This is a genomic window from Variovorax sp. V35 (assembly GCF_041154465.1).
GTDB lineage: Bacteria > Pseudomonadota > Gammaproteobacteria > Burkholderiales > Burkholderiaceae_C > Variovorax > Variovorax boronicumulans.
Genome location: NZ_AP028666.1, coordinates 1879059 through 1992739 on the forward strand (window position 1 = coordinate 1879059; position 113681 = coordinate 1992739).

The window sequence follows — 113681 nt, forward strand, 5'->3', positions numbered from 1 at the left end:
AGCCCAAGGGCAACAACGTGTGGGCCGAGACGCAGGCCTCGGGCAACGCGCTCACCGGCACGCCGGGCGAAGGCACCAAGGCCGGCTCGCTGGCCTCGGGCGCGCTGGAGTCGTCCAACGTCGACCTGACCTCCGAGCTGGTGAACCTCATCGTCGCGCAGCGCAACTACCAGGCCAACGCGCAGACCGTGAAGACGCAGGACCAGGTCATGCAGACGCTCATGAACATCCGCTGACCGGGAGCACTTCGTGGATCGAATGCTGTATGTCGCCATGAGCGGCGCCAAGCAGGCCATGGAGCAGCAGGCCGTGGTCGCCAACAACATGGCGAACGTCTCGACGCCGGGTTTCCGCGCGCAGATCGCGACCTTCCGCGCCGTGCCTGTGGTCGGCGAAGAAGCGCCCACGCGCGCCTTCGTGGCCGCCACCACGCCCGGCGCCGACTTCACGCACGGCCCGCTCACGCAGACCGGCCGCGCGCTCGACGTGGCCGTGGGCGGCCAGGGCTGGCTGGTGGTGCAGGCGGCCGACGGCAGCGAGGCCTACACGCGCGTCGGCAACCTGCAGATCGGCGCCGACGGCCAGCTCACGACGATGGGCGGGCGCCCCGTGGTGGGCGACAACGGCGCACTCACTGTGCCGCCGGGTTCGGCCGTGAGCATTGCGTCGAACGGCCTCGTGGGTTCGCGCGACGCGGCCTCGACCACGCTCACCGGCATCGCCGAAGTGGGCCGGCTCAAGCTCGTCAATCCGCCGACGAGCGACCTCGTGCGCGGCGACGACGGCCTGTTCCGCATGCGCGCCGACCTGCCGCCGGCCGAGGCCGACGAGGCCGTCACGCTCATCTCCGGCGCCATCGAGGGCAGCAACGTGCAGCCGGTCGATGCCATGGTGGCCATGATCGCCAACGCCCGCAGCTTCGAGATGCAGATGAAGTCGCTGCAGACCGCCGACATCAACGCGCAGACCGCCAACAAGCTGCTGGCCTACGGCTGACCCTCTTCCAGGAACTCCTTTCAATGATCCGCTCCCTCTACATCGCCAAGACCGGCCTGGACGCGCAGCAGACGCAGCTCGACGTGGTCTCCAACAACCTGGCCAACGTCGGCACCACCGGCTTCAAGCGCAGCCGCGCCGTGTTCGAAGACCTGGTCTACCAGAACCTGCGCCAGGTCGGCGGCCAGAGCTCCGACCAGACGCGCCTGCCTTCGGGCCTGCAGGTCGGCACCGGCGTGCACGTGGTGGCCACCGAGCGCATCCACTCGCAGGGCAACCTCACCAAGACCGACAAGCCGACCGACGTGGCCATCAGCGGCAGCGGCTTCTTCCAGGTGCTGATGCCCGACGGCACCACCTCGTACACGCGCGACGGTTCGTTCCAGACCGACCGCGACGGCCAGCTGGTCACGGCCAGCGGCTTCCCGGTGCAGCCGGCCATCACCATCCCGGCCAACGCCACCAGCATCACCGTGGGCCGCGACGGCATCGTGTCGGTGGTGCAGGCGGGCGGTACCAACACCGTGCAGGTCGGCCAGCTGCAGCTTGCGACCTTCGTCAACCCGACGGGCCTGCAGAGCAAGGGCGAGAACCTGTATGCCGAGACCGACGCCTCGGGCGCGCCCAACCAGGTGAACCCCGGCGTGGACGGCGCGGGCACGCTGAGCCAGGGCTATGTGGAGGCCTCCAACGTCAACGTGGTGGAGGAGCTGGTCAACATGATCGCCACCCAGCGCTCGTACGAGATCAACAGCAAGGCGGTCCAGACTTCGGACCAGATGCTGCAGCGCCTGGCCCAGTTGTGATGCAGGCGGGGGTGCGTCTTCTTCGCCGGGCGGCGGCGCTGCTGCTCGCCACCGCGCTGGCCGCCGGCTGCGCGCAGGTGCCGCGCGAGCCGCTGGTGCACCAGCCGATGACGGCGCGCGCCGACCAGTACGCGGCGGTGCAGGCGCGCCGCGCGCCGGGCGCGATCTTCCAGGACGGCCCGGGCGCCAACGCGCTGTTCGAAGACCGCCGCCCGCGCAACGTCGGCGACATCCTCACCATCCTCATCAGCGAGAAGGTCAACGCGACCAAGAACTCGGGCGCCAATGCCAGCCGCACGGGCAACACGACCAGCGTGTTCGCGGCCATTCCCAAGCTCATCGGCGGCCTGCTCGACGGGCAGGACACCAAGCTGTCGGGCACCAACACGCTCAACGCCAAGGGCGGCGCCAACGCCAACAACACCTTCAACGGCGTGATCACCGTCACCGTGACCGACGTCATGGCCAACGGCAACCTGCTGGTGAGCGGCGAGAAGCAGATGGGCATCAACCAGGGCACCGAGTACATCCGCTTCTCGGGCGTGGTGAACCCGCGCACCGTGTCGGGCAACAACACCGTGCCCTCGACGCTGGTGGCCGATGCGCGCATCGAGTACTCGGCCAAGGGCTACATCGACGAGGCCCAGCACATGGGCTGGATGCAGCGCATCTTTCTCAACGTGATGCCGTTCTGATGACACACCTCCAGGCCTCACCCTCTTCGAATCGCTGGCGCATCGCGGCGCTGTGCGCGCTCCTGTTCATCGCGCCCGCGCATGCGGAACGGCTCAAGGAACTCGCCAGCATCCAGGGCGTGCGCGACAACCCGCTCATCGGCTATGGCCTCATGGTCGGCCTGGACGGCACGGGCGACCAGACGATGCAGACGCCGTTCACCACGCAGAGCCTGAACAACATGCTGCAGCAGCTGGGCATCACGATCCCGCAGGGCGTGAACATGCAGCTGAAGAACGTGGCGGCCGTGATGGTGACGGCCACGCTGCCATCGTTCGCGCGGCCGGGCCAGAACATCGACGTCACCGTGTCGTCGATGGGCAATGCCAAGAGCCTGCGCGGCGGCACGCTGCTGATGACGCCGCTCAAGGGCGTGGACGGCGCGACCTATGCCGTGGCGCAGGGCAACATGGTGGTGGGCGGCGCGGGGGCGTCGGCCAACGGCAGCAAGGTGCAGGTCAACCAGCTGAGCTCGGGGCGCATTCCCGCCGGCGCGCTGGTGGAGCGCACGGTCGAGGCGCCGGTGGGCGCGGAAGGCTCTTTCACCATTGAGCTGAACCGCTCCGACTTCGGCACCGCACAGCGCGCCACGGACGCCATCAACCGCCAGTTCGGCGCCGGCACCGCCGAGGCCATGGACGCGCGCGTGATCCGCGTGCAGGCGCCCGAGCCGCAGCGGCGCGTGGGCTTTCTCGCGCAGCTGCAGGAGCTCGAGGTCACGCCCACGCAGGCGGGCGCGCGTGTGGTGGTGAATGCGCGCACGGGCTCGGTCGTGATGAACCAAGCGGTGCGCGTGAAAGACTGCGCCGTCGCGCACGGCAACCTGTCGGTGGTGATCAACACCGAGCCGGTGATCAGCCAGCCGGGCGCGTTCTCGGGCGGCAGCACGGTGGTGGCGCAGACCTCGCAGATTTCCGTCAACCAGGGCGGCGGCGCGATCCAGATGGTGCGCGGCGGCGCCTCGCTGGCCGATGTGGTCAAGGGGCTGAACAGCCTGGGCGCGAACCCGCAGGACCTGGTGTCGATCCTGCAGGCCATGAAGTCGGCCGGGGCCCTGAGCGCCGAGCTCGAGATCATCTGAGGCCGCTGCGATGACCATCTCTTCCCATACCGCGTGGACCGGCACCGACGCGGCCAGCCGCAGCGGCGCGTTAGACCAGCGCTTTGCGCTCGACGTGCAGGGCGTCGATGCACTGCGGCGCACCGTGCGCACCTCGCCCGAAGAGGGGCTGCAGCAGGTCTCGCGCCAGTTCGAGGCCTTGTTCATGAACATGGTGCTCAAGAGCATGCGCGAGGCGACGCCTTCGAGCGGCCTGCTCGACAGCCAGGACCAGAAGGTCTACTTGTCGATGTTCGACCAGCAGCTCACGCAGAACCTCTCGGGGCGCGGCGTGGGGCTGGCCGAGGCGATGCTGGCGCAGCTGCGGCGGCAATTGCCCTCGGCGGCGCCCGAAGCCGACGAGGGCATCGGCACACGGCCGATGTCGCTGGAGCCGCCCGCCGGCCTGCCGTACGGCCCGCGCGCGGGCATCCCCATCGGCTCGGCGCCCGGCGCGCGCGTGTCGACCGCCGCCGACCTTGGCGTCTATCAAATGAAGAGCGGCCCCTCGCCGGCCGCGAACGCCTCGCTGCAAGGCCAGGTCGATGCGTTCGTGGACCGCATGGGCGCTTCGGCACAGGCGGCCAGCGCCGCCAGCGGCGTGCCCGCGCCGCTGATCCTGGCGCAGGCCGCGCTCGAATCGGGTTGGGGCAAGCGCGAGATCCGCGCCGACGACGGCACGCCCAGCTTCAACCTCTTCGGCATCAAGGCCGACAAGGGCTGGAAGGGCGCCACGGTCGAGACCACCACCACCGAATACATCGACGGCGAGCCGCAGAAGGTGCGCGCGAAGTTCCGCGCCTACGCCTCGTACGAGGAGGCCTTCACCGACTACGCGCGCTTCATCACGCGCAACCCGCGCTACGCGAACGTGCTGGCCACCGCCGACCCGGCGCAGGCCGCGCACGGCCTGCAGCGCGCGGGCTATGCCACCGACCCGAAGTACGGCGAGAAGCTGGTTCGCATCATGCAGAAGTTCGGCTGAGCCCTTCGCACAGCCTGACTGCCCGGACCCGAGAACAACGACACGAGAGGCCCCGAGAGGAGACAAGCGAATGACGATAAAGAACTGGACGATCGGAATGCGGCTGGGCGCCGGCTTTGCGCTGGTGCTGGCGCTGCTGGTGGCCGTGGCGGGCATCGGCGTGCTGCGGCTGCAGGGCGTGGGCGAGGCCACGCAGGACATGGCGTCGCGCACCCTGTCGAAGGAGCGCCTGGCCACGGCCTGGCAGCTGGGCACGGCCACCAACAGCGTGCGCACCTTCTCGCTGCTCAAGAGCGACGACGCGCAGGTGCAGGCCCACCTGCAAAAGCAGATCGCCGCCACCAGCGCCACCATCTCCGAGACGCAGAAGGCGCTCGAGGCGCTGCTCGTGTCGCCGGAAGAGCTGGCGCTGAGCGCCGACATCCAGAAGCGGCGCGGCGAGTACATCGCGCTGCGCCAGCAGATCCTCCAGCTGAAGACCGAAGGCCGCAAGGACGAGGCCACGACGCGCACCGACACGCAGCTGCTGCCGATGCTCGACGGCTACGACGCGGGCATCCGCGCCATGGTGGCGCACCAGCAGAAGCACATCGACAGCACCGCCGCCGCCATCGACGCGCAGTACCGCGCGGGCCTCATCTACATCGTCGCGCTGGCCGTGGCCGCGCTGGCGCTGGGCGCGGTGCTGGCATGGCTGCTCACGCGCAGCATCGCCGATCCGGTGGCCGAGGCGCTGCTGATCGCCGAGACCGTGGCCTCCGGCGACCTGAGCCAGGAGTTCGAGACCGAGCGCGGCGGCGACTTCGGCCGGCTGCTGCGCGGCATGGGCGAGATGGAAGACACGCTCACCGACCTCGTGACGCGCATCAAGGCCTCGACCGATTCGATCGCGGTGGCGTCGCGGCAGATCGCGGCGGGGAACCAGGACCTGTCATCGCGCACGGAAGAGCAGGCGAGTTCGCTGGAGCAGACGGCGGCATCGATGGAAGAGCTGACCTCGACGGTGAAGCAGAACGCGGACAACGCGCGGCAGGCGAACCAGCTAGCGGTGTCGGCTTCGGAAGTGGCCGTCAAGGGTGGGGCGGTCGTGTCGCAGGTCGTGGACACGATGGGGTCGATCAACGCCTCGTCCAGGAAGATCGTGGACATCATCGGCGTGATCGACGGCATCGCGTTCCAGACCAACATCCTTGCGCTGAACGCTGCTGTTGAAGCAGCGCGTGCGGGTGAGCAAGGTCGTGGATTCGCAGTCGTAGCCTCCGAAGTGCGAAGCCTCGCGCAACGTTCCGCAGCAGCCGCCAAGGAAATCAAGACCCTGATCGGCGACTCGGTGGAAAAGGTCGAAGAAGGCAGCAAGCAGGTCGCAGAAGCCGGCCGCACGATGGAAGAGATCGTGGGCAGCGTCAAGCGTGTGACGGACATCATGGGCGAGATCACGGCCGCGAGCCAGGAGCAGACCTCGGGCATCGAACAGATCAACCAGGCGATCACGCAGATGGACCAGGTGACGCAGCAGAACGCGGCGCTGGTCGAGGAAGCCTCGGCTGCTGCGCAGTCGCTGCAGGAGCAGGCGGGCGCCCTGGTCGAGGCTGTGAGCACCTTCAAGCTCGACGCCGACGAAGCCGTCGCGGCCTGAACACCCCGTGTCCACGCACTTCCATCCGAAATCCCTGCGCCGCGTCGGCATGGGCTTCGCCGTATTGCTCCTGCTGCTGGCCGTGGCGCTCTTCCTCGGCTTCCATGTCGGCACCGGCTGCGCCTGGGCGCTTCATGCCGTGTGGGCGTTGGCCGGCGCCGCCGGCCTGACGGGCCTGGGGCTCGCGGGCTTCGCGGCGCATGCGCGGGCCCGTGCAAGTCACCACGACGCCAAGGTGGCCGAGCGGCTGGACCGGGTGTTCCAGCACGTCAACGCCACCGACGCCTGACAGAGAACGCATGCGCCCGCGCCCCGATCCGCACCGATATTCAGAAAAAAGACTCAAGTCTGGCGGCGCGCTGCCGATAACAGGGAGACGGGGTGGCGCAGGCCGCCGTCCCGCCATGCCGTCATGTCATGCCGGTGGCCCGCCGCGCGATGCGGCCACCGTCCCCCGTTATTGAAGGAAGAGAAGCGCAATGAGTTTGAAGGATCTGAAAATCGGCACCCGCCTGGGGCTCGGCTTCGCGGTGTTGCTGCTGCTGATGGCGTTCATTGCGGGCACCGGCGTGCTGCGCCTCACGAACGTGGGCCAGGCCACCGACGAGATGGTGCAGGGCGCGCTGGTCAAGGAGCGGCTGGCGGCCGAATGGCTCAGCCTGCTCAAGTCGAACACGGTGGCCAACTACGCGATGGTCAAGACCACCGACCCCGAGGTGGCGGCCTATTTCGCCAAGCTCCAGGCGGCGGGTTCGGCGCGCATCACGCCGGCGCAAAAGCAGCTGGAAGCCATGCTCGCCACGCCGGAAGAAAAGGCGCTCTATGCCGCGGTGGTCGCGGCGCGCGTGGTCGTGCTCGAGACCGTGGGCACGCTCAACAAGCTCAAAGACGAGAAGAAGATCGACGAAGCCAATGTGCTGGTCGACACCAAGTTCAGCGCGGCGCTCGCCGTCTACGCCGGCGCCGTCGAAAACCTGGCCAACCACCAGCGCGAGAAGATCGACGCCGCCGCCAAGGGCATCGCGGCCGACCACACCGAGGGCCGCACCACGCTGCTCGTGCTGTCGGCCATCGCGCTGGCGGTGGGTGCGCTGTTCGCCTGGCGCCTCACGCTGGGCATCGTGCGCCCGCTGGGCCACGCGCTCGAAGTGGCCGAGACCGTGGCGGCCGGCGATCTGAGCGCGAACATCCGCGTGGACAGCCGCGACGAAGCGGGCCAGCTGATGCAGGCGCTGAAGGACATGAACGCGAATCTCGCCAAGGTGGTGGGTGAAGTGCGCACGGGCACGGAGACGATCGCCACGGCCTCGGGGCAGATCGCTTCGGGCAACCAGGACCTGTCGTCGCGCACGGAAGAGCAGGCGAGTTCGCTGGAGCAGACGGCGGCGTCGATGGAGGAACTGACCTCGACCGTGAAGCAGAACGCGGACAACGCGCGTCAAGCGAACCAGCTGGCCGTCTCTGCTTCGGAAGTCGCGGTGAAGGGTGGGGCGGTCGTGTCGCAGGTCGTAGACACGATGGGCTCGATCAACGCATCGTCCAAGAAGATCGTGGACATCATCGGCGTGATCGACGGCATCGCGTTCCAGACCAACATCCTGGCGTTGAATGCCGCTGTTGAAGCGGCGCGTGCGGGTGAGCAAGGTCGCGGCTTTGCGGTGGTCGCCTCCGAAGTCCGCAGCCTCGCACAGCGCTCTGCCGCAGCCGCGAAGGAAATCAAGACCCTGATCGGCGACTCGGTGGAAAAGGTCGAAGAGGGCAGCAAGCAAGTCGCAGAAGCCGGCCGTACGATGGAAGAGATCGTCGGCAGCGTCAAGCGCGTGACCGACATCATGGGCGAGATCACTGCGGCGAGCCAGGAACAGACCTCCGGCATCGAGCAGATCAACCAGGCGATCACGCAGATGGACCAGGTGACGCAGCAGAACGCGGCGCTGGTCGAAGAGGCTTCGGCGGCCGCGCAGTCGCTGCAGGAGCAGGCGGGCAGCCTGTCGCAGGTCGTCGGCGTGTTCCGCCTCGGCGGCAGCAGCAGCCACGGCAACGCGCTGGCCCTGGCCTGAAGGCGACGCACCGGCCATGCGTGTCAACCTGCCCGTCACCGACATCGAATACGAACTCTCGAAGGAAGAGGCCCTGGTGTCCCGCACCGACCTCAAGGGCCGCATCACCTACGTCAACCCGGCCTTCGTCGCGGCCAGCGGCTTCACGGCCGCCGAACTCCTGGGCAAGGCGCACAACATCGTGCGCCACCCCGACGTGCCGCCCGAAGCCTTCGCCGACCTGTGGCGCACGCTGGACCAGGGCCTGCCCTGGACCGGCCTGATCAAGAACCGGCGCAAGAACGGCGACTTCTACTGGGTGCTCGCCAACGTCACGCCGATCCGTCACCAGGGCCGCGTGGAGGGCTACATGTCCGTGCGCAGCCGCCCCGCGCGCGACGACGTGGCCGCCGCCGATGCGCTCTACCGCCGCATGCGCGAGGGCGAGGCCAAGGGCCTCGAACTGTTGCAGGGCGAGGTGGTGCGCAGCGGCTGGACGCGCCCGCTGGCGCGGCTGCGGCGCATCCCGGTGCGGCGCCGCGTGTTCGGCGTGACCGTCGCAGCGGCTGCACTGTCCGCGGGCCTGGGCGCGATGGGCTGGATGGAAGCGTCCCGCCTGGCCGCTGCGTCCGGCGCGCACAGCTGGCTGCCCACCGCCGTGGCAGCGGGCAGCCTCGGCGCCGCGCTGGCCTGGCTGGGCCTCGGTGCGTTCCTCGGGCGCACGGTGTTCCGTCCGCTCGACGAGGCCATCGAGGTCGCGCGCACCATCGCCGGTGGCGACCTCGTGCGCTTCACGGTGCGGCCGGGCGACGAGATCGCGGGGCTGCTGCGCGCGCTGAACCAGATGAGCGCCAACCTCTTCGCGATCGTCGCGGACGTGGGTGCGAACGTCGCGGGCGTGATGTCGGCGTCGAGCCAGATCGCCTCGGGCAACGAAGACCTGTCCTCGCGCACCGAGCAGCAGGCCAGCTCGCTGGAGCAGACGGCCGCGTCGATGGAAGAACTGACCTCGACCGTGAAGCAGAACGCGGACAACGCCCTGCAGGCGAACCAGCTGGCCGTTTCCGCTTCGGAAGTGGCGGTGAAGGGCGGCGCGGTGGTCTCGCAGGTCGTGGACACGATGGGCTCGATCAACGCTTCGTCGAAAAAGATCGTCGACATCATCGGCGTGATCGACGGCATCGCGTTCCAGACCAACATCCTGGCGCTGAACGCGGCCGTGGAAGCCGCCCGCGCGGGCGAGCAGGGCAAGGGCTTCGCCGTGGTCGCGTCGGAAGTGCGCAGCCTGGCGCAGCGCTCGGCCGCGGCTGCGAAAGAAATCAAGACCCTCATCGGCGACTCGGTGGAGAAGGTCGAAGAAGGCAGCAAGCAGGTGGCCGAGGCCGGCCGCACCATGCAGGAGATCGTCGGCAGCGTGAAGCGCGTGACCGACATCATGGGCGAGATCACGACGGCGAGCCAGGAGCAGACCTCGGGCATCGAGCAGATCAACCAGGCCATCGCACAGATGGACCAGGTGACGCAGCAGAACGCCGCGCTGGTCGAAGAGGCTTCGGCCACGGCGCAGTCGCTGCAAGAACAGGCGGAGGGCCTGGTCAGGGCCGCAGGGGTATTCAGGACCGGGGCGGGCGAGGGTGCCGGCGCCCGGGATGCGTATTGAACGAGGAGAAGAACACATGTTGAACAACACCAGAGACACCACATCGCCGCGATCGAATGGCGCGGCGCCGTCCGCATCCGCCGTGGCCAACCGCTTGGAGGTCGTGACCTTCAAGCTCGGCGACGAGGAATACGGCATCGACATCCAGAAGGTGCAGGAGCTGCGCGGCTACGACGCCGTGACGCGCATCGCGAACGCGCCGGACTACATCAAGGGCGTGGTCAACCTGCGCGGCATCATCGTGCCGATCATCGACATGCGCATCAAGTTCGAGCTGGGCGCACCCACCTACGACCAGTTCACGGTGGTGATCGTGCTGAACATCGCGGGCCGCGTGGTGGGCATGGTGGTGGACAGCGTGTCCGACGTGATCACGCTCACGGCCGAGCAGATCAAGCCGGCGCCCGAGATGGGCTCGGTGCTCGACACCGACTACCTGATCGGCCTGGGCACGCTGGACGAACGCATGCTGATCCTGGTGGACATCGACCGGCTGATGTCCAGCGAAGAAATGGGCCTCATCGAAGCCGCCGCCACCGTTTGAGGACCACCCCATGACATTCTTTTCGAACCTTCGCATCGGCACCCGCCTGACCCTTGCCTTCGCCATCGTGCTGGGGCTGACGCTCATCTCCAGCGCGGTGGGGCTGATGTCGGCGCACAGGAACGCCGAAGCCACGCGCATCATGATGCAGAGCCCGCTGGCCAAGGAGCGGCTCATTTCCGACTGGTACGTGCTGACCTACTCGGCCATCGCGCGCACCTCGATGATCGCGCGCACCACCGACGAGGCGCTGCCGATGCTCTTCGCCGACGTGATCTCCGAGAGTGTGAAGAAGGGCAGCGAGACCATGGCCAAGGTCGAGGCGCTGCTGGTCACCGACGAAGAAAAATCGACCTACAAGTCCATCGTCGAGCTGCGCGCCAAGTACCAGGCCGCCAAGGACGAGGTGACCCGCGCCAAGGCCAGCGGCAACACGGTCGAGACCGTGCGCGCCTACCAGCTGTCGTTCCAGCCGGCCGCCAAGGCGTACGAGAACCGCGTGCTCGAACTGCTGGCCATCGAGCGCCGCGCCATCGACGACATGAGCCACGCCATCGACGCGGCGAATGCGAAGAGCTTCAACCTGCGGCTGCTGCTGACGGCGCTCACGGTGCTGCTGGGCGGCCTGTTCGCCTTCTTCATCTCGCGCAGCATCGTGCGCCCGCTGGCCAAGGCCGTGGGCGTGGCCGAGACGGTGGCCGCCGGCGACCTGAGCGCGAACATCCGCGTGGACAGCCGCGACGAGACGGGCCAGCTGATGCAGGCGCTGAAGGACATGAACGCCAACCTGGCGAAGGTGGTGGGCGAGGTGCGCACGGGCACGGAGACCATTGCCACGGCCTCGGGGCAGATCGCCTCGGGCAACCAGGACCTGTCGTCGCGTACCGAGGAGCAAGCCAGCTCGCTGGAGCAGACGGCGGCATCGATGGAAGAGCTGACTTCGACGGTGAAGCAGAACGCGGACAACGCGCGGCAAGCCAATCAATTGGCGGTGTCGGCCTCTGAGGTCGCCGTCAAGGGTGGCGCGGTCGTGTCGCAGGTGGTGGACACGATGGGCTCGATCAACGCCTCGTCGAAAAAGATCGTCGACATCATCGGCGTGATCGACGGCATCGCGTTCCAGACCAACATCCTGGCGCTGAACGCTGCTGTGGAAGCTGCGCGTGCCGGCGAACAAGGCCGAGGCTTTGCCGTGGTCGCCTCCGAAGTTCGCAGCTTGGCTCAACGCTCCGCAGCCGCCGCCAAGGAAATCAAGACCCTGATCGGTGACTCGGTAGAAAAGGTCGAAGAAGGCAGCAAGCAGGTCGCAGAAGCCGGCCGCACGATGGAAGAGATCGTGGGCAGTGTGAAGCGCGTGACGGACATCATGGGCGAGATCACGGCCGCAAGCCAGGAGCAGACCTCGGGCATCGAGCAGATCAACCAGGCGATCACGCAGATGGACCAGGTGACGCAGCAGAACGCGGCGCTGGTCGAAGAGGCCTCGGCAGCCGCGCAGTCGCTGCAGGAGCAGGCCGGCGCCCTGGTGCAGGCCGTGAGCGTCTTCAAGCTCGACGCGAACGCGGTCGCGACGACCCGCGCCAGCTTCACGCGCATCACGCCGATTCCCAAGCCGCCGAAGCCGGCGCCCAAGCCGCGCGCCAAGGCGCTGCCCACGCGCCGCGAACCGAGTGGCGCACCGCAGCTCGCCATGGCCGGCGACGCCAAGGGCGACTGGTCGGAGTTCTGAGCCAGGCGCAATGACACCGCGCGCCCTCAACTTCGGGCGGGCGCTGCCGATAACCATGGGGAGGCATCGCGCGATGCCGCTCCCCCACACCCCTTTGACAGGTAAAGCCTTATGTCCGGAAGCATGTTCTACACAGGTCTGAGCGGCCTCGCGGTCGCCCGCACCGCGCTGATGACCACGGCCCACAACACCGCCAACGTGTACACGGCCGGTTACAGCCGCCAGATCGCGCAGATCGCCTCCTCGGGCGGCATTGCCAGCGGCTCGGGCTTCATCGGCTCGGGCGCCAACGTGACGACCGTGTCGCGCAGCTACGACCGCTACCTCACGGCGCAGCTGGCCACCGCGCAGTCGCAGTCGGCCGCGCTGGCCACCAACGGCGTGCAGGTCAACCGCATCGACCAGCTGCTGGCCGACAAGACCTCGGGCATCGCGCCGCTGATGCAGAGCTTCTTCACCAGCGTGCAGGGCGTGGCCAACACGCCGGCCGACCCGGCGGCGCGCCAGCAGATGATCAGCGCGGCGCAGTCGCTGGCCAGCAAGTTCCGCGCGACCGACCAGTACCTGTCGGACCTGAACACCTCGGTCAACGAGCAGATCGTGGGCAGCGTGAGCCAGATCAACACCTACGCCGCCAAGATCGCCAGCCTGAACCAGCAGATCAGCCAGATGAGCGCCGTGGCCGGCGACCAGGCGCCCAACGACCTGCTCGACCAGCGCGACCAGCTCGTGAGCGAGCTGAGCCAGGTGGTCGACGTGCGCGTGCTGCAGCAGGACGACGGCAAGTACAACGTGTTCATCGCCACCGGCCAGTCGCTGGTGGTGGGCGACCATGCCTCGAAGATGGCGGCGGTGACGTCGTCGGCCGACCCCACGCGCCAGGTGGTGGCGCTGTCGGGCTTTGCCGGCAACACCGTCGAGCTGGACGACAGCGCCTTCACCGGTGGCGTGCTCGGCGGCCTCATGGCCTTCCGCAAGGACACGCTGATCCCCACGCAGAACGCCATCGGCCGGCTCGCCATGTCGGTGGCCGACGCGGTGAACGCGCAGCACAAGCTGGGCGTGGACCTGAACGGCGCGCTGGGCCAGAACTTCTTCTCGCAGGCCGTGCCGGGCACCATCGCCAACGCCGGCAACGCGGGCAACCTCGAGCTCGGCGCCACGCTGACCGATGCGTCCAAGCTCACCACGAGCGACTACAACGTGAGCGTCACCGACGTGGGGGGCACGCTCACCTACACGGTCACGCGGCTCTCGGACAAGACGCCGATGGGCAGCTTCACCACCTTCCCGATCAGCTTCGACGGCGTGAGCCTCACGGCCGCGAGCGGCACGGCGCAGGCCGGCGATTCGTTCCTGGTGCAGCCCACGCGCACCGGCGCGCGCGACCTCGAGGTGCTGGTGCGCGACCCGGCCAAGGTGGCCGCCGCCTCGCCCGTGATCACCGGCAACACCGCAGGCAACAAGGGCAGCGGCGCGCTGGGCGCGGCCAGCGTCGATGCCGCCTACCCGGGCTCGCCGCTGGCCGGCAACGTCACGCTGAGCTTCAACGCGGGCACCGGTACGCTGTCGGGCTTTCCGGCCGGCTCGGCCGTGACTGTCACGCTGGCCAACGGCACCGCCACCAGCTACCCGGCCGGCACGCCCGTGCCGTACACGGCCGGCGCGAAGATGAGCTTCGACGGCATCACCGTGGCCATGACCGGCGCGCCCGCGCAGGGCGACACCTTCACCATCGGCAAGAACACCGGCGGCGTCTCCGACGGCGGCAATGCGCTGCTGCTGGGCGCGCTGCAGCGCAAGACCACCATGTCGAACGGCACCGCGACCTTCAACGGCGCCTACTCGCAACTGGTGAGCGATGTCGGCAACCGCGCCATGTCGATCAAGGTGGCCGCCGTCACGCAGGACAGCGTGACCGGCCAGATCAAGGCCAGCCAGCGCGCGATTTCCGGCGTGGTGCAGGACGAGGAAACCGGCAACCTGCTGATGTTCCAGCAGATGTACCAGGCCAACGCCAAGGTGATCCAGACCGCCTCGGCCATGTTCGACGCCATCCTCGGCATCCGCAGCTGAACCCTTTTGTACAGATTCCAGGACCCGCGATGCGCATCAGCACCCAATCCTTCTACGAACAGAGCCTGCAGTCGATGGGCCTGCAGCAGCAGAAGCTGTTCAAGGTCCAGCAGCAGCTGGCGACCAACTCCAAGTTCCTGACGGCCGGCGACGACCCGGTGGGCGCGGCGCGCGCGCTGGGCGTGAGCCAGACGCTGGCGGAGGGCGCCCAGTTCACCACCAGCCGCCAGCGCGCGGCACTGGCGCTGTCGACCGAAGAGAACGCGCTCAATTCGGTGACGGCCATCTTGCAGAACGTGAAGACGCTGGTCGTGCAGGCCGGCGGCGGCGGCCTCTCGGACGCCGACCGCGCCTCGCTCGCCACCGCTATCCAGAGCAGCCTGGAGCAGCTCGTGGGCGTGGCCAACAGCGACAACGGCAGCGGCCAGTACCTGTTCGCCGGCTTCAAGAGCGGCAGCCCGCCCTTCGTGATGGCTGCCGGCGGCGGTGTGCAGTACGTGGGCGACCAGGGCGAGCGGCTGATGCAGATCGACGTGGCGCGCCAGATGTCGACCTCGGACGATGGCCGCAGCATCTTCCAGTCGGTGCAGGGCGGTGCGGGCTATGTGACCTCGGGCTCACCTGCCAACACCGGCTCGGGCGTGTTCGGCGCGGTGAGCATCACCGATGCCACCGCACCGAACTACGGCAAGGACTTCACCATCCGCTTCACCGGCACCGACTACACGGTGATGACCAAGGACACGCCGCCCGTGGTGGCCGCGAGCGGCCCGTTCACCGTCGGCACCCCGATCTCGTTCGGCGGCGTGCAGATCGCCATCAGCGGCACGCCGGCCAACGGCGACAGCTTCGACGTGTCGACCGCGCAGAACGCCGGCACCGACATCTTCGCGGCCCTGGGCGAGCTGGTGAGCGCGCTGCGCGCACCGCTCAACGGCGGCGGCGCGGCGGCCCAGGCGCAGCTGCGCAACGCCTTGAGCACCGCCAACGTGAAGGTCACGAACGCGCACGACAACGTGCTCACGGTGCTGTCGTCGGTGGGCTCGCGCCAGGTCGAGCTGCAGGCGCTCGACAGCGCGGGTGCGATGAACAAGCTGCAGGAAGAAAGCTACCTGTCGTCTATCGAGGACCTCGATCCGTACACGGCGATTTCCGAGTTCTATCAGCGGCAGTCGTCGCTGCAGGCGACGCAGATGACGTTTGCCAAGTTGAACAGCATTTCGCTTTTCAACTACCTGTGAGGGTGGGGGGCGCTACTTGCTCTCTGCTGGCCATTTGATGAGGCCGAGCCGGTCGTTGCGATGGACGGGGAAAAATGCGCTGCCGGGTTGCTATCGGCCGACGGCTGACGGCCGCGAATGGCTGCTTTCAGGCGCTACTCCCAGATTGACTTGCATCGCGCCACCATGCGGCGATGTCAATTCGAGGTCCGCCTCTAGGTTAATGCAGACCCTTCCAGTGCCTCATCTATCACCTCGCGCCCCTTAAGAAGACGGTTAGCTTCGGCCTCCCCAACGGCAGCAAGTCCTCCATTCGGTGCGGCGACTGGGCTGTGCCGCACACGATGCAAACGTTGGCGGCTAGGCCTTAGCGTGTCTAAGCAATCGGGAATCGCTGATACCCCGTCCAGCCCGACTTCGGGGCGGCACCGTCGCCTAGCCTAGAGCGCAGACACGGACGAGACTGTCTGAGATAAGCTCGATAAGACCTATCTGCTCTCTGCTATGGAAAAACTAAAGCAAGTTCTAACTCAGGAAGACACTGTCCTTTTCATCGGTTCGGGATTGTCGCTATGGTCAGGACTTCCGACTTGGGCGGGACTGATTGAAGAACTCGCTAGGTTCGTTGAATTGGCAGGCGGCAAAGCAGACTTGATCCGAGCCGAAGCGCAACGAGGCGATTTCTTGCAAGCAGCGAGCTATGGATTTGACAAATTAACGAAGCACCAGATTGGCGATTTCATACGGACAGCGTGTCGCTATGGAGTTGCCAAGCCGCATGAGATTCACAGAAGGGTTGTCTCGCTGGGAACGCGTTGCTTTGTCACGACAAACTACGACAATCTTCTTGAGGAAGCTCTTCGGCAATGGCAGCCCAACCGGTTTTTTCGCCCTCCAATAACTAATCGTCATCTCACAGAAACCGCTGAAATTGTGCACGCACGGGCCATTGACTTCGTTTTCAAACCACATGGTGACGCAGCGGACAGCGATAGCATCATTCTGACGCGAGAACAGTATCGACTGTTACTTCCACAGGGCGAGCGACAGAACGCACTGGAATCATTAAAGATGCTTTTGGCTAGTAGGCCAGTTGTCTACCTTGGTTTTGGATTGAGGGATCCAGATTTTCTCTACGTGCGCGATCTCTTAGCCAATACCTACAAAGGGGGTACGCGGGATCACTATGCAATCATGGCAGACGTTTCGGAAGCGGAATGTGACTATTGGAGACGAAATTACGGCATTCATCTCGTCGGCTACGCTACGACGATTCGTCCTGATCAGACAAAGGATCACGCAGCGCTTCTCGCATTGCTTGGTTCCTTCGCGGAACCTGCGCCCTCGCCTCTGAAAAAAATCGCAGGCGAAGCAGCTACTGTAATAAGCACACCAGATGTCGTCCTTTCCCTTGCTCGCCATGCAGCGAGACTGGCACGAACACCTAAGCTGAATCCCGAATTTCCAATTCGCGTCCACACCGAGAATGACAGCCATTTGAAGAGTGCTATTTATCATCGGCCAGATAAGTTTGATCACCATCTTGTCGAAAAATTCTTAGATGATGGACCGAACCGAGGGATTTTGGTTGGGCTACCCGGCGCAGGAAAAACATACGCTCTTCGGCAAGCTGCCGCGCGTCATGCCGAGAAACTTCATGAGCTCTGTCTCTCAGAGGTTTTTGACGAGGCTTCCGTAGTTATCCCCATCTTGGTAGACCTAAAGCTTTATCGTGGAGATCTCGCTGAATTAGTAAATCAGGTCCTGCCAAAAAGCTTACCTTTGGAAAGCTTGATACAGCGTTTTCAATTGAAAGTGTTTCTTGATTCTTTTAATGAAATGCCTAGGGAGTATTGGGAGAGCGGCGCCTACGAAGCGGATTTTTCAGAATTTACATCGAATATCGAGAGCTCGTCACTCATCATCGGTTCGCGAACAAGCGATGGCCTAGATAAGTTTGGGTTTCCTGTTTACTGTCTCGATCAGATTGATGAAGCAGTGGTTGCTGAGGAAATTCAAAAAATGAATATCGCTATCGAGGGGCGATTCGATCGCGAAATTCTATTTCTTTTGCAAAAGCCGTTTTATTTTCAACTTGCCAAATCTGGTGCTGTTTCTTTCAAAAAAGACGCTCACCCACGAGATTTCTATCAGGCACTTCTTGAAAATTTGCATCGAAACTTCAAGGAGCGATTTGCTAGAGAGTTTGATCTTGAGAAGGCCCTTTCCCTTGCGGCTTATGACGCTATCAATCGTGGCGAAGAGGCGTACCCGTTAGCAGACCTTCTTAGTGCATTAAAGTCGGGTCTCGAAGCGGCGGGCATCTTGGACATTGATGCCCGAGATGTTGCCAATTGGCTTGTCTCAACGTCGACTCTTATTCCTTACATTGGGGGGCGAGTCGCGTTTGCACATCAATCGATAACTGAATATCTTGCAGCTACGGAACTCGCGCGTCGCTATCAGTCAAGTCCGCAGATTTTCAAAGAGAAAATCGCCCTGACAAGGTGGGATCAAGCATTATTTCTCGCCTTGAGCATATTGCCGAAGACGCACGCCGATGCGTTTTTTCATGACATCGCCAACGCCGACTTCGAGCTAGCACTAGCAGCAGTAAAGTATGTTGAGGTTGGGCGTGATGAGATCGTATCAAACCTTCTCTCCTTGATTCCAGAACATCTCACCAAATTCGGTCCATTTGACAATCGGATTGGGTGGATAGTTGAGTCTAACCTTCCGATTTCGGAAGCTCACGAGCCAAAATTGCGGGCCTTGATGAAGGCGGGCGGCATGATTGGTGCAGCAGCCGTGAAGCGGCTTTTTGAGCTAAAGGGCGCCATCGTCAAAGATGAGTTGCTTCTGGAAATGTTGAACGCACGCTCTGACTACAACTATTGCTGTAACGGCATCGTGAGCGTCCTCCAGCCCTTGGTTACCGCGGCCGATATACCGGCGATCGTCGCACTCGTGGATTCCATCGCTCACGAGATAACTCTCGATTCGGGTGATGATGTGGCTCATGGATTTACGAGCGGTGTCGCAATGCTTCTTGTCGATCTAGAGATTTCTGCGATAAAAAAGTGCTTCCTAATGAATTCTGAGTCTAATCATGTGCCAGAGATTTATGCCCGAATACTATGTCGAATGCTTTGGAGGGTTCATTCAACGCAGGCTCTGGAGTTGGCGGGGGAATTGCTGTTGCGTGGTGTAAAAAAAGCAGCAACGTCTATTTATTTTGTAGCCAATTTTGCCGAAGAAAAAAATGAGTTGTCCTGGGATTATTTCAAACGAGAACACGTGGACCATCTCATTGCGATAGCGGAGGTTCCAGAGGAAGATGCGTGGTCATTAAAGGCGCTTAGATGCATCTGCCTTGGCAGGCCGGATCTGGCTCAAATTGTCAGAGATAGAGCGTCCGGCCGATTTGGAGTGGTGAGGGCTGCTCTTCTTTTTTGTGCCTCGCCAGGCAGCGAGGAGCAAGTGTTTGAAGCGTTGAATGAGCTCGTAAATATGAATCAAGAACAACGCATGCAGCAACCAACGCATTTCCTTGAGCAAATCGAAGTAGACTGGGCAGGACGTGAAACGCTTTTTGTTCAAGTGTTAAAAATACGGGATACGAAGTTGGCTTTGACTGTTCTCGATCAGGTATATGGGGAGAAGGGTGCCCCGCTGGGATTTCTTGATATTGGGCCTATTGAGTGGTGGTTGGAGTGGCTGGCTGGTGAGTGCAATTCGAATTTGAAGCACATCCTCTTGGAAAGAATATCTTGGTTATTCTCAATTTACTTGAGCCAAGATGTGCGTCATTCTTTTGTGGTTGAATTTAATAAGGATGATTCAATTTATCGATCGTTGCTTGCGCGTTCAATTTTAATTTATCAAAATCATCTTACGTCTGATGATTTTAGTTCGGATGCGATTTCTTTTCTCTTGAGAGGGTTGGAGTGCGAGAGGGGATTTGATTTTCGTGGACATCTTCTTGGGCGAACGGCAACTGAAAAATTTGTGATCGATCGTTTGTTGCCGTTGATTCGCGATGCTCAGGATCCATTAAAAGGAAATATTGAAGAGCTTGTTCGACAAGCAGGTTCTCGTCACGGAAAGCGCTACCTATTAAATTAGCATCGAGTCCTAAAATTCCGGACGGTGGTCGGTTGTGGTTCGAGTGATTTTTTTTGGGGGGATTTTGAGGTGGTAAAACGCTTGGCTTGGATTTGAGCGTGTAATTCACCTCGCTTCGAATTTGAGCGCGTGCGTTCCTGTGATCAATCGCTAGGCTCGTGCTATTGGTTTCGGCTCGGCGCAGCTCTTCAGCCTCAAAGGGACCTGCCGTTCTTCGAAATGACCGAACGGCCGGATGTGGGCGTCCAAGCGTCAGCGCCGCAGCCTCTGCTTGGACCGCAGCATGTTCCCCAGAGATTCCGCAAACCGCGGTTCCAAAAACGCTGCCAGGTGCGGCATCAGTAGCTGCAGCGTCACCGACCCCGCCAGCAGCGTGAGCGGAAAGCCCACCGCGAAGATGCTGAACTGCGGCGAGGCGCGGTTCAGGAAGTCCATGGCGAGGTTGAGCGTGAGCAGCGCCGTGATCAGCGGCAGGGCCAGCAGCAGGCCGCTCGCGAAGATGTCGCCGGCCGCGAGCACGATGAACATTCAGCCGCCGGCAGCTAGAGGCGCGTCGGCGCTTTGAGCCGCTTCAATGCAAACCGTCCCGCGTCCGCAAGCTACCTAAGTAGACCGGCCAGGATCTTGATCACGGGCACGCTTCCCATCCCTACGAAGCCTTGCGCCAGCTCTGGCCGGTAGTAGCTTCGTTGCGGTCTTGATGTGGTCTCATCGTCCCTGCCCAACGCGAAGCGGCAGCGGTCGGGTAGAAGTCGGCCTTCGACTTAGCCTGCCAATTTCTTCATAGGGGCGTGAGCTTCCTGTGGGTTTTCGACGCACCTGAGCTTTGTCGCCTTGTGTTGACGCCCACGCGCGTGCGTCGGGGCCGCGTCCTGTTCAGGCGCGGATGTGAAGGGGCGCGAACGACTTCACCAGGTCGTCCAACGCCTTCAGCTGCGTGAGGAAAGGCTCCAGCTGGTCCAGCGGCAGGGCGCTGGGGCCGTCGCACTTGGCCTGCGCCGGGTCCGGGTGCGCTTCAAGGAAGAGGCCCGCCAGGCCCACTGCCAGGCCCGCACGCGCCAGCTCGGCCACCTGCTCGCGCCGCCCGCCCGAGGCGATGGCGTTGGCCTCGCGTTGCTGGAGCGAATGCGTCACGTCGAAGATGACCGGCAGGTTCCCGGTGACCTTCTTCATGGTGCCGAAGCCGAGCATGTCCACCACCAGGTTGTCGTAGCCGAAGCAGGTGCCGCGGTCGCACAGGATGACGGAGGAATTCCCCGCCTCCTTGAGCTTCTCCACGATGTTGAGCACCTGCGTCGGGCTCAGGAACTGGGGCTTCTTGACGTTGATGACCTTGCCGGTTTGGGCGAGCGCGACGACCAGGTCGGTCTGGCGGGCGAGAAACGCGGGCAGTTGTAGGACGTCCACCACTTCGGCGACGGGTTTCGCCTGCCAGGGCTCGTGCACGTCGGTGAGCACGGGCACGCCGAACGCCGCCTTGACGGCCTCGAAGATCTTCAGGCCCTCTTCCAGGCCGGGGCCTCGATAGGAGTGGATGGACGAGCGGTTGGCCTTGTCGAAGCTCGCCTTGAAGACATAGGGAATGCCGAGCTTCTGCGTGACCCGGACGTACTCTTCCGCGGCACGCAGGGCCATGTCTTTCGACTCGAGGACGTTCACGCCGCCGAACAGGACAAAGCCCTTGCTGTTGCTGACGTGGATGGCGGGGGTGATGGCGACGGTGGTCAAGGCGAGCTCCTCTGAAGTGTCTGTTGCCCGCATTCTCGCGGTTCGGCTTCTGGCCCAGAATGGGCCCCTGGCCACCTACGGCCTGAACCTGCCTGCCCGATAGGGGCGGGGCATGAAAGCGACACGGGGCCGGTACGCCGTGATCCGCGTTAGGCTGCAGCGAACGCCATGAAAGTACTTTTCCCCAATCCCTTTGGCCGCGCGCCAGCCTCCGCGCAGGCGGTCGACGCGCTGCAGCGCCGCCTCGGTTTCTCTGACGCCTACGCCGCCTTCCTGCGAACCCAGAACGGCTTCTCGCTGTACGAGATGGAACAGGCCGGCGACATCGCAGCCTATGTGCAGCCAGACGGCACGGCGAGCAGCGCCTCGCACGCCAACTTCCGAGCGCTCAACAGCTTCGGCGCTTCGGACCCCCACTGCGACCTGGAGACGCTGCAGGCCGAGAGCCTGCTGGCCGCCTGGTTTCTGGACATCGGCAGCGACCCCGCGGGCAACCCGTTCGTGGAGGTGCTGCACGGCCGGCACAAGGGCAGGATCGCCAGCCTCGACCACGACCTCTTTGCAGGCAAGCTGGACACGCAGGAGTTCTTGGCCGACATGGAGCTGGCCCACCTCCCATCGCTCAGCCTGGACGCGCAGGCCGATGCGCTGTGCGACGAGGCGCAGGGCCTGGTGTGGTTCCACGCCAGCGGCATGCAATCCTTCCTGGACCATTGCATCCACTGCGACGACGATTTCTGGGGCTTCGTGGTGGACGAACGCGCGCCCTGACGCTGCCGGATCAGTTTCTTGCCACGCTCCTGAACGCCGCAGACAGGGCGTCCACGGCCTCGTGCGCCCGAGCCTCCCGGACCCTGGAGTGCAGCAGGACCGGCAGGCGCGGCAGGTCGGGCAGACCCAGCTTCGGCCCCACGTCGACGCAGCCCAGGGGCAGCATGCGCGGCGCCAACGCAGCGACCCCCAGGCCGGCCACCACCGCCGCCGCCACGGCCGCGACGCCGCCCCCCACGAACACCTCGGTCCACGGGATGCCGGCCGTGTCCAAAAGCTGCTCCGCCAGCGCGCGCACGTCGCAGGGCTGCGCCATCGTGGCCAGCGGCAGGGGCTCGCCCACGCGATGCTGCCAGCCTGCGGCAGCGAACCAGCCGAAGCGCTCCTGCGTCAGAAGCTTCCCGTCCGTGCGTCCGGCATGCAGCCGGACGATGACCGTGTCGAGTTCGCGTCGGTCGTAGCTCTGGAGCAGATCGCCCGACGAGCCGATCCGGATGTCGATGAGCAGCTGCGCGTCTTGCGCGTTCATGCGGGCGATCAGCGCGGGCAACTCCGGTCCTGCCACGTGATCGCTGATGCCGATGGTCAGTCGCTGGCGGGCGCTCGCAAAGGCCGCCAGCGTGCGATCGTGGACCGCCAGGAGCTCCCGGGCATGTCCCAGGAAGGCGGCGCCGCGCGCCGACAGCTCCACGTGCCGGGGCGTTCGCTCCAGGAGCCGGCAGCCCAGCCTGTCTTCGAGGCGTTTCAGTTTCAGGCTGATCCCTGCCTGCGTGGTCTGCATGACTTCCGCGGCGCGCGTGAAGCTGCCCAGCTCGGTGATGCGAACGAAGGCCTGAACGGCGTCGAGATCCAGCGGGCGATCAGTCATGACAAAAGATTGTTATTGAGATAAGTATCAATAGCAAATCCGAATACATAACATCCGCTGTTCCACCATGACCCGGAGCAGCGATGCCCACCATTCACATCTCGATGCGCGCGGGAAAGCCCGAGGCTTACCGGCAGGCGATCTTCGACAGCCTCTATCGCGCCCTGCGTGACACGTTGAACGTGCCGCAAGACGATCAGTTCATGACGATCACCGAGCACGAGGCCGCCAACTTCCGATATGGAGGCGCCTTCGGCGTCGCGCGCAGCGACGATCTCCTGTACATCCAGATCACCGTTTTCAACACGCGCACCGCGCAGCAGAAGAAGGCGCTGTTCCAGCGCATCGCGCAGCTGCTGGCCGAGAGCCCGGGGATACGGCCGGAGGACGTGTTCGTGACCCTGGCCGATGCACCCAGGGAGAACTGGTCCGTCGGGCACGGGCTGGCGCAATTTGCCTGAGGAACGGCGGCCGTCGGGCGGGCGAGAAATTGCCGGCCAGCCCCGGTGCTACCGGGACAAGGCCAGGGACGTCGGGCCGATCCCCCCGGTCGCCACCGCCGGCACGGCCATGGGCGCCAGGGCCCCTGTGTCGGCATCGATGGTGTAGGCCGACACGTCCTTGGAGACGTAGTTCGTGACGTAGGCAAAGCGACCCGTGGGGTCCAGGGCGATGGCGGTGGGGGACGCGCGTGCGGCCACCGTCGGCATGGCCATGGGCGTCAACGCGCCGGTACCGGCATCGATGCGGTAGGCCGACACGGTGTTGCCGGCCATGTTCACCACGTAGGCAAAACGGCCTGTGGCGTCCACGGCGATGGCGCGGGGGGAACGCCCTGTGGCAACGGTCGGCATCGGCGTCAGCACGCCGGAGCTTGCATCGATGGCATAGGTCGACACCGTGTCGTCGACCATGTTCACGACGTACGCAAACCGGCCCAGGGGATCCAGGGTCATGGCGGACGCGCCGACCCCCGCGGGCACCGTCGGCACGGCCAGCGGGCTCAGCGCACCGGAGCCTGCATCGATGGCAAAGGCCGACACGGCCTCGGCGCCCAGATTCGTCACGTAGGCAAAGCGGCCTGTGGGGTCCACGGTGATGGTGTGGGGGGACGACCCCGCGGCCACTACTGGCACGGCCATCGGACGCCATGCGCCGGTGGCGGCATCGATGGTGTAGGCCGACACCGTGCTGGCGCCCGCGTTCGCCACATAGGCAAAGCGGCCCGTCGGGTCCACGGCCATGGACATGGGCATCGCGCCCGTGGCCACGGTGGCGAACGGCGTCAGCACGCCGGTGCCGGCACCGATGGCGTAGGCGGACACGGTGCTGTCGCCTGAATTCGCCACGTAGGCAAAGCGGCCCGTGGGGTCCACGGTGATGGCGAGAGGGTTGGGCCCTGTCCCCAGCATCGGCGCGGCCATCGATCCCAACGCGCCGGTGCTGGCGTCGACGGTGTAGGGAAACAGGTTGTCGGAGCCTGAATTCGTCGCATAGGCGAAGCGCGCCGCAGGCGCGGCACAGACCACGGCCACGTCGGCAATGGCCGCATCCGCGACCGTGCCGGTGCCATGGCTGACGGTACAGACCCGGGTCAGGATGCGGGGCTGGCTCTTGACCGTGACCGCGTAACCCGCGCCGCTGGCGACTTCGGAGGCGAAGCTGAAGCTGCCGTCGGCTGCGATGCGCAGGTCGTCACCGGCGTTGTTCTGCAGCACCAGGCCCGTGCCCAGCAGGCCCTTGACCGTGCCGCTGACCTTGTAGGTCGGCGTGGGGGCTGCGGGTGCGGGTGCTTCCGGCGATGCGGGAGGCGCCGGGGCCGGGGTTGCCGCCCAGAAGGCGGGGAGCGAGCTGCCGCCATTGCCGCCCCCACCGCAGGCGGCCACGCTGACGATGACCAGGGCGCTCAGCGCGACCTGGCCCAGTCGGGCGGGCCCGCAACGCCAGGTGGACGGCTCGCGATTCGCATGAGGTGCATGCCGATGCGCAGGGAAGGAACGAGGGGACAGGACAGGGGCCAACATGGGTGAGATTCGCTTGGATGTCATGCGTTGCACGCAGCGTTTCCAAGTGTGTCGAGCCTGCATGCATCGCGCTATCCCAGAAAACTGGTAGACGGAATTCGAAGGAGGGCGACTTCCTCTTGCCGACAGGGCGCCTTCTCACGACGCCGCAAACCCAAGGTCCTGGTTCAGTCGCTCACCGCGCGCCTACTTGGCCAGGAGCGACGCAATCGCCGGCCCGGCCAGGCCGATGGTGGCACCCAGTGCATCGGCGTGGCCGTTGGGACTGTTCATCTCGACATACTCTGCCGGCGTGCCTTGCGCCTTGAGGATCTCCACGGCGCGTTGGGACAGGAGCGGCGGAAAAATCTGGTCCGAGCTGATGCCCACGAACAGCGACCTGGCCTTGATGCGTTCTGGCTTGGCGCTGGGCAACTGCAAGGCCTTCAGCGTGTACAGCCAGCTGTTGGCGTCCATGCCCTTGGCACGCGCTTCGCCGATCTTCTCGAGGGTGGCATCGACCGCAAACTGGTTTGCAGCCGCTTCGCCGGGGTTCTTGCCCGGGTCGGCCCACTTCTGACCGAAAGCCTTGTCGGCCCAGGCGAAGCTGAGTGCGTCGAGCGTGACCAGCCGCATGGCCTGCGTCATGCCGGCCAGCGGCTCGGCCTTGCCGTGGTAGTCGCCGTGGGCCCAGTTCGGGTCCAGTCGCACGGCCGCGCCCCACGAGCTCATCTTGGCGATGGCGTAGGCCGGGCTGTCGACGCCAGGTCCCACGATGGACACCAGGCGCTGCACGCGCTCCGGGTAGGCCGAGGCCCATTCCACCGACATCCAGGCGCCGGCCGACGCGCCCGCCACGGCGTAGAGGGTTCGAATGCCCAACGCATCGAGCAGGGCCTTCTGCACCTCCACCGTGTCCCGCGCAGCCAGCACCGGGAAGCGCGGACCATACGGTTTGCCGGTGGCGGCGTCGATGCTGGCCGGGCCGGTGCTGACGACGGTGGCCGATGCGCGATTGGGGTTGGACAACGCGTCGGTTGCGATGACGAAGAACCGATCGGTGTCGATCGGCAGGCCGGCGCCGATGATCGTGTCCCAGTAACCCGGCGCGGCGTCGCTCGCCGCATAACGGCCGGCGGCGTGCGAGGTGCCGGTGATGAAGTGATTGATGAGGATCACGTTGTCTCGCGCCGCATTCAGACGGCCATAGGTCTCATAGCCGATGCGCACGCCCTTGATGACCTGGCCGTTCACGGTCGTGTAGGTGGGCAGGTTGAATACCTGCTTTTCCACGATGCCGTCGAAGGCCTGTGCGTGCGTCGTGACGAGGGCCGCACAGACGGCGGCCGCGGCGCAAAGCAGCGTGTTCGAAAGAGAAAAAGAAGATCGTTGCATGGGGACTCCCGGGTGGTGAGGTCCGCACTGTCGGCGGCCGCTGCCAGGCGCGCATCCGGTTTGGCGCCCAAACGCCCGGTGGAGGGCATCAACGGTCGTGAGGCGGCATCGAGCGGTCGCCGTTCGGTCCCCTCAAACGACGGCTCGAGGACAAACTCGCCCCACGGGCCCTCGATCGGTGGCGGCATGGCATGCCAACCTCTACAGTGGCGCGATGCATGCAGCCGACGGCCCCCCGTGATCCGCGTTGATTCACCCATTCCCGCCCACTGGCTGGGCGCCGCGCGGCTGACGGCCGGCGCGTTCCTGCTGTGCGCGATCGCGGCCGGGCTGCTCTTCTGGGCCGCTCCTGCACTCGAAACGCCGGCGCGCCTGTTCGTCTTCGTCGAATGTGTCGGCATGGTGTTCATCGCGTGCGTCGCGGTGCTGGGCCGCTTTGGACGACTGCGGCGAATGCAGGCGCTGCCCCGTTGGCTTCTGACCGGCGCGATCGCCATCCCGACGGGGTACTTCGGGGGGCACCTGGTCGCGCTCCTGATCCTGGGCGAACCGATCGGCCGCGTCGTGGGTCATGACCGCGACTACATGGTGGCGTTCGCCTTCGGCCTGGTGCTGGCCATGTTCGTCCTCTACGTCGCTGCGACGCGTGACCAGCTTGCCAAGGAGGCGGTCGCCCGATCCGACGCCCAGCGCCTGGCCACCGAATCGGAACTGCGGCTGCTGCGCGCGCAACTCGAGCCCCACATGCTGTTCAACACACTGGCGACTCTGCGCTCGCTCGTCGACGAGGACCCGCGACAGGCCGAGCGCATGATCGACCAGCTGATCGTCTACCTGCGCAGCACGCATGCAGCGTCACGCGACGAAGTGACGACGCTGCAGTCGGAGTTCGCCCAGCTGAAGGCGTACCTCGACATCATGTCCTTGCGCATGGGGCCGAGGCTGGCCTATCGGCTCGACTTGCCCGCCGAGCTGGAGCGGATCGCCATCCCGCCGATGCTGTTGCAGCCGCTGGTCGAGAACGCCATCAGGCACGGCCTGGAGCCGAAGTTGGGCGCAGGTGGCGTTGAAGTGCTGGCACGTTCGATCGAGGGCGGCATCGAGGTCGCGGTGGACGATTCCGGTCTGGGCTTGTCGCCGCACCTGCCCGCTTTGGGGGGCAACGAGGTCTGCGGGGCCGGACTGAAAAATGTGCGTGATCGCCTCCAGACCCGCTATGGCTTGCGTGCGTCCCTGTCTCTGCAGGCCCGATCGCCGTGCGGCGTTCGCGCGGTCGTGAGGATTCCATCGTGAGCGCGTGGCGCGGCGTGATTGCCGAAGATGAACCGGTGCTGTCGAGAACGCTGCAGCGCTTGCTGCACGAAGCCTGGCCCGAGCTGGAGATCGTGGGCGTTGCCGACGATGGCCTGAAGGCGATCGAGCTGGCACAGACCCTGGCGCCCGATGTGATGTTCCTGGACATCAAGATGCCGGGCAAGACAGGCCTGGAAGTCGCCGAGTCCGTCGCTGACGAGTGGCCCGACGACCAGGCCGAACCGCTCTTCGTCTTCATCACCGCGTACGACAACTTCGCGATCTCGGCGTTCGAGCATGCGGCGATGGACTACATGCTCAAGCCGGCGACGCTCGAACGCTTGCAGGTCTGCGTGCAACGCCTGAAGCAAAGGTTGCACGAGCGCGCCCGGACACCGGCGGCCGGTGGCATGGCGGCCCTGATGGAGCGCGTGCAGTCGATCACCGATCCGGCCAACGCGCCCGAAAAGATCAAGGTCATCCGCGCCGGCGTCGGCAACACCGTGCGGATGATTCCGGTCTCGGAGGTGATCTGCCTGGAAGCCGCCGAGAAGTACGTCAATGTCGTCACGGCCCAGGGCGAGGCGCTGGTGCGCATGAGCCTGCGCGATCTGGTGTCGCGGATCGACGCCACCGACTTCACACAGGTGCATCGCGGCGTGCTCGTCAACATCCACAGCATCGTGAGTGCCACCCGCGACGAGAACGGGCGCTATAGCTTGTCGGTGCGGGGCCTGGCGCGATCGCTCAAGGTCAGCCGGGCGTTCGGGCACCTGTTTCGCGCGATGTAGCGGGAGCAGGCTTGTTGATGGCGAGGGCCGGGGTCATCGTCTCGGGGCGCGCAGCCTCGCAATGCCGAAGCCCAAGGCCACTGCGACGCACAAGAATGCCAGCACGGCCAGCCAGGTGGATTGGGTGAAGTAGTAGGCGCCCAAGGCCGCACCCGCCGCCACGAAGGCGCCCAGCCATTCCAGGGCGGGGTCGAGCCAGCTCTTGGCAGCGTGCGCCTTGGGTTCCGCGAACGCGCGATCGTGTTCGTCGATCTGCTGTGTTGTTGTCGGCGATCTGCGGGCCTTCCGTTGTCGCGGGTCGGGAAAGTGTTCTCGCAACGCCGGCGTGGGCCAGGCGCCATCGCTGGATGACGCGAGGCCGCTCAAGGTCCAGACCGGGTCCGCATCGTGCCTCGCAAGATCCGACATCAGGCTTTCGAGCGCCTTGCTGTCGTGGAGACCGTCGATGTCCCCAAGATCGGCGCGCAGCCATGGCTCGGCGTCGGCCGCATCCGGCAGGCCGGAGGTGCGCAGCAGGAGGTAGTCCCCGAAGTGCTGCGCAATCAGTGCCTCGAAGGATGCGTAGATCGGGCGGTAGCGTTCTCCGACAGCGCCGAGGATCGCTTCACGCCGCGTCGCCAGCCGCGCAACCGCCGCGGCCTTGTCAATGACGAGGTAGGGATAGGTCGCGTCGGCGCCGAAATCCTCGATGCATTCCTCGCGGTCGATGGCCGAAGCTTCGTCGTCGATGTCGTATTCGTCGATGAAGCGCGCGTACCGGATGTCGCTGGGGCTGAAGAGTGCCCGCCAGAACAGCGGGAAGAACGCGTTGGCCTCCAATTCGACGCCATGGCCGAAGAAGCTGCGCCATTCGTTGCGGCTGCCTTCCGGCATCCGGGGCAGGGAGGAACTGGACAGATAAATGGGGTGTGACATGCGCGACCTTCCGTGTTGCGGCCGGAATCATCTTAGTGGGAGCGGCGCGCCATCCCGTGACCCTGCTGCCCTTCAAACCAGCCGATTGGCCGCAAGCAGCCCTTCACCCCTCAGTGCCGCAGCCCCTGCGTGAACCGCAGCATGTTCGAGAGCGACTCCGCGAACCGCGGCTCCAGGAACGCCGCCAGGTGCGGCATCAGCAGCTGCAGCATCACCAGCCCCGCCAGCAGCGTGAGCGGAAAACCCACCGCGAAGATGCTGAACTGCGGCGACGCGCGGTTCAGGATGCCCATGGCGAGGTTGAGCGTGAGCAGCGCGGTGATCAGCGGTAGCGCCAGCAGCAGGCCGCTCGCGAAGATGTCGCCGCCCGCGAGCACCAGGAACATCCAGCCGCCGGCCGCCAGCGGTGCGTCGGCGATGGGCAGCGTGTGAAAGCTCGCGGCCAGTGCCTCCAGCATGAGCAGGTGGCCGTCCAGCGCCATGAAGATCAGCATCGCCAGCATGTTCAGCAACCGCGACACCACCATCGTGCTGCCGTGGCTCATGGGGTCGAAGAAAGACGCGAACGACAGGCCCATCTGCAGGCCGATGTACTCGCCCGCGGCCAGCACGGCCGTGAACACCAGCCGCATCGAGAAGCCCATGGCGGCGCCGATCAGCACCTGCTGCACGATGATCCAGAGGCCGCCCGCCGACACCACGGGCACCGCCGGCAGCGGCCCGAGCGTGGGCGAGATCACCAACGTGAGCACGGCGGCGATGCCCACCTTCACCTGGCGCGTCGCCCAGGGCTCGCCGAACACCGGCGCCGTGGAGACCATGGCCAGCATGCGAACGAAGGGCCAGAGGAAGGCCACCAGCCAGGCCTCGAGCTGGCCCGAGGTGACGGAAAAAACCGAGGGCGTCACGCCAGCATCTGCGGGATGCTGGCGAACAGGGCGCGCATGTAGTCGAGCATGCGGTCGAGCATCCACGGTCCGGCGATGACCAGCGTCGCGAACACCGCGAGCAGCTTGGGAATGAAGGACAGCGTGGCCTCGTTGATCTGCGTGGCCGCCTGGAAGATGCTGACCACCAGGCCGATCACCAGCGCGACCAGCAGAAGCGGCGCACCCAGCAGCAGAGAGATTTCCATGGCCCGGTGGCCCATGGTCATGACGGCTTCGGGCGTCATAAGTAGAAGCTCTGCGAGAGCGCGCCGATCAACAGCTGCCAGCCGTCGGCCAGCACGAACAGCATGAGCTTGAAGGGCAGCGCGATGGACGCGGGCGGCACCATCATCATGCCCATCGACATCAGCACGCTCGCCACCACGAGGTCGATGATGAGAAAGGGAATGAAGATGGTGAAGCCGATCTGGAACGCCGTCTTCAGCTCGCTGATGACGAAGGCCGGCAGCAGGATGCGCAGCGGCACGTCTTCGGGCCCCTGCATCTCGGGCGCCTTGGCGAGCCGTGCGAACAGCGCCAGGTCGGTCTCGCGCGTCTGCTTGAGCATGAAGGTCTTGAAGGGTGCGATGCCGCGCTCCAGCGCCTTCTCGGCGCTGAGCTTGCTTTCGGAGAAGGGCACGTAGGCCTCGGTGTAGGCCTTGTCGAACACCGGCGACATCACGAAGAAGGTGAGGAACAGCGACAGCCCCACCAGGATCTGGTTGGGTGGCGAGGTCTGCGTGCCGATGGCGGTGCGCAGCAGGCCCAGCACGATGAGGATGCGCGTGAAGCTGGTCATCGACAGCAGCAGCGCGGGCAGGAAGGTGAGCGAAGTCAGCAGCACCAGCGTCTGCACGCTCAGCGACCAGGTCTGGCTGCCGCCGGGGCCCGGCGTGCTCGTGAGGCCGGGCAGGCCTTGGGTCCATGCGGCGGCGGGCAGCGTGGCGGCGAGCAGCAGCAAGGCGGTGCGCAGGCCGCGGTGCAGAGCGGTGCGCGTCATGGCGCGGTGCGCGTCTTGCCCGCGAGGGAATCGCGCAGCTTCTGGGCGAACAGGCCCACCGGGTTCTGTGGCGACATGGGTGTGACTGCCGCAGGCGTTGCCTGCGCCGGCAGCGTGTGCAGTGTGCGGACCTGGCTGCTGGTGACGCCCAGCACCAGCCACTGGCCGGCCACGTCCACCACGACCACGCGCTCGCGCGGGCCGACCATGGCGGTGGACACCACCTTCACAACCTGCCCGCCGCCCAGCCGCTGCAGGCCGAAGCGCCGCGCCAGCCACGCGCACAGGAAGATCAGGCCGACGACCGCCGCCATGCCGAAGCCCGCCTGCAGCAGGCCCGCGCCGCCGACCGCAGCGGGCGGCGCGGCTTCGCGCACCGGCGTGGGCACGGTGGGCAGCGCGGCGTGGACCGCATGCGCCGCATGCAGGCCCAGCGCCAGCAGCGAAGACACCCGCGCCAGGCTCATGCGCGCGCGAGCTTCTGCATGCGCTCGGAGGGCGTGACGATGTCGGTCAGGCGGATGCCGTACTTCTCGTTCACCACCACCACCTCCCCCTGCGCAATGAGGTAGCCGTTGATCAGCACGTCCAGCGGCTGGCCGGCCAGGCCGTCGAGCTCGACCACCGAGCCCTGCGACAGCTGCAGCAGGTTCTTGATGGTGATGCGCGTGCGGCCGATCTCGGCGGTGAGCTGCACGGGCACGTCGAGCACGCGCGCGATGTCCACGGGCGTGGCGGACGATGCAGCCGGTGCATCCTGGATCTGCTGGAAGACCTGCGCGGTGGCCGGCGCCACGGCCGGGTCGGGCGCGGGCGCGCTGGCCGCGGTCTGCTCGGCCAGTGCGCTGGCCCAGTCGTCCGCGTCGCTGGCGGCAGAGGTGTTGTCAGTCATGGTCGTTCTTCGAATCGCTGTCTTGGTGGGAGATCATGTGTTGCACGCGCAGGGCGTAGCGCTCGTTGGAGGTGCCGTAGCCGCAGGCCATCACGGGCACGCCACCGACCTTGGCGACCACCGTCGCCGGCAGCTCGATGGGAATCACGTCGCCCACGCGCAGCTTCATCACCTCGCCCAGCGTCGAGGGCATGGTCACGAAGTCGGCGGTGAGCTCGACGTCGGCGGCCTGCATCTGGCGCGACATCTGCGTGACCCAGCGCTTGTCGACCTCGACCTCGTCCTGGATCGGGTTGGACAGCAAGTCGCGGATCGGCTCGATCATCGAGTAGGGCAGGCACACGTGCAGAAAGCCGCCGATGGGGCCGAACTCGATCTGCAGCGTGGTGTTGATCACCACCTCGTTGGGCGCCACGATGTTGGCGAGCTTGCCGTGCATCTCGGCGCGCACGTAGTCGAAGGCCAGCGGAAACACCGGCTGCCACGCGTCGCCGTAGCACTGCAGCGACAGGTCGAGCAGGCGCTTGATGATGCGCTGCTCGGTGCGCGTGAAGTCGCGCCCTTCCACGCGCACGTGGTAGCGGCCATCGCTGCCGAACAGGTTGTCCACCACGAGGAACACCAGCTTCGGGTCGAACACGAAGAGGGCGGTGCCGCGCAGCGGCTTCATGTGGACCATGTTGATGTTCGCGGGCACCGGCAGGTGCCGCACGAACTCGCCGAACTGCTGGATCTGCACCGGCCCCACGGAGATGTCGGGGCTGCGGCGCATGAAGTTCAGCAGCGCGCTGCGCAGGCCGCGCGCAAAGCGGTCGTTGATGACCTCCAGCGTGTGCATGCGGTTGCGCACCACGCGGTCGGGCGCACCGAGGTCGTAGGCCGGCAGGCCGTCGGGCGGCGGCGCGGGCGCGGCGGCCTGGTCGAGGTCGCCGCCGGTGACGCCCTGCAGCAGGGCATCGACCTCGTCCTGGGAGAGCACCTGTTCATACGCCATGGATCGCGGGTCCGCAAACGGGCATCGTCGTCACTGCACGACGAAGGAGTTGAAGGACACGCTCGCAATGCCCAGCTCGGGCAGGCCCTCGGCCAGCGGCGCGTTCAGCGCGCTGTGGATCTCCGTGGCCAGCCGGGCCTTGTCTTCCGAGGTGACCAGCGATTCGGGCGGGCGGTTCGACAGCAGCACCAGCAGGCGGCTGCGCAGCTCGGGCATGAACTCCACGATCTGCGCCTTGGCCTGCTCGTCGCGCACCTTCAGCGCCATGCCGATCTGCAGGAAGCGCGAGCGGCCTTCGGACTGCAGGTTGACGGTCAGCGGCTCCAGCAGCAGGAAGATGGGTTTCTCGGGCACCGGCGCCTTGGCCGTTTCGGCGGCGGCGTGCTCGGTGAAGCGGGGCAGCACGAAGACGTACGCCGCCGCGCCGGCCACGGCCAGGCCGAGGACGGCCACGAGCCCGATCAGCAGTTTCGAGGTGCGGCGCGAGGCCGGCGGGTCGGTCGCGACCGACGCAGCCGCGGTGGCGGCAGGAGAAGAGGTAGCCATGGTGAAACGGTGGACGGGTCCGATCTATTCTTTGCGAAGTCGCCCGCCGGCGAACGGCCGAACAAGCGCACAAAGGCGCTTCACATCCGTTCATTGGGGCGGCGGGCGGGACGGTTTCAGGCGAAGGTGTCGACGCCCGGGCCCGTGCGTGGGGTGGCAAGGGGGCGGGGTGCTGCCGTTGCCGTGCGGGCGATGTCGGTGGCAGCGGAAGTGCCCTGTGGTCGCCATGCGCCCTGTCGCTGGTGTTGTTGCTGCTGTTGCTGCGCGAACGCGGCGTCCTGCCCAAACGGCGCGCGCGTGTCCGCGCCCACCGAGGTCTGGCCCAGCGTGATGCCTTGCTCCGACAGGCTGGTGCGCAGCTGCGGCAGCGCGGCCTCGACGGCCTTGCGCACGCTCTCGTGCGCCGACACGAACGCGGCCTGCGCCTGGTGCTCGCCGACCGACAGCGTGACCTTCAGCGGGCCGAGGCCGGCAGGGTTGAGGTTCAGCTCGGCCGTGTGCGTGCCGCCGAGGCTCATGCGCGCGAGTTGCTGGCCGAGTGCGGGTGCCCATTTCTCGCTGCCGACTTCGGGCGCGAGCGTGTGCATGGCGGGGCGTGCGGCGGGGCTTTCGGACGCGCGCTCGGTGGCCGTGGCGGTGGGCTGTTGCAGCGCGAACGGCGCGATGGATGGCGCCGCTGCGTCGTCGCCCGAGGTGCCGGCCGACACCGCGGCGACGGGGGCGGTGTCCGCTGTCGCGGGCTTCGCATCGCCGGCAGGCTGGGCTTGCGCTGCGGCTGCGAGTTGTTCGGTGGTGGTGGCGCTCACGGTGCGCGGTGCACCCGCGCGGCCCGGTGCGGCGGTGCCGACGGGTGGGCCTGCAGGTGAAGCAGCCGGCTTCTTGCCATCGACAGCCATTGGCTGCGCAGCGACGGCGGCGCGCACGATCTCGTACAGCGACGGCGGCGCCGCGTTGTCGGCTTCAGGCGCTGCGCCTTGCGCGACGACGGTTGCAGTGGGGGCGGAGGCGTCTTCGGTGGCGATAGCGGGCGCGGGCGTGGCGGCGGCTTCGCTGCTCAGGCGGACCGTGCCTGCAGGGAGACCGGCTTGCGCGTCGGGCGCGACCGGCGCCAGCGAAGTTTCAGGCGCACCGCTGCCCTGCGTGGCCGCACCTCCCGCAAGCACCAATGCCTGTTGCGGCGTGACGGCGGCTGCGAGAAAGGCGAGGTCGGGCTCCGCAGGCTGCGCATCCCGCATCTCTTCAGCAAGCTCCGTCTTGCGCAGCGGCTTGGCATCCGCCACCACGGTGTCGGCATCCGACGCCTTCTCGGCCTGACTCGCACGCGAACGTTCGAGCGCGGCACCGAACGCGCGGCCCTGCGCCTCGTCGGCGTTGCTGCGGCCACGTGCGCCGCCCTGCGCGACCGGCGAGGTGGCGGCAGGCGTGACGGTCGGCGGGGTCATGGGAGGCATGTCGGTTCCTGGAGGAGATTCAGTGGGTGGGGTGCGAGGCGCGGTCGAAGAACTGGCGGGCGGCGCGTTCGTCGCTGTCGCGCTGTTCGCGCTTGGCCTGCGCCATCAGCTCCTGCGCGCGCACGCGATCGGCCAGCGTGTCGAAGGAACTGAGGCGGCGCTTCTCGCGCTGCCAGTCGGTGCGGCCCCGGTCGAGCTGGTGGCCGGCCCGCTCGGCGATGGCGCGCTGCTGCGCGATCGCGTGGTCGAGCGTGCCGAGGAAGTTGCGGTAGTTGCGCCACTGCGACGACGGCAGGCCGCCGCGCATCAGCGTGTCCAGCTGCGCGTGGTAGTCCTGGCGGTACTGCAGCAGCAGCTCGAGCTTCTGCTGCGCGCTCAGGTGCGCGCTTTGCAGTGCGCCCAGGCGGCGCGCGGCGTCGTCGGTCTGGCTCTGCGCCAGGTCGATGAGCATGCCGAGGGGGAGCTTGCTGCTGCTCATGGGCGTCCTGGGGAAGGTGTGTTCGTGAACAGGCTGTCCATGTGGGCGATGGCCTCCTCGTAGCCGGTGCGTTCGTGCATCGACTGCTGCAGGAAGGCCTCGATGCGCGGGTACATCGCGATCGCCTGGTCCAGCTGCAGGTCGTGCCCCGGCGCGTAGGCACCGACGCTGATCAGGTCGCGATTGCGCTGGTAGCGCGACAGCATCTGCTTGAAGCGGCGCACGGTGTCGAACTGCGCGGGCGCAATCAACGACGTCATCGCGCGGCTGATCGAGGCCTCGATGTCGATGGCCGGGTAGTGCCCGGCCTCGGCCAGCGTGCGCGAGAGCACGACGTGGCCGTCCAGGATCGCGCGCGCCGAATCGGCGATCGGGTCCTGCTGGTCGTCGCCTTCCGACAGCACGGTGTAGAAGGCCGTGATCGAGCCGCCGCGCCCCTGCGCGTCGCGCGCGCCGTTGCCGGCACGCTCCACCAAGGCGGGCAGCCGCGCGAACACCGAGGGCGGGTAGCCCTTGGTGGCGGGCGGCTCGCCCACGGCCAGCGCGATCTCGCGCTGCGCCATTGCATAGCGCGTGAGCGAATCCATGATGAGCAGCACGTCCTTGCCCTGGTCGCGAAAGTACTCGGCCAGGCAGGTGGCGTAGGCCGCGCCCTGCAGGCGCAGCAGCGGCGAGTTGTCGGCCGGCGCGGCCACCACCACGGCGCGTGCCAGGCCTTCCTCGCCCAGCGTGTTCTCGATGAAGTCCTTCACCTCGCGACCGCGCTCGCCGATGAGGCCGACCACGATCACCTCGGCGCTGGTGTAGCGGGCCATCATGCCCAGCAGCACGCTCTTGCCCACGCCCGAGCCAGCGAACAGGCCCATGCGCTGGCCGCGACCGACGGTGAGCATCGCGTTGATGGCGCGCACGCCCACGTCGAGCACCGAGTCGATGGCCGCGCGCGACAGCGGGTTGATCGGCGGCGCCGCCAGCGGCACCTGGCGCGCCACGTCGAGCGGGCCCAGGCCGTCGAGCGGGCGGCCGGCCGCATCGACCACGCGCCCGAGCATGCCTTCGCCCACGGGCAGGCGCTTGGTATGGGCGTCGCCGGTCGCACCGGGCTCGCGCAAGCCGGGCCGCGCGAACACACGCGCGCCGGGCAGCAGACCCGCCACTTCGGTCTGCGACATGAGGAAGAGGCGGTCGCCCGCGAAGCCGACCACCTCGGCTTCTGCATGGCGCTGCGGATGGCCGGGCGGCAGTTCGATGAGGCAGTCGCTGCCCACGGGCAGTTGCAGGCCGACGGCCTCGAGCACGAGGCCGACGGCGCGCGTGAGGCGGCCCGAGGCGGTGGTGGTCGTGCTGCGGGCGACGTCGGCGCGCGCCTGTTCCAGCACGGCGCGCACGCTGTTCAGATGAGGGTTGCTGGCCGTCGTCTGCATCGGCTCAGGAAGCGTCGCCACGCAGCGCCGCACCCACGCGCTCCCAGCGCGTGGCCAGGCTGGCGTCCAGCTCGCCGGTGGCCGACTGCACGCGGCAGCCGCCGCGCGCCAGGCTGTCGTCGGCACGCAGCTGCCAGCCGGCCGCCTCGATCTCGTTGCCCAGGCTGTTCTTCACCAGCGCGATGTCGTCGGGGTGCAGCAGCAGGCGCGGTTCGCCGCGCAGCGCGGGTTCGGCGTGCAGCAGGTCGCGCACCAGCGGCAGCACCCACTCGGGCTCGGCCTGGTAGGTGCGGTGCACCACCTGGCGCGCCACGTCGAGCGCGAGCGCGAGCACGGTCTCGGCCAGTTCGGCTTCGGCGCCGCGCAGCGCTTCGGGCAGCGAGCGGGCCAGCGCGCGCAGGCGTTCGGCATGCACGCTGGCGGCGGCGAGGCCGGTGGCCAGGCCTTCGGTGTGGCCGACCTGGCGGCCTTCGGCCAGCCCGGCGGCGCGGCCCTCGGCTTCGCCCGCGGCGCGCGCTTCCTTGCGGATGCGGGCCAGCTCGGCGAGGTCAACCTTGGGTGCGGGAGGCGCAGGGGGCGGGGAAGGGCGCTGCGCCGTGTGGCGCGAGAGGGCCGTGCCCGACGGCGCCTTGCCATCGAGCGTGCCCATCTCCCAGCGCTCCCAGGCCGACAGCGCGGGCGTGCCGGCACCGGCCTGGCGCGCGGCCGCATGGATGGCGGCGAGGCGCTCGCGCGAACTGTTGGAGGCGCCGAAGGCGCCGGGGTCAGACGAAGTCATCGGTGCCAGGCGCCGCGATCACGATCTCGCCGGCGTCTGCCAGACGGCGGGCGACCTGCAGGATGGCCTTCTGTTCGGTCTCGACCTGCGACACGCGCACGGGACCGCGCAGCTCCATGTCCTCGCGCAGCGTCTCGGCCGCGCGCTGCGACATGTTGCTGAGGAACTTGTCGCGCAGCTCCAGCGGCGCGCCCTTGAGCGCGATGATGAGCGAGTCGCTCTCGATGTCCTTGAGCAGGCGCTGGATGCTGCGGTCTTCCAGGCCCAGCAGGTTCTCGAACACGAACATCTCGTCGACGATGCGCTGGGCCAGCGCCTCGTCCTGTTCGCGCACATGGGCAATGGCTTCTTCTTCCACCGTGGTGCTCATCAGGTTGACGATCTCGGCCGCGGTGCGCACGCCGCCCAGGCGGCTGCGGCGCAGGCCCTGGCCCGCGAGCATTTCGGTCAGCACCTCGGTGAGCTCGTTCAGCGCCGACGGCTGCACGCCGCCGAAGGTGGCCACGCGCATGATCACGTCGTGGCGCAGGCGCGCGGGCAGCTTCTCGAGCACCTCCGACGCCTTCATGCGGTCCAGGTGCACCAGCAGCGTCGCCAGGATCTGCGGGTGCTCGTCGCGGATGAGCTCGGCCACCTCGCCGGCCTCGAGTTCGTTCAGCCGCTCGATGCCGCCGTGCGGCTCGTCGGGCTGCAGGATGTCTTCCAGCAGGTTGCTCGCGCGGTCGTCGCCCAGCGCCTTCTTGAGCACGGCGCGGATGTAGCTGGTCGAGCCCAGGTGCAGCGCCGACAGCTGCTCGGTCTCCTGGCGGAACTCGGCCAGCACCGAGGCCAGCTCGTCGCGCGACACCGCGCTCAGCTTGGACATGGCCAGGCCCAGCGCCTGCACCTCGGAGGTGGGCAGCAGGTGCAGCGCGGCGGCGGCGCGGTCTTCGCCCAGCGCCATGAGCAGGATGGCGCTCTTGCGGGTGCCTGCTTCGCTGCTAGTCATCGGTGTGCATCCAGTGCTGGATCAGGGCGGCCACGAGCTTGGGGTCCTTGTCGGCGGTCTGCTGGGCGTAGTCCATGTCGGCCTTCTGGCGTGCGGACTCGCGCTGCTGCAATGTTTCTTCGGGCTCGGCCGGGGCCGTGCCGGTGGGGGTCACGGTGCTCGCATCGGCCACGGGCTGCGCGGGTGGCGGCGCGGCGAGGTGCCGGCGCATCAGCGGACGCCCCACGGCGAACCAGGCGAACAGCGCGAGCAGGCCGATGAGCAGGTAGGGGACCAGCGTCTTGCCGAACGCGAGGTTGTCGCGGTCGCGCCAGAACGGCACGTCGGGCGCGGGGCCGGCGTCGCTCTCGCCATCGCGGGCGAAGGCGCTGTTGACCACGTTGAGCGAGTCACCGCGTTCCTGGCTGAAGCCCATCGCTTCCTTGGCGAGGTTGCGGATCTGCTCCAGCTCGGCCGGCGCGAGTGCGCGGGCGCTGGTCTTGCCTGCGGCATCGACCGTGTCGCGGTGGTTCACCACCACGGCGACCGACAGGCGCTTCACGCCGCCGGCGGCCTGCTGCACGTGGCGGATGGTGCGGTCGAGCTCGTAGTTGGTCGTGACGTCCTTGCGCGTGTTGCTCGGGCCGGCCGGTGCAGCGGGCGCGTTCGCCGTGCCCGGTGCGTTGGGCGCATTCGGCGGCCTGGGCGCGGTGATCGGCGCCGTCGGGTTCACCGGCGGCTGGTTCGACAGCGCACCCGGCACGCCACCGGGCGGTGCGCCGTTGTGCTGCGCCGATTCGCTCGACTGCTGGCTGCGGATCGCGGCCTGCGCCGGGTCCTGGTTGGGCCGGTACTTCTCGTCGGTGTGCTCCACCACCGAGAAGTCGATCTCGGCCGCGACCTGCGCGCGCACGTTGCTCGCGCCCACCAGCGGCTGAAGAATGGCTTCGATGCGGCGCACGTAGCCCTGCTCGATCTCCTGTGCGTACTTGAGCTGGCTCACGTCCAGCCCCTGGCTGGTGCCGCGCGCCGACGACAGCAGGTTGCCGCGCTGGTCGACCACCGTGACGTTCTTGGCGTCCAGGTCGGGCACGCTGCTCGACACCATGTGCACGATGGCGCTCACCTGGCCTTCGTCGATGCTGCGCCCGCGCATCAGCGTGAGCACCACCGAGGCCGAAGGCTTCTTCTGGTCGCGCACGAAGAGCGACGGCTTGGGCAGCGCCAGGTGCACGCGCGCGGCCTCGATGCTGCCGATCGATTCGATGGAGCGCGCCAGCTCGCCTTCGAGCCCGCGCTGGTAGTTGACCTGCTCGGCGAACTGGCTGGTGCCGAACTTCTGGTTGTCCATCAGTTCGAAGCCCACGCCGCCGGCCTTGGGCAGGCCCTGGGCCGCGAGTTTCAGGCGCGTCTCGGCCACCTTGTCGCCCGCGATCAGGATCGCGCCGCCGCCCTCGGCGAACTTGTAGGGCACGTTCATCTGCTGCAGCGACGCGATGATCGCGCCGCCGTCGCGGTCCGACACGTTGGTGTAGAGCACCTTGTAGTCGGGGCCGCGGCTCCACAGGAAGAAAGCGGCCGCCACCGTCGCCAGCGCCGCGGCGCCAAGGATCAGCGGCAGCCGGGGCTGCGCGCGCATGCGCTCCAGCATCGGGGGCAGGCCGTTGGCGCCCGCCGCCAGGCCGCCCGTGGGCGCGGCCGTGCTCATCGGCGCGCCTTCGCCGGGGCCGTTGCGCCGCGCAGGGCCGGCGCCGGAGTGAGAGAGGGAATTCGGTGTTGGGATGTCATGCCGGTGGCCGGCGACGTCGTGCGCGGCCTGTGGTTTCGCGAACGATTGTCAGCAGGCGATGTGGAATTCGATCGGTCGAACAGCCGGGGGTTTTGCCCTCAGTTGCGCGTTTGAATGGGGGTCTTCCCTTGATACGCTGCCTGCCGGTCGGAGCGCTCGCGCGCTCCGTGTCAAGTCAGCTGGAAGTGAACTTTTCCCCATGTCCATCAATGCCATCGAATCCGTCCTGCAGCAGATGCGCGCCACCGCGCTGGCCAGCGGCATGGGGCCCGCGACGACTGCGCCAGCCGGCGTGGGCGGCTTCGCGGCCGAACTGCAGCGCTCGCTCGCCAACATCAGCGGCGCGCAGCAGCAGGCCTATGCGCAGGCCGAATCCTTCGAGCTGGGCAAGCCCGGCGTGGCGCTCAACGACGTGATGGTCGACCTGCAGAAGGCCAACGTGGCGTTCCAGACCGGGCTGCAGGTGCGCAACCGGCTGGTGACGGCCTACCAGGAAATCATGAGCATGCAGGCATGACGAGGCAGAGGGCGGCAACGTAGAACTTTTTTCGTTGCGACCCTAAAGGTTTGCGGACACCCGCCGATATCCCCTTCAACGATGGCTTGAGTCTCACCGTGGAAGCGGGTCCAGCGTTACGGCCGATGGCCGGAGTCCACAACCTTTTGTCAATCAGGAGTCGAACATGGCGCAAGTCATCAATACGAACAGCCTTTCTCTTCTCACGCAGAACAACCTCAACAAGTCGCAATCGGCCCTGAACACGGCCATCGAGCGCCTGTCTTCCGGCATGCGCATCAACAGCGCCAAGGACGACGCCGCCGGCCAGGCCATCGCCAACCGCTTCACCGCCAACATCAAGGGCCTGACGCAAGCCGCGCGCAACGCCAACGACGGCATCTCGATCGCGCAGACCACCGAAGGCGCGCTGACCGAAGTCAACAACAACCTGCAGCGCATCCGCGACCTGTCGGTGCAAGCCGCCACCGGCACCAACTCGGCCACCGACCTGGATTCGATCCAGTCGGAAATCGGCCAGCGCCTGGACGAAATCAACCGCGTGTCGGAGCAGACCCAGTTCAACGGCGTGAAGGTCCTGTCGGCCAACGCCGGCAAGCTGACGGTGCAAGTGGGCGCGAACGATGGCGAAACCATCGACATCGACCTGCAGGAAATCAGCGCCAAGACCCTGGGTCTGGAAAGCTTCAACGTGAACGGCACGGGCACGCTGAACAAGGCCGCCACCAAGGACGACCTGACGCTGGCTGGCGCTGTCGCCAACGGCGCACCGGTCAACGGCACGCAGAAGTACGACGTCACGGCCACCAACACGCTGGCCACGCGCTCGCAGCTGTTGGCGGGCGCCAAGGCGGGCGACTCGGTCGTCGCCGGTGGCTCCACCTACACCTACAACGCTGCGAAGTCCGCCTTCACCTTCGGTGAAACGGGCCGCACGAACGCCGCCACGATCGCTTCGCTCCAGCCCGCAGCGGGTGCGAGCAAGACCGCGACGGTCACCATCGGCGGCAACTCGCTGGACGTCAAGATCGACAGCGCAGGCACCATCACGGCAACCGACGGCTCCGCGCTGTGGGTGGACACGGCCGGCAACCTGACGCAGAACAATGCGGGCGGTACGGGTACGGCAGCCACGCTGACCAGCCTGACCACCAGCATGGCGTCGGGCACCGGCACGGGCGGCACCATCAAGGTGGGCGGCACGACCTACACGGCCACTGCCGCTGCAGCCAACTTCGACGTGACCGGCGACGAAATCTCGGCCTCCGCGCTGAACGACAAGCTGGCCGCAGGTGCTGGTATCGCCGTGGGGGCATCGACCATCGGCGGCGTGGCAGGTGTCACGATCACTGCTGGCGGCACGGTGACCGGCGCCTACGTGGGCGCGGACGGCTCGTTCGGCAACTCCGCCACCACCGTGTCGACCTACAGCGTGCACAGCAACGGCGCAGTGACCGACGGCGCTGGCAATGCGGTCTACGCCGATTCGGCCAAGGCCGGTGCCTTCACGCTGAACGCCCGCAGCGGCAAGACCTCGACGGTCGACCCGCTCAAGGCCCTGGACGCCGCCCTGTCCAAGGTCGACAAGCTGCGCTCCTCGCTGGGTGCGGTGCAGAACCGTTTCGACTCGGTGATCGCCAACCTCGGTACCACCATCACCAACCTGTCGTCGTCGCGTTCGCGCATCGAAGACTCGGACTACGCCGTGGAAGTGTCGAACATGACGCGCGCGCAGATCCTGCAGCAGGCCGGTACCTCGGTGCTGGCCCAGGCGAACCAGACCACGCAAGGCGTGCTGTCGCTGCTGCGTTGATTCGCTAAGACCGCCGGGCGCCCCTCACGAGGGCGGCGCCCGGTGTCTTGCTTTTTTGCTCGCAGGCCTTCGGGGCGACCCGAAGCCGCCTGCGTTGTCCTGTGCGGCCACGTTCGTTGCGAGGCCGCACAGGACAACGAACTCCAGAAGAAGAACGCAGACCATGTCCCAGCCCGTACCCGCCGCCTCTGCCGCGACAGAAAGCCCCTGGCTGCAGCAACTGCTCGCCGGCCGCACCGGCGGTGCCGCTGCGGCCGCCGCCGAGGCCGCCGCACTGCGCAAGGCCGAGGCCGAAGTCGAGGAGGCGACACCGGTGCAGATCGAGATGGCGGTGAAGTCCGTCAACGCCTCGCTGGAAAGCCGCTCGATCAGCCTGCAGTTCGAGGTCGACCGCGACACCGACAAGCTCATCGTCAAGGTGGTCGACCGCAGCAACGGCGAAGTCATTCGCCAGATTCCGACCGAAGAGGTCGTTCGCATCGCCAAGGTCATGGACCGGCAGGCCGGGCTTCTGGTGAGCCAGCAAGCCTGATCACGACCCGCTCCAGACCTCTTCATTTCATTCGCATTTCAGGACACCCCCGACATGGCATCGATCAGCAGCATCGGCGTTGGCGCCAACCTTGACCTGGGCGCATTGCTCACCCAGCTGCAGACCGCGGAGAACCAGCCGCTGGTGGCCCTGAAGGCCAAGCAGACCAGCTACAACAGCAAGCTCTCGGCCTACGGCACGCTGCAAAGCGCGCTCACCGGCATCCAGGCGGCTGCCAAGAAGCTGGGCGACCCGGCGCTGTTCCAGGCCATCACCGGCACGCCCAGCGTGAGCGGCATCCTGGCGGCGAGCGGCACCGACCCGCGCTCGGTCGGCACCTATGCCATCGACATCTCGCAGCTCGCGCAGGCACAGTCGGTCATCGCGAAGGGCCAGGCCAGCACCACCGCCGCGATCGGCAGCGGCAAGATCACCATCGACTTCGGCAAGGTGTCCGGCGGCACGCTGGACCCGGCGACCGGCCAGTACACCGGCGCCACCTTCGACAAGGACGCGACGCGCACGGCCAAGCCGATCACCATCGATGCGACCAACAACACGCTGGGCGGCATCCGCGATGCGATCAACGCGGCCAACGCGGGCGTGTCGGCCACCATCGTGAACGACGGCAGCGGCACGCCCAACCGGCTCGTGCTCACCTCCACGCAGACCGGCGAGGCCTCGGCCATGCGCATCTCGGTGGACGGCGACGCCGCGCTGCAGAACCTGCTGGGCAACGACCCCGCCGGCACGCAGAACCTGAAGCAGACCGCCGCGGCGCAGAACGCCAAGCTCACCGTCAACAACATCGCCGTCACCAGCACGAGCAACTCGGTGACCGACGCCATCCAGGGCACCACGCTCACGCTGGTGCAGACCGGCAAGCTCAGCCTGGTGATGAAGGCCAACACGACGTCGGTGAAGACGGCCATCACCGATTTCGTGAAGGCCTACAACGCGCTGCAGAGCACCGCGAAGTCGCTCACGGCCTTCGACACCGACGCCAAGGCCGCCGCGCCGCTGGTGGGCGACTCGACCTTGCGCAACCTGCAGACGCGCATCCGCCAGGCGCTGGTCGCCCCGCAGGTGGGCGGCCCGAACGACCTGAAGGTGCTCACGTCCATCGGCATCTCGTTCCAGAAGGACGGCACGCTCGCGATCGACAACGACAAGCTCGACAAGGCCATCGACACCAACCTGGAGGGCGTGGCGAAGCTGTTCTCCAGCGGCACCGGCAGCACCGCCGGCTACGGCAAGCAGCTGACGGCGCTGGTCGATGACCTCACCGGCACCAAGGGCGCACTCAAGGTCGCCACCGACGGCGTGACGAGCTCGCTCAAGCAGCTGGACACCCAGTACACCGCGATGAAGGAGCGCGCCGACGCGACGGTGGAGCGCTATCGCAAGCAGTTCGTGCAGCTGGACGTGGCGATGAACAAGATGAACGGCACGCTGAAATACCTCGCGCAGCAGTTCGACGCGATGAACGCCAACAAGGGCTGAGGACAGGAAGCGACATGTACAGCTCTCACCACTCCCGCACCGGTGCCGGCGTCTACGCGCGCGTCGGCGTGGAGACGCGCGCCATGAGCGCATCGCCGCTGCAACTGATCCACATGCTGTTCGACGGCGCGAAGACCGCCATCGGCGCGGCGCGCCTGCACATGACGGCCGGCGACATCGGCGCCAAGGGGCAGGCGATTTCGAAGGCCATCAACATCGTCGACAACGGCCTGAAGGCCAGCCTCGATGCCGAGGCGGCCGGCGAGGCCGGCGGCGACATCGTCGGCAACCTCTCGTCGCTGTACGACTATGTGGTGCAGCGCCTGCTGCTGGCCAACCTGCGCAACGACGTGCAGGCACTGGACGAGGCCGACCGCCTGCTCGACCACCTGGCGTCCGCCTGGCGCGAGATCGACGACAGGCCCTCCAACTGATGATGCAGAGCGTGACCTGGGGGCAGGAACAGATGGCCGTGCGCAGCGAGATCGTCCATTGCTACGAGCAGCTGGCCGCGTGCATCTCGACGATGCTGGCGCTGGCCCGTGCCAAGGAATGGGGGCAGCTGCCCGAGCTGGAAGCGCGGTGCTCGGCGTCGGTCGAGCGCCTGAAGGCGATCCAGCCGCTGGCGTCGCTGGAGCCCGCGCAGCGCGACCTCGTGCTGCGCCTGCTCGAACGCATCTGCACCGAGCAGGCCGAGCTGTCGGGGCTCATCAAGCCGCAACTCGACGACCTGATCCGCCGCATGGATTCGCTCAACCACCAGAAGAACCTGGGCAAGGCCTACGGCCTCGCGCACTGACGCACGCCGACAGGACGACACCACCGTGGCCATGCTGGGACTCACCGGACTGATCGATGCACTGAGGGCCGCGCGCCTGACGCCGCCGCTCGACCTGCTCGGCCTGCGGCCGGAGACCACGGTCGGTGCGCCCGGTGCGGCGGTGGCCGTGCCGAAGACGGCGAACGACGTGCGCCTGCCGTCGCGCGCGGCGCTGGACCGGCTGGTGCCCTCGGGCGCGTCCGGTGGCGAGGTGGCCGCGCCTCCCGCCGGCGGTGCGCCGCCGTCCATCGACACCCGCCTGTCGCTGGCCGCGCGCGTGATCGGTGCGGTGCTGGCCGACCTGCAGGCCGCGCCGGGGCCGGTGCGGGGCGAGGTGCCGTTGCTGCTGCCCGTCGCGCGCCAGGGAACGAACACCGCGGCGCTCGCGGGCACGCTGGCGCAGACGGTGGCGGACAGCGGGCTCTTCTACGAATCGCACCTCGCCGAGTTCGCGGCCGGCACACGCACGCTCGCGCAGATGGCGCGGGAGCCGCAGGCGCGCTGGGCGAGTCCGGTGATGGTGGCGATGACGACGACAACGGCGGCAGCAGGGCAGGGCGTGGTGGCTGCGGCGACGGCGCTGACTGCGGTCGATGTTGCGACGCCGCCCGCGCCGAATGCGCCCGTGCAGGCCCCGCAGGTCGACGCGTCGGAAGCCGAGATCGCACAAGCAGCGCGTGGAGTCGCGCGCAGCGAGACCACCGCCGCGCCCGCACCGGATGCGGCGCGCGTGCAGGCGGCCTACGGCCTCTCTGAGGTCGCGCCGGAAATGCCCGCGCCCCGCATCGCAGAACACGCACGCGCTGCAGTCGACACCGCTAGCACGCCGGCCCCGCGTAGCACCGAAGTGATCCACCCGCAAGCCGTCACCGTCGTGCACCAGCAGCTCGACCTGCTGGCCAGCGCCGCCTTCCGCTGGAGCGGCCAGGCCTGGCCCGAGGTGCCGATGGCGTGGACCATCGAGGAAGAGCCCGCCGGGTCCGGCGCACGCGAAGGCGAACCCGCCGAAGAAGAAGCCGCGCGCCGCTGGTCGACTACCGTGTCGCTCGTGCTGCCGCGCCTGGGCGAGGTCGACCTGCGCCTGAGCCTCAGCGGCCCGACCGTGCAGGCGCAGCTGCAGGCGCGTGAGCACGCCACCGTGGCCCGCCTGCGCGGCGACGCCGGCCGGCTCGCGCAGCGCTTCGAGGCGGTCGGTCTTCAGTTGCAGCAGCTACAGGTCACGGAGAAGGCGGCGGCATGACCGATGAGCTTCGCCACCGCCACAGCGCCGTCGTGCTCTCGCATGCGGACACGCGCAAGGCCCCCGTCGTCGTCGCCAAGGGCTACGGCGTGGTCGCCGAATCGATCCTGCGCGAGGCGCGCGCGCACGGGCTGTATGTGCATGCGTCGGCCGACCTCGTGAAGCTGTTGATGCAGATCGACCTCGACCGCCAGATCCCGCCGCAGCTGTACCAGGCGGTCGCGGAAGTGATGGCCTGGATTCACCGGCTGGAAGGCGGCGCCGAGGCGGCGGCGCCTTGATTGGCGGTTGTTCTATGGAAAGTCATTGACCTATTGAAAGACCCTGAATAAAGCCGCCGATTAACACTCGGCGGTGTTCGATAGTCTTTATAAATTCAATTGGCGAGGGGATTGCCAATTGCCGGAATACGCACGCTCGTAACAATTGCTTGCGCTATGTGACCGCTCGTCGGTGCTAGGACTGAAACCGTTTCCCCAGAGGGAAGCCTGAAGCCTTCCGTCGGAAACCGCGTCAAAACCATTTTACTTTTTGGTCTACTTTGTCTTCGAAGTGTAAATAAGTGTGTATATAATGTATACATGTTGGATGGACGTGCGGAGTCGACATGGAATCGGAAATGGAAGTAGACGTGGAAAATTGCAATGTCAACGCAGGCGGCGTGATTTCGAAGGAAATCGGCGAGATCAATCTGGCCTACATGCTGCTCGCGCAGAAGCTCGTGAAGCGGGACCGGGCGGAAGCCATGTTCCGCCTCGGCGTGGGGCGCGAGCTGGCCGATCTGCTCATGAACATGTCGCTCAGCCAGATCGTGAAGCTGGCCGCGTCCAACTTCCTGCTGTGCAGCTTCCGCCTGGACGACCGGCCCATGTTCGCGGTGGTCGGCGAGGGCAAGGAGCCTGCGCTGCAGCAGGCCCACATGTCGATCCTGATGAGCGCGCGCCAGGCACAGGCCCAAGCCCAGCCGCAGATGCGCAAAGCAGGTTCGGCCAGCGCATGACTGCCAAGAGCATCCTGGGCGAGGTCCGGCAGGTGCAGCTCGCGGTCGAGCTCATCGGCCTGGGTGCGCGCCTGCAGTTCCTGGAGGCCGTGGTCGCGCTCAGCCGCGAACGCCTGATCCGCCTGTACAAGGAGCTCAAGGGCGTCTCGCCGCCCAAGGGCCTGCTGCCGTTCTCCACCGACTGGTACATGACCTGGCTGGCCAACATCCACTCGTCGATGTTCTACAACATCTACCGCTTCATGCGCGACGAGGCCGGCGAGGGCGAGCTGCCCGCGCTCATCAAGGCCTACCGCCTGTACACCGAGCAGGTCGAGTCGCAGGGCAGCGAGGTCGTGCTCGACTTCACGCGCGCCGAGACCATGGTGCGTTTCTTCGACAGCGACATGCTGCAGCTGAGCCCGTGCAGCCGCTGCGGCGGCCACTTCGTGGCGCATGCCCACGACCACAAGCACGGCTACGTGTGCGTGCTGTGCCGCCCGCCCTCGCGCGCGGGCAAGGCGCGCAAGCCCAAGCTCGAACCGGTGCGCCGCGGCGGCCTCATTGCCGGCGGCCCGGTGCTCGACATCGGCGGCGCCGTCTCGTGAAAGTGCCCCGGCGCCCGGCGCGGGTTTTTTGTTTTGGACGCCTCAGGGCATAGGGGAAGCGCGTGCTGGTACTGGTGGGATATCTGGTGGTGATCGGCGCCGTCTTCGGCGGCTACGGCCTCATGGGCGGGCATTTCGGCGTGCTGTTCCAGCCCGTGGAGCTGCTCATGATCGGCGGCTCCGCGCTCGGCGCGTTCATCGCGGGCAACAACGGCAAGACCATCAAGGCGACCATCCGGGAGCTGCCGCTCCTGCTGCGTTCTTCCAAGCACAACCGCCAGCTCTACATGGACCTGCTGGCGCTGCTGTACGAGCTGCTCGCCAAGGCCCGCAAGGAGGGCATGATGAAGCTCGAGTCCGACGTGGAAGCGCCGCAGCAGAGCGAGATCTTCGGCCGCTACCCGACCATCCTGGCGCACGAGGGCATCACCGTCTTCCTGTGCGACTACCTGCGCCTGGTCATCAGCGGCAACACCGACGCGCACGAGATCGAGGCCCTCATGGACCACGAGATCGACACCATCCGCCACGAGGCCGCCGTGCCCGGCCACAGCCTCTCGCGCGTGGGCGACGCGCTGCCCGCGCTGGGCATCGTCGCGGCCGTGATGGGCGTGGTGCATGCGCTGGGCTCGGCCCACCTGCCGCCGTCGGAGATGGGCGCGCTCATCGCGCACGCCATGGTCGGCACCTTCCTGGGCGTGCTGCTGGCCTACGGCTTCGTGTCGCCGCTGGCCTCGCTGATCGAGCAGAAGGTCGAAGAGGGCATGAAGATCTACCAGTGCGCCAAGGTCACGCTGCTGGCCAGCCTGAACGGCTACGCGCCGCAGCTGGCCGTGGAGTTCGGCCGCAAGGTGCTGTTCTCGACCGAGCGCCCCTCGTTCACCGAGCTGGACGACCACGTGCGCGAAGTCAAGGCACGCTGATTCTCTAACGGCCATGAGCGACGCGAAGCCCCGCATCATCATCAAGCGCGCCCACGGCGGCGGGCACGGCGGCGGCCATGCGGGCGGCGGCTGGAAGATCGCCTACGCCGACTTCATGACGGCCATGATGGCCTTCTTCCTCGTGATGTGGCTGCTGTCGATCTCCAGCCCCAAGCAGCGAGAAGGCATTGCCGAGCACTTTCGCATGCCGCTGCGCGTGGCGCTGGCCGGCGGCGACAAGAGCAGCATGAGCACCAGCATGATCCCCGGCGGCGGCGCCGACGTGATGCACGCCGAGGGCGAGGTGCGCCACACCGAGGCCGACAGCGAGGACGCGGCCGACGCCAGCCGCCTGGCAGAGATGAAGAAGAAGCTCGACGAGCTGATCGAGAAAAGCCCGGTGTTCCAGCAGTTCCGCTCGCAGATCCTCATCGACATCACCACCGAAGGCCTGCGCCTGCAGATCGTGGACAGCGAGAACCGTCCGATGTTCGAGCTGGCCAGCGCGCGCGTGGTGCCGCACATGCGCGCCATTCTTCGCGAGCTGGCGCCGGTGCTCAACGGCCTGCCCAACAAGCTCACGCTGTCGGGCCACACCGACGCCATCGTCTACACCAACGACCGCGCGTACGGCAACTGGGAGCTCTCGGCCGACCGCGCCAACGCCTCGCGCCGCGAGCTGGTCACGGGCGGCATGACCGAGGACAAGGTGCTGCGCGTGATCGGCCTGGCCGACAGCATGCACCTGGACCGCGCCGATCCGCGCAACCCCATCAACCGCCGCATCAGCATCATCTTGCTGAACCACCGCACGCAGGAGCGCATCGAGCGCGAGAACAGCAACGACGCCGGCGCCACGCGCATCGGCCTGCCGCCACCGGCCGCGCAGGCGCGCACCGCGGCAGGACACACGGCGGGATAACAAGAACAAGGAAGCGGCTTCGCGCAAGAGTGCGGGCCCCGGAGCACCACAGATGGACCTCAGTCAATTCACCCAGGCCTTCTTCGTCGAAGCCATCGAGCTGCTGGCGGAGATGGAGCAGCTCTTGCTCGACCTCGACGTCGAGGCGCCCGACGGCGAGCAGCTCAACGCCATCTTCCGCGCGGCGCACTCCATCAAGGGCGGCGCGGCCACGTTCGGTTTCACCGCCTTGACCCACACCACGCACGTGCTCGAAACGCTGCTGGACAGGGCCCGCCACGGGCAGCTGCACCTGAGCGCTCCGATGATCGATGCCTTTCTGGAAACGAAGGACGCCTTGCAAGAACAACTCACCGCCTACCAGGCCGGCAAGGAGCCGGACGCCGAGAGGGTCGCCCACATCTGCGGCGTGCTGCAGCAGCTGGCGATGGAGAACAATGCCGCCGCCGCACCGGTGCCGGCACCCGCGCCCGCACCGGCGCCTGTCGTTCAAGCCGCTGCGCCGGCCGATGAAGGCGGCAGCAGCGACGGCGTGCTGGTCGTCCGCTTCGCGCGCCTGTCCGACAGCGAATGCGAGCTGCTCGCCGGCGAGCTGGCCAACCTGGGCACCGTGCTGGCGCGCACGCGCAGCAACGACCAGCTGACCGTGCGGCTGGCCACCACCTGCGACCCCGACGACATCGTGGCCGTGTGCTGCTTCGTCATCGACGAGTCGCAGATCGACATCACGCACGAGGCGACGCAAGAAGCGGCGCAGGAGGCCGCGCCCGTGGCCGCCATCGCCGAGCCGGTGGTGCCACCGCCCGCCGCACCAGCCCCCGCGCCGGCCGCGGCCGCGCCCGCCAGCGCCAAGGAATCCAGCTCCATCCGCGTCGATGTCGAGAAGGTCGACCAGCTCATCAACCTCGTGGGCGAACTCGTCATCACGCAGTCGATGCTCACGCAGGCCGCGACCGTGCTGGACCCCGTGGCCTACGAGCGTTTCCTGAGCGGCCTGGGCCACCTGGAGCGCAACGCGCGCGACCTGCAGGAATCGGTGATGTCGATCCGCATGATGCCGATGGACTACGTGTTCAGCCGCTTCCCGCGCGTGATCCGCGACGTGAGCGCCAAGCTCGGCAAGCAGGTGCGCCTGGACACCTACGGCAAGGAGACCGAGCTCGACAAGGGGCTCATCGAACGCATCGTCGATCCGCTCACGCACCTCGTGCGCAACAGCCTGGACCACGGCATCGAGGCCCCCGAGGTGCGCCTGGCCAAGGGCAAGGACGCCACCGGCCAGCTGCTGCTGTCGGCGCAGCACCACGGCGGCAACATCGTGATCGAGGTGAGCGACGACGGCGCGGGCCTGAACCGCGAACGCATCCTCGACAAGGCGCGCCAGCAGGGCCTGCCGGTGAACGACGCCATGCCTGACGAAGAGGTGTGGCAGCTGATCTTCGCGCCCGGCTTTTCGACGGCCGAGCAGGTGACCGACATCTCGGGGCGCGGCGTGGGCATGGACGTGGTCAAGCGCAACATCCAGGAGATGGGCGGCCACGTCGAGATTCATTCGCGCGGCGGCCAGGGCACGTCCACGCGCATCGTGCTGCCGCTCACGCTGGCCATCCTCAACGGCATGTCGGTGCGCGTGGGTAGCGAGGCCTACATCCTGCCGCTGAGCTACGTGATCGAGTCGCTGCAGCCGCTGCCCGAGCACCTGCATTCGATCACCGCCGACGGCCACGTGATCCGCGTGCGCGGCGAGTACCTGCCGCTCATCGAGCTGCACCGCGTGTTCGACGTGGCCGGCGCGCAGACCCAACCCACGCAGGGCATCCTGGTAATCGTGCAGGCCGACGACAGCCGCTTCGCGCTGCTGGTCGACGAGCTGCTCGGCCAGCACCAGGTGGTGGTGAAGAACCTGGAGACCAACTACCGCAAGGTGCCGGGCATCTCGGCCGCCACCATCGTGGGCGACGGCAGCGTGGCCTTCATCGTCGACGTGGGCGCGATGCCGCGCATCCAGCGCGCGCAGGCCGCCAGCGCGGCGGCCCTGGCGGGCGCGGCGCGCCGCACCGACGCGTTGGCTTCCTGATCCCGACGCGAGGGACGGCCGCATGAGGTTCGATTTCTTCCGACGCCCCGGCGTCGACGGCAACGGCGCGCAAGCCGACACGACGCCCGCCATCACGCCCGCCGTGGGCGCTGACGGCCACGTGGCCTACGCCATGCTGCTGGACGGCAAGCGCCGCGTGGTCGGCTACCGCATGGCATGGCGCGCGGCCGGGCAGGGCACCGACGCGGGTGCGGCGGCCGGCGTCAAGGCGCTCATGGACACGCTGGGCCTGCACCTGAACCCGGGCGGCCACGGCTGGCTGCTGGGCGGGCAGATGATGTTCGTCGACGTCACGGTCGATGCGCTGTTCCAGAGCGAGCTGCAGTCGCTGCCGCCGCGCAATGTCGTGCTGTGCATGAAGGCCGACGAGCTGATGGACGCCGACATGCGCTCCATCCTGCTGTTCCTGCGCGAGCAGGGCTTCGGCTTCATGCTGTGCGGCGGCGTCGCGCTGCCGGACGACGACGAGCTGCGCGCCATCGTCACGCACCGCGAGGTGCTGCCCTCCCTGCTGGCGGACGTGTCGCCCGCCGGCCCGGCCCCCATCGCCGCGCGCGTGGCGAACTGGGCCGAGTTCGAGGCCTGCGCCGCGCGCGGCGTGCAAGTGTTCGTCGACGGCGCCGTGCGCCTGCCGCCGGCGCGCGACAGCGCCGATGCGCTGCAGCCCGAGTCGCAGCTCATCGTGCACCTGATGCAGATGATCCTGCGCAACGAGGACGTGCGCGCCATCGAGGGCGCGCTCAAGCACGATGCGGCGCTCACCTACCGGCTGCTGCGCTACATCAACTCGCCCTCGGTCGGGCTGGCGGTGGAGATCCACTCGCTGCGCCATGCGGTCGCGATGCTCGGCTACTCGCCGCTGTACCGCTGGCTGTCGCTGCTGCTGGCCACCAGCAACAAGGTCAGCTCGCCCTTCATGATGAAGAAGGCCATCCTGCGTGGCCGCTTTGTCGAGCTGATGGGGCAGGGCATGCTGCCGCCCGGCGAGGCCGACAACCTGTTCGTGGCGGGCATGTTCTCGCTGCTCGACCAGCTGCTGGGCGTGCCGATGGAAGGCGTGCTGCGCAAGGTGCAGCTCACCGAGGCGGTGCAGCAGGCGATTCTTTCGCGCAGCGGCGTCTACGGCCCCTTCGTGGCGCTGGCCGAAAGCTGCGAGACCGACGACGGCCGCGCCGCGCGCCTGTCGGAGGCGCTCTTCCTGAGCGCCGCGCAGGTCAACGCCGCGCAGCTGTCGGCGCTGGTGTGGGCGCTCGACGCCGGCCCGGCCGTGACCGCGCCACCCGCCTGACCCCCGGAAATGCAAGGCTTTTGCGCGTCTGATCGGCCGATTGGAAACGGCGGTTTCCGTGACCATTGAAAGTCACGCTTCCAGGCTGGCTGTGACGACCGAGTTCCTCTTTACCGACCACGACTTTTCCAGAATCCGGACCCTCATCCATCGCCGCGCCGGCATCGCCCTGGGCGAGCAGAAGCGGCAGATGGTGTACAGCCGGCTGTCGCGGCGCCTGCGCGAGCTGCAGCTGCCGGCGTTCGCGCCGTACCTGGACCAGCTCGAGGCGCGCCACGACGGCGACGAGTGGCAGCTGTTCATCAACGCGCTCACCACCAACCTGACCTCGTTCTTTCGCGAGGCGCACCACTTTCCCACGCTGGCCGACCATGTGCGCAAGCGGCCGGGCCCGGTCACCGTGTGGTGCGCCGCCGCCTCGACGGGCGAGGAGCCGTACTCGATCGCCATCACGCTGATGGAAGCGCTGGGCGAGCGCGCGGGCTCGGCCCGCGTCATCGCCAGCGACATCGACACCGCGGTGCTGGCCAAGGCCGCCACCGGCATCTTCACCGCCGAGCAGGTGCGGCGCCTGTCGCCCGAGCGGCTGCGGCGCTTCTTCAACAAGGGCACCGGCACCAACGCCGGCAAGGTGCGCGTGCGCCCCGAGGTCGCCACGCTGGTGAAGTTCTCGCGCGTCAACCTGCTGGACAGCGCCTGGTCGGTGAAGGAGCCGGTGGACGCGATCTTCTGCCGCAACGTGATGATCTATTTCGACAAGCCGACGCAGAAGAAGGTGCTCGACCGCTTCGCGCCGCTGCTCAAGCCGGGTGGCCTGCTGTTCGCCGGGCATTCCGAGAACGCCTCGCTCGTCAACCCGGCCTTCCGCCCGCTGGGGCAGACGGTGTACGAGCTGTCGCGCACGCCGGGCACCGCATGAGCCTGGCGAGCCACCACTACTTCGACCGCGATGTCGGGCGCATGGCCGTCAAGCTGCTGCCCTCCGAGTACTACGTGACCACCGACCACACCGTGCTGAGCACCGTGCTCGGCTCCTGCGTGGCCGCCTGCCTGCACGACGCCCAGGCGGGCGTGGCCGGCATGAACCACTTCATGCTGCCCGACGACGGCGAGCCCGGTGGCGGCTCGATGCGCTACGGCGCCTTCGCCATGGACGTGCTGGTGCGCGAACTGGTGCGCGCGGGTGCGCGGCGCGAGCGGCTGCAGGCCAAGGTGTTCGGCGGCGGCGCCGTGCTGGCCGGCATGACCACGCTCAACATCGGCGACCGCAACGCCGACTTCGTGCTGCGCTACCTGGAGGCGGAACGCATCGAAGTGGCGGCGCAGGACCTGCGCGGACCGCACGCGCGCCGCGTGTGCTTCCTGCCCGAGAGCGGCAAGGCCGTGGTGCGCCGCCTGCGCGCGCAGACCGAGGTGCTGCGGGTGCGCCGCGACGAAGGCGAGCTGCTGCGCCGGCTGTCGGCGCCCGCCGCGCCGCACGAGATCGACAGAACCAAAGGAAGCCGGTGAGCCTGCCAAGCAAGAAAAAGATCAAGGTGCTCTGCGTCGACGATTCGGCGCTGATCCGCAGCGTGATGAGCGAGATCATCAACAGCCAGAGCGACATGACCGTGGTCGGCACCGCGGCCGACCCGCTGGTGGCCCGCGACCTCATCAAGGTCACCAACCCCGACGTGCTCACGCTCGACGTGGAAATGCCGCGCATGGACGGGCTGGAGTTTCTCGAGAAGCTCATGCGCCTGCGGCCGATGCCGGTGGTCATGGTGTCCTCGCTCACCGAGCGCGGCTCGGAGATCGCGCTGCGCGCGCTGGAGCTGGGCGCCATCGACTTCGTGACCAAGCCGCGCCTGGGCGTGCGCGACGGCCTGCTCAACTACACCGAGCTCATCGCCGGCAAGATCCGCACGGCCGCCAGTGCGCGGCTGCTGCCCGCGCGCCCAGCGGCCACGGCGGCGCGGCCCGCCCACGAGGCGGCGCCCGAGGCGCTGCTGCGCAGCCCGCTGCTGAGCACCGAGAAGCTGCTCATCATCGGCGCCTCCACCGGCGGCACCGAGGCCATCCGCGAGGTGCTGCAGCCGCTGCCGCCCGATGCGCCCGCGGTGCTCATCGCGCAGCACATGCCGGCCGGCTTCACGCGCTCCTTCGCGCAGCGCCTGGACGGCCTGTGCCGCATCCGCGTGAAGGAGGCGGAGCAGGGCGAGCGCGTGCTGCCGGGCCATGCCTACATCGCGCCGGGCGGCTTTCACCTGTCGCTGGCGCGCAGCGGCGCCAACTACGTGGCGCACCTGGACCAGGAGCCGCCCGTGAACCGCCACCGGCCATCGATCGACGTGCTGTTCGATTCGGCGGCCAAGCACGCGGGCAAGAACGCCATCGGGATCATCCTCACCGGCATGGGCAAGGACGGCGCCGAGGGCCTGCTGCGCATGCGGCGCGCGGGCGCGCACACGCTGGCGCAGGACGAGGCCAGCTGCGTGGTCTTCGGCATGCCGCGCGAGGCGGTGGCGCTGGGCGCGGTGGACGAGGTGTCGCCGCTGAACGAGATCAGTCGCCGCGTGATGGCGCACCTTCGCACGTTCGGTGAACGTGCGAACCGGGTATGACGAGTTTGAACAACGACCTGTGGAGCTGGAAAAAATCGTGATCGACAAGAGCATCAAGATCCTGGTGGTGGATGACTTCCCGACCATGCGGCGCATCGTGCGCAACCTGTTGAAGGAGCTGGAGTTCCTCAACGTCGACGAGGCCGAGGACGGCGTGGCCGGCCTGGAGAAGCTGCGCGGCGGCAGCTTCGGCTTCGTGGTCTCCGACTGGAACATGCCCAACATGGACGGCCTGACCATGCTGCAGACCATTCGCGCCGACCCCGAGCTGAAGACGCTGCCGGTGCTGATGGTCACGGCCGAGGCCAAGAAGGAGAACATCGTCGCGGCCGCGCAGGCCGGCGCCAACGGCTACGTGGTGAAGCCTTTCACCGCGGCGACGCTGGAAGAGAAGATCACCAAGATCTTCGAGAAGCTGGCCAAGGCATGAGCCAGGACACCGCCGGCGCGGCAGACGCCACCAACAACACCACCGAGGAACTGCTGGGCCGCATCGGCCACCTCACGCGCCAGCTGCGCGAAGGCCTTCGCGAGCTGGGCCTGGACAAGCAGGTGGCCAAGGCCGCGCAGGCCATTCCCGATGCGCGCGATCGCCTCAACTACGTGGCGGCCACCACCGAGCGCGCGGCGCACCGCGCGCTCAACGCCATCGACGTGGCGCAGCCGCTGCAGGAGGCGCTGGCCACCGACGCCAAGGCCCTGACGCAGCGCTGGGACCAGTGGTTCGAGAACCCGATCGAACTCGACCAGGCGCGCGAGCTCGTGCTGGACACGCGCGGCTACCTGAACGACGTGCCCCAGCGCGCCAGCGCCATCAACACGCAGCTCATGGAGATCCTGATGGCGCAGGACTTCCAGGACCTCACGGGCCAGGTCATCAAGAAGATGATGGAAGTCGTCAACGACGTCGAGACGCAGCTGCTGCAGGTGCTGATCGACAACTCGCCGCCCGAGAAGCGCCACGAGGCCGTGCAGAGCCTGCAGAACGGGCCGCAGGTCAAGCCCGGCAACCCCGACGCCGTGACCGACCAGGCGCAGGTCGACGACCTGCTCGAAAGCCTCGGCTTCTGAGCCGCTTGCAGCCTGCTTGATTGGCCGAATTGCAGGGCGATACCGGCCCTGATCGGCAGATTGTTCCGCACCACCGGAACCAATAATTTGGTTCTGGGCAAGGCGTACTTCGCCAGTGCTGGTTCGGAGCATGAATGGCTGAGGAAAGCGATCTCGAGAAAACGGAACCCGCCTCCGAGCGGCGCCTGGAGAAGGCGCGCGAGGAAGGCAACGTGGCCCGTTCGCGCGAGCTCACCACCTTCGTCATGCTCGCCACCGCGAGCGCCGGCCTGTGGCTGGCGGCCGAGTCGCTCGGCGCGAGCCTGAGCGGCGCGCTGCGCCGCGGCCTGCAGTTCGAACGCGCCAGCGCCTTCGACCCCGCGCACATGCTCTCGCAGAGCGGGCTCATGGTGCTGCACGCACTCATGGCCATCGGGCCGCTGTTCGCCATGATGGTCGTGGCCGCCGTGGCCGCGCCGCTGATGCTCGGCGGCTGGATGTTCTCCGGCAAGGCCGTCGCCCCCAACTTCGGCAAGCTCAATCCCCTGGCCGGCATCGGCCGCATGGTCTCGGCACAGGCGCTGGCCGAACTCGTGAAGGCGCTGGCCAAGTCGGCGCTCATCGGCGGCGTGGCATGGTGGGTCATCGTGGACGACATCGAGGCCGTGATGGCGCTCATGTCGCAGCCCGCGCACGAGGCGCTGCCGCATGCGCTGGTGCTGGTGGCCAAGCACTGCGCGCTGATCGCCGCCACGCTCTTTCTCGTCGCGCTCGTCGACGTGCCGTTCCAGCTCTGGAACTACTACCGCAAACTGCGCATGTCGCGCGAAGACGTGCGCCAGGAGCACAAGGAAAGCGAAGGCGATCCGCACATCAAGGCGCAGATCCGCCGGCAACAGCAGCAGATGGCACGCCGCCGCATGATGGCCGAGGTGCCCAAGGCCGACATCGTGCTCACCAACCCGACGCACTTCGCCGTCGCGCTGCAGTACCTGGACAGCGACATGCGCGCACCGCGCGTGGTCGCCAAGGGCACCGAGCTGGTCGCCGTGCGCATCCGCGAGATGGCCAGGGAGCACAAGGTCGCGATCCTCGAGGCGCCGCCGCTCACGCGCGCGCTCTACCGCCACACGAAGCTGGGTGAGGAGATTCCGGCCGGGCTGTACACCGCCGTGGCCGAGGTGCTGGCCTGGGTGTACCAGCTCAAGCGCTGGAACAGCGAGGGCGGCGAGGCGCCGCGCACGCCGACCGACCTGCCGGTGCCGGCCGACCTGCAGTACGCGCCGGCGGTGGCATGAACGGACTGAACGACCTGATGCGCCTGCCGGCGCGGATCTTCTCCGGCTCGCAGTTCAAGGGGCTGGCGGGTCCGATCCTCATCATCCTCATCCTGAGCATGATGGTGCTGCCGCTGCCGCCCTTCCTGCTCGACCTGCTGTTCACCTTCAACATCGCGCTGTCGGTGATGGTGCTGCTGGTGAGCATGTACACCATGAAGGCGCTGGACTTCGCGGCCTTCCCGGCGGTGCTGCTGTTCTCGACGCTGCTGCGCCTGTCGCTCAACGTGGCCTCCACGCGCGTGGTGCTCATGCACGGCCACACGGGGCCCGACGCGGCCGGCAAGGTGATCGAGGCCTTCGGCCACTTCCTGGTGGGCGGCAACTTCGCGGTGGGCGTGATGGTGTTCATCATCCTCGTGCTCATCAACTTCATGGTGATCACCAAGGGCGCGGGCCGTATCGCCGAGGTGGGCGCGCGCTTCATGCTCGACGCCATGCCGGGCAAGCAGATGGCGATCGACGCCGACCTCAACGCCGGCCTCATCGGCGAAGAGATCGCCCGCAAGCGCCGCGCCGAGGTGGCGCAGGAGGCCGACTTCTACGGCTCGATGGACGGCGCCAGCAAGTTCGTGCGCGGCGACGCGATCGCGGGCCTGCTGATCATGGTGATCAACATCATCGGTGGGCTCGTGGTGGGCATGCTGCAGCACGGGCTCGACTTCTCCACGGCCGGCAAGACCTACACGCTGCTGGCCATCGGCGACGGCCTGGTGGCGCAGATTCCGGCGCTGGTGATCTCCACCGCGGCCGGCGTGATCGTCTCGCGCGTGACCACCGACGAAGACGTGGGCAGCCAGCTCACGGGCCAGCTCTTTTCCAACCCGCAGGTGCTGTTCCTCACGGCCGGCATCGTCGGCCTGCTGGGCATGATCCCCGGCATGCCGAACCTGGCCTTCCTGCTGATCGCGGGCGGCCTGGTGTGGCTCGGCAAGCGGCTGGTGCAGCGCAAGCCGCAGGTGGCCGCGCAGCAGGCCGCCGCGGCCGCCGCCACGCAAGGGGCGGGCGTGCCGGCCTCGGCCGAGCAGGCCGAAGCCACCTGGGACGACGTGGCGATGGTCGATCCGCTGGGCATGCAGGTCGGCTACCGGCTGATCCCGCTGGTGGACCAGTCGCAGCAGGGCGAGCTGCTGGGCCGCATCAAGAGCATCCGCAAGAAGATCGCGCAGGAGCTGGGCTTTCTCGTGCCGGTGGTCCACATCCGCGACAACCTGGAGATCAAGCCCAACGCCTATGTCATCAGCCTGAAGGACGTGGAGATCGGCCGCGGCGAAGCCTTCCCCAACCAGTGGATGGCGATCAACCCCGGCCAGGTGACGGGCACGCTGACGGGCACGCCCACGCGCGACCCGGCCTTCGGCCTGGAGGCCACCTGGATCGACGCCAGCCTGCGCCAGCAGGCGCAGGTGTACGGCTACACCGTGGTCGATGCCTGCACCGTGATGGCCACGCACCTGAACCACCTGATCCACACCCACGCGGCCGAGCTGCTGGGCCGCCAGGAAGTGCAGCAGCTGCTCGACCAGATCGCCAAGACCGCGCCCAAGCTCACCGAAGACCTGGTGCCCAAGGTGCTGTCGCTGAGCACGCTGCATAAGGTGCTGCAGAACCTGCTCGACGAAGAAGTGCCGATCCGCGACATGCGCACCATCCTGGACGTGATGGCCGAGCACGCGCCCACGGTGAAAGACCCGACCGAGCTCACCACGCTCACGCGCCTGGCGCTGGGCCGCGCCATCACGCAGCAGCTGTTCCCGGGCGACGAGGAGATGCAGGTGATCGGCCTGGACGGCTCGCTCGACAGCGTGCTGCAGCAGGCCCTGAACAACAGCAGCGGCATCGAGCCGGGCATTGCCGACAACCTGCTCAAGCAGGCGCAGGCCGCCATGGTGCGCCAGGAGCAGATGGGGCTGGCCCCGGTGCTGGTCGTGCAGCACGCGCTGCGCGTGCTGCTGTCGCGCTTCCTGCGGCGCAGCCTGCCGCAGCTCAAGGTGCTCTCGCACGCCGAGATCCCTGACGCCCGGACCATCAAGATCACCGCCGCCATTGGAGGACGAGCCGTTTGAATCCACAGACCGACGTGCGCACCACCGCACGCAAATTCGTCGCCGCCACTGGCCGCGAGGCCCTGCGCCTGGTGCGCGAATCGCTCGGCGCCGAGGCCATCGTGCTCACGCACCGCGCCACCGCCCAAGGCGTCGAGATCGTCGCCATGGCCGAGGGCGATGTGCAGCAGACGGTGCAGGCCGCCGTGCCCGCAGTCGCACCTGCCGCCACGGCCGCACCCGCCGACCCGACCGTGCTCAGCGAACTCCATTCGATGCGCGGCATGATCGAGGAGCAGCTCGCCAGCGTGGTCTGGAGCGACAGCCAGCGTCGCGACCCGGTGCGCGGTCGCCTGCTGCGGACGCTGTTGGGCGCCGGCTTCAGCGCGCGCCTGTCGAAGGCCATGCTCGAGAAGCTGCCCACGGGCCAGAGCTACGCCGACGGCATGGCCTTCGTGCGCTCCGAGCTCGTGCGCGCGGTGCCGGTGCATGAAGACGAAGACGCGCTGTTCGCGCAGGGCGGCGTCTATGCCTTGATGGGACCGACCGGCGTCGGCAAGACCACCACCACCGCCAAGCTGGCGGCACGCTGCGTGATGCGCTTCGGCGCCGACAAGCTCGCGCTCGTCACCACCGACAGCTACCGCATCGGCGCCTACGAGCAGCTGCGCATCTACGGCCAGATCCTCAATGTGCCGGTGCATGCCGTGAAGGACGCGGCCGACCTGCAGCTGGTGCTGCACGACCTGCGCGACCGCCACATGGTGCTCATCGACACCGTCGGCATGAGCCAGCGCGACCGCGCCGTGCCCGAGCAGATCGCGATGCTCGGCAGCAGCCAGCGGCCGGTGAAGCGGCTGCTGCTGCTCAACGCCACCAGCCACGGCGACACGCTCAACGAGGTGGTGCACGCCTACCGCCAGGGCCATGCGCTGGCGGGTTGCATCTTCACCAAGGTCGACGAGGCCACGCACCCGGGCGCGCTGATCGACACCGTGATCCGCCACCGCCTGCCGGTGCACTACATCTCGGGCGGCCAGAAGGTGCCCGAGAACCTGGTGCGCGCCGACCGCGCGCAGCTGATCGACAGCGTGTTCCAGCCGCGCCAGCACAGCCCGCTCTTCGTACCGGCCGAAGCCGACCTGCCCGACGAGGCCGCGCCTTCGCCGCAGGCGCAGGCGCAGGGCGAGACCGATCGCCTGCGCCTGCGCTACCAGAGCCTGATCCGCGCGATGGCGCATGACGCGCAGGAGCTGGCGACAACCGCCGGCGCGCTGGCCGGTGCGCACATCGGCTTCGATGGCGCGCGCACGCTGTGGGGGCAGGCCGGTGATGAGGCTGTCGATGCCAAGGCCGTGCTGCACGAGCTGTCGGTGTTCGCGCGCGGCGAGGTGACTGCGGGATGCGACACCCACGTCCTCGCACTGGCCGGGCAGGTGGGCCTGCGCGCGACCGACAGCGGCGACGCCTACGTGTGCCACGGCAGCCTGCTGCTGTCCGATCGCAGCGGCCTGCCGCTGGCTGCACCGAACCAGTGGCTTTCGACCGCTGCGGCGCGCCAGTCGGCGGCACCGGGTCTGCGTCAGGCGCAGTGGCTGCAGCAACAGGATTTCGGCAAACGATTGGTGCATGTGCTGGGCAAGCCGCCGGCCGTCGAACAGATGCTGGCGTGGCAGGCCGAAGGCACGCAGTGGGTGGCGCGCGCGCCCGGCAGCACGGCCGTGACGGACGCGCACACCGGCGCCGCGACCACGCTCGCGCGCCTGGCCTTCGCGTTCGACGATGCAACCGAACGGCCCGTGCGCTATCGCGGCAAGGCCGCGCTGCAATGCGAAGCGCAGGTCGAGGTGTTGCCGCGCACCGCCATTGATCGCGACACCCTGCCCACGCTGCGTTGCGTGGCCGTGCGCGTGGTCGACGCGCGCAGCCGCAAGCTGCTGTCGCAGACCTGCGTGCTCACCAACCTGGGCGACGAAGTGGGCGCACCGCAGCTCGCGCAATGGCAGGGCTGGGCCGCCGACGCCGAGCCGTGCTTCCGCCTGCTGCGCGACGGCGTGCAGCTCGTGGGCGGCATGGGCGAGCCCGGCGATCCGCACATGATGAAGCGCCTGCTCGTCGCCGGCCAGGTCACGACCACCGTGTGGCGCCTGCTGCAGGCCGAGGGCGAATGGGCCGACCGCACGCGCCTGTTGCTGGGCCAGCTCACGGGACGCGCCACGCGCGCCGGCCGCGCGCTGACGGGCGGCGCGCTGTACGCGGGCGTGGGCAAGCTGTTCCTGCTGCTCGATGCGCTGGGCACCGAATCGGCAGCGCCTGCGCAAGCGCCGCGCGCGTTGGAACGCCTGGGCTGAAGGCGATGAGCGCACGCGTCACGGACCAGGCCGACGGGCTGCGCCGGCTGCTCGGGCAGGCGCCGGTGCGCGTCGTCGCGGTGGCGGGCATGGGTCCCGGCGCGGGCGCGACCACGGCTGCGATGAGCCTGGGCGCGGCGCTGGCGCAGCAGGGCAAGGACGTGCTGCTGCTGGACGAACATCACCCGAAGGGACGCTCGGTGTGCGATGTGTGGGCGCTCGGCCCGCGCGGCACGCTGGCCGATGTGGCGAGTCGGCGGTTGCGCATCGACCAGGCCGCTGCGAGCGCGGTGTGCGGCGTGCAGGTGCTGCCCGCATCGCGCGGCGCGACCATCGATCCGCGCACGCTGTGGCCGCGCGGCATCGTGCTCGTCGATGCGGCCTTCGACGACGAGGGCCGGCTGTCGCCGTTGGCGGAAAGCGCCGACGAACTGCTGCTCGTGCTGCAGCCGCACCCGGCAGCCATCACCTCGGCCTACGCGGGCATCAAGCGCCTGCACCGCGCGCATGCGCTGAAGCAGCTGCGCTTCCTGCTCAACGGCGTGGCCGATGCGGGCACCGCGCAGCAGGTCATGCACAACCTCGCGCAGGCCGCCAGCCGCTACCTCGCGCTGTCGCTTCTGCCCGTGGGCTGGGTGCGCACCGACCCGTGGCTGGCTGATGCGGCGCGGCTGCGCCAGACCGTGGTCGAGGCCTTTCCGGCCAGCGCGGCGGCGGTCGATTTCCGCGCCATCGCCGACGACATGGGCCGCTGGACCTGGCGCACGCCTGCGCGGCCGGCCGTGTTCCCGCAGGCGCTCGCGGCCTGAGACACGACCACGAGGACGGACGGCCGTGTACACCGCACAGGGCACCATCGAGAAATCGCATCTGCTGGAACAGCACCAGCCGCTGGTGCGCCGCATCGCGCTGCAGATGATGGCGCGGCTGCCGGCCAGCGTGGAGCTCGACGACCTGATCCAGGCCGGCATGCTCGGCCTGCTCGACGCATCGAGCCGCTACCAGGACCACCGCGGCGCGCAGTTCGAGACCTTCGTCAGCCAGCGCATCCGCGGCGCCATGCTCGACGAGCTGCGCGCCAGTGACTGGGGTTCGCGCGGGCTGCGCCAGTCGGCGCGCGGCATCGAGAAGGCGATCCAGGCGCTGGGCCACCGGCTGGGCCGCGCACCCACCGAAGGCGAGATCGCGAAGGAGCTGAAGGTCGATCTGGACACCTACCAGTCGATGCTGCAGGACATCCAGGGCTGCCAGCTGCTGTACGTGGAAGACTTCGCGAAGGGCGACCCCGACAACCCCTTTCTCGACCTGCATGCGCAGGAGGCGCGCAAGGGGCGCGGCGACTTCGACGACCCGCTGGCGCGCCTGCTCGAAAGCGGCTTTCGCCACCAGCTGGTGGATGCCATTGGCGCGCTGCCCGAGCGCGACCAGCTGCTGCTCAAGCTCTACTACGAGGAAGAGCTGAACCTGCGCGAGATCGGCGCGGTGCTCGAGGTGAGCCAGTCGCGCGTGTGCCAGCTGCACGGCCAGGCGGTGAGCCGGCTGCGTGCGAAGCTGAAGGATTCTCTGTAGAGAAACTCAGCTGGCGTAGCGCGCGTCGAGCGCATCGAGCTCGGGCTTGCGCACCAGCCGCTGCCGTTCGGCGAAGGGCGCGACCAGCGACGGGTCTTCGTCCATGCGCCGCGTGTCGCGCAGCACCGTGAGCGCCTTCTGCATGCCAGCCAGCGCGCCCTGCAGCGCGGCGTTGGCGTACAGCACGATGCCGTAGCCGAGGCCGCCGAGTTCCTCGGCGCCGAAGATCGGCGTCTTGCCGCCGATCACCATGTTCATGAGCTGGGGCTTCGCCAGCCGCTGCGGCAGCGCGCGGATCTCGTCGGCCGTGGTGACGGCTTCGACAAACAGGATGTCGGCGCCGGCCTCGCTGAACTTCTGCGCGCGCTCGATCGCGGCCTCGAAGCCCAGCGTCGCCGCCGCGTCGGTGCGGGCCATGATGAGCAGGTCGGGGTCGGTGCGTGCATCGACGGCGGCCTTGATCTTGTTGACGGCTTCCTCGGTGGAGATCACCTCCTTGCCCGAAAAATGGCCGCAGCGCTTGGGCGCGACCTGGTCCTCGAACTGGATGCAGTCGGCGCCCGCGCGCTCCAGCACGCGCACCGTGTGGCGCACGTTCAGCGCGTTGCCGAAGCCGGTGTCGGCATCGACGATCAGCGGCAGGTTCACGGCGTCGCGGATGCGCGCCGTGTGGTCGGCGATCTCGTGCAGGCCCATGAAGCCCTGGTCGGGCAGGCCGAACCACATGTTGGTGACGCCCGCGCCGGTGACGTAAATGGCTTCGAAGCCCAGGTCTTCGATGACGCGCGCCGACAGGGCGTTGAAGGCGCCCGGCACCAGCACGCCGCGGCGGGCCTCGGCCAGGGAACGGAGGGTCTTGCGAGTCGACATCGGAATTTCCTGTGAATGGATCTGAAAGCTCAAAGGGTGTCGCCGGGCACGCGCACCCAGCCTTCCATCAAGACGCGGGCGCTGCGGCTCATGACGGCCTTGGTGACCTGCCATTCGCCATCGACCTGCTGCGCCTGCGCGCCCACGCGCAAGGTGCCCGAGGGGTGGCCGAAGCGCACGGCCTCGCGCGCGCCGCCGCCGGCCGCGAGGTTCACCAGCGTGCCGGGAATGGCGGCGGCCGTGCCGATGGCCACCGCTGCCGTGCCCATCATGGCGTGGTGCAGCTTGCCCATCGACAGCGCGCGCACGAGCAGGTCGATGTCGCCGGCCGCCACGGCCTTGCCGCTCGATGCGGTGTAGCCCGCCGGCTTGGCGACGAAGGCGACCTTGGGCGTGTGCTGGCGGCTGGCCGCTTCGTCGAGCGTGCGGATGAGGCCCATGCGCAGTGCGCCGTGCGCGCGGACGGCCTCGAAGCGGGCGAGCGTGGCGGCGTCGCCGTTGATCGCATCCTGCAGCTCGGTGCCCGTGTAGCCAATGGCCTCGGCGTTCACGAAGACGGTGGGGATGCCGGCGTTGATCATCGTGGCCTGCAGCGTGCCGAGGCCGGGCACCTCCAGCGCGTCGATGAGGTTGCCGGTCGGGAACATCGCGCTGCCCGCGCCGCCTTCCTCGGCGGCGGGGTCCATGAATTCGAGCTGCACCTCGGCCGCGGGGAAGGTCACGCCGTCGAGTTCGAAGTCGCCGGTCTCCTGCACCGTGCCGCCGGTCATCGGCACGTGCGCGACGATGGTCTTGCCGATGTTGGCCTGCCAGATGCGCACGACCGCCACGCCGTCGCGCGGCACGCGAGCCGCATCGATGAGGCCGTTGCTGATCGCGAACGGCCCGACGGCCGACGAGAGGTTGCCGCAGTTGCCGCTCCAGTCGACAAAAGGCCGGTCGATCGACACCTGGCCGAACAGGTAGTCCACGTCATGGCCGGGCCGTTCGCTCTTCGAGAGGATGACGGTCTTGCTCGTGCTCGACGTCGCGGCGCCCATGCCGTCGATCTGCTTGCCGTAGGGGTCGGGGCTGCCGATCACGCGCAGCAGCAGCGCGTCGCGCGCCTTGCCTGGCACCTGCGCGGGCTCGGGCAGGTCCTGCAGGCGGAAGAAAACGCCCTTGCTGGTGCCGCCGCGCATGTACGTGGCGGGGATCTTGATCTGCGGGGTGTGCGGCATCGTCAGTCGGCTTTCGTGGCGGCGAGGAAGTCCTGCGCAAAACGCTGCAGCACCCCGCCGGCTTCGTAGATGGAGACCTCTTCGGCGGTGTCGAGGCGGCAGGTCATGGGCACGTCGAGCCGTTCGCCATTGCGGCGGTGCACGACCAGCACGAGGTCGGCGCGCGGGGTGCGCGCGCCGGTCACATCGTAGGTCTCGGTGCCGTCAAGGCCCAGTGTCAGGCGGTTGGTGCCGGGCTTGAATTCGAGCGGCAGCACGCCCATGCCGATCAGGTTGGTGCGGTGGATGCGCTCGAAGCCTTCGGCCGCGATCGCTTCCACGCCGGCCAGCCGCACGCCCTTGGCGGCCCAGTCGCGCGACGAGCCCTGGCCGTAGTCGGCGCCGGCCACGATGATCAGCGGCTGCTTGCGCCCCATGTAGGTCTCGATGGCTTCCCACATGCGCATCACCTCGCCCTCGGGCTCCACGCGCGCCAGCGATCCGGCGCGCACCGTGCCGTCGGCCTTGCGCACCATCTCGTTCTTGAGGGTCGGGTTGGCGAAGGTGGCGCGCTGCGCCGTGAGGTGGTCGCCGCGGTGGGTGGCGTAGGAGTTGAAGTCTTCCTCGGGCAGGCCCATGCGGTGCAGGTACTGGCCGGCCGCGCTGTCCAGCAGGATCGCGTTCGACGGCGACAGGTGATCGGTCGTGATGTTGTCCGGCAGGATCGCCAGCGGCCGCATGCCCTTCAGCGTGCGTTCACCGGCGAGCGCGCCTTCCCAGTACGGCGGGCGGCGGATGTAGGTGGAGGCGGGGCGCCAGTCGTACAGCGGCGCGACCTGCTCGCCCGTGTCGGGCTGGATCGCGAACATCGGCTCGTACACCTGCCGGAAATGCGCGGGCTTCACGCTGGCCTTGACGATGGCGTCGATCTCTTCGTCGCTCGGCCAGAGGTCCTTGAGGCGAATCTCCTTGCCGTCGACGACGGTGAGCACGTCCTTCTCGATGTCGAAGCGCACCGTGCCCGCGATGGCGTAGGCCACCACCAGCGGCGGCGAAGCCAGGAAGGCCTGCTTCGCATACGGGTGGATGCGCCCGTCGAAGTTGCGGTTGCCCGAGAGCACGGCCGTGGCGTACAGGTCGCGATCGACGATCTCCTGCTGGATGGCCGGGTCGAGCGCGCCCGACATGCCGTTGCACGAGGTGCAGGCATAGGCGACCACGCCGAAGCCCAGCTGTTCCAGCTCGCCCATCAGGCCGGCATCTTCCAGGTACAGCGTCACCGCTTTCGAGCCGGGCGCGAGCGAGGTCTTGACCCACGGCTTGCGCGCCAGGCCCACGCGGTTGGCGTTGCGCGCGAGCAGGCCCGCGGCGATCACGTTGCGCGGGTTGCTGGTGTTGGTGCAGCTGGTGATGGCCGCGATGATCACGGCGCCGTCGGGCATCTGGCCGGGCACGTCGTCCCACGGGGCGGCGATGCCGCGCGCGGCGAGGTCGGCGGTGGCCACGCGCGCATGCGGGTTCGACGGGCCGGCCATGTTGCGCACGACCGTCGACAGATCGAACTGCAGCACGCGCTCGTACACGACCTCGGCCAGCGTGTCGGCCCACAGGCCCGCCTGCTTCGCATAGACCTCGACCAGGCGCACCTGCTCGTCGGCGCGGCCGGTGAGGCGCAGGTAGTCGAGCGTCTGCGTGTCGATGGCGAACATCGCGGCGGTGGCGCCGTACTCGGGCGCCATGTTGGAGATGGTGGCGCGGTCGCCCAGCGTGAGGCTGGCCGCGCCTTCGCCGTGGAACTCCAGGTACGCGCCCACCACCTTCGCCGCGCGCAGGAACTCGGTGAGCGCGAGCACGACGTCGGTGGCCGTGATGCCCGGCTGCGGTCGGCCCGCGAGGCGCACGCCGACGATGTCGGGCAGCCGCATCCACGAGGCGCGGCCCAGCATGACGTTCTCGGCCTCGAGCCCGCCCACGCCCACGGCGACCACGCCCAGCGCATCGACGTGCGGCGTGTGGCTGTCGGTGCCCACCAGCGTGTCGGGGTAGGCCACGCCGTCCTGCGCATGCACGACGGGCGACATCCGCTCCAGGTTGATCTGGTGCATGATCCCGTTCCCCGGCGGGATCACCTCCATGTTGCGGAAGGCCCGCTTCGTCCATTCGATGAAGTGAAAGCGGTCTTCGTTGCGCCGGTCCTCGATGGCGCGGTTCTTCGCGAAGGCATCGGGGTCGAAGCCGCCGCACTCCACCGCCAGCGAATGGTCGACGATGAGCTGCACCGGCACCACGGGGTTCACCTGCGAGGGGTCGCCGCCCTGTTCGGCGATGGCGTCGCGCAGGCCGGCCAGGTCGACCAGCGCGGTCTGGCCCAGGATGTCGTGGCAGACCACGCGCGCGGGGAACCACGGAAAGTCATGGTCGCGCCGACGCTCGATGAGCTGCGTGAGGCTTTGCACGAGGATCGCCGGGTCGCAGCGGCGCACGAGGTTCTCGGCATGCACGCGCGCGGTGTAGGGCATCGTGGCCCAGGCGCCGGCGCGGATCGCCTCGACGGCTGCGCGCGCATCGAAGTAGTCCAGCGCGGTGCCGGGGAGGTTCTTGCGGTAGTCGGTGTTCATGGGGCGCTTGTCGCTCGGCACCCGCGCGCAGGCACGGACGCTTTTCTTCTTCTCGTGTTTTTACTTCCGATCCTGGATCGGCGCGAACTTCAGGTCTTCGGGGCCCGTGTAGTTGGCGCTGGGCCGGATGATCTTGTTGTCGATGCGCTGCTCGATGATGTGCGCCGCCCAGCCCGAGGTGCGTGCAATGACGAACAGCGGCGTGAACATGGCCGTGGGCACGCCCATCATGTGGTAGCTCACGGCGCTGAACCAGTCGAGGTTGGGGAACATCTGCTTCACGTCCCACATCACGGCCTCGAGCCGCTCGGCAATGTCGAACATCTTGGTCGAACCGGCCTCCTGCGACAGCGTGCGCGCCACGCCCTTGATGACCACGTTGCGCGGGTCGCTCACCGTGTAGACCGGGTGGCCGAAGCCGATCACGACCTCCTTGGCGGCGACGCGGCGGCGGATGTCGGCCTCGGCCTCGTCGGGTGCGTCGTAGCGCTTCTGGATCTCGAAGGCCACCTCGTTCGCGCCGCCGTGCTTGGGGCCGCGCAGCGCGCCGATGGCGCCGGTGATGGCGGAGTACACGTCCGAGCCCGTGCCCGCGACCACGCGCGCCGTGAAGGTGGAGGCGTTGAACTCGTGCTCGGCATACAGGTTGAGCGAGGTGTGCATCGCGCGCTCCCACTGCGGGCTCGGCTTGCGTCCGTGCAGCAGGTGCAGGAAGTGCGCGCCGATGGAGTCGTCGTCGGTCTCGACCTCGATGCGCCGGCCCTGCGTGGACCAGTGGTACCAGTACAGCAGCATCGAGCCGAGCGAGGCCATCAGGCGGTCGGCGATGTCGCGCGCGCCGGGCAGGTTGTGGTCTTCCTTCTCGGGCAGCAGGCAGCCCAGCGACGAGACGCCGGTGCGCATCACGTCCATCGGGTGCGCGCTGGCGGGCAGCTGCTCCAGCGCCTCCTTCAGGCTCGCGGGCAGGCCGCGCATGGCCTTCAGCTTGGCCTTGTAGGCGCGCAGTTCGGCGGCCGTGGGCAGCTTGCCGTGCACCAGCAGGTGCGCGATTTCCTCGAACTCGCAGACCTCGGCGATGTCCAGGATGTCGTAGCCGCGGTAGTGCAGGTCGTTGCCCGTGCGGCCCACGGTGCACAGGGCGGTGTTGCCGGCGGTCACGCCCGACAGGGCGACGGATTTCTTGGGCTTGAAGCCGGTGGGGGTGGCGGTGTCGTTCATGCGGGTTCCTTGTCTGTGGGCACGGTGTGCAGGTAGGCGTTGCGCAGGCGCGCGGGACGGCCGCGGCCGTCGACGGCCACCATCTCGAACAGGCCTTTCAGCGAAGGGCGGGCCTCGCCGTCGGGCGGCTCGGCCGCGCCGGTGACGCAGACCGTGAGCGAGCTGCGGCCGGCGCGCGTCACCCAGGCCCGCAGGCGCAGCACGTGGCCGACCGGCACGGGCGCCAGAAACTGCGCGTCGCCCAGGCTAGCCATCACCACGTCGGACTTCGCGAAGGCGCGCGCGGCGAGGAAGGCGGCCTTGGACATCAGCAGCAGGGCGTTGCCGCCGAACAGCGTGCCGTAGTGGTTGGCGTGCTCGGGGAACACGATGTCGGTCAGCTCGATGGCGGCGGATCGGTTTGTCATGCTTCGCAATTTACGCAATCGAACCTCCATAATGAAGGCCTGAATTGGCGAATCATTGCGAATGAAGACGGCTGATTTTGCAAATATTGCGAATACCGCAAAGACCCACGAGGTGACCCGATGAGCAAGACCTTCATGGGCGTGCGCCTGCGCACGCTGCGCGCCGAACGCGGCCTCACGCAGGTGGCGCTGGCCCAGATGCTGGGCCTGTCGCCGAGCTACCTGAACCAGATCGAGCAGAACCAGCGCCCGCTCACCGTGGCCGTGCTGCTGCGCATCAGCAAGACGCTCGGCGTTGACGTGCAGCAGTTCTCCGAAGACGAAGAGGCGCGGCTCGTGGCCCGCATGCGCGAGGCGCTGGCGGACAACCCCGGCGGCGAGGCCGTGGCGCTGCCCGAGCTGCGCGAGGTGGCGTCGCAGATGCCGGCCGTGGCGCGCGCGCTGCTGGCCTTGCACCGCCGCCACCAGGAGGCGCAGGAGCGGCTGGAGCTCATGGCCGCCGAACTCGGCGACGGGCGCGGCGACATCTCGCGCAGCCGGCCGATGCCTTTCGAGGTGGTGCGCGACTTCTTCTTTGCCCACCAGAACCATTTCGACCCGCTCGACACCGCCGCCGAATCGCTCGCCGCCGAGGCTCGCGCGCAGGGCGGACCGCTCGCCGAATGGCTCCAGCAGCGGCTTCTTTCGGCCCACGGCGTGCGCGTGGTGCCGGGCGACGAAGGGGAGGGCGCGCTCGACAGCCAGCGCCGCTACGACCCGGCCCGCCGCGTGCTGCGCCTGTCGGCCGGCCTGGAGCCGGGCCAGCAGGCCTTCCAGCTGGCCACGCAGCTCGCGCTGCTGGAGCAGGCCGCGCTGATCGAGTCGCTGGTCGTGCAGGCCGATTTCGGCGACGCCCCGGCCCACGCGCTCGCACGCATCGGGCTGGCCAACTACTTCGCGGCGGCTGTGCTGCTGCCCTACGGCCCGTTCCTGCAGGCGGCCGAGGCGCTGCGCTACGACATCGACCTGCTCGCGCGCCAGTTCGGCGTGGGCTTCGAAACCGTCTGCCACCGCCTGAGCAGCATGCAGCGCCCGGGCGCGTCGGGCGTGCCCTTCTTCTTCATCCGCGTGGACCGGGCCGGCAACATCTCCAAGCGGCAATCGGCCACGCACTTCCACTTCTCGAAGACCGGCGGCACCTGTCCGCTGTGGAACGTGTACGAGGCCTTCGCGCAGCCGGGCCGCGTGCTGCCGCAGCTGGCGCGCATGCCCGACGGCCGCGCCTACCTGTGGATCGCGCGCACCGTGTCGCACGGCCAGCGCGGCTTCGGCTCGCCGAGCAAGACCTTCTCGATCGGCCTGGGCTGCGACATCCGCCACGCCCCGCGCCTGGTCTACGCCAAGGGCCTGGACCTGAAGGACCCCGACGTGCCCACGCCCATCGGCATGGGCTGCAAGGTGTGCGAGCGCGTGGCCTGCCCGCAGCGGGCGTTTCCGTTCATCGGGCGGCCGTTGGATGTGAACGAGAACGAAAGCAGGTTCACGCCCTATGCCGTGGCCGGCGCGTAGGGCGGTGATGCGTCAGTCGCCCTGCGCAGGCTGCTGCGTGCCGGACGCCTCGCTCCACCCACCCCCCAGCGCCTTGTAGATCGCCAGCCGGTTCGTCTGCTCCGTGAGCTGCAGGCCGATGAGCGTCTGCTGCGCCGCATAGTCGCTGCGCTGCGCGTCCAGCACGTCGAGGTAGTTGGCGGCGCCGCTCTTGAAGAGCGACTGCGAGAGCTCGAAGCTGCGCGAGGTCGCGGCGCGCAGCGAGCGCTGTGCGTCGAGGCGCTCGGCCAGCGTGCGGCGTTCGGCCAGGGCGTCGGCCACTTCGCGGAAGGCGGTCTGCACGGCCTTCTCGTAGGTCGCGACTTGGATCTTCTGCTGCGCTTGCGCCACCTGCAGGTTGGCGCGGTTGGCGCCGCCGTCGAAGATCGGCACGCTGATCGACGGCGCGAAGCTCCAGGCCTTGCTGCCGCTGGCGAACAGGCCCGAGAGCGTGCTGCTCGCGGTGCCGGCCGAGGCGGTGAGCGCGATGCGCGGGAAAAAAGCCGCGCGCGCCGCGCCGATGTCGGCATTGCTCGCGCGCAGCGCGTGCTCGGCGGCGCGCACGTCGGGCCGCTGCTGCAGCACGCTCGACGACAGGCCGGCCGGGGGCACGAGCAGCTGTGCCACGTCGGCGGTCGTCGCGGCGCTTGGCAACAACTCGGGCGGCGGCGTGGCGCCGACCAGCAGCGCCAGCGCGTTGCGGTCCTGCTCGACCTGGCTGTCGAAGGCTGCGGCATCGGCGCGCGCGGCATCGACGGTGCTCTGCGCCTGCGCCAGCGCCAGGCCCGACTGCGCGCCGAGCGCATGGCTGCGCTGCACCAGCTCGAAGGACTTGCGCTGGCTCTCGAGCGTGCCGCGCGCCAGCTGCAGGCGCTGCTCGTCGGCGGCCAGTTGCAGCCACGCTGTGGCGACCGAGGCCACGAGGCTGATCTGCGTGCTGCGCTGGGTTTCCTCGGTCTGGAAGTAGCCCTGCAGCGCCGATTCGCCGAGGTTGCGCACGCGCCCGAACAGGTCGAGCTCGTAGGCCGTCATGCCGAGGTTGGCGCTGTACTGCGAGGCGATGCGCGATTCGCCGCTGGTCGACAGGCTGCCCGGCGTGCGCGAGCGCGTGCCGGCTGCGCCGGCGTTGACGGTGGGGAACAGGTCGGCCCGCGCGATGCCGTACTGGGCGCGCGCACGCTCGATGTTGAGCGCCGCCACGCGCAGGTCGCGGTTGTTGGCGAGCGCGAGTTCGATCACGCCCTGCAGCTGCTTGTCGACGAAGAAGTCGCGCCAGCCGATGTCCAGGGGTGTGGTCGTCGTGACGCCGGCCGAGGGCAGGGCCGATGGGACTGGCGAGGCGGGCGTTTCGTACGCGGGCGCGAGGTTGACGCAGCCGGCGAGCACGGCCGAGGCCAGGGTGGCGCAGGCCAGTGCGCGCAGGGGAAGGCGGGGCAGGGTGGTGCGCTTCATCATTGCGCTCCCTGTTCCGCGGGCAAGGCATCCGGCGGTGTGTCGGCCGGCTTGCGGCGGCCTTCCAGCCAGCCGCGGATCATCGCGAAGAACAGCGGCACGAAGAAGATGCCCAGCGCGGTGCCGACCACCATGCCGCCCAGCACCGCGGTGCCGATCGACTGGCGCCCACCTGCGCCCGCGCCGGTGCCGATGGCCAGCGGCAGCACGCCGAAGCCGAAGGCCAGCGAGGTCATGAGGATGGGGCGCAGCCGCAGCCGCACGGCCTCCAGCGTGGCCTCGATCACGCCCTTGCCCTGCTCCTGCAGCTGCTTGGCGAACTCGACGATCAGGATCGCGTTCTTGGACGACAGCCCCACCGTGGTCAGCAGGCCGACCTGGAAGTACACGTCGTTGCTCAGGCCGCGCAGGCTGGTGAACAGCAGCGCGCCCACGATGCCCAGCGGCACCACCAGGATCACCGAGAACGGCACCGACCAGCTCTCGTACAGCGCCGCAAGGCACAGGAACACGAACAGGATCGAGATGGCGTAGAGCACCGGCGCCTGCGCGCCCGACAGGCGTTCCTGGAACGAGGCGCCGGTCCATTCGTAGCCGATGCCGGCGGGCATCTGCTTCATCACTTCGTCGACCGCGGCCATGGCGTCGCCCGAGCTCACGCCGGGCGCGGCATCGCCGACGAACTCGTAGCTGGGGCTGCCGTTGTAGCGCTGCAGCTGCGGCGAGCCATAGGTCCAGCGCGAGCTCGAGAACGCCGGGAACGGCACCATCTGGCCCAGGCTGTTGCGCACGCTCCAGCGGTCGATGTCGGTGGGCAGCATGCGAAAGGCCGTGTCGCCCTGCATGTACACGCGCTTGACGCGGCCGTTGTCCAGGAAGTCGTTGATGTAGGTGCCGCCCATCGCGCTCGACAAGGTGCTGTCGATGTCGGACGTGGCCAGGCTGGCCGCACCGGCGCGCGCGTCGTCGATGTCCACCGCGAACTGCGGCGTGTCGTCCAGGTTGTTGCTGCGCACGTTCGCCACCTCGGGGCGCTTGGAGAGCAGATCGATGAGCTGGTCGCGCGCCTTCACCAGCGCGTCGTGGCCCAGCCCGTTGATGTCCTTCAGGTGGAAGTTGAAGCCCGCGTTGGCGCCGAGCCCGCGCACCGCGGGCGGCAGCAGCACGAAGATGCGCGCGTCGCGGATGGTCGAGAGCTCCTTGTTGGCGCGCCGCGCGAGTTCGGCGGCCGACTGGCCGACGCCTTCGCGCTCGGCCCAGTCTTTCAGCTTCACGAAGGCGCGCGCCGAGCTCTGGTCGCCGTTCTGTCCGGTGATCACGTTCACGCTCACCACCTCGGGCTGCTTGGTGAAGTAGTCCTGCATCTGCGTGACCACCGGCTGCAGCCGCGCATCCGACGCGCCCGGCGGCAGCGTCACCTGCACCTGCAGGAAGGCCTGGTCTTCATCGGGCAGGAAGGAGGTGGGCAGGCGCATGAACAGCAGCGCCATCACGGCCGCGATCAGCAGGTACACGACGAGGCTGCGCTTGCCGCGCCGCATGATGCCGCCGACCACGCCCTGGTAGCGGTCGGCGCCCTTGTCGAAGTTGCGGTTGAAGCCCGCGAAGAAGCGGTCGACCGCACCCAGCACGCCCTTGCGCGGCGCGGCATGGCCGCCCTTGGCCACGGGCTTCAGCAGCGTGGCGCACAGCGCCGGCGTGAGCGTGAGCGCCACGAACACCGACAGCGCCATGGCCGAGACGATGGTGATCGAGAACTGGCGGTAGATCACGCCGGTCGAGCCGCCGAAGAAGGCCATCGGGATGAACACGGCCGACAGCACCAGCGCGATGCCGACGAGCGCGGGCGTGATCTCGGCCATCGACTTGCGCGTGGCCTCCTTGGGCGAGAGGCCTTCCTCGTGCATCACGCGCTCGACGTTTTCCACCACCACGATGGCGTCGTCCACCAAGAGGCCGATGGCCAGCACCATGCCGAACATGGTGAGCGTGTTGATCGAGTAGCCGGCCATCGACAGCACGCCGAAGGTGCCCAGCAGCACCACCGGCACGGCAATCGCCGGGATCAGCGTGGCGCGGAAGTTCTGCAGAAAGACGTACATCACCAGCACGACCAGCACCATGGCCTCGGCCAGCGCCTTCACCACCTCGTCGATCGACGCGCTCACGAAGGGCGTGGTGTCGTAGCTCACGAAGGTCTGCATCTGGTTGGGAAAGAGCGGCTGCAGCTCGGCCACCTTGGCCTTCACGGCCTCGGCCACCTGCACCGCGTTGGCGCCGTCGGCCAGCACGATGCCCATGCCGGCGCCGGGACGCCCGCCGGGCACCGAGCGCACCGTGAGGTTCTCGGCGCCCAGCTCGACACGCGCCACGTCGCGCAGGCGCACCACGGCGCCGTCGGGCGTGGCGCGCAGCACCACGTTCTCGAACTCCTCGACCGTCTTCAGCTTGCTGCGCGCCGTGATCGTGGCGTTGAGCTGCTGCTGCGCACCGGCCGGCAGCGCGCCGAGCTGGCCGGCCGAGACCTGCGCGTTCTGCGCGGTGATGGCGTTGCCCACGTCGGAGGGCATGAGCGCGTACTTGCGCAGCTTGTCGGGGTCCAGCCACAGGCGCATGGCGTAGCCGGTGCCCAGCGTCTGCACCTCGCCCACGCCGTCGACGCGGCTGATGACGTCGACCAGGTTGCTGCTGATGTAGTCGCCCACGTCCACCGCCGAGGCGCTGCCGTCGCCGGAGAACATCGAGACGATCAGCAGGAAGTCGTTGCCGCCCTTGGTGACGGTGACGCCGCGGCTTTGCACCTGCTGCGGCAGGCGCGACATGGCCTGCTGCAGCTTGTTCTGCACCTGCATCTGGGCCACGTCGATGTTGGTGCCCGCGTTGAAGGTGAGCGACAGGCGCGCCACGCCCGACGAGTTGCTGGTCGACTGCATGTACAGCAGGTTGTCCAGCCCCTTCATCTGCTGTTCGATGACCTGGGTGACGGAGTCTTCGACCGTCTTGGCCGAGGCGCCGGTGTAGGTGGCGTTGATGGACACGCGCGGCGGCGCGATGTCGGGGTACTGCTCCAGCGGCAGCGTGCGGATGGCCATCAGGCCGGCGAGCATGACGACGATGGAAAGCACCCACGCGAAGATGGGGCGGTCGATGAAGAACTGGGCCATGGCGGGGCCTCAGCGCGCGACGGTGGCGGACGCGGCCGACGTGGTGTCAGGCGTGGCGCTCGCGACGGAGGTGCCGGCCGGCTTCGCGCCCAGGTCGACCGTGCGCACCTTGTCGCCCACCTTCACGCGCTGCGAGCCTTCCATCAGCACGCGGTCGCCCGCGGCCAGGCCGTCGATCACCTGCCAGCGCGTGCCGATGGCGCGGCCGATGCGGATGGGCCGCTTCTGGACCTTGTCCTCGGCGTCGATCACCAGCGTGGAGGCGCTGCCGTCGGGCGCGCGCGTGACGGCCTGCTGCGGCACCAGCAGCGCGGCGTCGTTCTCGCCTTCCTGCAGCACGGCGCGCACGTACATGCCGGGCATCAGCAGCTTGTCGGGGTTGGGCACCACGGCGCGCAGCGTGACGCTGCCGGTGCCGGCATCGACCGTCACGCCGCTGAAGGTGAGGCGCCCGGCGTGCGGGTAGGGGCTGCCGTCTTCCAGCAGCAGCTGGATGCGCGCCTCGGCCTCGCTGGCGCGCTGCAGCCGGCCGCTGGCCAGCTCGCGCTTCAGGCGCAGCAGCTCGCTGCTGGACTGCGTGACGTGCACGTGGATCAGGTCGAGCTGCTGCACGGTGGTCATGGCCGCCGCCTGGTTGGCTGTGACCAGCGCACCCGGCGTGACCGTGGACAGCTCGGCCCAGCCGGTGATCGGCGAGGTGATGCGTGTGTAGCCCAGCTGGATGCGCGCGGTCTGCTCGGCGGCGCGGGCCACGCCGAGGTCGGCCTCGGCCTGCTGCTCGGCGGCTTGCGTTTCGTCGAACACCTGGCGGCTGATGGCGTCGATCTTCACCAGCTCGGCATTGCGCTTGGCGACCGTGCGTGCCGTGGCCAGGGCCGACTCGGCCTTGCGCACGCTGGCCTGCGCGCTGGCGTGGGCCGCCTGCAGCGAGGCGGGGTCGAGCTGGTAGAGCACCTGGCCGGCCTTGACCTGCGAGCCTTCGGTGAAGAGCCGCTCCTTGAGGATGCCGCCGACCTGCGGGCGGATCTCGGCGATCACCGGGGCCGCGGTGCGACCGGGCAGCTCGGTGCTCAGGGCCAGCACCTCGGACTTGAGCGTGACGATGCCGACTTCTTTTGCCGGGGCGTTGGCCGCCTTGGCTGCGCCGGGGGCCTCCACATTGGTGCGCGAGCACCCCGCGAGGGCGGCGGCGATGCACAGGGCCGTGAGGAGCGGGGCGGAGCGGGAGGCAAAGTGGACGGGCATGGACAGGCAGAAGTAACGAAAGCCAAAGATGGAGCGGGCTCGCGCCGTCGAGTTCAATGCCGCGGCGCGGGGGCGGCGAACTTTACAGAGCGGAAACCGTGCCATGTCCCGAGGGGACTGGCGGGTGGCGTCGAGTGTGCGGCCCCACAGTTAAGCGGGTGTGAAGCGGGACATTGCCCGCATGAAAAACCCGCCTGAAGCGCTCTCTATGGTTTCTTCTTCGCCTGCGCGACCAGGAAATCGACCAGCAGCTGCAGCGGCCCGACCTCGTTGTCGCTGCGGTAGAGGATGCCCAGCGGCGCGATGGGCGCGTTCATGCGCAGCGGCAGCTCGGCCACGGCCGCGCGGTCGAGCTGGTCGAGCACGGTGCGCGGCACCGGCACCACCACGTCGGGCTGCGAGAGCAGGGCGCGCACCAGCTGCGGCGTGAGCACCTGGATGGCATGCGGGCGCGGCACGATCCGCTCGGCGGCCCAGGCGGCCTCCATCACCTGGCGCACCGCGAAGTGCGCGGGCGGCAGCACCCAGCGCGAATCGGCGAGGTCGCGCAGCCGCAGGCGCTTGCGCTGCACGGCCGGGTGGCCGATGCCGGCGATGACCACCACCTCGTCGCTGCGCAGCGGCACGAAGCGGTGGGCATCGGGCACGCGCGCCGGCTGGCGCAGCAGCACGGCGTCGAAGGCGCCCGCGCGCAGGCCGATCGTGAGCCGTTCGATGTTGCCTTCCTCGATGAACAGGCGCAGCTTGGGGTGCTTCGCATGCAGCAGGTTCAGCGCGGGCTGCAGCACGCTGGCGATGGCCGCCTCGATGGCGCCGATGCGCAGCGCGCGCGTCTCCTGCGCGGCCAGCGCCGCGAGGCCGTCGCTGGCCACCTGCATGGCGTCGATCACCATGCGCGCGTGCAGCGCCAGCAGGCGTCCGGCCTCGGTGATGCGCATGCCGCGCGCGTGGCGCTCGAACAGCGGCGTGTCGAGCAGGCCCTCGACCTCCTGCAGCATCTGCGTGGCCGCCGGCTGGCTGATGTGGATCGCCTCGGCCGCGCGGCGCAGGTGCGAGTGCGCGGCCAGCGCGTCGATGAGCTTCAGGTGGCGCAGGCGCAGGCGCGCGAGCAGCCGCTCGTGCAGCACGGAGGAGGGCGTAGTTGTGTCGGCGGCCATCGATAGGCAATCATTATCAGTCGATGCAAAAGCGATTGGACACCAATCGGTGGCCTTCCTACGCTCACGGGGTCGGGCGGCAGACAAGGGCGCATCGGCTGCCGACCCGACGGGGCTGTGCGGACGAAGGGCTCCCGCCCGGCGGGTCCTTCCCTTTCTTGCTTTTCTGACAACACATCACCATGTCCCACCGATTCCGTCCGGCCGCGCGCCTGTGCCTGCCCATCGTCCTTGCCGTCTCGTCCCTGTGCGCCTCGGCGCAGGAGGCGCCTGCTGTTGCCACATCGCCCGCGCCGGCCGCCGCCGTGCCGCTGTACCCGCTGATCGCCGAGCGCTCCAAGGCCATCGAGCAGAAGGTGATCGACTGGCGCCGCGACATCCACCAGCACCCCGAGCTGGGCAACCAGGAAAAGCGCACCGCCGCGCTGGTCGCGGCCCACCTGAAGGCGCTGGGCTACGAGGTGCGCGAGGGCGTGGCCGTGACCGGCGTGGTCGCCACGCTGCGCGGCGGCAAGCCCGGCCCGGTGGTGGCGCTGCGCGCCGACATGGACGCGCTGCCCGTGAAGGAACAGGTCGACGTGCCCTTCGCCTCCAAGGCGCGTGCCCAGTGGGGCTTTGCGACGGTCGACGTGATGCACGCCTGCGGGCACGACGGCCACGTGGCGATCCTCATGGGCGTGGCCGAGGTGCTGGCCTCGATGAAGGCGCAGCTGCCGGGCACCGTGAAGCTGATCTTCCAGCCGGCCGAAGAAAAACTGCCCAATGCCGAGATCGGCGGCGCGCGCCGCATGCTGGCCGAAGGCGCCTTCGACGCGCCCAAGCCCGACGCAGTGTTCGGCCTGCACCTGGTTTCGGCGCTGAACACCGGGCAGATCGGCTACAAGAGCGGCCCCATCACCGCGAGCTCGGACACCTTCAAGGTCAGCGTGAAGGGCCGTCAGACGCACGGCTCGCAGCCCTGGAGCGGGGTCGACCCGATCGTGCTGGGCTCGCAGATCGTGCTGGGCTTCCAGACCATCGCGAGCCGCCAGGTCAACGTGACCAAGGAGCCCTCGGTGCTCAGCGTGGGCACCTTCAACGCGGGCACGCGCTACAACATCATTCCCGACAGCGTGGAGATGAGCGGCACGCTGCGCACCTACGACGACGAGATGCGCCAGTTCATCATCAAGCGCATGGGCGAGACCGCCTCGCACATCGCGCAAAGCGGCGGCGGCACGGCCGAGGTCCGCGTCGAGGCCGACGGCTACGCCCCGACCGTGAACGACCCGGCCCTGACCGCGAAGATGGTGCCCAGCCTGCAGCGCGTGCCCGGCGCCACGCCGATCGTGATCCCGAAGGGCACGGGCGGCGAAGACTTCTCGTTCTTCGCGCAGAAGGCGCCCGGCCTGTTCGTGATGATCGGCGCCACGCCGCCCGGCCGCGACGCGAACAAGGCCGAGCCCAACCACTCGCCGCGCTTCTTCGTCGACGAGGCCAGCCTGCTGGTGGGCGTGCGCACGCTGACGCAGCTGACGGTGGACTACATGGCGGGCGCGCAGCGCTGACCTGAGCGAATCGGCTGCTCCAGCGCATCCGAAAGCGGAAACAGGTGCTGCGCGATGAAGTCCACGAACACACGGATCCTGGGCGACAGCTGCCGGCTCGACGGCCACAGCACGTGGAAGATCATGTGTTCGCGGTTGTGGTCGTCCAGCACCGTGACCAGGCGGCCCTGTTCCAATTGCTGGCGCACGGCGATCTCCGGCACGCAGGCAATGCCCAGCCCCTGCTCGGCAAAGCAGACCTGCGGGTCGAGCGTGTTGGTCACCATGCTGGCCGGCAGGTCGATGGCGGGCGCGCCGGCCGCAAGGCCCAGCGGCCACACGTCCAGCTTGCCTGTGCTGGGAAAGCGGTAGAGCAGGCAGGCGTGGCTTGCCAGATCTTGCGGTTCGCGCGGCACGCCGGCCCGGCGAAAGTAGGCCGGCGCACCGACGATCACCTTGCGGCACGAGCCGATGCGGCGCGCCATCAACCGTGAATCGCTGGGCTCGCCGGTGCGGATGACCGCGTCGAAGCCTTCCTCGATGACGTCCACCAGCCGGTCGGCGTAGTCGATGTCCAGTTCGATGTCGGGGTAGAGCCGCTTGAATGCCGCCAGCTTGGGCATGAACAGGGTGCCCACCGACGGCAGGCTGATGCGCAGCTTGCCGCGCGGCGCGCTCTGTGTCTGCAGCAGCTCCGCTTCGGCCGATTCCACCTCGCAGAGGATGCGCCGGCAGCGCTCCAGGAACAGCGCGCCTTCCGGCGTCAGGTGGACGGTGCGCGTGGAGCGATGGAACAGCCGCACGCCCAGTCGTTCTTCGAGCCGCACGATGGCCTTGCTGACGGCCGAGGCCGAGATGCCCAACTGCTGCCCCGCGGCCGTGAAGCTGCGCGTTTCGCCGGCGCGAACGAAGACGTTCAGCGAACCCAGGTTTTCCATGGAGCGACTTTGATTGATGACTAGAGAGTCATATGTATTTGAAACTTTAGCCCATTTTTCATTGATGCATTCCCGCCCACACTGCGGTGAACGCCAACGCGGGCCACCCGGCCAACGCGGGCACAGACGATGGAAAACAACTGAATGACCACCACAACCGCCACCGGGGGCGAGCGCACTGAACGACTGCCCGTGGCCGCCTTGCTGGCCCTGTCGATGACTGGCTTCCTGGCACTGCTGACGGAAACGATGCCGGCCGGCATGCTCTTGCGCATCAGCCAGGACCTGGGCGTGTCGGAAGCGCTCGCGGGCCAGTTCGTGACCCTCTATGCCATCGGCTCGCTGGTCGCGGCCATTCCGCTGACGGCGGCCACGCTGGGCTGGCGGCGCCGGCCGTTGCTGATCGCGGCGCTGGCCGCCGTGCTGGCCTTCAACACGCTCACGGCGCTGACGTCGAGCTATGCCGTCGCGCTGGTTGCGCGCTTCATGGCCGGCATGGCGGGCGGCCTGATCTGGGGAATGCTGGCGGGCCATGCGCGGCGCATGGTGCCCGAGCACCTCAAGGGGCGCGCGCTGGCAGTGGCCGGGCTGGGGGCACCGCTGGCGTTGTCGCTGGGCGTCCCGCTGGGGACGTTGATGGGTGCCACGCTGGGCTGGCGCACCGCGTTCGGCAGCATGTCGCTGCTCACGCTGGCGGTGATGGCCTGGGTCTTCCTGCAGGTGCCCGACTATCCGGGGCAGACGGCCGAAAAGCGCGCGCCGGTGCGCCGGATCTTCGTCACGCCCGGCGTGCGACCGGTGCTGGCCGTGCTTGCGCTGTGGGTGCTGGCGCACAGCATTCTCTACACCTACGTGATGCCGTTCCTGGCGCCGGCCGGCCTGTCCGATCGGGTCGATGCGGTGCTGCTGGTCTTCGGCGTGGCATCGCTGGCCGGCATCTGGATCAGCGGGCTGCTCATCGACCGCATGCTGCGCTCGCTGGTGCTGCTCGCCCTCGCGGGCTTTGCGCTGGCGTCGCTGGCCCTGGGCGTCGCCGGCACGTAGCCGGTGGTGGTCTATGTCGCGGTGGCCGTGTGGGGGCTGACCTTCGGCGGCTCCGGGGCCTTGCTGCAGACCGCGTCGGCCGAAGCAGCCGGCCCCGGCGCGGACGTGGCGCAATCCATCCTCGTGACGGTGTGGAACATCGCCATTGCGGGCGGCGGCATCGTCGGTGGCGTGCTGCTGGAGACATCGGGCGTCGGCGCTTTTCCATGGGCACTGCTGGTGCTGTTGCTTCCCGGCCTTCTGATTGCCTGGGCATCGCGTGCGCACGGATTCCCCGCGAGACCGCACCGGTCGTCCAACTGATTCCGAAGGGCGCGGAGCATTTCGCGCGCAACGGGCGGGGCCCGCGAGAAAGGCAGGGGCTCGCTCAGAGCCAGTTGCCACCCTGCGGCATCTGGATCTGCTCGGCCGGGTCGCCGCCTGTCACGAACGAGCCGATGACGATGCTCAGCAGCGAGACGAAGATGCTCGCGAACAGCGCGGTCCAGAAGCCCGACACCTTGAAGCCCTTCACCAGCGCCGCCACCAACAGGATCATCAGCGCGTTGATGACCAGCAGGAACAGGCCGAAGGTCAGCAGCGTCAGCGGCAGGGTCAGGAAGATCAGCAGCGGCTTGACGATGGCGTTGGCCAGCCCGAGCAGCAGCGCCGACACGATCAGCGCCGAGGTGCTGTCGAACTTGAGTCCCTTGAAGAGATGGCTGGCGACCCACAGCGAGATGCCGGTGATGGCCCAGTGGACGAGGAAAGGGGTGATGTTGTTCAGCATGGCGTGCGGTGTGTGTCGGCAGCCCGCATGGTAAACGGGGCGTCGCGGCGGACCGTTGCGCGGGGCGGGCGGATTTTCTGCGGTTACTTCCCGAAACCATGGCCGACAGGCCGTTAAGATCGCGAACTTCCGGCGCCTGCGCAGGCGCCTGTCTCCATCTTTCTCTGGTTTGGCCGAATCCACCACGGTCATGCATCCATGGCGAATGCGTCGATCGCAAGCGTGACACCCGCTCCGGCGTCGGCCGACGAGGCCGAGTCGTGGGTGCGCGGAGAACTCATCCGCAGCCTGATGCGCTCGGCGCGCGGCTCCTACCTCGTCTCGGCGGCGCTCATGCCCGCCATGGTCGGCCTGAGCTGGGGCCACGTGCCCCGCTGGGAGCTGCTGACCTGGCTGGCCGCCGGCATCATCGCCACCGCCTGCCGGGCCTGGGGCGCGCGTGTGTACGCCGTGCGCTATGCCGGGCGCAGCGCCGTCGCGCAGCAGCAGTTCACCGACCGCTACGGCTTCGTGTGGAGCACCAGCGCGGTGGTCTGGGGCTGTTCGGTGCTGCTGTTCTTCGAGCGCACGCCGCAGGTCAACCAGTTCATGAGCTGGCTCATCGTGGCCGGCGTGGGCACCTTCCCGCTCAACGGGCTGGCGCTGCACCCGCCGCTGCTCAAGCGCTACGTCAACACGCTGTTCATCACCATGCTCGGCGCGGTGCTGGTGCGCCTCGTGGCCGTCACCATGCAGCACCCGCATTTCCAGTACGGCTACCTCATGCCGCTGCTGCCGGCGCTGCACTGGTTCCTGCTGCTGCGCGCCGGCCGCAACATCCATGAGACCGCGCGCAACAGCCTGGAGCTGCTGTTCCACAACCACATCCTGATCAAGTCGCTCACGCAGCAGCGGCAGGCGGCGGTGTCGGCCGTGGCCATGAAGAACCGCTTCCTGGCCAGCGCCGCGCACGACATGCGCCAGCCCGTGCTAGCGCTGTCGCTGTACGCCGACTGGCTGCGCAACGAGCCCGAGCTGGTGCTCGAACTGGCCCCGAAGATCGTGCGCGCCACCCACGCGGTGAACGCGCTGTTCGACTCCATGTTCGACCTCGCGCGCATCGACGCGGGCCAGGTGCGCCTGCACATCGAGCGCGTCGACGTGGCCGAGCTGCTGCACGACCTGGAGCTGCAGTACCGCCCCGTGGCCGAGAGCCGGGGGCTGGACTTCCGGGTGCACGTGACCGAGGGCTCGTTCCTCACCGATCCGATCCGCGTGCGCCGCATGATCGGCAACCTGCTCGCCAACGCCATCAAGTACACGACCGAAGGCGGCGTGCTGCTGGCCGCGCGCCAGACCCGCGAGGGCATGCGCGTGGAGGTGTGGGACACCGGCATCGGCATCGCGCCCGAGCACCTGCGCGACGTGTTCCTGGAGTTCTACAAGGTCGCCGACCATGCCGGCACCTCCGACGGCTTCGGCCTCGGCCTGGCCATCGTGGCGCGGCTGTCGCACGTGCTGGGGCACCCGGTCAGCGTGCGCTCGCGCCTGGGCAGCGGCAGTGTGTTCCGCGTGGCGCTGCACGACGCCGACGAGGCGGTGGCGCAGGCACGGGTGAGTGCGTCGGGCGGCTGAGCACGAGAGCGACGCGCCCATAAAAAAACCGCGCTGTTGCGCGGTTTTTTCCTTCCAGTAACACCGAGGAACCGGCTCTGCCGGGCCTCAGGTGTTGCCCCCTGCAAGGGGGTTGGCGTAGCGACACGAAGTGCGCGAAGCCTGGGGGTTAGCCAGACAACAGCCCATTCGTGCGTGCATAGTGCAAGGCCTGCGTACGGCTCTTCACGCCCAGACGGCGGAACAGGCGCCACAGGTGCACCTTCACCGTGTGTTCGCTGATCTCCAGGTCGGTGGCGATGTCGCGGTTGCTCATGCCCTTGTCGAGCATGGCGATCAGCTGGGTCTGGCGCTTGGAGAGCTTGCCGCTGTTGGCGGCCGGCATCTCCTCGGTGTCGTCTTCCGACCCGGCCATCAGCAGGCCGCGCAGGGCGGCTGCCAGCTCGTTGGAGCTGGCCGACTTCTCGATGTAGGTGTCGGCGCCGGCCTCGATGCAGGCGTCTTCCATGTCGGCGGCCGGGGCTGCCGAGTACACGGCGATCGGCACGTTCGGATAGACCTGCTTGACCGCGATCACGCCCGAGACGCCATTGGTGTCCGGCAGCTTCAGGTCCAGGCAGAAAAGAGTGGGCGCGCCACGCTGCTGGACCGAACTGGCGAGCTTGTCGAGCCGCTCGAGCTCGACGATGTTCTCGGCGGGGCGCAGGCGACGCAGGACCATCACGATCGCGTCGCGCATCAGGGGGTGGTCGTCGATGACATAAATGCTCATGTTTTCTTCCTTTGTGATCGCACCGTCTTCTCTCTTGTCACACCCGCCGGCGGATGGCCCGCGGGTTGTTGCCGGATCAATGTCCCTGGGTGGTGGACGTTGCCTCCGCCAGTGCCTCCAGCGCCTCGGTGGCGGCGCGAGCCTGTTGCGCGTCGACCGGTTCGAGCTGCGCGGCCAGTGCCGTGAGCGCCGCGCCGCGTTGCGCCTGCAAGTCGGCGATGGTACGGCCGGCTTCTTGCGGTGACGCGAATCCACGGCTTTGCAAAAGGGTTTCGCCGCGCGCATCGAGCAGCTTGAAATAGAACAGGCCGTCGGCCTTCTCGCGGTATTGCTTGAAGCTGGGCTTTGCCACCTTGGCGGCCTTGGTGCCGGCGCCGTCGCGGCCCGCCGCGAGGTTGCGCAGGCCGACCGCGTGGCGCAGCGAGGTCATGAAGGGGCGGGACAGCTTGCGCGCCTTCTCGGCGCCCAGCAGCAGGATGCGCTCGATCTCGGCCGGGTCGTTCATGAGCGCCTCGTAGCGCGCGCGCAGCGGCGCCACTTCGCGGTCGATGCGTTCGAACAGCACCTGCTTGGCGTCGCCCCAGGCGATGCCGTCGGCATACGCCTTGCGCAGCGCTTCGGTTTCCTCGGCACTGGCAAAGGCCTGGTAGATCTGGAACAGGGCCGAGCCCTCGGTGTCCTTGGGCTCGCCGGGCGCGCGCGAGTCGGTGACGATGCTGGCGATCTGCTTTTGCAGCTGCGCGCGCGGCGCGAACAGCGGGATCGTGTTGTTGTAGCTCTTGCTCATCTTGCGGCCATCGAGGCCGGGCAAGGTGGCGACCGCATCGTCGATCTCGGCGTCGGGCAGCGTGAAGTGCTCGCCGTACTGGTGGTTGAAGCGCTGCGCCATGTCGCGCGCCATCTCGATGTGCTGCACCTGGTCGCGGCCCACGGGCACCTTGTGGGCGTTGAACATCAGGATGTCGGCGCCCATCAGCACGGGGTACATGAACAGGCCCGCCGTCACGTCGGCGTCGGGCTCCTCGCCCTTGGCGATGTTCTTGTCGAGCTGGGCCTTGTAGGCATGCGCGCGATTGAGCACGCCCTTGCCGGTGACGCAGGTGAGGAACCAGGTGAGCTCGGTGATCTCGGCGATGTCCGACTGGCGATAGAAGGTGACGCGTTCGGGGTCGAGCCCGCAGGCCAGCCAGCTGGCCGCAATTTCGAGCGTGGAGCGCTGGATGAGCGCAGGCTCCTGCACCTTGATGAGTGCGTGGTAGTCGGCCAGGAAGAAGTAGCTCTCGACGCCCGCCGCGACGCTCTGGCGCACCGAGTGGCGGATCGAGCCGACGTAGTTGCCGAGGTGAGGCGTGCCCGACGGCGTGATGCCGGTCAGGACGCGCAGGGGAGCTGGAGAAGACGAAGCCATGTGACGGAAGGAGAAACTTAGAGCAGCATTGCCTTGAGCGGCGTGATGAGCAGGTTGACCACGAAGTAGCCGGCATCCATCAGCGGGCGCAGCCAGTAGTTGCTGACGATGCCGGCGAGCACCAGCGCCATCACGATGAAGAAGCCGTAGGGCTCGATGCGCGCCAGGAAATTCTGCGCCGGGCCGCTGGGCAGCAGGCCGGCCAGCACGCGGCCGCCGTCGAGCGGGGGCAGCGGGAACAGGTTGAAGGCCCACATCACGAGGTTGACCAGCACGCCGCCCTGGCACATCTTGATGAAAAAGGTTTCACTGACGCCCGCCGCAACGATCACGATGAGCAGCACGGCCCACAGGATGGCCTGGATGAAGTTGGAGGCCGGGCCCGCGAGCGCGACCCACACCATGTCGCGCTTGGGATGGCGCAGGCGGTTGAAGTTGACCGGCACCGGCTTGGCATAGCCAAACAGGAAGGCGCCCGAGGTCGCGAAGTACAGCATCAGCGGCATCAGGATGGTCCCGATGGGGTCGATGTGCTTCATGGGGTTGAGCGTCACGCGGCCCATCATGGCGGCGGTGTTGTCCCCGAAGTGGCGCGCCACGTAGCCATGCGCCGCTTCGTGCACGGTGATCGCGAAGATCACCGGCAGTGCGTAAATCAGAACCGTCTGTATCAGATTGGAAATATCCACTGCGCGATTGTGTCAGAGAGGAATGGGGCGGCCGAGCCGTTCGTCAGAGGCCAAGCACCGCGAGCGCACCCCGGCCCTGGCGCACCACGACCGGGTCGTCGCCCGTGCCCATGGGCGTGAGGTCGACCACGGTGGTCGGCTGCGAAGGGCAGGCGCCGGCATCGATGACGGCGCCGATCTGCTTCTCGAAGCGCTCGCGGATTTCCTGTGCGTCGTTCAGCGCTTCGGTCTCGCCGGGCGCGATGAGGGTGGTGGCCAGCAGTGGCGCGCCGTGCAGTTCCAGCAGCTCCAGCAGCACCTTGTGGTCGGGCACGCGCAGGCCGATGGTCTTGCGTTGCGGATGGCTCACGCGGCGCGGCACTTCCTTGGTGGCTTCGAGCAGGAAGGTGTAGGGCCCGGGCGTGGCGGCCTTGAGCAGGCGGTACTGCTTGTTGTCGACACGCGCGTAGTTGGCCAGTTCGCTCAGGTCGCGGCACAGCAGCGTGAGGTGGTGCTTGTCGTCGACCTGGCGGATGCGGCGCAGCTGGTCGACCGCGTCCTTGTCGTCCAGGTGGCAGGCCAGCGCGTAGCTGGAGTCGGTGGGCACCGCCACGACCTCGCCGCGCGCGAGCAGCGCCACGGCCTGCTTCAGCAGGCGCTGCTGGGGGTTCTCGGGGTGGACTTCGAAGTACTGGGCCATGGTGAATTGCTCCTGATCAGGATTCCGCCGGTTCGATCGGCACGCGCCGCTCGCGCACGGTGAGCCACGCGCCGGCGGCGCCGCACACGGCGATCATCGCCATGCCGATCAGCGAGAAGCGGTCGGGCACGTGGGAAAAGATGAGCCAGCCGCCCAGCATCGCGAAGGCGATCTGCGCGTACAGGTACGGGGTGAGGGTGGACGCCGGCGCGCGCTGGTAGGCCAGGATCAGCATGAAGTGTCCCACCGTGCCCATGAAACCCATGAGACACAGCAGCGCCCACCATTCCCACGAGGGCAGGGCGGTCCAGGCGAAGGGCACGGCCACCGAGGCCAGCAGCGTGCCGACCCAGCCGGTGTAGAAGTGCATGGTCAGCGGGTTCTCGGTCTGCGCGAGCTTGCTCGTGAGCACCTGGAACCAGGCGTTGGTCAGCACCAGCCCCAGCGGCAGCAGCACGGCCCAGCTGAAGCTGCCGCCGCCCGGACGCAGGATGACCAGCGTGCCGATGAAGCCGCCGGCCACCAGCGCCCAGCGCAGCGGCGAGACCTGCTCCTTGAGCGTGGTGGCGGCCAGCAGCGTGATCACCAGCGGCGCGATCAGCACGATCGACGTGAACTCGGCCAGCGGCATGTAGCGCAGGCTCAGGAAGGCAAAGAGGCTCGAGCCCAGCAGCAGCGCCCCACGCAGCGCCTGGTAGCGCGGGTGCTGCGTGCGCAGCAGGGCCGTGCCGCGCAACGGCAGCAGCACCAGCGTGGTGGCCACGGCCTGGAAGGCGTAGCGGAACCACACGCCCATGAGGATCGGCACGGCCAGCGTCGAGTACTTGGTGGCGGTGTCGAGCGTGGCGAAGCAGGCCACCGCCAAAATGACCAGCCCGATGCCTGCCAGGATGCGTTCGGATTCGGTGCGGCGGCGGGTTTGCGCTGCGGCGCGTGCCTGGGCCAGCGCGGCGGTGGCCGCGCTGTCGATGCCGGGCCCGGGGCTCTGGCTCACTGCTGGATGCGGTGGCCGAGCAGTTCCCACACCGGCGTGAGGCTGCCGGGCAACGGTGGCAGCTTGCCGAGATCGCAGTGGCTCTCATCGGGGCTGTGGAAATCGCTGCCGCGCGAGGCGGCGAAATCGAACTCGAGCGCCTTGTCGGCGTACTCGACGAACTCGGCCGGCGTGTGGCTGCCCGTGACGACCTCGATCGCCTGGCCGCCGTGCGCCTTGAATTCGAGGAACAGCGCGTACTCCTCGTTGGCCGTGAACTTGTAGCGGCCCGGGTGCGCGATCACGGCCATGCCCTTGGCGGCGGTGATCCAGTGCACGGCGTCCTTCAGCGAGGCCCAGCGGTGCGGCACGTAGCCGGGCTTGCCTTCGGTGAGGAACTTGCGGAACACCTCGGGGGTGTCGCGGCAGTGGCCCTGTTCGACCAGGAAGCGCGCGAAGTGCGTGCGCGAAATCAGTTCGGGGTTGCCGACGAACTTGAGCGCGCCTTCGTAGGCGCCGTGGATGCCGACCTTGGCCAGCCCCTCGGACATTTCCTGCGCGCGCTTGCCGCGGCCGCCGCGCGTGTCGTACAGGCCTTGCGACATGGCGGCGTCGTCGGGGTCGAAGCCCAGGCCGACGATGTGCACGGTTTCGTTCGCGAAGGTCACCGAGATCTCGGTGCCCGTGAGGTAGCGCATGCCGTTTTCGCGCGCGGCCGCGGCGGCGCGGTGCTGGCCGCCGACCTCGTCGTGGTCGGTGAGGGCCCAGAGCTCGACCCCGTTGGCGGCGGCGCGGGCGGCCAGCGCTTCGGGCGTCAATGTGCCGTCGGAGACCACGGAGTGGCAGTGAAGATCGGCATTGAGAGTAGAAGACACCGGCCGATTCTAGGCGCTCTCGCCCGCCGACACCGGCGTGTGGATGCTTCGCGGTGCTACTAGATAAATAGCATTAACCTCATCGCCCAAGCGGCTTGGCGCGCGCCGTCCCGTGGGCGCTCAGGCGCGCAGGTCGTGCCTGACGAGGTCGGCGGCGCGCTCGGCGATCATGATGATCGGCGCGTTCGTGTTGCCCGACACCAGCCGCGGCATCACCGAGCCGTCCACCACGCGCAGCCCTTGCAGCCCGTGGACCCGCAGGCGGGCATCCACCACCGCGTCGCCGTCGTCGGCGGGGCCCATGGCGCAGGTGCCCACCGGGTGGAAGATGCTGCCGCCGCGGCGGCGCACCCAGTCCAGCAGCTGCGCGTCGCTGGCCAGCGCGGGCCCGGGCTCGTGCTCCTGCGCCAGGTAGCGCGCCAGCGGCGGCGCGGCGGCGATCTCGCGCATCTTGCGCACCAGCCGCACGGCCAGCGCGCGGTCGGCTTCGTGCGACAGGTAGCGCGGCTGGATCGACGGCGCCGCCAGCGGATCGGCCGAGCGCAGCATGATCTCGCCGCGGCTGTGCGGGCGTAGCAGGCAGGCCGACAGCGTCACGCCCGGGAACGGATGCGGCGGCTGGTGCGGCCGCTCGAAGCTCACCAGCCCGAAGTGGATCTGCGCATCGGGCCACCCCGCGGCCTCGTCGCCCGCCGGAAAGAAGGCGCCGGCGCGGTAGACGCCGCCGTTCAGCGCGCCGCCGCGCGTCAGCAGGTAGCGCATGAACTCGCGCGCGCTGCGCCAGCGGCTGTGGGCGATGTCGTTGAGCGTTTCGATGCCCTGGCAGCGGTAGCTGGGCCGCACCTGCAGGTGGTCCTGCAGGTTGCGGCCCACGCCCTCGAGCGGCGCCACCACCGGCAGGCCCAGGCGGCCCAGCAGCCCGGCCGGCCCCACGCCCGAGAGCTGCAGCAGCTGCGGCGACTGGATGGCGCCGGCGCTCAGGATCACCTCGTGCCGCGCCGAGACGCGTTCGGCCTTGCCGTCGCGCACACAGTCCACGCCGACGGCGCGCGGCCCCTCGAAGCACACGCGGGTCGCCTGCGCGCCCGACAGCACGCGCAGGTTGGGCCGGCCCCGCGCCGGCGCCAGGAAGGCCCGTCCGGTATCCATGCGCCGGCCGTGGCGCGTCGTCATCCGGAAGTAGCCGGCGCCGCTGTTGTCGCCACCGTTGAAGTCGGCCGTGGGCGCGATGCCGGCATGCGCCGCCGCGGCGATGAAGGCATCGGACAGCGCATCGCGCGGCAGCTCGGACACCCACAGCGGCCCATCGGCAGCGGGCTGCGACCGGTCGAAGTAGGGGCGCACGCTGTCCCAGTCCCAGCCCGGGTTGCCCAGGGCGGCCCACTGGTCGTAGTCGGCGCGGTGGCCGCGCAGGTACAGCATGCCGTTGATGAGGCTGGAGCCGCCCGGCCCCCGACCGCGCGGCCAGGGCAGGCGGCGCTGCGCCATGTCGGGCTCGGGGTCGGTCTCGAAGCGCCAGTCGTGCCGGGGGTGGCCGACCGTCTTGAAATAGCCGATGGGAATGCGCAGCCACGGGTTGCGCGAGGGCTGTCCCGCCTCGACCAGCACCACCTGCAGCGCAGGGTCTTCGCTCAGGCGGGCGGCCAGCACGCAGCCCGCCGAGCCGCCCCCGACGATCACGATGTCCGTCTGCATCGCGCGCGCTCAGTCGGCCTTGATGCCGGCGTTGCGGCCCAGGCGCAGCCACTTGTCCGACTCGGCCGCCAGCACGGTGCGAAAGCGCGCCGGCGTCATCGGCTCCGGCTCGAGCGCCAGCGTGGCCAGGCGCTCGCGCACCTCGGGCGCGGCCAGCGCCTTGGCGAGCGCATCGCCGAGCCGCTCGACGATCTCGCGTGGCGTGCCGCTGCGCACCGTCATGCCGTCGAAGGAGCGCAGCTCGAAGCCCGCGTAGCCCTGCTCGATCATCGTGGGCACGGCGGGCAGGGCCGGCAGGCGTTGCGCGCCGGTCACCGCGAGCGCGCGCAGCTTGCCGGCCTGGATGTGGGGCAGCGCCGCCGACGCGGTCAGGAACATGGTGTCCAGGCGCCCGGCCAGCAGGTCGCCCACCGCCATCGGGAACTGGTTGTACGGCACGTGCGTGAGCTGGCTGCCGGTCTGCTGGGCGAACAGCGCGCCGGCCAGGTGCGCCGGCGTGCCGTTGCCGCCGGAGCCGAAGCTCAGCGTGCCCGGCCGGGCCTTGGCCGCGGCCTCCAGTTCGCGCGGCGAGCCCAGCGCCGAGGCGGCGGGCGCCACCAGCACGTTGTAGCTCCAGGCCGTCATGCCGACCGGCTCCAGGCTCTTGAGCAGGTCGAGCGACTGGCCCGGGAACAGCAGCGGCGCCACCAGCGAGGCCGACGACAGCATGTAGACCGTGTAGCCGTCGGCCGGCTGGCGCAGCACCTCGCCCAGGCCCACGGTGCCGGCCGCGCCCGGCCGGTTCTCGACGAACACGGTCTGGCCCAGCGCGCCCGCCATGCGCTCGGCCACCACGCGGCCCGCCACGTCCGCCGGCGTGCCGGGCGCCCACGGCACGATCAGGCGCACGGGCCTGGACGGGTACGCCTGGGCCGCGGCGCCGGCGGGCAGCAGCCCGGCCAGCAGGGCGGCGGCCATGAGGGCGGCGCAAAAGGATCGCTTCGTCGGTTCGGTCATCGCGGGTCTCCGGGGTGCCAGGGCGGTGGGCGGATTCTGGGCAGGCCGGGGGAGGGCGACAAATGAGAAATCCGAGCGTACTCATACCGTTGCCGATATAAATGGCCATGGCCTCCTTCCTGGAACGAAACCTCACGCTGCGCCAGCTGCGGCTGCTCAGCCAGCTGGGCCGCACGCTCAGCCTGAGCAAGTCGGCCGAGCTGCTCAACACCACCCAGCCCGCGCTGTCGCGCACGCTGGCCCAGCTCGAGGCCACGCTGCAGGTGCGCCTGTTCGAGCGCACCACCAAGCGCATCGCGCCCACGGCGGCGGGGCTGAGCATGGTCCGGCACGCCGACCGCGTGCTGGGCGAGTTGATGCTGGCCGAGGAGTCGCTGCGCGACCTGCGGGTGGGCGTGAGCGGCGAGCTGCGCCTGGGCGTGCTGCCTGTGTTCTCGGCGCAGCGGCTCGCGGCCGCGCTGCTGCAGGCCTCGCAGATGCTGCCCCACGTGCGCCCGATGGTGCAGACGCTGGAGATCGAGGACCTGCACGCCGCGCTGCAGGACGGGCGCATCGACCTCATGCTCGCGCACGCGGAGTGGACGGTCGACCTCAACCGCGTCGAGGTCACGCCGCTGTACGAGGAGTTCAGCAGCATCGTGGCGGCGCCGCGGCACCGGCTGGCGCTCAAGCGCGCGCCGACCTGGGCCGAGGCCGCCAACGAGCGCTGGGTGCTGCCGCCGCACCGCACGCCGCTGCGGCCCAAGCTGGACCGCATGCTGTCGGTGCACCGCCGCCCGGGCGGCCCGCACCCGGCCGACATCCAGGCCGACTCGGCCCCGCTCGCGCTGCACCTCGTGCGCAGCTCGGGCCTGCTGTGGGCCACCGCCAACCACTACGCCGAAGACTTCGAGCGGCGCGGGCTCGTGCGCCGCATCGCCATGCCGGGCGAACTGCTGCGCGGCCCCATGTGCGCCTTCCGCCTGCGCAGCGAGGCGATGAACACGCCCACGCGCGTCTTCCTGCAATGCATGCAGGACGCGGCCGTTGCACCGCTGCCGTCGTTGGACTGACCGGGCGGACGGGCGGGTGCTGTGGCGCCTCAGCGCTTCTTGCGAAACGCCGTCCAGGCGGCCACGGCGGTGAAGGTGGCGACGATCGCCACCACGATCCAGAACCCGTGCCTGTGCTCCGCCAGCGGAATGCCGCCGACGTTCATGCCGAACAGGCCGGCCAGGATGTTGATCGGCAGCGCCAGCACCGTGACCACCGTCAGCACGAACAGGCTGCGGTTGTTGTCCTCGTTGACGTTGGCGGCGATTTCTTCCTGCAGCAGCTTGATGCGCTCCTGCAGCGCCTGCATGTCGCGCAGCACCACCGAGAACTCCTCGGTCGAGCCGCGCAGCTCCTGCACGTCGGGCTCGGCCATCCAGGCCGGCGGGCCCTGCAGCAGGCGGAACAGCGCGGCCGGCTCGGGCGCCAGCAGCCGCTGCAGCCGCACCAGCAGCCGGCGCAGCACGCCCAGGCGCGCGCGCTTGTGGTCCAGGCGCCCGGCCAGCAGCTCGTCCTCGATGCGGTCGATGCGCGAGGTGACGCCGCGCACGATCTTCACCAGCACGTCGGCCTGCGCGCGCAGCAGGTGCTCGAGCAGCTCGGTGCTCGAGCGCGGCGCCTCGCCCGCCTTCACGGCCGTGCGCAGCGCGTCGACCGAACGCAGCGGCTTGGTGCGCGCCGTGACCACCAGGCGCGGGCCGACGCTGATCCACAGCGTGGAGATGTCGGAGGGCTCGAAGCTGAACTCGAAGTGCACGTCGTTGATGACCGCGATCAGCGAGTCGTCGGCGCGCTCGATGCGCGTGGAGGGCAGGCCTTCGTGCAGCGTCTCGTAGAAGGTGTCCGACAGCGCCGCGTGCCGCGTCAGCCAGCGCTCCGCATGGGCGTGGCTCAGGTTGAAGTGCAGCCACACGTAGGCGTTGCTGTCGCCGAGCCGGCCGGCATCCGCCAGCCACGCGGCGGCCTGCGCCGAATCGATGGCCCGCGCGGGTTCCGGCGCCGCGGCGTCGAACAGGTAGCCGCAGATCAGCCCGGCTTCGTCGCCGCCATAGGACTGCGCGGCGAGGTCATGAAATACCGACAAGGTGCGTGGTCAGAAAAGACATGTGAACAGGCAGACGCCCGTTTGGCGGGCTGCCAGCATGCCCCGGATGGTGTTCGTGCCATGTGACAACGGCGTGTCGGCTTACAGAAAACAGCCGCAAAACCGTCACGCCGCCGTCATGCGGCGGGTGCAGCATGCTTTTTGTCTACCCGCCACTCTTGCCCCTTTTCATCATGCTGACGAGCGCACTTCCCGACCACGAAGACCTGATGCAACGCATCGCCCGCGACCTGATCGACAGCTACGACGAAGAACTCGAGCTGGAGATCGAAGACCGCAACCTCGACGGACTCGACCCCGGCTCGGCCGCGTCTTCCGTGTCCGACAAGGCGGCGCGCCAGGCCTACTTCAAGGAACTCTTTCGCCTGCAGGGCGAGCTGGTCAAGCTGCAGGACTGGGTGCAGCACAGCAAGCAGAAGGTGGTCATTCTTTTCGAAGGCCGCGACGCGGCGGGCAAGGGCGGTGTCATCAAGCGCATCACCCAGCGCCTGAACCCGCGCGTGGCCCGCGTGGCCGCGCTGCCCGCGCCCAACGACCGCGAACGCACGCAGTGGTACTTCCAGCGTTACGTGGCGCACCTGCCGGCCGCCGGCGAGATGGTGCTGTTCGACCGCAGCTGGTACAACCGCGCCGGTGTCGAGCGCGTGATGGGCTTTTGCAGCGACGACGAGTACGAGGAGTTCTTCCGCACCGTGCCCGAGTTCGAGAAGATGCTCGTGCGCTCGGGCATCAAGGTCATCAAGTACTGGTTCTCCATCACCGACGACGAGCAGCACATGCGCTTCCTGGGCCGTATCCACGACCCGCTCAAGCAGTGGAAGCTCAGCCCCATGGACCTCGAAAGCCGCCGCCGCTGGGAGGAATACACCAAGGCGAAGGAGATCATGCTGGAGCGCACCCACATCCCCGAGGCGCCGTGGTGGGTGGTGCAGGCGGTCGACAAGAAGAAGGCACGCCTGAACTGCATCAGCCACCTGCTGGGCCAGCTGCCCTACCAGGAAGTGGCGCATGCGCCGGTCGAGCTGCCGGCGCGCGAGCGGCATGACGACTACCTTCGCCAGCCTGTCCCCGCCAGCATGATCGTCCCGGAAATCTACTGAAGGCTTCGCGGCCGTTTGGCCGCCCGGCGCTTTGCCTGCACACTGCGCCATGGCCCGTCGCTCCACCGCTTCTTTTTTCGCCCGCGCCTACGAGCGCAACCTGAAGGCGCTCACCAAGCTCACGCTGAGCAACGGCAAGCGCGTGGCCGGCCAGGTGCAACGCGCGACCGCCAAGCGGCTCAAGCCGCCGCCCGGCAAGGGCGACTGGATCAGTGGCATGGCGATGGGTGCGGGCGGGGCGCGCGGCTATCACCTGTTCCGTCCGGCCGACCTGGTGCTGCAGCCCGGCGAGAAACTCCCGCTCATGGTCATGCTGCACGGCTGCGGCCAGACCGGTCGCGACTTCGCGGCCAGCACGCGCATGAATGCGCTCGCGGTGCGCCAGCGCTTTCTCGTGCTCTACCCCGAGCAGGACCGCATCGCCCATCCGCAGGGCTGCTGGAACTGGTACGAGCGCCGCTCCGGCAAGGCCGACGCCGAGGCCGCCACGCTGATGGCCGCCGTCGACCAGGCCTGCATGCTGTACCCCGTCGACCGCGACCGCGTGGCCGTGGCCGGCCTGTCGGCGGGCGCGAGCATGGCGGCGCTGCTGGCCACGCGCTACCCGAACCGTTTTCGCGCCGTGGTCATGCACTCGGGCGTGGCGCCTGGCGCCGCGAAGTCATCGGCCACCGCGCTCGGCGCCATGCGCGGACAGCACGTGCCGCCGATGCCCGTCACCGCAGTTGGCAAGGCCATGGGCGCGGCGGCCGTCTTCACGACGCTGCCGCCGATGCTGGTGCTGCACGGCGACGCCGACGCCGTGGTGGCGCCGAGCAACGCCATGAGCAGCGCGGCCGTCTGGGCCACCGCCGTGGGCGCGCACGCCGGTATCGCGCGCGACCTGCAACGCGGCCAGCGCCGTGCCATGCGCGTGACCGACTTCAAGCGCCAGGGCCGCACCCTGGTCACGCTGTGCGAGATCGCGGGGCTTGGCCACTCGTGGAGCGGCGGGTCGCGGGGGCAGCTGTTCAGCGACCCGCTCGGGCCCGACGCCACGCGCATGACCTGGGCCTTTGCGTCCGCGCAGTTCGACAAGCGCTGAACGCGCGGCGGCCTGCGCGCATGACCTCGCAGGTCATTGCCGCGATGCCGGCCGGTGCCGACAGTGGGGGCCATGACCTCGTCGAACCCCGCCGTTTCTTCTGCCCCATCGATCACGTCCGCCGCACCGGGTCCGCTGGGCCTGTGGGTCATGCTCAGCGGCACCTTCCTGGTGGTGCTCGATTTCTTCATCGTCAACGTCGCGCTGCCATCGATGCAGCACGACCTGCAGGCCAGCGCGGGCACGCTGCAGCTGGTGGTCGCGGGCTACGGCCTGGCCACCGCCGCAGGGCTGGTCACGGGCGGGCGGCTGGGCGACCTGTTCGGCCGGCGCCGCATGTTCATGCTCGGGCTGCTGCTGTTCACGCTCGCCTCGGCCGCCTGCGGCGTGGCGCCGAACGCCGGGCTGCTCGTGGCCGCGCGCCTGCTGCAGGGCCTGGCCGGCGCGTTGCTGCAGCCGCAGGTGCTCGCGATGATCGGCCTGGCCTACGCGGGCGAACACCGGACGCGCGCCTTCGCGGCCTACGGCCTCACGCTGGGCCTGGCGGCCACGCTGGGGCAGCTGGTGGGCGGTGCGCTGATCCATGCCGACCTTGCGGGGCTCGGCTGGCGCAGCTGCTTTCTCATCAACGTGCCCATCGGCCTGCTGGCGCTGGTGCTCGCGCCGCGCGTGGTGCCGCCGCTGGCGCAGGGCCGCGGCGACAGCCGGCTCGATCTCGCCGGCATGGCGCTGGTCGCGGCCGGTTCGGTGGCCGTGGTGCTGCCGCTGGTCGAAGGGCGCCAGCAGGGCTGGCCGCTGTGGAGCTGGCTGTGCCTGGCCGCCGCCGTGCCGCTGTGGGGCCTCTTCGCGAGGCAGCAGCGCCGCCTTGCGGCACGCGGCGGTGCGCCGCTGGTGGCGCCGGCGCTGCTCGCCAACCGCCGCTTCGTGACCGGGCTGCTCACCACGCTGGCCTTCTATGCGGGCAACGCCTCGTTCTACTTCGTGCTCGCGCTGTACCTGCAGCAGGGGATGGGGCTGGGCGCGCTCCACTCGGGCATCGTCTTCACGGCGCTGGCCGTCGGCTTCTTCGCGACCTCGATGGCCGGCGCCCGCATCGCCCGCCGCTTCGGCGGCACGCCACCGATCGCGCTCGGCGCCCTCGTGCTCGCGGCGGGGCATGCGCTGCAGTGCGCCAACGTGGCCGGCTGGCCGGGGCACACGCATGTCGTGGCGTGGATGGTGCCGCTGCTGTTCGTGCAGGGCGCGGGGCTCGGCATGGTGATGGCGCCGCTGGTGTCCACCGTGCTGGCTGGCCTGCCGCCGCAGCACGCGGGCGTGGCGTCGGGCGTGCTGTCGATGGTGCAGCAGGCGGGCAATGCGCTGGGGGTGGCGTTGGTGGGGATCCTGTTCTATGGGCAGTTGGGGCGCGGCGCCGACGCCGCAGGCTATGCGAGCGCGCTCGGCGTCGCGCTGCTCTACCTGATGGGCACGGCCTTGCTGGTGGCCGTGCTGCATCGCACTGGCGTGCGACAGCGTCAGGTGGCGGCGGGCGGGGGCAAACCGGACAGCGCCGAGGCCACGCGCTGACAGGCGGCGATGAGATCGCGAACGATGCGTTCGTCGATGTTCATGTCGCCTTCGTATTCACCGAGGTTGCGGATCTCGTGCCCCTTGGCCAGCACGCGCCAGACTTCCGGCCCCAGCGCCAGGGTGTGCGGCAGCACCTGGAAGACGATGAAGCGGTTGCCCGATCGATAGCCGTGCCATCGCAGTGCAGCGAGGCACAAGGCGTGTGCCGCGTTGTAGGCCAGATCGAAGCGGCTTTCCAGCGAGAGCTGGGTGACCTGCGCATCGGCCAGGCGAGCCAGTCCGGAGCGAAGCAGGCCCGCGAATTCGCGCGCATCGGGTGCTTCGGCCGTCAGCGGTTTCGACGGGCCGCACAGGTTGTCAAGCGGGGAGGGCATGCGCGTCGCCAATCACCCAGAGCTTGGGCTGTGCCATGACGCGGGTGGCGAAAGCTTCGCCGTCCTTGAGTTTTCGCATCAGTTCTTTCCTCGTGAACAGGGTCGGGTTCACTGTACGGCCGAGGCGCGCCGAGACGGCGTCGAGGGCGAGAAAGAGGTCCGAATAGGCAAGTTCTTCACTGATCAGCAGCAGGTCGATGTCGCTGGCAGCGGTGTCGCTCTTCTTGGCCACCGAGCCGAAGACGAAGGCCGCTTCGATCTTGTCGGCCACGGGCGCCAGTGCATCGCGCAACGGGCCCGCGAGCCCGAAGGTCTTGCGCACGATGCTGCACAGCTCCTCGAAGATCGGTGCGTCCGCGTTCGCGCGGTAGTGTTTCTGGTTGCCGACACGCGACGTCGTGAGCAGCCCGCTGTCGGTCAGCTGCTGGAGTTCTCGCTGCACTGCGCCCGAGCCCGCACCGGTAAGCTTGATCAATTCACTGGAAAAGAAGCTCCGGTCCGGCTGCCCGAAGAGACAGCCCAGCACGCGTTGCTGCGTGGTCGTGAACAAGGCGTCCGCCAGGCTGGCGGACTTCTCGACAACCGGTGCCGGTGATTTCAATTTACCCATTTTGGGTATGTTAATGCCCAAAATGGGTTTCTCCAACCCTACAGGAATGCCATGGCCGATGACCTGCAATCGCTGACCCAGGCCTTGCGCGACTTCGCACAAGCCCGCGACTGGGAGCAATTCCACTCCCCCAAGAACCTCGCCGCCGCGCTGTCGGTCGAGGCCGCCGAGCTGCTCGAGCATTTCCAGTGGCTCACCGACGCGCAAAGCCGGGCGCTGCCCGCAGACCAGCGCGCGCAGATCGGCACCGAGATCGCGGACGTCCTGCTCTACCTGCTGCAGCTGGCCGACAAGCTCGGCATCGACCCGGTCGAGGCGGCGAAGCACAAGATGCTCGCCAACGCCGTGAAGTACCCGGCCCCGCCACCCGCCTGAGTACCTCCGTGTACGCCACCCGGCGTATTTCCCCTTTGTGGTGCGTTCCGCAGACTCCTCTCCATCGCCAGCCCCGCGCTGTCGACAAGGTTCAACCCACCCGGAGCAGGAGTCCACATGCAACGTCGTTTCACACTCAAGGCGCTCACCGCCGCCGTCGCGCTGGCCAGCATTTCTGCTGCGCCTGCATTCGCTGCCGACACCATCAAGGTCGGCGTGCTGCACTCGCTGTCGGGCACGATGGCCATCTCGGAAACCGTGTTGAAAGACACGGTGCTGATGGCCATCGACGACATCAACAAGAAGGGCGGCGTGCTGGGCAAGCAGCTCGAGCCCGTGGTGGTCGACCCGGCCTCCAACTGGCCGCTCTTCGCTGAAAAAACCAAGCAGCTGCTCGGCCAGGACAAGGTCTCGGTGATCTTCGGCTGCTGGACCTCGGTGTCGCGCAAGTCGGTGCTGCCGGTGGTCGAGGAAATGAACGGCCTCTTGTTCTACCCCGTGCAGTACGAGGGCGAAGAGCTTTCGAAGAACGTGTTCTACACGGGCGCCGCACCCAACCAGCAAGCCATTCCGGCCGTCGACTACCTCATGAGCAAGGAAGGCGGCGGCGCCAAGCGCTGGGTGCTGCTGGGCACCGACTACGTCTACCCGCGCACCACCAACAAGATCCTGCGCGCCTACCTCAAGAGCAAGGGCGTGGCCGACAAGGACATCGACGAGAAGTACACCCCCTTCGGCCACAGCGACTACCAGACCATCGTTGCCGACATCAAGAAGTTCTCGGCCGGCGGCAAGACGGCGGTGGTGTCGACCATCAACGGTGACTCCAACGTGCCCTTCTACAAGGAACTGGGCAACGCGGGCCTGAAGGCCAAGGACGTGCCGGTGGTCGCCTTCTCGGTGGGTGAAGAAGAACTGCGCGGCGTCGACACCAAGCCGCTGGTCGGCCACCTGGCTGCATGGAACTACTTCATGTCGATCAAGAACCCGACCAACACGGCGTTCATCAAGCAGTGGAGCGACTACGCCAAGGCCAAGAACATCGCCGGCCACAAGGACAAGCCGCTCACCAACGACCCGATGGAAGCCACCTGGATCGGCATCCACATGTGGAAGCAGGCGGTCGAGAAGGCCAAGTCGACCGACACCGACAAGGTGATCGCCGCCATGGCCGGCCAGACCTTCACGGCGCCGTCGGGCATCGTCTCGAAGATGGACGAGAAGAACCACCACCTGCACAAGAGCGTGTTCATCGGCGAGATCAAGGCCGACGGGCAGTTCAGCGTGGTGTGGAAGACGCCGGGTCCTGTGAAGGCCAAGCCGTGGAGCCCGTACATCGAAGGCAACGACAAGAAGCCCGATTACCCGGCTGGCAAGTCGATGTAACTGGGGCTCGCCCCCAGGCTGCGCGCACTTCGTGTCGCTTCGCCAACCCCCTACCGGGGGCAACACCTGAGGCCCGGCAAAGCCGGTTCCTCGGTGTTCCCGAATGAGAGAACCGCTGTGCATCCATTACTGCGCTCAATTTGTTCCTGCACGACGGCGCTGTTGCTGCTGGCAGCAGCGCCCGTCCATGCGCTGACCGCCGACGAAGCCCGGGCCATCGCCTCCGGCGAATCCGAAGCCCGCATCGCCGCGCTCAACAAGGCCGTCCTCACTGCCGACGACAAGACCGCCGCGTTCATTCAGGCGATGTCCGACGACGCCGTGAAGTACACCGAAAACAAGGTCTTCGTGATCAAGGACGACAAGGGCTTCGACCCCGTGACCGGCACCGAGTTGAAGGTGCCCGACACCGCCGAAGACGTCGTCAACAACAACCTCATGCGCGGCGCGCTCGATGCCGCGCAGGCCGCGCTCAAGCTCACGAGCACCGACGACGCGGTGCGCGCCGAAGCCGCGCAGGCGCTCTTCAAGGAGCCCGACGAGTCGCGCATTCCGATGGTCGAGAAGGCGCTGGCCGCCGAGACCAACCCCAAGATCAAGGCGCAGCTCGAGCTCGTGCGTGCCGCCAGCATGCTCACCAGCGCCGACAAGGCCAAGCGCCTGGCTGCCGCCAAGGAGCTGGGCAACAACCGCAGCCCCGACACCAAGCTGCTGCTGAACCAGCGCCTGGCCGACGAGACCGAAGCCGACGTGAAGGCGGCCATCACCGCATCGATCGCCAACATCGACGGCGCGCTGGTCTGGGGCGACCGCATCAACGCCGTGTTCAGCGGCATCAGCCTGGGCTCGGTGCTGCTGCTCGCCGCGCTCGGCCTGGCCATCACCTACGGCCTGATGGGCGTCATCAACATGGCGCACGGCGAGCTGATGATGATCGGTGCCTACGCCACCTACGTGATGCAGGGCATCTTCCAGAAGTACATGCCCGAGGCGGCGTTCGGCTGGTACCTCGTGGCCGCGATTCCCGTGTCGTTCCTCGCCTCGGCGCTCGTGGGCGCGGTGCTCGAGCGTGGCGTGATCCGCTTCCTGTATGGCCGTCCTCTCGAGACGCTGCTCGCCACCTGGGGCATCAGCCTGATGCTGCAGCAGCTCGTGCGATCGCTGTTCGGCGCGCAGAACGTCGGCGTGGAAAACCCCGGCTGGATGAGCGGCGGCTTCACGATGCTGAGCAACGTCACGCTGCCCTGGAACCGCATCTGCATCATCGTCTTCGCCGCGCTCGTGCTGCTCGCGATGGGCTGGCTCATCGGCAAGACGCGCCTGGGCCTGTTCGTGCGCGGCGTCACGCAGAACCGCCCGATCGCCTCGTGCATGGGCGTGAACACCGCGCGCATCGACACCTACGCCTTCGCGCTCGGCTCCGGCATCGCGGGCCTGGCGGGCTGCGCGCTGAGCCAGATCGGCAACGTCGGCCCCGACCTCGGCCAGAGCTACATCGTCGACAGCTTCATGGTGGTCGTGATGGGCGGCGTCGGCCAGCTCGCGGGCACCGTGTATGCGGCGCTGGGGCTGGGCATTCTCAACAAGTTCATCGAAGGCTGGGCGGGCGCGGTGCTCGCGAAGATCGCGGTGCTTGTCTTCATCATCATCTTCATTCAAAAGAGACCTCAGGGCATCTTCGCCATGAAGGGCCGGAGCGCAGAAGCATGAGCAAGGTCGTACTCCCAACCAAGGGGCCGCTGCTGAGCGGCAAGGGCTGGACGGCCTTCTTCGTCGCGCTCATCGTCGTGTGCGCCGTGGCGCCCGTGCTCAACATGTGGGTGCCGGCCGACAGCCCGCTGCACATGAGCGACTACGCCGTGGCACTGGTCGGCAAGATCATGTGCTACGCCATCTGCGCGCTGGCCATGGACCTGATCTGGGGCTACACCGGCATCCTGTCGCTGGGCCACGGCCTGTTCTTCGCGCTGGGCGGCTACATGATGGGGATGTACCTCATGCGCCAGATCGGCCGCGACGGCAACTACAAGAGCGACCTGCCCGACTTCATGGTGTTCCTCGACTGGAAGGAACTGCCCTGGCACTGGACTTTCAGCGGCAGCTTCGGCATGACGCTGCTGCTCATCGTGGCGGTGCCCGGCCTCATCGCCTTCGTGTTCGGCTTCTTCGCCTTCCGCTCGCGCATCAAGGGCGTGTATTTCTCGATCATCACGCAGGCCATGACCTTCGCGGCCATGCTGCTTTTCTTCCGCAACGAGACCGGCTTCGGCGGCAACAACGGCTTCACCGACTTCAAGCGCATCCTGAACATCCCGATCGCCACGCAGGAGATGCGCATGACGCTCTTCGCGCTCACCGGCCTCACGCTGCTGGGCTTCTTCCTCTTCGCCAAGTGGCTCATCGGCAGCAAGTTCGGCCGCGTGCTGCAGGCCATTCGCGATGCCGAAACGCGCGTGATGTTCTCGGGCTACAACCCGCTGCCGTACAAGCTCACGATCTGGGTCATCTCCGCCGTGATGTGCGGCGTGGCCGGCGCGCTGTACGTGCCGCAGGTCGGCATCATCAACCCGGGCGAGATGAGTGCGGCCAACTCCATCGAGATCGCCGTGTGGGCCGCAGTCGGCGGGCGCGCCACGCTGATCGGGCCGATCCTCGGCGCCTTCATCGTCAACGGGGCCAAGAGCTGGCTCACCGTGGCCTACCCCGAGTACTGGCTGTACTTCCTGGGCGCCTTGTTCATTGCTGTCACGCTGTTCCTGCCGAACGGCATCGTGGGGTTGGTGCGCAAGTGGCTCTCGCGCGAGAAGACGCAGAAGGTCGCGGCGCCGGCCGCGAAGGAAGCGCGGCGCGAGCCCGCCGCCTCGCATGCAGAGCCCGAAGCGAGCGTGCAGGCGCCCCTGGCCGCCGATGTGAAGGGAGCCCGCGCTTGACCCCCGACCTGATGGAAGCCGGCGCCGAGCGCGCCGCACGCGCGGCCGGCCTGCACGCGGCCACCGGCCAGACCGAATCGGGCGGCCGCACCGCAGGCTTCAGCCGCATCGCCACGCCGGGCGAGGTCGATATCACCCACGGCCGCATCCTGTACCTGGAAGACGTGAGCGTGAGCTTCGACGGCTTCAAGGCCATCAACAAGCTCTCGCTCGACATCGCGCCGGGCGAGCTGCGCTGCATCATCGGCCCCAACGGCGCGGGCAAGACCACGATGATGGACATCATCACCGGCAAGACCCGGCCCGATTCGGGCACCGTGTTCTTCGGCAGCACCATCGACCTGCTGCGCCACCGCGAGGCCGACATCGCGCAGCTGGGCATCGGCCGCAAGTTCCAGAAGCCGACGGTGTTCGAGCACCTCACCGTGTTCGAGAACCTCGAGCTGGCGCTCAAGACCGACAAGGGCGTGCGCGCGTCGATGCTGTTCAGGCTCGACTCGGCGCAGAGCGACCGCCTCGCCGAAGTGCTGGAGACGATTCACTTGGCCGACAGCGTCTCGCGCCTGGCCGGCAACCTGAGCCACGGCCAGAAGCAGTGGCTCGAAATCGGCATGCTGCTGATGCAGGACCCGAAGCTGCTCCTGCTCGACGAGCCCGTGGCCGGCATGACCGACGAGGAAACCGCGCGCACGGCCGAGCTGTTCCTCACGCTCAAGGGCAAGCATTCGCTGATGGTGGTGGAGCACGACATGAGCTTCATCCGCACCATCTCCGAGATCGTGACCGTGCTGTGCGACGGCTCGGTGCTGGCACAGGGCACGCTGGATGAAGTGCAGGCCGACGAACGCGTGATCGAGGTCTACCTTGGCCGGTGAATTTCTAGCCGCGGCCAGAGCCGACAGCATCAACGTCACGACCAGCGCCCGGTGTGCGGTGCGGCGTGGGCGGCCCCTCTGTGCCGCCGAGGAGCGCAGCGTTTCGCGGATCAGGGCTCGCAGCTGTTTGAGCGCAGCGAGTTCTGCGAGACCCCGCGAAACGCGAGCACCGCAGGGCAGCCCGAAGGGCCGGCACAGTGGGGTCGACCGCGCCGTGCCGCGCACCGGGCGCCCCCGATAAAGACCAAGGAAGGCATCCCACCATGCTGACAGTCAAGAACATCCACCAGTACTACGGCGGCTCCCACATCCTCAGAGATGTGAGCTTCGAGGCGACACTCGGCAAGGTCACGGTCCTGCTCGGCCGCAACGGCGTAGGCAAGACCACGCTGTTGAAGTCGCTCATGGGCCTCGTGCCCATCAAGAGCGGCAGCATCGAGCTCGAAGGCAAGCCGATCCACAAGGCCACGCCGTACGACAGGGCCAGGGCCGGCATCGGCTTCGTCCCGCAGGGCCGCGAGATCTTCGCGCGGCTCACGGTGGAAGAGAACCTGCGCATGGGCCTGGCCTACAAGAGCGGGGGCACGCCGATTCCTGCAGAGCTGTTCGAGCTGTTCCCGGTGCTCAAGCAGATGATCAACAGACGAGGCGGCGACCTCTCCGGCGGGCAGCAGCAGCAACTGGCCATCGCGCGCGCCCTCGCGCCCAAACCCAAGCTGCTGATCCTCGACGAGCCCACCGAGGGCATCCAGCCCAGCATCATCAAGGACATCGGCCGCGTCATCCGCATGCTCGCCGACCGCGGCGACATGGCCATCGTGCTGTGCGAGCAGTACTACGACTTCGCGCAGGAGCTGGCCGACGACTACCTCGTGATGGAGCGCGGCGAAGTCATTGCGCGCGGCCTGGGCAAGGACATGGAAGCGCAGGGCGTGCGGCAGTTGGTTGCCATCTGAATTGCAAGACGGTACCGAAGCTGCGCACGAGAGCATCTTCACAATTTAAGGGTTTACCCTAGAATCGAGCCTTGCCCGCGTCCGCCGGGCACCCCCCAGGAGCTCGGCCTTGAACGCCTCACCGTCCGCCCGCGAAGGCGCGGAAACCACCGCCATTGCACCGTCCGTCTCGTCCGCCCAGTTCCTGCGCGCGGTGCTCGCGCTCGGCGTCGGCGGCTTTGCCATCGGCACCGGCGAGTTCGTCATCATGGGCCTGCTGCCCGAGGTCGCGAAAGACATCGCCGTCACCATCCCGCAGGCCGGCCACGTCATCAGCGCTTACGCGCTGGGCGTGGTCATCGGCGCGCCCGTGCTCGCGGTGTTGGCCGCCGGCTGGGGCCGACGCGCACTGCTGATCGCGCTGATGGCCGTGTTCGCGGCCGGCAACTTCGCCAGCGCGATGGCGCCCGGCTACCTGTCGCTCAACCTGCTGCGTTTTGCCACCGGCCTGCCGCACGGCACCTACTTCGGCGTGGCCGCGCTCGTGGCCGCCACGCTCGCGCCACCGGGGCGGCGCGCACGCGCCGTCGGCCTGGTGATGCTGGGGCTCACCGGCGCCACGCTGGTCGGCGTGCCCATCGCGGCGTGGCTGGGCCAGCTGTTCGGCTGGCGCGCGGCCTTCGTGTTCGTGGGCGTCATCGCGCTGGTTGCCGTGGCGTTGCTGCGCCGCGACGTGCCCGACATCGCGCCCGCCGCCGGCGCCAGCCCCTGGCGCGAACTCGGCGCGCTCAAGCGCAAGCAGGTGTGGTTCACGCTGGGCATCGGCGCCATCGGCTTCGGCGGCATGTTCGCCGTGTTCAGCTACATCAAGCCCACGCTGATCGAGGTGGCCGGCCTGCCGCTGGGCGGCGTGCCCTTCGTGCTCGCGCTGTTCGGCCTGGGCATGGTCACCGGCAACCTCGTGGGCTCGCGGCTGGCCGACAAGTCGCTCATGCGCACCATCGGCGGCGTGCTCGTCTACGCGGCGCTCGTGCTCGCCAGCTTCACCTTCGCGGCGCACCACGTCGTGACGGCGGCCTTCACCGTGTTCCTCATCGGCACCACCGTCGCCATCGGCCCGGCCCTGCAGATCCGCCTGATGGACGTGGCCGGCGACGCGCAAACGCTCGCCGCCGCGCTCAACCACTCGGCCTTCAACATGGCCAACGCCCTCGGCGCCTGGCTCGGTGGCGTCGCCATTGCGGCCGGCCTGGGCTGGACCTCGACCGGCTGGGTCGGCGCGCTGCTGGCGCTGGCGGGCGTGGGCATCTTTGCCTGGGCGGTCGCGAGCGCGCGTGCGGATGCGCGGCGGCCGGTGGCTGTGGCTTGCGAAGGGTCGGCGGGCTGAGACGCCGTTCTGCAGTGGCGGTGCTGTAAGAGAAGGGCGCCAGAATCAGGCACGTTCCTGATGGCTGGAGTCCATGCATATCTTTCGAGTGTTGGTGGCGACGTGCGTTGCGGCGATGGGCGTCGCCATGCTGTGTGTCGCGCTGCTGTCGGCGTATGACGCGGCGCTGGTTCTTCTTTCCTACGACGAAGTCGAGGGTGTCGTCACCGGCGTCAACGGCGACGAGGTGCGGGTCGACTACGTCCGACCCGATGGCCGAAAAGCCGTCCTGCGGGCCGGCCGTGGCGGCAAGTTCAGCGCGCGCCCCGTGGGCAAGAAGCTCGCAGTCCTGCTGCCTCCGCGGGACCGGACAGACAACGCAGCGCAGCCGATCCTTAAGAGCGACCTGAACCGGGTCGCCGCGGAATTCATGGTCGCGCTGTTCCTGCTCGGCGGCGCTGCAGCGATCTGGTGGGGAAAGTCTCGCCGTGTTTCCTCACAGTCGGTCGAAGGCATACGCACGAGGAGCTTCGACACCCGCCCGAAGAACCCCGAACGGCAAGCGCAGCTGCAAGCATCGATCGACCTCGAGATCGCCGAGCGACGCGCCAAGAAAGACGCCCGATGACCACTCCGCTTTTCACCCGCCGACGCCTGCTGCACACCGGCCTCGCCGCCGCCGCGCTCGGCCATCCCTTCCTGCACCTGCGCGCCCAGCCCTCGGCCACGCGTGACCCGTTCACGCTCGGCGTCGCCTCGGGCGCGCCGCGGCCTGACGGCATGGTGCTGTGGACGCGGCTCGCGCCCGAGCCGCTGCAGGGCGGCGGCATGGGCGACGCGCCCGTGGCGGTGCAGTGGGAAGTGGCCGAGGACGAGCGCTTTCGCCGCATCGTGACCAAGGGCATCGCCAGCGCCGAGGCCGACCTCGCGCACTCGGTGCACGTCGACGTGCAGGGCCTGCGCCCGGGCCGCCCCTACTGGTACCGCTTCACCGCCGCCGGCGTGCGCAGCCCCGTCGGCCGCACGCGCACCGCGCCGGCCGACGATGACGCCACCGTGCAGCCGCTGCGCTTCGCCTTCGCCTCGTGCCAGCAGTACGAGGAGGGCTACTACGCCGCCTACCGCGACATGGCCGCGCAGCCGCTCGACTTCGTCGTGCACCTGGGCGACTACATCTACGAAAGCTCGCGCGGCTCGCACAACGTGCGCCGGCACGAGGGCGGCATTCCCACCGACCTGGCCGGCTTTCGCAACCGCTACGCGCTCTACAAGACCGACCCGCACCTCCAGGCCGCGCACGCCGCCTTTCCGTGGCTCGTGACCTGGGACGACCACGAGGTCGCCAACGACTACACCGACGACGTCTCGCCGCGCACGCCCGACCCGGCGCAGTTCCTCGCCATCCGCGCCGCGGCCTACCAGGCCTGGTACGAGCACATGCCCGTGCCCGCCTCCATGCGTCCACGCGGCGCGGGCGCGACCATCTACGGCCGCCATCGCTTCGGCCGCATGCTCGACGTGATGCTGCTCGACGGCCGCCAGTACCGTTCGCACCACGCCTGCCTCCCGGGCCGCAGCACCAAGCCGTTGGTCGACTGCGCCGACCGGCTGGCGCCGGAGCGCAGCCTGCTCGGCATGCAGCAGGAAGCCTGGCTCGCGAACGAACTCGCAACGCCGCCGGCGCGCTGGACCGTCATCGCCCAACCCACCTTGCTCGCCGAAGCCGACCGCCAGCGCGGCCCCGGCCACGGCTACTGGATGGACGGCTGGGACGGCTACGCCGCCGCGCGCACGCGCCTGCTCGACGCGCTGACCGCCAACCCGTCGCGCGGCGGCGATGCGCTGGTGCTCGGCGGCGACGTGCACGCCTTCTGGGCCGCCGACCTGCGCCGCGCGCCGCAGGGGCCCGTGGTCGCGACCGAGTTCGTCGGCGGCGCCATCACCTCCGAAGGGCCCAGCGCCGCCAGCGTGGCCCACATGCGTGCGAAGAACGAACACCTGCGCTACGGCCGCGCGGACAAGCGCGGCTACGGCCTCATGACGCTCGACGCACGCGGCTGCGCGGTCGAGTTCCGCGCGGTCGAAGACGAGAAGAACGCCGATTCTGCCGTCGCGGCCATGGCCCGCTTCTCGGTCGAACGCGGCGCGCCCGGCGTGCACCTCGAATCCACCTGAATCTCCAGCGCCTGCAGGAATGCGCGGCCGTGCCTATGATGGCCGCCGCCTCTTTCCCTCCCTCTCCCACCTTCTCGGAGCGAGCCTGCATGAGCATCCCCACCACCCGCCTGGGCCGTACCGGCCTCACCGTGTCCCGCCTGGCCCTGGGCACCATGACCTTCGGTCTGCAGACCGACGAGGCCGTGTCGCACCAGATCCTGGACAAGGCCGCCGACGCCGGCATCAACTTCCTCGACACCGCCGATGTGTACCCGCTGGGCGGCACCATCGAGACCACCGGCCGCACCGAAGAGATCATCGGCAACTGGCTCGACAAGCAGGGCCCCGCGGGCCGCCGCCGCTTCGTGGTCGCCACCAAGGCCGTCAACAAGGTCGGCCCCAACCCCTGGGACCAGGGCGCTTCGCGCAAGCACCTGCTCGACGCCATCGACCTCTCGCTCAAGCGCCTGAAGACCGACCACGTCGACCTGTACCAGCTGCACATGGACGACCGCGAGACCCCACTCGAAGAAAGCCTCGAGGCGCTCGACGTGATCGTCAGGTCGGGCCGTGCGCGCTACATCGGCGTGTCGAACTTCCTGGCCTACCGCCTGGCCCGTGCGCTCGGCAAGGCCGAGCTGCACCGGTTCACGCGCTTCGTGTCGGTGCAGCCGCGCTACAGCCTGCTGTTCCGCGAGATCGAGCGCGAACTGCTGCCGCTGGCGGCCGAAGAGGGCCTGGGCGTGATTCCCTACAACCCGCTGGCCGGCGGCCTGCTCACCGGCAAGTACAAGCCCGGCGCCAAGCCCGAGGAGAACACCCGCTTCACCCTCGGTACCGCCGGCGGCATGTACCAGGACCGCTACTGGAACGACCGCAGCTTCGACACCGTGACCCAGCTGCATGCGCTGGCCGATGAAGCCGGCGTGCCGCTGGCCACGCTGGCGGTCGCCTGGGTCATGGCCAACCCGCTGATCACCGCGCCGCTGCTGGGCGCCAGCCGCCCCGAGCAGCTCGACGCCACCGTGGCCGCCGCCAGCTACGTGCTCGACCCGGCGCTCAAGCAGAAGCTCGACGCACTCACCGCCGAGTACCGCAAGGGCGACGCACCCCGCTGAGCGAAAGGATGCGTGCCGGCCCCCGGATGGCCTGCGCGCAGTACGTGCTTGGGCCATGCGGGAGAATCGCGCCCGGCATGACCACATCCCACACCTCCTCCCGGCGCGCCGCCCTGCGGCACGCGGCAACGACCGAACGGCGGCCCGCATGGCGCAGCTGATGTCGCTGCTGGTGCAGAACGCGATCCTGGTGGTGTTTGCCGCCAGCTTTGCCGCGCGCCTGGGCCTGCCCGTGCCGGCCGCGGCCGTGCTGGTCGTCACTGGTGCGTTGCTGGCGGCGGGCGACGTGTCGGTGGTCGGCGTGGTGCTGGCCGCCGTGGTCGCCAACCTGCTGGGCGACGGCGCGTGGTTTTACGCCGGGCGCCGCTTCGGCTACCGCTTCATGCGGCTGCTGTGCCGCATCTCGCTGTCGCAGGACTCGTGCGTGCGGCGCGGCGAATCGCTCATTTCCGACTGGGGCGGCATGTCGCTGGTGGCCGCCAAGTTCGTGCCCGGCGTGTCCGTGGTGGCGCCGCCCATGGCCGGCGCGCTGGGCATGTCGGTGCGGCGTTTTGTCGGCTTCGACATCGTCGCCGCGCTGGTCTGGACGGGCCTGTTCCTTGGCCTGGGCTGGCTCTTTCGCGACCAGATCCAGCAGGTGCTCGCCGTGCTGGCGCAGGCCGGGGGCATCGCCACCGCCGCGCTGGGCGTGGTGCTGCTCGTGATGCTCGCCGTGCGCTACTGGCGCCGCCGCGCCTTCGCGCGCCTAACCGGCATGCCGCGCATCAGCGTCGACGAGCTGTTCGACCTGATGAGCGGCGACGTGCCGCCGCTGGTGATCGACGTGCGCGGCGAAGCCGGCGTGCAGGTCGACCCGCGCCGCATTCCGGGGGCGCTGTCGTACACCCTCAAGGCGCTGCAGCAGCGCAACCTCGACCTCACGATCGACCCCGACCGCGACGTGGTGCTGTACTGCAACTGCCCCAACGAAGTCTCGGCCGCGCAGGCCGCGCGCGTGTTGCTGGCGCGCGGGGCGCGGCGGGCGCTGCCGCTGACGGGTGGGCTCGATGCGTGGGTGGCTGCGGGGCGGCCGACCAGCGTGCATTGAACGCACCAGGACGAACGAGGCACCCACCCCGACGATGAACCTGCGCACCAAGATCGTCGCCTTGGCCGTTGCGCCCCTGCTGGTCGCGCTGGTGCTCGTGGCCCTGGCCGTGCGTCACCAGGAACACGACCTGGCCCAGCGCGAGCGGGCGCTCATCGAGCGCAGCTACATGGCCCAGCGCCGCAGCGAGCTGCGCAGCTACGTCGACCTGGCCGTGAGCAATCTGCTGCCGCTGTACGAGTCGGGCCTGGACGACGAGGCCACGCGCACCGAGGCCCTGCGCCGCCTGGCCACGCTCAACTACGGCGACGACGGCTACTTCTTCGTCTACGACATGGACGGCAACTCGCTCATGCACTCGCGCCAGCCCGAGCTGGTGGGCCAGAACCTGTGGAACCTGCGCGATTCGCACGGCCGCTTCACCATCCAGGAGCTGATCCAGGGCGCGCGCGACAAGGGCGGCGCCTACGTCGAGTACGAATGGCGCAAGCCCTCGAGCGCACAGATGGCGCCCAAGCTCGGCTATGTCACCGCGCTGCCGCGCTGGAACTGGATGGTCGGCACCGGCCTGTACCTGGACGACATCCAGTCGACCATGGACACCCTCGACCGGCAGATGAACGCGAACGTCACCGCCACGTTGCTGTGGATTGCCGGCATCGCCGCGCTGTGCCTGGGCGTGGTGAGCGCGGCCGGGCTGCTGCTCAACCTCAGCGAGCACCGCACCGCCGAGGCCAAGCTGCGCCTGCTCGCGCGCCGCGTGGTGCAGTCGCAGGAAGAAGAGCGCGGCCACCTCGCGCGCGAGCTGCACGACGGCACCAGCCAGACGCTGGTGTCGGCCAAGCTGCTCATCGAATCGGCGGTG

At 68.3% G+C, this 113681-nt stretch carries 102 protein-coding genes and 2 pseudogenes (2 of these 104 cut by a window edge); 63 read left to right on the top strand and 41 right to left on the bottom strand.

The window, feature by feature from the left end; genetic code table 11:
- The 15 genes from flgE to ACAM42_RS08770 form a co-directional block, all read left to right on the top strand.
- On the top strand, nucleotides 1–236 hold the 3' end of the coding sequence (gene flgE, locus ACAM42_RS08700; protein ID WP_095946600.1) for a flagellar hook protein FlgE. 979 nt of this gene lie to the left of the window's left edge; the window shows 236 of its 1215 coding nt (coding positions 980–1215); its start codon lies beyond the left edge, outside the window; its stop codon occupies nucleotides 234–236.
- Between the two features lie 13 nt (nucleotides 237–249).
- Nucleotides 250–996, top strand: coding sequence for a flagellar basal body rod protein FlgF (locus ACAM42_RS08705; protein WP_369631744.1), 747 nt, complete (start codon nucleotides 250–252; stop codon nucleotides 994–996).
- Between the two features lie 23 nt (nucleotides 997–1019).
- Nucleotides 1020–1802 carry a flagellar basal-body rod protein FlgG gene (flgG, locus tag ACAM42_RS08710; protein WP_070061530.1) on the top strand — a complete coding sequence of 261 codons (783 nt, stop codon included), beginning with the start codon at nucleotides 1020–1022 and terminating at the stop codon, nucleotides 1800–1802.
- A complete protein-coding gene (locus ACAM42_RS08715) occupies nucleotides 1802–2497 on the top strand; it encodes a flagellar basal body L-ring protein FlgH (protein WP_369631745.1) in 696 nt (231 codons plus the stop codon). Before flgG ends, ACAM42_RS08715 begins: the two co-directional genes overlap by 1 nt.
- A complete protein-coding gene (locus ACAM42_RS08720) occupies nucleotides 2497–3618 on the top strand; it encodes a flagellar basal body P-ring protein FlgI (protein ID WP_369631746.1) in 1122 nt (373 codons plus the stop codon). The genes ACAM42_RS08715 and ACAM42_RS08720 overlap by 1 nt, the downstream gene beginning before the upstream one ends.
- A 10-nt stretch (nucleotides 3619–3628) precedes the next feature.
- On the top strand, nucleotides 3629–4621 hold the full coding sequence (flgJ, locus tag ACAM42_RS08725) for a flagellar assembly peptidoglycan hydrolase FlgJ (protein WP_369631747.1): 993 nt from the start codon (nucleotides 3629–3631) through the stop codon (nucleotides 4619–4621).
- A gap of 70 nt (nucleotides 4622–4691) precedes the next feature.
- The gene (locus ACAM42_RS08730; RefSeq protein ID WP_369631748.1) at nucleotides 4692–6257 is read left to right on the top strand and encodes a methyl-accepting chemotaxis protein; all 1566 of its coding nucleotides are present in this window, start codon (nucleotides 4692–4694) and stop codon (nucleotides 6255–6257) included.
- Between the two features lie 7 nt (nucleotides 6258–6264).
- A complete protein-coding gene (locus ACAM42_RS08735; RefSeq protein WP_369631749.1) occupies nucleotides 6265–6546 on the top strand; it encodes a hypothetical protein in 282 nt (93 codons plus the stop codon).
- A 190-nt stretch (nucleotides 6547–6736) separates the two neighbouring features.
- Nucleotides 6737–8317: a methyl-accepting chemotaxis protein gene (locus ACAM42_RS08740; RefSeq protein WP_369631750.1), complete on the top strand. Its 1581-nt coding sequence runs from the start codon at nucleotides 6737–6739 to the stop codon at nucleotides 8315–8317.
- A gap of 16 nt (nucleotides 8318–8333) precedes the next feature.
- Complete coding sequence (locus tag ACAM42_RS08745; RefSeq protein WP_369631751.1) at nucleotides 8334–9956, top strand: methyl-accepting chemotaxis protein; 1623 nt, start codon at nucleotides 8334–8336, stop codon at nucleotides 9954–9956.
- A 16-nt stretch (nucleotides 9957–9972) separates the two neighbouring features.
- On the top strand, nucleotides 9973–10500 hold the full coding sequence (locus ACAM42_RS08750; RefSeq protein WP_235926749.1) for a chemotaxis protein CheW: 528 nt from the start codon (nucleotides 9973–9975) through the stop codon (nucleotides 10498–10500).
- Nucleotides 10501–10510: 10 nt separating this feature from the next.
- Complete coding sequence (locus ACAM42_RS08755; RefSeq protein WP_369631752.1) at nucleotides 10511–12229, top strand: methyl-accepting chemotaxis protein; 1719 nt, start codon at nucleotides 10511–10513, stop codon at nucleotides 12227–12229.
- Between the two features lie 111 nt (nucleotides 12230–12340).
- Nucleotides 12341–14305, top strand: coding sequence for a flagellar hook-associated protein FlgK (gene flgK, locus ACAM42_RS08760; RefSeq protein WP_369631753.1), 1965 nt, complete (start codon nucleotides 12341–12343; stop codon nucleotides 14303–14305).
- Between the two features lie 29 nt (nucleotides 14306–14334).
- Nucleotides 14335–15546 (top strand): flagellar hook-associated protein FlgL, encoded by a 1212-nt coding sequence (flgL, locus tag ACAM42_RS08765; RefSeq protein WP_369631754.1) that lies wholly within the window; start codon nucleotides 14335–14337, stop codon nucleotides 15544–15546.
- A gap of 483 nt (nucleotides 15547–16029) precedes the next feature.
- On the top strand, nucleotides 16030–19650 hold the full coding sequence (locus tag ACAM42_RS08770; RefSeq protein WP_369631755.1) for an SIR2 family protein: 3621 nt from the start codon (nucleotides 16030–16032) through the stop codon (nucleotides 19648–19650).
- A gap of 252 nt (nucleotides 19651–19902) precedes the next feature.
- Here ACAM42_RS08770 and ACAM42_RS08775 read toward each other — a convergent pair.
- Both ACAM42_RS08775 and kdsA read right to left on the bottom strand, forming a co-directional pair.
- Nucleotides 19903–20151: pseudogene (locus ACAM42_RS08775) on the bottom strand (flagellar biosynthetic protein FliR); the annotation flags it as partial.
- 375 nt (nucleotides 20152–20526) lie between these two features.
- Nucleotides 20527–21411: a 3-deoxy-8-phosphooctulonate synthase gene (kdsA, locus tag ACAM42_RS08780; protein WP_369631756.1), complete on the bottom strand. Its 885-nt coding sequence runs from the start codon at nucleotides 21409–21411 to the stop codon at nucleotides 20527–20529.
- A gap of 135 nt (nucleotides 21412–21546) precedes the next feature.
- On the opposite strand from kdsA, the gene ACAM42_RS08785 reads away from it, so the two are divergent.
- Nucleotides 21547–22149: an SMI1/KNR4 family protein gene (locus ACAM42_RS08785; protein ID WP_369631757.1), complete on the top strand. Its 603-nt coding sequence runs from the start codon at nucleotides 21547–21549 to the stop codon at nucleotides 22147–22149.
- Between the two features lie 10 nt (nucleotides 22150–22159).
- Here ACAM42_RS08785 and ACAM42_RS08790 read toward each other — a convergent pair whose 3' ends face one another.
- On the bottom strand, nucleotides 22160–23017 hold the full coding sequence (locus ACAM42_RS08790) for a LysR family transcriptional regulator (protein ID WP_369631758.1): 858 nt from the start codon (nucleotides 23015–23017) through the stop codon (nucleotides 22160–22162).
- 83 nt (nucleotides 23018–23100) lie between these two features.
- Here ACAM42_RS08790 and ACAM42_RS08795 point away from each other — a divergent pair, with 83 nt between their 5' ends.
- Nucleotides 23101–23478, top strand: coding sequence for a tautomerase family protein (locus ACAM42_RS08795; protein ID WP_062469294.1), 378 nt, complete (start codon nucleotides 23101–23103; stop codon nucleotides 23476–23478).
- Between the two features lie 48 nt (nucleotides 23479–23526).
- Here the strand turns inward: ACAM42_RS08795 and ACAM42_RS08800 are convergent, their stop codons facing one another.
- On the bottom strand, nucleotides 23527–25041 hold the full coding sequence (locus tag ACAM42_RS08800; RefSeq protein ID WP_369631759.1) for a lactonase family protein: 1515 nt from the start codon (nucleotides 25039–25041) through the stop codon (nucleotides 23527–23529).
- 186 nt (nucleotides 25042–25227) lie between these two features.
- Nucleotides 25228–26415 carry a homoserine O-acetyltransferase gene (locus ACAM42_RS08805; RefSeq protein ID WP_369631760.1) on the bottom strand — a complete coding sequence of 396 codons (1188 nt, stop codon included), beginning with the start codon at nucleotides 26413–26415 and terminating at the stop codon, nucleotides 25228–25230.
- A gap of 237 nt (nucleotides 26416–26652) precedes the next feature.
- On the opposite strand from ACAM42_RS08805, the gene ACAM42_RS08810 reads away from it, so the two are divergent.
- Nucleotides 26653–27708, top strand: a complete 1056-nt coding sequence (locus ACAM42_RS08810) for a sensor histidine kinase (protein ID WP_369631761.1) — start codon at nucleotides 26653–26655, stop codon at nucleotides 27706–27708.
- Nucleotides 27705–28499 (top strand): LytR/AlgR family response regulator transcription factor, encoded by a 795-nt coding sequence (locus tag ACAM42_RS08815; protein WP_369631762.1) that lies wholly within the window; start codon nucleotides 27705–27707, stop codon nucleotides 28497–28499. Before ACAM42_RS08810 ends, ACAM42_RS08815 begins: the two co-directional genes overlap by 4 nt.
- 33 nt (nucleotides 28500–28532) lie before the next feature.
- On the opposite strand, the gene ACAM42_RS08820 is transcribed toward ACAM42_RS08815, so the two are convergent.
- The 14 genes from ACAM42_RS08820 to fliF form a co-directional block, all read right to left on the bottom strand.
- A complete protein-coding gene (locus tag ACAM42_RS08820) occupies nucleotides 28533–29414 on the bottom strand; it encodes a hypothetical protein (RefSeq protein WP_369631763.1) in 882 nt (293 codons plus the stop codon).
- Between the two features lie 110 nt (nucleotides 29415–29524).
- Complete coding sequence (gene fliR, locus ACAM42_RS08825) at nucleotides 29525–30322, bottom strand: flagellar biosynthetic protein FliR (RefSeq protein ID WP_369631764.1); 798 nt, start codon at nucleotides 30320–30322, stop codon at nucleotides 29525–29527.
- Nucleotides 30319–30588 (bottom strand): flagellar biosynthesis protein FliQ, encoded by a 270-nt coding sequence (gene fliQ / locus ACAM42_RS08830; protein ID WP_099792007.1) that lies wholly within the window; start codon nucleotides 30586–30588, stop codon nucleotides 30319–30321. Before fliQ ends, fliR begins: the two co-directional genes overlap by 4 nt.
- Complete coding sequence (fliP, locus tag ACAM42_RS08835; protein WP_070061551.1) at nucleotides 30585–31343, bottom strand: flagellar type III secretion system pore protein FliP; 759 nt, start codon at nucleotides 31341–31343, stop codon at nucleotides 30585–30587. Before fliP ends, fliQ begins: the two co-directional genes overlap by 4 nt.
- A complete protein-coding gene (gene fliO, locus ACAM42_RS08840) occupies nucleotides 31340–31810 on the bottom strand; it encodes a flagellar biosynthetic protein FliO (RefSeq protein WP_369631765.1) in 471 nt (156 codons plus the stop codon). The genes fliP and fliO overlap by 4 nt, the downstream gene beginning before the upstream one ends.
- A complete protein-coding gene (gene fliN / locus ACAM42_RS08845; RefSeq protein ID WP_062469325.1) occupies nucleotides 31807–32235 on the bottom strand; it encodes a flagellar motor switch protein FliN in 429 nt (142 codons plus the stop codon). Before fliN ends, fliO begins: the two co-directional genes overlap by 4 nt.
- On the bottom strand, nucleotides 32228–33229 hold the full coding sequence (gene fliM / locus ACAM42_RS08850) for a flagellar motor switch protein FliM (RefSeq protein WP_062469328.1): 1002 nt from the start codon (nucleotides 33227–33229) through the stop codon (nucleotides 32228–32230). Before fliM ends, fliN begins: the two co-directional genes overlap by 8 nt.
- A gap of 30 nt (nucleotides 33230–33259) precedes the next feature.
- Nucleotides 33260–33775: a flagellar basal body-associated protein FliL gene (gene fliL, locus ACAM42_RS08855; protein ID WP_095744072.1), complete on the bottom strand. Its 516-nt coding sequence runs from the start codon at nucleotides 33773–33775 to the stop codon at nucleotides 33260–33262.
- A 116-nt stretch (nucleotides 33776–33891) separates the two neighbouring features.
- A complete protein-coding gene (locus ACAM42_RS08860) occupies nucleotides 33892–35226 on the bottom strand; it encodes a flagellar hook-length control protein FliK (protein ID WP_369631766.1) in 1335 nt (444 codons plus the stop codon).
- A 19-nt stretch (nucleotides 35227–35245) separates the two neighbouring features.
- A complete protein-coding gene (gene fliJ, locus ACAM42_RS08865) occupies nucleotides 35246–35704 on the bottom strand; it encodes a flagellar export protein FliJ (protein ID WP_062469337.1) in 459 nt (152 codons plus the stop codon).
- Nucleotides 35701–37128, bottom strand: coding sequence for a flagellar protein export ATPase FliI (gene fliI, locus ACAM42_RS08870; RefSeq protein WP_369631767.1), 1428 nt, complete (start codon nucleotides 37126–37128; stop codon nucleotides 35701–35703). The genes fliJ and fliI overlap by 4 nt, the downstream gene beginning before the upstream one ends.
- Nucleotides 37129–37132: 4 nt before the next feature.
- Nucleotides 37133–37906: a flagellar assembly protein FliH gene (gene fliH / locus ACAM42_RS08875; protein ID WP_369631768.1), complete on the bottom strand. Its 774-nt coding sequence runs from the start codon at nucleotides 37904–37906 to the stop codon at nucleotides 37133–37135.
- Nucleotides 37893–38894 (bottom strand): flagellar motor switch protein FliG, encoded by a 1002-nt coding sequence (fliG, locus tag ACAM42_RS08880; RefSeq protein ID WP_062469343.1) that lies wholly within the window; start codon nucleotides 38892–38894, stop codon nucleotides 37893–37895. The genes fliH and fliG overlap by 14 nt, the downstream gene beginning before the upstream one ends.
- Nucleotides 38887–40581, bottom strand: a complete 1695-nt coding sequence (gene fliF / locus ACAM42_RS08885) for a flagellar basal-body MS-ring/collar protein FliF (protein ID WP_369631769.1) — start codon at nucleotides 40579–40581, stop codon at nucleotides 38887–38889. The genes fliG and fliF overlap by 8 nt, the downstream gene beginning before the upstream one ends.
- Before the next feature lie 280 nt (nucleotides 40582–40861).
- Here fliF and fliE point away from each other — a divergent pair, with 280 nt between their 5' ends.
- The 24 genes from fliE (at nucleotide 40862) to ACAM42_RS09005 (ending at nucleotide 64860) form a co-directional block, all read left to right on the top strand.
- Nucleotides 40862–41179 (top strand): flagellar hook-basal body complex protein FliE, encoded by a 318-nt coding sequence (gene fliE, locus ACAM42_RS08890; RefSeq protein WP_369631770.1) that lies wholly within the window; start codon nucleotides 40862–40864, stop codon nucleotides 41177–41179.
- 166 nt (nucleotides 41180–41345) lie between these two features.
- Nucleotides 41346–42992: a FliC/FljB family flagellin gene (locus ACAM42_RS08895; protein ID WP_369631771.1), complete on the top strand. Its 1647-nt coding sequence runs from the start codon at nucleotides 41346–41348 to the stop codon at nucleotides 42990–42992.
- A gap of 163 nt (nucleotides 42993–43155) precedes the next feature.
- Entirely contained in the window at nucleotides 43156–43524 is a 369-nt protein-coding gene (locus tag ACAM42_RS08900) for a flagellar protein FlaG (RefSeq protein WP_369631772.1), read from the top strand.
- 54 nt (nucleotides 43525–43578) lie between these two features.
- The gene (fliD, locus tag ACAM42_RS08905; RefSeq protein WP_369631773.1) at nucleotides 43579–45027 is read left to right on the top strand and encodes a flagellar filament capping protein FliD; all 1449 of its coding nucleotides are present in this window, start codon (nucleotides 43579–43581) and stop codon (nucleotides 45025–45027) included.
- A 14-nt stretch (nucleotides 45028–45041) separates the two neighbouring features.
- Nucleotides 45042–45461: a flagellar export chaperone FliS gene (gene fliS / locus ACAM42_RS08910; protein WP_070061560.1), complete on the top strand. Its 420-nt coding sequence runs from the start codon at nucleotides 45042–45044 to the stop codon at nucleotides 45459–45461.
- Nucleotides 45461–45826: a flagellar protein FliT gene (locus ACAM42_RS08915; protein ID WP_223301366.1), complete on the top strand. Its 366-nt coding sequence runs from the start codon at nucleotides 45461–45463 to the stop codon at nucleotides 45824–45826. The genes fliS and ACAM42_RS08915 overlap by 1 nt, the downstream gene beginning before the upstream one ends.
- A gap of 31 nt (nucleotides 45827–45857) precedes the next feature.
- Nucleotides 45858–47087: a flagellar hook-length control protein FliK gene (locus tag ACAM42_RS08920; protein WP_369632746.1), complete on the top strand. Its 1230-nt coding sequence runs from the start codon at nucleotides 45858–45860 to the stop codon at nucleotides 47085–47087.
- On the top strand, nucleotides 47084–47368 hold the full coding sequence (locus ACAM42_RS08925) for an EscU/YscU/HrcU family type III secretion system export apparatus switch protein (RefSeq protein WP_369631774.1): 285 nt from the start codon (nucleotides 47084–47086) through the stop codon (nucleotides 47366–47368). The genes ACAM42_RS08920 and ACAM42_RS08925 overlap by 4 nt, the downstream gene beginning before the upstream one ends.
- Nucleotides 47369–47706: 338 nt before the next feature.
- A complete protein-coding gene (gene flhD / locus ACAM42_RS08930) occupies nucleotides 47707–48087 on the top strand; it encodes a flagellar transcriptional regulator FlhD (RefSeq protein WP_062469368.1) in 381 nt (126 codons plus the stop codon).
- Nucleotides 48084–48674, top strand: coding sequence for a flagellar transcriptional regulator FlhC (gene flhC / locus ACAM42_RS08935; RefSeq protein ID WP_062469371.1), 591 nt, complete (start codon nucleotides 48084–48086; stop codon nucleotides 48672–48674). Before flhD ends, flhC begins: the two co-directional genes overlap by 4 nt.
- 62 nt (nucleotides 48675–48736) lie before the next feature.
- Complete coding sequence (gene motA, locus ACAM42_RS08940) at nucleotides 48737–49597, top strand: flagellar motor stator protein MotA (protein ID WP_062469374.1); 861 nt, start codon at nucleotides 48737–48739, stop codon at nucleotides 49595–49597.
- A gap of 13 nt (nucleotides 49598–49610) precedes the next feature.
- Complete coding sequence (gene motB / locus ACAM42_RS08945; RefSeq protein WP_139700362.1) at nucleotides 49611–50519, top strand: flagellar motor protein MotB; 909 nt, start codon at nucleotides 49611–49613, stop codon at nucleotides 50517–50519.
- 52 nt (nucleotides 50520–50571) lie between these two features.
- Nucleotides 50572–52596 (top strand): chemotaxis protein CheA, encoded by a 2025-nt coding sequence (gene cheA, locus ACAM42_RS08950; protein ID WP_369631775.1) that lies wholly within the window; start codon nucleotides 50572–50574, stop codon nucleotides 52594–52596.
- 22 nt (nucleotides 52597–52618) lie between these two features.
- Nucleotides 52619–53905, top strand: coding sequence for an EAL and HDOD domain-containing protein (locus tag ACAM42_RS08955; protein WP_369631776.1), 1287 nt, complete (start codon nucleotides 52619–52621; stop codon nucleotides 53903–53905).
- 91 nt (nucleotides 53906–53996) lie between these two features.
- On the top strand, nucleotides 53997–54824 hold the full coding sequence (locus ACAM42_RS08960; protein ID WP_369632747.1) for a CheR family methyltransferase: 828 nt from the start codon (nucleotides 53997–53999) through the stop codon (nucleotides 54822–54824).
- Nucleotides 54821–55414: a chemoreceptor glutamine deamidase CheD gene (gene cheD, locus ACAM42_RS08965; protein ID WP_369631777.1), complete on the top strand. Its 594-nt coding sequence runs from the start codon at nucleotides 54821–54823 to the stop codon at nucleotides 55412–55414. The genes ACAM42_RS08960 and cheD overlap by 4 nt, the downstream gene beginning before the upstream one ends.
- 65 nt (nucleotides 55415–55479) lie before the next feature.
- Complete coding sequence (locus ACAM42_RS08970) at nucleotides 55480–56508, top strand: chemotaxis response regulator protein-glutamate methylesterase (RefSeq protein WP_070061656.1); 1029 nt, start codon at nucleotides 55480–55482, stop codon at nucleotides 56506–56508.
- Between the two features lie 37 nt (nucleotides 56509–56545).
- Nucleotides 56546–56938 carry a chemotaxis response regulator CheY gene (gene cheY / locus ACAM42_RS08975; protein WP_056582361.1) on the top strand — a complete coding sequence of 131 codons (393 nt, stop codon included), beginning with the start codon at nucleotides 56546–56548 and terminating at the stop codon, nucleotides 56936–56938.
- Nucleotides 56935–57579: a protein phosphatase CheZ gene (gene cheZ, locus ACAM42_RS08980; RefSeq protein WP_062469395.1), complete on the top strand. Its 645-nt coding sequence runs from the start codon at nucleotides 56935–56937 to the stop codon at nucleotides 57577–57579. Before cheY ends, cheZ begins: the two co-directional genes overlap by 4 nt.
- Nucleotides 57580–57713: 134 nt before the next feature.
- Nucleotides 57714–58856, top strand: a complete 1143-nt coding sequence (gene flhB / locus ACAM42_RS08985) for a flagellar biosynthesis protein FlhB (protein WP_369631778.1) — start codon at nucleotides 57714–57716, stop codon at nucleotides 58854–58856.
- Complete coding sequence (gene flhA, locus ACAM42_RS08990) at nucleotides 58853–60961, top strand: flagellar biosynthesis protein FlhA (protein ID WP_307694647.1); 2109 nt, start codon at nucleotides 58853–58855, stop codon at nucleotides 60959–60961. Before flhB ends, flhA begins: the two co-directional genes overlap by 4 nt.
- Complete coding sequence (gene flhF, locus ACAM42_RS08995; RefSeq protein WP_369631779.1) at nucleotides 60958–63291, top strand: flagellar biosynthesis protein FlhF; 2334 nt, start codon at nucleotides 60958–60960, stop codon at nucleotides 63289–63291. The genes flhA and flhF overlap by 4 nt, the downstream gene beginning before the upstream one ends.
- Nucleotides 63292–63296: 5 nt before the next feature.
- Nucleotides 63297–64100 (top strand): MinD/ParA family protein, encoded by an 804-nt coding sequence (locus tag ACAM42_RS09000; protein WP_369631780.1) that lies wholly within the window; start codon nucleotides 63297–63299, stop codon nucleotides 64098–64100.
- A 25-nt stretch (nucleotides 64101–64125) separates the two neighbouring features.
- Nucleotides 64126–64860, top strand: a complete 735-nt coding sequence (locus ACAM42_RS09005; RefSeq protein ID WP_070061574.1) for an RNA polymerase sigma factor FliA — start codon at nucleotides 64126–64128, stop codon at nucleotides 64858–64860.
- A 6-nt stretch (nucleotides 64861–64866) separates the two neighbouring features.
- Here ACAM42_RS09005 and ACAM42_RS09010 read toward each other — a convergent pair whose 3' ends face one another.
- From ACAM42_RS09010 to ACAM42_RS09030, 5 genes are read right to left on the bottom strand one after another with little or no spacing between them, the layout of a single operon-like run.
- On the bottom strand, nucleotides 64867–65730 hold the full coding sequence (locus ACAM42_RS09010) for an oxaloacetate decarboxylase (protein ID WP_307694644.1): 864 nt from the start codon (nucleotides 65728–65730) through the stop codon (nucleotides 64867–64869).
- 29 nt (nucleotides 65731–65759) lie between these two features.
- Nucleotides 65760–66950: a 2-methylaconitate cis-trans isomerase PrpF gene (gene prpF, locus ACAM42_RS09015; protein WP_369631781.1), complete on the bottom strand. Its 1191-nt coding sequence runs from the start codon at nucleotides 66948–66950 to the stop codon at nucleotides 65760–65762.
- Between the two features lie 2 nt (nucleotides 66951–66952).
- Nucleotides 66953–69547 (bottom strand): Fe/S-dependent 2-methylisocitrate dehydratase AcnD, encoded by a 2595-nt coding sequence (gene acnD, locus ACAM42_RS09020; protein ID WP_369631782.1) that lies wholly within the window; start codon nucleotides 69545–69547, stop codon nucleotides 66953–66955.
- Between the two features lie 60 nt (nucleotides 69548–69607).
- Nucleotides 69608–70765 (bottom strand): 2-methylcitrate synthase, encoded by a 1158-nt coding sequence (gene prpC / locus ACAM42_RS09025; RefSeq protein ID WP_369631783.1) that lies wholly within the window; start codon nucleotides 70763–70765, stop codon nucleotides 69608–69610.
- Nucleotides 70762–71172: an acyl-CoA thioesterase gene (locus ACAM42_RS09030; protein WP_369631784.1), complete on the bottom strand. Its 411-nt coding sequence runs from the start codon at nucleotides 71170–71172 to the stop codon at nucleotides 70762–70764. Before ACAM42_RS09030 ends, prpC begins: the two co-directional genes overlap by 4 nt.
- 120 nt (nucleotides 71173–71292) lie before the next feature.
- On the opposite strand from ACAM42_RS09030, the gene ACAM42_RS09035 reads away from it, so the two are divergent.
- A complete protein-coding gene (locus ACAM42_RS09035; RefSeq protein WP_369631785.1) occupies nucleotides 71293–72720 on the top strand; it encodes a short-chain fatty acyl-CoA regulator family protein in 1428 nt (475 codons plus the stop codon).
- A 12-nt stretch (nucleotides 72721–72732) separates the two neighbouring features.
- On the opposite strand, the gene ACAM42_RS09040 is transcribed toward ACAM42_RS09035, so the two are convergent.
- From ACAM42_RS09040 to ACAM42_RS09055, 4 genes are all read right to left on the bottom strand, one after another.
- Complete coding sequence (locus tag ACAM42_RS09040) at nucleotides 72733–74190, bottom strand: efflux transporter outer membrane subunit (RefSeq protein WP_369631786.1); 1458 nt, start codon at nucleotides 74188–74190, stop codon at nucleotides 72733–72735.
- Nucleotides 74190–77354 (bottom strand): efflux RND transporter permease subunit, encoded by a 3165-nt coding sequence (locus ACAM42_RS09045; RefSeq protein WP_369631787.1) that lies wholly within the window; start codon nucleotides 77352–77354, stop codon nucleotides 74190–74192. Before ACAM42_RS09045 ends, ACAM42_RS09040 begins: the two co-directional genes overlap by 1 nt.
- A gap of 9 nt (nucleotides 77355–77363) precedes the next feature.
- Nucleotides 77364–78599, bottom strand: a complete 1236-nt coding sequence (locus tag ACAM42_RS09050) for an efflux RND transporter periplasmic adaptor subunit (protein ID WP_369631788.1) — start codon at nucleotides 78597–78599, stop codon at nucleotides 77364–77366.
- Nucleotides 78600–78805: 206 nt separating this feature from the next.
- Complete coding sequence (locus ACAM42_RS09055; RefSeq protein ID WP_369631789.1) at nucleotides 78806–79756, bottom strand: LysR substrate-binding domain-containing protein; 951 nt, start codon at nucleotides 79754–79756, stop codon at nucleotides 78806–78808.
- A 182-nt stretch (nucleotides 79757–79938) separates the two neighbouring features.
- On the opposite strand from ACAM42_RS09055, the gene ACAM42_RS09060 reads away from it, so the two are divergent.
- Nucleotides 79939–81303, top strand: coding sequence for an amidohydrolase (locus ACAM42_RS09060; RefSeq protein ID WP_369631790.1), 1365 nt, complete (start codon nucleotides 79939–79941; stop codon nucleotides 81301–81303).
- Here the strand turns inward: ACAM42_RS09060 and ACAM42_RS09065 are convergent.
- Nucleotides 81279–82220 carry a LysR family transcriptional regulator gene (locus ACAM42_RS09065; protein ID WP_095946654.1) on the bottom strand — a complete coding sequence of 314 codons (942 nt, stop codon included), beginning with the start codon at nucleotides 82218–82220 and terminating at the stop codon, nucleotides 81279–81281. The two genes, ACAM42_RS09060 and ACAM42_RS09065, sit on opposite strands and share 25 nt — an antisense overlap.
- Nucleotides 82221–82364: 144 nt before the next feature.
- On the opposite strand from ACAM42_RS09065, the pseudogene ACAM42_RS09070 reads away from it, so the two are divergent.
- Nucleotides 82365–83567: pseudogene (locus tag ACAM42_RS09070) on the top strand (MFS transporter).
- A gap of 64 nt (nucleotides 83568–83631) precedes the next feature.
- Here ACAM42_RS09070 and ACAM42_RS09075 read toward each other — a convergent pair.
- Complete coding sequence (locus ACAM42_RS09075; protein ID WP_062482043.1) at nucleotides 83632–84033, bottom strand: phage holin family protein; 402 nt, start codon at nucleotides 84031–84033, stop codon at nucleotides 83632–83634.
- Nucleotides 84034–84255: 222 nt separating this feature from the next.
- Between ACAM42_RS09075 and ACAM42_RS09080 the strand changes: the two genes are divergently transcribed.
- The gene (locus ACAM42_RS09080) at nucleotides 84256–85647 is read left to right on the top strand and encodes a HAMP domain-containing sensor histidine kinase (protein WP_235926745.1); all 1392 of its coding nucleotides are present in this window, start codon (nucleotides 84256–84258) and stop codon (nucleotides 85645–85647) included.
- A 148-nt stretch (nucleotides 85648–85795) separates the two neighbouring features.
- On the opposite strand, the gene ACAM42_RS09085 is transcribed toward ACAM42_RS09080, so the two are convergent.
- The 8 genes from ACAM42_RS09085 to ACAM42_RS09120 form a co-directional block, all read right to left on the bottom strand.
- On the bottom strand, nucleotides 85796–86398 hold the full coding sequence (locus ACAM42_RS09085) for a response regulator transcription factor (protein WP_056578680.1): 603 nt from the start codon (nucleotides 86396–86398) through the stop codon (nucleotides 85796–85798).
- A 76-nt stretch (nucleotides 86399–86474) separates the two neighbouring features.
- Entirely contained in the window at nucleotides 86475–87806 is a 1332-nt protein-coding gene (locus ACAM42_RS09090) for a tryptophan--tRNA ligase (protein ID WP_062482122.1), read from the bottom strand.
- A 17-nt stretch (nucleotides 87807–87823) separates the two neighbouring features.
- Entirely contained in the window at nucleotides 87824–88495 is a 672-nt protein-coding gene (locus ACAM42_RS09095) for a site-2 protease family protein (RefSeq protein ID WP_062482125.1), read from the bottom strand.
- 43 nt (nucleotides 88496–88538) lie between these two features.
- Nucleotides 88539–89174 carry an L-threonylcarbamoyladenylate synthase gene (locus ACAM42_RS09100; RefSeq protein ID WP_095744107.1) on the bottom strand — a complete coding sequence of 212 codons (636 nt, stop codon included), beginning with the start codon at nucleotides 89172–89174 and terminating at the stop codon, nucleotides 88539–88541.
- Between the two features lie 16 nt (nucleotides 89175–89190).
- The gene (locus tag ACAM42_RS09105) at nucleotides 89191–90168 is read right to left on the bottom strand and encodes a DMT family transporter (protein WP_369631791.1); all 978 of its coding nucleotides are present in this window, start codon (nucleotides 90166–90168) and stop codon (nucleotides 89191–89193) included.
- Nucleotides 90165–91022 (bottom strand): 3',5'-nucleoside bisphosphate phosphatase, encoded by an 858-nt coding sequence (locus ACAM42_RS09110; protein WP_062482136.1) that lies wholly within the window; start codon nucleotides 91020–91022, stop codon nucleotides 90165–90167. The genes ACAM42_RS09105 and ACAM42_RS09110 overlap by 4 nt, the downstream gene beginning before the upstream one ends.
- A 120-nt stretch (nucleotides 91023–91142) precedes the next feature.
- Nucleotides 91143–92717, bottom strand: coding sequence for a GMC family oxidoreductase (locus ACAM42_RS09115; protein WP_369631792.1), 1575 nt, complete (start codon nucleotides 92715–92717; stop codon nucleotides 91143–91145).
- Nucleotides 92718–92726: 9 nt separating this feature from the next.
- Nucleotides 92727–93713, bottom strand: a complete 987-nt coding sequence (locus ACAM42_RS09120) for a Bug family tripartite tricarboxylate transporter substrate binding protein (protein ID WP_369631793.1) — start codon at nucleotides 93711–93713, stop codon at nucleotides 92727–92729.
- 107 nt (nucleotides 93714–93820) lie between these two features.
- Between ACAM42_RS09120 and ACAM42_RS09125 the strand changes: the two genes are divergently transcribed.
- A complete protein-coding gene (locus ACAM42_RS09125; protein ID WP_369631794.1) occupies nucleotides 93821–94765 on the top strand; it encodes a LysR family transcriptional regulator in 945 nt (314 codons plus the stop codon).
- Nucleotides 94766–94794: 29 nt separating this feature from the next.
- Here ACAM42_RS09125 and ACAM42_RS09130 read toward each other — a convergent pair whose 3' ends face one another.
- Nucleotides 94795–95829, bottom strand: coding sequence for a transporter (locus ACAM42_RS09130; protein ID WP_369631795.1), 1035 nt, complete (start codon nucleotides 95827–95829; stop codon nucleotides 94795–94797).
- A gap of 194 nt (nucleotides 95830–96023) precedes the next feature.
- On the opposite strand from ACAM42_RS09130, the gene ppk2 reads away from it, so the two are divergent.
- The 3 genes from ppk2 (at nucleotide 96024) to ACAM42_RS09145 (ending at nucleotide 99600) form a co-directional block, all read left to right on the top strand.
- Nucleotides 96024–96950 (top strand): polyphosphate kinase 2, encoded by a 927-nt coding sequence (gene ppk2 / locus ACAM42_RS09135; protein WP_172438226.1) that lies wholly within the window; start codon nucleotides 96024–96026, stop codon nucleotides 96948–96950.
- Nucleotides 96951–96999: 49 nt separating this feature from the next.
- Nucleotides 97000–98034 carry a PHB depolymerase family esterase gene (locus ACAM42_RS09140; RefSeq protein ID WP_062472220.1) on the top strand — a complete coding sequence of 345 codons (1035 nt, stop codon included), beginning with the start codon at nucleotides 97000–97002 and terminating at the stop codon, nucleotides 98032–98034.
- A 72-nt stretch (nucleotides 98035–98106) separates the two neighbouring features.
- Nucleotides 98107–99600: an MFS transporter gene (locus ACAM42_RS09145; protein WP_369631796.1), complete on the top strand. Its 1494-nt coding sequence runs from the start codon at nucleotides 98107–98109 to the stop codon at nucleotides 99598–99600.
- Here the strand turns inward: ACAM42_RS09145 and ACAM42_RS09150 are convergent.
- Entirely contained in the window at nucleotides 99549–99977 is a 429-nt protein-coding gene (locus ACAM42_RS09150; protein WP_369631797.1) for a hypothetical protein, read from the bottom strand. The two genes, ACAM42_RS09145 and ACAM42_RS09150, sit on opposite strands and share 52 nt — an antisense overlap.
- Entirely contained in the window at nucleotides 99961–100656 is a 696-nt protein-coding gene (locus ACAM42_RS09155; protein WP_369631798.1) for a nucleotidyltransferase domain-containing protein, read from the bottom strand. The genes ACAM42_RS09150 and ACAM42_RS09155 overlap by 17 nt, the downstream gene beginning before the upstream one ends.
- On the opposite strand from ACAM42_RS09155, the gene ACAM42_RS09160 reads away from it, so the two are divergent.
- The 12 genes from ACAM42_RS09160 to ACAM42_RS09215 all read left to right on the top strand — a co-directional run.
- Entirely contained in the window at nucleotides 100639–100962 is a 324-nt protein-coding gene (locus tag ACAM42_RS09160; protein WP_369631799.1) for a nucleotide pyrophosphohydrolase, read from the top strand. The two genes, ACAM42_RS09155 and ACAM42_RS09160, sit on opposite strands and share 18 nt — an antisense overlap.
- 117 nt (nucleotides 100963–101079) lie before the next feature.
- Nucleotides 101080–102348, top strand: a complete 1269-nt coding sequence (gene urtA / locus ACAM42_RS09165) for an urea ABC transporter substrate-binding protein (protein ID WP_013543023.1) — start codon at nucleotides 101080–101082, stop codon at nucleotides 102346–102348.
- 162 nt (nucleotides 102349–102510) lie between these two features.
- Nucleotides 102511–104058 carry an urea ABC transporter permease subunit UrtB gene (urtB, locus tag ACAM42_RS09170; protein ID WP_369632748.1) on the top strand — a complete coding sequence of 516 codons (1548 nt, stop codon included), beginning with the start codon at nucleotides 102511–102513 and terminating at the stop codon, nucleotides 104056–104058.
- On the top strand, nucleotides 104055–105278 hold the full coding sequence (gene urtC / locus ACAM42_RS09175) for an urea ABC transporter permease subunit UrtC (RefSeq protein ID WP_369631800.1): 1224 nt from the start codon (nucleotides 104055–104057) through the stop codon (nucleotides 105276–105278). Before urtB ends, urtC begins: the two co-directional genes overlap by 4 nt.
- On the top strand, nucleotides 105275–106153 hold the full coding sequence (urtD, locus tag ACAM42_RS09180) for an urea ABC transporter ATP-binding protein UrtD (protein WP_095744117.1): 879 nt from the start codon (nucleotides 105275–105277) through the stop codon (nucleotides 106151–106153). Before urtC ends, urtD begins: the two co-directional genes overlap by 4 nt.
- 263 nt (nucleotides 106154–106416) lie before the next feature.
- A complete protein-coding gene (gene urtE, locus ACAM42_RS09185) occupies nucleotides 106417–107109 on the top strand; it encodes an urea ABC transporter ATP-binding subunit UrtE (RefSeq protein WP_062472198.1) in 693 nt (230 codons plus the stop codon).
- 109 nt (nucleotides 107110–107218) lie between these two features.
- Nucleotides 107219–108475 (top strand): MFS transporter, encoded by a 1257-nt coding sequence (locus ACAM42_RS09190; RefSeq protein ID WP_369631801.1) that lies wholly within the window; start codon nucleotides 107219–107221, stop codon nucleotides 108473–108475.
- 73 nt (nucleotides 108476–108548) lie between these two features.
- Nucleotides 108549–109082 (top strand): DUF3592 domain-containing protein, encoded by a 534-nt coding sequence (locus ACAM42_RS09195; RefSeq protein ID WP_369631802.1) that lies wholly within the window; start codon nucleotides 108549–108551, stop codon nucleotides 109080–109082.
- Entirely contained in the window at nucleotides 109079–110629 is a 1551-nt protein-coding gene (locus ACAM42_RS09200) for an alkaline phosphatase (protein WP_369631803.1), read from the top strand. The genes ACAM42_RS09195 and ACAM42_RS09200 overlap by 4 nt, the downstream gene beginning before the upstream one ends.
- 89 nt (nucleotides 110630–110718) lie before the next feature.
- Nucleotides 110719–111729, top strand: coding sequence for an aldo/keto reductase (locus ACAM42_RS09205; RefSeq protein WP_369631804.1), 1011 nt, complete (start codon nucleotides 110719–110721; stop codon nucleotides 111727–111729).
- Between the two features lie 148 nt (nucleotides 111730–111877).
- Nucleotides 111878–112816 carry a VTT domain-containing protein gene (locus ACAM42_RS09210; protein ID WP_307637233.1) on the top strand — a complete coding sequence of 313 codons (939 nt, stop codon included), beginning with the start codon at nucleotides 111878–111880 and terminating at the stop codon, nucleotides 112814–112816.
- A gap of 34 nt (nucleotides 112817–112850) precedes the next feature.
- On the top strand, nucleotides 112851–113681 hold the 5' portion of the coding sequence (locus tag ACAM42_RS09215) for a cache domain-containing protein (protein WP_369631805.1). The gene runs 534 nt beyond the window's last position; the window shows 831 of its 1365 coding nt (coding positions 1–831); its start codon is at nucleotides 112851–112853; its stop codon lies off the right edge, out of view.

What these genes read in the sequence shown, in the direction of transcription:
- fliG (WP_062469343.1), bottom strand. Translation starts at nt 38,894, where the DNA reads ATGACTAGCAGCGAAGCAGGCACCCGCAAGAGCGCCATCCTGCTCATG.
- flhA (WP_307694647.1), top strand. Translation starts at nt 58,853, where the DNA reads ATGAACGGACTGAACGACCTGATGCGCCTGCCGGCGCGGATCTTCTCC.
- ACAM42_RS09115 (WP_369631792.1), bottom strand. Translation starts at nt 92,717, where the DNA reads ATGCAGACGGACATCGTGATCGTCGGGGGCGGCTCGGCGGGCTGCGTG.
- ACAM42_RS08785 (WP_369631757.1), top strand. Translation starts at nt 21,547, where the DNA reads ATGAAAGTACTTTTCCCCAATCCCTTTGGCCGCGCGCCAGCCTCCGCG.
- ACAM42_RS09210 (WP_307637233.1), top strand. Translation starts at nt 111,878, where the DNA reads ATGGCGCAGCTGATGTCGCTGCTGGTGCAGAACGCGATCCTGGTGGTG.
- prpC (WP_369631783.1), bottom strand. Translation starts at nt 70,765, where the DNA reads ATGAACGACACCGCCACCCCCACCGGCTTCAAGCCCAAGAAATCCGTC.
- prpF (WP_369631781.1), bottom strand. Translation starts at nt 66,950, where the DNA reads ATGCCGCACACCCCGCAGATCAAGATCCCCGCCACGTACATGCGCGGC.
- ACAM42_RS09065 (WP_095946654.1), bottom strand. Translation starts at nt 82,220, where the DNA reads ATGGAAAACCTGGGTTCGCTGAACGTCTTCGTTCGCGCCGGCGAAACG.
- fliN (WP_062469325.1), bottom strand. Translation starts at nt 32,235, where the DNA reads ATGACTGACAACACCTCTGCCGCCAGCGACGCGGACGACTGGGCCAGC.
- motB (WP_139700362.1), top strand. Translation starts at nt 49,611, where the DNA reads ATGAGCGACGCGAAGCCCCGCATCATCATCAAGCGCGCCCACGGCGGC.
- ACAM42_RS08805 (WP_369631760.1), bottom strand. Translation starts at nt 26,415, where the DNA reads ATGCAACGATCTTCTTTTTCTCTTTCGAACACGCTGCTTTGCGCCGCG.
- acnD (WP_369631782.1), bottom strand. Translation starts at nt 69,547, where the DNA reads ATGAACACCGACTACCGCAAGAACCTCCCCGGCACCGCGCTGGACTAC.
- ACAM42_RS09055 (WP_369631789.1), bottom strand. Translation starts at nt 79,756, where the DNA reads ATGGCCGCCGACACAACTACGCCCTCCTCCGTGCTGCACGAGCGGCTG.
- ACAM42_RS08770 (WP_369631755.1), top strand. Translation starts at nt 16,030, where the DNA reads ATGGAAAAACTAAAGCAAGTTCTAACTCAGGAAGACACTGTCCTTTTC.
- ACAM42_RS09035 (WP_369631785.1), top strand. Translation starts at nt 71,293, where the DNA reads ATGAGCAAGACCTTCATGGGCGTGCGCCTGCGCACGCTGCGCGCCGAA.
- flhB (WP_369631778.1), top strand. Translation starts at nt 57,714, where the DNA reads ATGGCTGAGGAAAGCGATCTCGAGAAAACGGAACCCGCCTCCGAGCGG.
- urtC (WP_369631800.1), top strand. Translation starts at nt 104,055, where the DNA reads ATGAGCAAGGTCGTACTCCCAACCAAGGGGCCGCTGCTGAGCGGCAAG.
- ACAM42_RS08955 (WP_369631776.1), top strand. Translation starts at nt 52,619, where the DNA reads ATGAGGTTCGATTTCTTCCGACGCCCCGGCGTCGACGGCAACGGCGCG.
- ACAM42_RS09160 (WP_369631799.1), top strand. Translation starts at nt 100,639, where the DNA reads ATGGCCGATGACCTGCAATCGCTGACCCAGGCCTTGCGCGACTTCGCA.
- ACAM42_RS09085 (WP_056578680.1), bottom strand. Translation starts at nt 86,398, where the DNA reads ATGAGCATTTATGTCATCGACGACCACCCCCTGATGCGCGACGCGATC.
- ACAM42_RS09040 (WP_369631786.1), bottom strand. Translation starts at nt 74,190, where the DNA reads ATGAAGCGCACCACCCTGCCCCGCCTTCCCCTGCGCGCACTGGCCTGC.
- fliO (WP_369631765.1), bottom strand. Translation starts at nt 31,810, where the DNA reads ATGAGCCTGGCGCGGGTGTCTTCGCTGCTGGCGCTGGGCCTGCATGCG.
- cheZ (WP_062469395.1), top strand. Translation starts at nt 56,935, where the DNA reads ATGAGCCAGGACACCGCCGGCGCGGCAGACGCCACCAACAACACCACC.
- ACAM42_RS09125 (WP_369631794.1), top strand. Translation starts at nt 93,821, where the DNA reads ATGGCCTCCTTCCTGGAACGAAACCTCACGCTGCGCCAGCTGCGGCTG.
- ACAM42_RS09195 (WP_369631802.1), top strand. Translation starts at nt 108,549, where the DNA reads ATGCATATCTTTCGAGTGTTGGTGGCGACGTGCGTTGCGGCGATGGGC.
- ACAM42_RS08920 (WP_369632746.1), top strand. Translation starts at nt 45,858, where the DNA reads ATGCTGGGACTCACCGGACTGATCGATGCACTGAGGGCCGCGCGCCTG.
- flhD (WP_062469368.1), top strand. Translation starts at nt 47,707, where the DNA reads ATGGAAGTAGACGTGGAAAATTGCAATGTCAACGCAGGCGGCGTGATT.
- ACAM42_RS08925 (WP_369631774.1), top strand. Translation starts at nt 47,084, where the DNA reads ATGACCGATGAGCTTCGCCACCGCCACAGCGCCGTCGTGCTCTCGCAT.
- ACAM42_RS08795 (WP_062469294.1), top strand. Translation starts at nt 23,101, where the DNA reads ATGCCCACCATTCACATCTCGATGCGCGCGGGAAAGCCCGAGGCTTAC.
- ACAM42_RS08915 (WP_223301366.1), top strand. Translation starts at nt 45,461, where the DNA reads ATGATGCAGAGCGTGACCTGGGGGCAGGAACAGATGGCCGTGCGCAGC.
- ACAM42_RS09200 (WP_369631803.1), top strand. Translation starts at nt 109,079, where the DNA reads ATGACCACTCCGCTTTTCACCCGCCGACGCCTGCTGCACACCGGCCTC.
- ACAM42_RS09060 (WP_369631790.1), top strand. Translation starts at nt 79,939, where the DNA reads ATGTCCCACCGATTCCGTCCGGCCGCGCGCCTGTGCCTGCCCATCGTC.
- cheD (WP_369631777.1), top strand. Translation starts at nt 54,821, where the DNA reads ATGAGCCTGGCGAGCCACCACTACTTCGACCGCGATGTCGGGCGCATG.
- ACAM42_RS09145 (WP_369631796.1), top strand. Translation starts at nt 98,107, where the DNA reads ATGACCTCGTCGAACCCCGCCGTTTCTTCTGCCCCATCGATCACGTCC.
- flgG (WP_070061530.1), top strand. Translation starts at nt 1,020, where the DNA reads ATGATCCGCTCCCTCTACATCGCCAAGACCGGCCTGGACGCGCAGCAG.
- ACAM42_RS08895 (WP_369631771.1), top strand. Translation starts at nt 41,346, where the DNA reads ATGGCGCAAGTCATCAATACGAACAGCCTTTCTCTTCTCACGCAGAAC.
- urtA (WP_013543023.1), top strand. Translation starts at nt 101,080, where the DNA reads ATGCAACGTCGTTTCACACTCAAGGCGCTCACCGCCGCCGTCGCGCTG.
- ACAM42_RS09100 (WP_095744107.1), bottom strand. Translation starts at nt 89,174, where the DNA reads ATGGCCCAGTACTTCGAAGTCCACCCCGAGAACCCCCAGCAGCGCCTG.
- fliS (WP_070061560.1), top strand. Translation starts at nt 45,042, where the DNA reads ATGTACAGCTCTCACCACTCCCGCACCGGTGCCGGCGTCTACGCGCGC.
- flhC (WP_062469371.1), top strand. Translation starts at nt 48,084, where the DNA reads ATGACTGCCAAGAGCATCCTGGGCGAGGTCCGGCAGGTGCAGCTCGCG.
- ACAM42_RS09010 (WP_307694644.1), bottom strand. Translation starts at nt 65,730, where the DNA reads ATGTCGACTCGCAAGACCCTCCGTTCCCTGGCCGAGGCCCGCCGCGGC.
- ACAM42_RS08720 (WP_369631746.1), top strand. Translation starts at nt 2,497, where the DNA reads ATGACACACCTCCAGGCCTCACCCTCTTCGAATCGCTGGCGCATCGCG.
- ACAM42_RS08750 (WP_235926749.1), top strand. Translation starts at nt 9,973, where the DNA reads ATGTTGAACAACACCAGAGACACCACATCGCCGCGATCGAATGGCGCG.
- ACAM42_RS08715 (WP_369631745.1), top strand. Translation starts at nt 1,802, where the DNA reads ATGCAGGCGGGGGTGCGTCTTCTTCGCCGGGCGGCGGCGCTGCTGCTC.
- ACAM42_RS08900 (WP_369631772.1), top strand. Translation starts at nt 43,156, where the DNA reads ATGTCCCAGCCCGTACCCGCCGCCTCTGCCGCGACAGAAAGCCCCTGG.
- ACAM42_RS09000 (WP_369631780.1), top strand. Translation starts at nt 63,297, where the DNA reads ATGAGCGCACGCGTCACGGACCAGGCCGACGGGCTGCGCCGGCTGCTC.
- fliP (WP_070061551.1), bottom strand. Translation starts at nt 31,343, where the DNA reads ATGACGCGCACCGCTCTGCACCGCGGCCTGCGCACCGCCTTGCTGCTG.
- ACAM42_RS09205 (WP_369631804.1), top strand. Translation starts at nt 110,719, where the DNA reads ATGAGCATCCCCACCACCCGCCTGGGCCGTACCGGCCTCACCGTGTCC.
- fliM (WP_062469328.1), bottom strand. Translation starts at nt 33,229, where the DNA reads ATGGCGTATGAACAGGTGCTCTCCCAGGACGAGGTCGATGCCCTGCTG.
- ACAM42_RS09045 (WP_369631787.1), bottom strand. Translation starts at nt 77,354, where the DNA reads ATGGCCCAGTTCTTCATCGACCGCCCCATCTTCGCGTGGGTGCTTTCC.
- ACAM42_RS09050 (WP_369631788.1), bottom strand. Translation starts at nt 78,599, where the DNA reads ATGCCCGTCCACTTTGCCTCCCGCTCCGCCCCGCTCCTCACGGCCCTG.
- flgL (WP_369631754.1), top strand. Translation starts at nt 14,335, where the DNA reads ATGCGCATCAGCACCCAATCCTTCTACGAACAGAGCCTGCAGTCGATG.
- ACAM42_RS09075 (WP_062482043.1), bottom strand. Translation starts at nt 84,033, where the DNA reads ATGCTGAACAACATCACCCCTTTCCTCGTCCACTGGGCCATCACCGGC.
- ACAM42_RS08745 (WP_369631751.1), top strand. Translation starts at nt 8,334, where the DNA reads ATGCGTGTCAACCTGCCCGTCACCGACATCGAATACGAACTCTCGAAG.
- ACAM42_RS09090 (WP_062482122.1), bottom strand. Translation starts at nt 87,806, where the DNA reads ATGGCTTCGTCTTCTCCAGCTCCCCTGCGCGTCCTGACCGGCATCACG.
- ACAM42_RS08730 (WP_369631748.1), top strand. Translation starts at nt 4,692, where the DNA reads ATGACGATAAAGAACTGGACGATCGGAATGCGGCTGGGCGCCGGCTTT.
- fliI (WP_369631767.1), bottom strand. Translation starts at nt 37,128, where the DNA reads ATGCAGACGACGGCCAGCAACCCTCATCTGAACAGCGTGCGCGCCGTG.
- ACAM42_RS08755 (WP_369631752.1), top strand. Translation starts at nt 10,511, where the DNA reads ATGACATTCTTTTCGAACCTTCGCATCGGCACCCGCCTGACCCTTGCC.
- ACAM42_RS08790 (WP_369631758.1), bottom strand. Translation starts at nt 23,017, where the DNA reads ATGACTGATCGCCCGCTGGATCTCGACGCCGTTCAGGCCTTCGTTCGC.
- fliH (WP_369631768.1), bottom strand. Translation starts at nt 37,906, where the DNA reads ATGACTTCGTCTGACCCCGGCGCCTTCGGCGCCTCCAACAGTTCGCGC.
- ACAM42_RS09030 (WP_369631784.1), bottom strand. Translation starts at nt 71,172, where the DNA reads ATGACAAACCGATCCGCCGCCATCGAGCTGACCGACATCGTGTTCCCC.
- fliF (WP_369631769.1), bottom strand. Translation starts at nt 40,581, where the DNA reads ATGAGCACGGCCGCGCCCACGGGCGGCCTGGCGGCGGGCGCCAACGGC.
- flgK (WP_369631753.1), top strand. Translation starts at nt 12,341, where the DNA reads ATGTCCGGAAGCATGTTCTACACAGGTCTGAGCGGCCTCGCGGTCGCC.
- fliL (WP_095744072.1), bottom strand. Translation starts at nt 33,775, where the DNA reads ATGGCTACCTCTTCTCCTGCCGCCACCGCGGCTGCGTCGGTCGCGACC.
- ACAM42_RS09150 (WP_369631797.1), bottom strand. Translation starts at nt 99,977, where the DNA reads ATGCCCTCCCCGCTTGACAACCTGTGCGGCCCGTCGAAACCGCTGACG.
- ACAM42_RS09140 (WP_062472220.1), top strand. Translation starts at nt 97,000, where the DNA reads ATGGCCCGTCGCTCCACCGCTTCTTTTTTCGCCCGCGCCTACGAGCGC.
- ACAM42_RS08860 (WP_369631766.1), bottom strand. Translation starts at nt 35,226, where the DNA reads ATGCCTCCCATGACCCCGCCGACCGTCACGCCTGCCGCCACCTCGCCG.
- ACAM42_RS08800 (WP_369631759.1), bottom strand. Translation starts at nt 25,041, where the DNA reads ATGTTGGCCCCTGTCCTGTCCCCTCGTTCCTTCCCTGCGCATCGGCAT.
- flgJ (WP_369631747.1), top strand. Translation starts at nt 3,629, where the DNA reads ATGACCATCTCTTCCCATACCGCGTGGACCGGCACCGACGCGGCCAGC.
- fliJ (WP_062469337.1), bottom strand. Translation starts at nt 35,704, where the DNA reads ATGAGCAGCAGCAAGCTCCCCCTCGGCATGCTCATCGACCTGGCGCAG.
- fliD (WP_369631773.1), top strand. Translation starts at nt 43,579, where the DNA reads ATGGCATCGATCAGCAGCATCGGCGTTGGCGCCAACCTTGACCTGGGC.
- ACAM42_RS09120 (WP_369631793.1), bottom strand. Translation starts at nt 93,713, where the DNA reads ATGACCGAACCGACGAAGCGATCCTTTTGCGCCGCCCTCATGGCCGCC.
- fliE (WP_369631770.1), top strand. Translation starts at nt 40,862, where the DNA reads ATGTCCATCAATGCCATCGAATCCGTCCTGCAGCAGATGCGCGCCACC.
- ACAM42_RS08970 (WP_070061656.1), top strand. Translation starts at nt 55,480, where the DNA reads ATGAGCGAGATCATCAACAGCCAGAGCGACATGACCGTGGTCGGCACC.
- ACAM42_RS08740 (WP_369631750.1), top strand. Translation starts at nt 6,737, where the DNA reads ATGAGTTTGAAGGATCTGAAAATCGGCACCCGCCTGGGGCTCGGCTTC.
- ppk2 (WP_172438226.1), top strand. Translation starts at nt 96,024, where the DNA reads ATGCTGACGAGCGCACTTCCCGACCACGAAGACCTGATGCAACGCATC.
- urtE (WP_062472198.1), top strand. Translation starts at nt 106,417, where the DNA reads ATGCTGACAGTCAAGAACATCCACCAGTACTACGGCGGCTCCCACATC.
- cheA (WP_369631775.1), top strand. Translation starts at nt 50,572, where the DNA reads ATGGACCTCAGTCAATTCACCCAGGCCTTCTTCGTCGAAGCCATCGAG.
- kdsA (WP_369631756.1), bottom strand. Translation starts at nt 21,411, where the DNA reads ATGCGGGCAACAGACACTTCAGAGGAGCTCGCCTTGACCACCGTCGCC.
- ACAM42_RS08820 (WP_369631763.1), bottom strand. Translation starts at nt 29,414, where the DNA reads ATGTCACACCCCATTTATCTGTCCAGTTCCTCCCTGCCCCGGATGCCG.
- fliQ (WP_099792007.1), bottom strand. Translation starts at nt 30,588, where the DNA reads ATGACGCCCGAAGCCGTCATGACCATGGGCCACCGGGCCATGGAAATC.